Annotated in this window: 93 protein-coding genes, 17 tRNA genes, 1 rRNA gene, 2 pseudogenes, 3 riboswitches and 2 other annotated features; of the genes and pseudogenes, 28 read left to right on the top strand and 85 right to left on the bottom strand. The window is 47.6% G+C overall.

Annotation, left to right across the window (positions count from 1 at the left end; translation table 11 throughout):
* The 13 genes from ACQCVH_RS23100 to ACQCVH_RS23040 all read right to left on the bottom strand — a co-directional run.
* A 16S ribosomal RNA gene (locus tag ACQCVH_RS23100) occupies positions 1-100 on the bottom strand; the annotation flags it as partial.
* Between the two features lie 88 nt (positions 101-188).
* Positions 189-262 (bottom strand) — tRNA-Gly (locus tag ACQCVH_RS23095).
* A gap of 21 nt (positions 263-283) precedes the next feature.
* Positions 284-360: transfer RNA gene (locus ACQCVH_RS23090), tRNA-Pro, on the bottom strand.
* A gap of 7 nt (positions 361-367) precedes the next feature.
* Positions 368-444, bottom strand: a tRNA-Arg gene (locus ACQCVH_RS23085).
* Between the two features lie 76 nt (positions 445-520).
* Positions 521-607: transfer RNA gene (locus ACQCVH_RS23080), tRNA-Leu, on the bottom strand.
* Between the two features lie 70 nt (positions 608-677).
* Positions 678-759 (bottom strand) — tRNA-Leu (locus tag ACQCVH_RS23075).
* Positions 760-773: 14 nt separating this feature from the next.
* Positions 774-849: transfer RNA gene (locus ACQCVH_RS23070), tRNA-Lys, on the bottom strand.
* A 7-nt stretch (positions 850-856) separates the two neighbouring features.
* Positions 857-931 (bottom strand) — tRNA-Gln (locus ACQCVH_RS23065).
* Positions 932-949: 18 nt separating this feature from the next.
* A tRNA-Asp gene (locus ACQCVH_RS23060) sits at positions 950-1025 on the bottom strand.
* A 33-nt stretch (positions 1026-1058) separates the two neighbouring features.
* Positions 1059-1130, bottom strand: a tRNA-Glu gene (locus ACQCVH_RS23055).
* A 21-nt stretch (positions 1131-1151) separates the two neighbouring features.
* Positions 1152-1242, bottom strand: a tRNA-Ser gene (locus tag ACQCVH_RS23050).
* 3 nt (positions 1243-1245) lie between these two features.
* Positions 1246-1320, bottom strand: a tRNA-Asn gene (locus ACQCVH_RS23045).
* A 90-nt stretch (positions 1321-1410) separates the two neighbouring features.
* Positions 1411-1887, bottom strand: coding sequence for a SprT family protein (locus ACQCVH_RS23040; protein ID WP_426837926.1), 477 nt, complete (start codon positions 1885-1887; stop codon positions 1411-1413).
* Between the two features lie 118 nt (positions 1888-2005).
* On the opposite strand from ACQCVH_RS23040, the gene cmpA reads away from it, so the two are divergent.
* Positions 2006-2119, top strand: a complete 114-nt coding sequence (gene cmpA, locus ACQCVH_RS23035; RefSeq protein WP_009795797.1) for a cortex morphogenetic protein CmpA — start codon at positions 2006-2008, stop codon at positions 2117-2119.
* A gap of 141 nt (positions 2120-2260) precedes the next feature.
* Here cmpA and ACQCVH_RS23030 read toward each other — a convergent pair whose 3' ends face one another.
* The 14 genes from ACQCVH_RS23030 to acpS form a co-directional block, all read right to left on the bottom strand.
* Positions 2261-4402, bottom strand: a complete 2142-nt coding sequence (locus ACQCVH_RS23030; RefSeq protein ID WP_426837935.1) for a Tex family protein — start codon at positions 4400-4402, stop codon at positions 2261-2263.
* A gap of 269 nt (positions 4403-4671) precedes the next feature.
* Positions 4672-5268 carry a PP2C family serine/threonine-protein phosphatase gene (locus ACQCVH_RS23025; RefSeq protein ID WP_426837924.1) on the bottom strand — a complete coding sequence of 199 codons (597 nt, stop codon included), beginning with the start codon at positions 5266-5268 and terminating at the stop codon, positions 4672-4674.
* On the bottom strand, positions 5265-6059 hold the full coding sequence (sigB, locus tag ACQCVH_RS23020; protein ID WP_009795794.1) for an RNA polymerase sigma factor SigB: 795 nt from the start codon (positions 6057-6059) through the stop codon (positions 5265-5267). The genes ACQCVH_RS23025 and sigB overlap by 4 nt, the downstream gene beginning before the upstream one ends.
* Positions 6037-6510, bottom strand: coding sequence for an anti-sigma B factor RsbW (gene rsbW, locus ACQCVH_RS23015; protein WP_101552667.1), 474 nt, complete (start codon positions 6508-6510; stop codon positions 6037-6039). The genes sigB and rsbW overlap by 23 nt, the downstream gene beginning before the upstream one ends.
* Positions 6507-6839 (bottom strand): anti-sigma factor antagonist, encoded by a 333-nt coding sequence (locus ACQCVH_RS23010; RefSeq protein ID WP_009795792.1) that lies wholly within the window; start codon positions 6837-6839, stop codon positions 6507-6509. The genes rsbW and ACQCVH_RS23010 overlap by 4 nt, the downstream gene beginning before the upstream one ends.
* Before the next feature lie 61 nt (positions 6840-6900).
* Positions 6901-7911 (bottom strand): PP2C family protein-serine/threonine phosphatase, encoded by a 1011-nt coding sequence (locus ACQCVH_RS23005; RefSeq protein WP_148976795.1) that lies wholly within the window; start codon positions 7909-7911, stop codon positions 6901-6903.
* A gap of 11 nt (positions 7912-7922) precedes the next feature.
* Positions 7923-8324, bottom strand: coding sequence for an anti-sigma regulatory factor (locus ACQCVH_RS23000; RefSeq protein ID WP_148976796.1), 402 nt, complete (start codon positions 8322-8324; stop codon positions 7923-7925).
* Between the two features lie 5 nt (positions 8325-8329).
* On the bottom strand, positions 8330-8686 hold the full coding sequence (locus tag ACQCVH_RS22995; protein WP_009795789.1) for an STAS domain-containing protein: 357 nt from the start codon (positions 8684-8686) through the stop codon (positions 8330-8332).
* Complete coding sequence (locus tag ACQCVH_RS22990; RefSeq protein ID WP_426837923.1) at positions 8683-9516, bottom strand: RsbT co-antagonist protein RsbRA; 834 nt, start codon at positions 9514-9516, stop codon at positions 8683-8685. Before ACQCVH_RS22990 ends, ACQCVH_RS22995 begins: the two co-directional genes overlap by 4 nt.
* Before the next feature lie 408 nt (positions 9517-9924).
* A complete protein-coding gene (gene ndoA, locus ACQCVH_RS22985) occupies positions 9925-10275 on the bottom strand; it encodes a type II toxin-antitoxin system endoribonuclease NdoA (protein WP_009795787.1) in 351 nt (116 codons plus the stop codon).
* A gap of 4 nt (positions 10276-10279) precedes the next feature.
* On the bottom strand, positions 10280-10561 hold the full coding sequence (locus ACQCVH_RS22980) for a CopG family ribbon-helix-helix protein (RefSeq protein WP_009795786.1): 282 nt from the start codon (positions 10559-10561) through the stop codon (positions 10280-10282).
* A gap of 210 nt (positions 10562-10771) precedes the next feature.
* On the bottom strand, positions 10772-11944 hold the full coding sequence (alr, locus tag ACQCVH_RS22975; RefSeq protein WP_426837922.1) for an alanine racemase: 1173 nt from the start codon (positions 11942-11944) through the stop codon (positions 10772-10774).
* A gap of 371 nt (positions 11945-12315) precedes the next feature.
* Positions 12316-13332, bottom strand: coding sequence for a LolA family protein (locus tag ACQCVH_RS22970; protein ID WP_426837921.1), 1017 nt, complete (start codon positions 13330-13332; stop codon positions 12316-12318).
* Positions 13333-13543: 211 nt separating this feature from the next.
* Positions 13544-13912 (bottom strand): holo-ACP synthase, encoded by a 369-nt coding sequence (gene acpS / locus ACQCVH_RS22965; RefSeq protein ID WP_426837920.1) that lies wholly within the window; start codon positions 13910-13912, stop codon positions 13544-13546.
* 129 nt (positions 13913-14041) lie between these two features.
* Here acpS and ACQCVH_RS22960 point away from each other — a divergent pair, with 129 nt between their 5' ends.
* Positions 14042-14632 (top strand): rhomboid family intramembrane serine protease, encoded by a 591-nt coding sequence (locus ACQCVH_RS22960; RefSeq protein WP_426837919.1) that lies wholly within the window; start codon positions 14042-14044, stop codon positions 14630-14632.
* Positions 14633-14671: 39 nt separating this feature from the next.
* Here the strand turns inward: ACQCVH_RS22960 and ACQCVH_RS22955 are convergent, their stop codons facing one another.
* The 6 genes from ACQCVH_RS22955 to ACQCVH_RS22930 form a co-directional block, all read right to left on the bottom strand.
* Positions 14672-16102: a PH domain-containing protein gene (locus ACQCVH_RS22955; RefSeq protein WP_426837918.1), complete on the bottom strand. Its 1431-nt coding sequence runs from the start codon at positions 16100-16102 to the stop codon at positions 14672-14674.
* A complete protein-coding gene (locus ACQCVH_RS22950; RefSeq protein WP_426837917.1) occupies positions 16095-16574 on the bottom strand; it encodes a PH domain-containing protein in 480 nt (159 codons plus the stop codon). Before ACQCVH_RS22950 ends, ACQCVH_RS22955 begins: the two co-directional genes overlap by 8 nt.
* A 102-nt stretch (positions 16575-16676) precedes the next feature.
* Positions 16677-17639, bottom strand: coding sequence for a UV DNA damage repair endonuclease UvsE (gene uvsE / locus ACQCVH_RS22945; protein WP_426837915.1), 963 nt, complete (start codon positions 17637-17639; stop codon positions 16677-16679).
* 252 nt (positions 17640-17891) lie between these two features.
* Positions 17892-19388, bottom strand: a complete 1497-nt coding sequence (gene cshA / locus ACQCVH_RS22940) for a degradosome RNA helicase CshA (RefSeq protein WP_483964306.1) — start codon at positions 19386-19388, stop codon at positions 17892-17894.
* A 422-nt stretch (positions 19389-19810) separates the two neighbouring features.
* Positions 19811-20503, bottom strand: coding sequence for an alpha/beta hydrolase (locus ACQCVH_RS22935; protein WP_101552646.1), 693 nt, complete (start codon positions 20501-20503; stop codon positions 19811-19813).
* A gap of 224 nt (positions 20504-20727) precedes the next feature.
* Positions 20728-20856, bottom strand: a complete 129-nt coding sequence (locus ACQCVH_RS22930; RefSeq protein ID WP_257964304.1) for a hypothetical protein — start codon at positions 20854-20856, stop codon at positions 20728-20730.
* Positions 20857-21072: 216 nt separating this feature from the next.
* Here ACQCVH_RS22930 and ACQCVH_RS22925 point away from each other — a divergent pair, with 216 nt between their 5' ends.
* From ACQCVH_RS22925 to ACQCVH_RS22910, 4 genes are all read left to right on the top strand, one after another.
* Positions 21073-21324, top strand: coding sequence for a sigma-G-dependent sporulation-specific acid-soluble spore protein CsgA (locus tag ACQCVH_RS22925; RefSeq protein ID WP_426837914.1), 252 nt, complete (start codon positions 21073-21075; stop codon positions 21322-21324).
* 344 nt (positions 21325-21668) lie between these two features.
* A complete protein-coding gene (locus ACQCVH_RS22920) occupies positions 21669-22034 on the top strand; it encodes a group-specific protein (RefSeq protein ID WP_426837913.1) in 366 nt (121 codons plus the stop codon).
* A gap of 25 nt (positions 22035-22059) precedes the next feature.
* On the top strand, positions 22060-22578 hold the full coding sequence (locus tag ACQCVH_RS22915; protein WP_426837933.1) for an RNA polymerase sigma factor: 519 nt from the start codon (positions 22060-22062) through the stop codon (positions 22576-22578).
* Complete coding sequence (locus ACQCVH_RS22910) at positions 22556-22819, top strand: hypothetical protein (RefSeq protein ID WP_426837912.1); 264 nt, start codon at positions 22556-22558, stop codon at positions 22817-22819. Before ACQCVH_RS22915 ends, ACQCVH_RS22910 begins: the two co-directional genes overlap by 23 nt.
* 296 nt (positions 22820-23115) lie before the next feature.
* On the opposite strand, the gene ACQCVH_RS22905 is transcribed toward ACQCVH_RS22910, so the two are convergent.
* Together ACQCVH_RS22905 and ACQCVH_RS22900 are read right to left on the bottom strand one after the other, a co-directional pair.
* Entirely contained in the window at positions 23116-24489 is a 1374-nt protein-coding gene (locus tag ACQCVH_RS22905; protein ID WP_426837911.1) for a UDP-N-acetylmuramoyl-tripeptide--D-alanyl-D-alanine ligase, read from the bottom strand.
* A 74-nt stretch (positions 24490-24563) separates the two neighbouring features.
* Entirely contained in the window at positions 24564-25637 is a 1074-nt protein-coding gene (locus ACQCVH_RS22900; RefSeq protein WP_426837932.1) for a D-alanine--D-alanine ligase, read from the bottom strand.
* A 350-nt stretch (positions 25638-25987) separates the two neighbouring features.
* On the opposite strand from ACQCVH_RS22900, the gene ACQCVH_RS22895 reads away from it, so the two are divergent.
* Both ACQCVH_RS22895 and tyrS read left to right on the top strand, forming a co-directional pair.
* Positions 25988-27178, top strand: coding sequence for a dicarboxylate/amino acid:cation symporter (locus ACQCVH_RS22895; RefSeq protein ID WP_426837930.1), 1191 nt, complete (start codon positions 25988-25990; stop codon positions 27176-27178).
* A gap of 72 nt (positions 27179-27250) precedes the next feature.
* Positions 27251-27462 (top strand) — a binding site (T-box leader).
* A gap of 77 nt (positions 27463-27539) precedes the next feature.
* Complete coding sequence (gene tyrS / locus ACQCVH_RS22890) at positions 27540-28787, top strand: tyrosine--tRNA ligase (RefSeq protein ID WP_426837910.1); 1248 nt, start codon at positions 27540-27542, stop codon at positions 28785-28787.
* 48 nt (positions 28788-28835) lie between these two features.
* Here the strand turns inward: tyrS and ACQCVH_RS22885 are convergent.
* The 22 genes and pseudogenes from ACQCVH_RS22885 to ACQCVH_RS22780 form a co-directional block, all read right to left on the bottom strand.
* A pseudogene (locus ACQCVH_RS22885) lies at positions 28836-30307 on the bottom strand (SulP family inorganic anion transporter).
* 232 nt (positions 30308-30539) lie between these two features.
* Positions 30540-30923 carry a VOC family protein gene (locus tag ACQCVH_RS22880; protein WP_426837908.1) on the bottom strand — a complete coding sequence of 128 codons (384 nt, stop codon included), beginning with the start codon at positions 30921-30923 and terminating at the stop codon, positions 30540-30542.
* 30 nt (positions 30924-30953) lie between these two features.
* On the bottom strand, positions 30954-31727 hold the full coding sequence (locus tag ACQCVH_RS22875) for a class I SAM-dependent methyltransferase (RefSeq protein WP_426837907.1): 774 nt from the start codon (positions 31725-31727) through the stop codon (positions 30954-30956).
* 337 nt (positions 31728-32064) lie between these two features.
* Complete coding sequence (locus ACQCVH_RS22870) at positions 32065-32379, bottom strand: DMT family transporter (protein ID WP_426837906.1); 315 nt, start codon at positions 32377-32379, stop codon at positions 32065-32067.
* A gap of 2 nt (positions 32380-32381) precedes the next feature.
* Entirely contained in the window at positions 32382-32726 is a 345-nt protein-coding gene (locus tag ACQCVH_RS22865) for a DMT family transporter (RefSeq protein WP_426837904.1), read from the bottom strand.
* Between the two features lie 5 nt (positions 32727-32731).
* A complete protein-coding gene (locus ACQCVH_RS22860) occupies positions 32732-33319 on the bottom strand; it encodes a TetR/AcrR family transcriptional regulator (protein WP_426837902.1) in 588 nt (195 codons plus the stop codon).
* 801 nt (positions 33320-34120) lie between these two features.
* Positions 34121-34528, bottom strand: a complete 408-nt coding sequence (locus ACQCVH_RS22855; protein WP_426837901.1) for a YdbC family protein — start codon at positions 34526-34528, stop codon at positions 34121-34123.
* Positions 34529-35085: pseudogene (locus tag ACQCVH_RS22850) on the bottom strand (histidine phosphatase family protein). It abuts the gene before it with no gap.
* A 71-nt stretch (positions 35086-35156) separates the two neighbouring features.
* Positions 35157-35873, bottom strand: a complete 717-nt coding sequence (locus tag ACQCVH_RS22845; RefSeq protein WP_426837900.1) for an ATP-binding protein — start codon at positions 35871-35873, stop codon at positions 35157-35159.
* Complete coding sequence (locus ACQCVH_RS22840; RefSeq protein ID WP_426837898.1) at positions 35870-36364, bottom strand: ECF transporter S component; 495 nt, start codon at positions 36362-36364, stop codon at positions 35870-35872. Before ACQCVH_RS22840 ends, ACQCVH_RS22845 begins: the two co-directional genes overlap by 4 nt.
* A gap of 2 nt (positions 36365-36366) precedes the next feature.
* A complete protein-coding gene (locus tag ACQCVH_RS22835; RefSeq protein ID WP_426837897.1) occupies positions 36367-36948 on the bottom strand; it encodes a cob(I)yrinic acid a,c-diamide adenosyltransferase in 582 nt (193 codons plus the stop codon).
* Positions 36949-36966: 18 nt separating this feature from the next.
* Positions 36967-37395 (bottom strand): bifunctional adenosylcobinamide kinase/adenosylcobinamide-phosphate guanylyltransferase, encoded by a 429-nt coding sequence (locus ACQCVH_RS22830; RefSeq protein WP_426837896.1) that lies wholly within the window; start codon positions 37393-37395, stop codon positions 36967-36969.
* Entirely contained in the window at positions 37347-37979 is a 633-nt protein-coding gene (locus ACQCVH_RS22825) for a histidine phosphatase family protein (RefSeq protein WP_426837894.1), read from the bottom strand. The genes ACQCVH_RS22830 and ACQCVH_RS22825 overlap by 49 nt, the downstream gene beginning before the upstream one ends.
* Positions 37928-38719 (bottom strand): adenosylcobinamide-GDP ribazoletransferase, encoded by a 792-nt coding sequence (gene cobS / locus ACQCVH_RS22820; RefSeq protein WP_426837893.1) that lies wholly within the window; start codon positions 38717-38719, stop codon positions 37928-37930. The genes ACQCVH_RS22825 and cobS overlap by 52 nt, the downstream gene beginning before the upstream one ends.
* Complete coding sequence (locus ACQCVH_RS22815) at positions 38716-40215, bottom strand: cobyric acid synthase (protein WP_426837892.1); 1500 nt, start codon at positions 40213-40215, stop codon at positions 38716-38718. The genes cobS and ACQCVH_RS22815 overlap by 4 nt, the downstream gene beginning before the upstream one ends.
* A complete protein-coding gene (locus tag ACQCVH_RS22810) occupies positions 40212-40787 on the bottom strand; it encodes a bifunctional adenosylcobinamide kinase/adenosylcobinamide-phosphate guanylyltransferase (protein ID WP_426837890.1) in 576 nt (191 codons plus the stop codon). Before ACQCVH_RS22810 ends, ACQCVH_RS22815 begins: the two co-directional genes overlap by 4 nt.
* Positions 40766-41839: a pyridoxal phosphate-dependent aminotransferase gene (locus ACQCVH_RS22805; protein WP_426837889.1), complete on the bottom strand. Its 1074-nt coding sequence runs from the start codon at positions 41837-41839 to the stop codon at positions 40766-40768. The genes ACQCVH_RS22810 and ACQCVH_RS22805 overlap by 22 nt, the downstream gene beginning before the upstream one ends.
* Entirely contained in the window at positions 41796-42779 is a 984-nt protein-coding gene (gene cbiB / locus ACQCVH_RS22800; RefSeq protein WP_426837888.1) for an adenosylcobinamide-phosphate synthase CbiB, read from the bottom strand. The genes ACQCVH_RS22805 and cbiB overlap by 44 nt, the downstream gene beginning before the upstream one ends.
* A complete protein-coding gene (locus ACQCVH_RS22795) occupies positions 42776-44239 on the bottom strand; it encodes a heme ABC transporter ATP-binding protein (protein WP_426837887.1) in 1464 nt (487 codons plus the stop codon). Before ACQCVH_RS22795 ends, cbiB begins: the two co-directional genes overlap by 4 nt.
* Positions 44239-45300 (bottom strand): FecCD family ABC transporter permease, encoded by a 1062-nt coding sequence (locus tag ACQCVH_RS22790; protein ID WP_426837885.1) that lies wholly within the window; start codon positions 45298-45300, stop codon positions 44239-44241. Before ACQCVH_RS22790 ends, ACQCVH_RS22795 begins: the two co-directional genes overlap by 1 nt.
* Positions 45266-46237: an ABC transporter substrate-binding protein gene (locus ACQCVH_RS22785; RefSeq protein ID WP_426837884.1), complete on the bottom strand. Its 972-nt coding sequence runs from the start codon at positions 46235-46237 to the stop codon at positions 45266-45268. The genes ACQCVH_RS22790 and ACQCVH_RS22785 overlap by 35 nt, the downstream gene beginning before the upstream one ends.
* A gap of 192 nt (positions 46238-46429) precedes the next feature.
* Positions 46430-46611: riboswitch (cobalamin riboswitch) on the bottom strand.
* A 90-nt stretch (positions 46612-46701) separates the two neighbouring features.
* Positions 46702-47877 carry an MFS transporter gene (locus ACQCVH_RS22780; RefSeq protein ID WP_426837883.1) on the bottom strand — a complete coding sequence of 392 codons (1176 nt, stop codon included), beginning with the start codon at positions 47875-47877 and terminating at the stop codon, positions 46702-46704.
* 134 nt (positions 47878-48011) lie between these two features.
* Here ACQCVH_RS22780 and ACQCVH_RS22775 point away from each other — a divergent pair, with 134 nt between their 5' ends.
* Positions 48012-48770, top strand: coding sequence for a TrmB family transcriptional regulator (locus ACQCVH_RS22775; protein ID WP_426837882.1), 759 nt, complete (start codon positions 48012-48014; stop codon positions 48768-48770).
* 406 nt (positions 48771-49176) lie between these two features.
* Here the strand turns inward: ACQCVH_RS22775 and ACQCVH_RS22770 are convergent, their stop codons facing one another.
* The gene (locus ACQCVH_RS22770) at positions 49177-49953 is read right to left on the bottom strand and encodes a hypothetical protein (RefSeq protein ID WP_426837881.1); all 777 of its coding nucleotides are present in this window, start codon (positions 49951-49953) and stop codon (positions 49177-49179) included.
* Between the two features lie 508 nt (positions 49954-50461).
* Here ACQCVH_RS22770 and ACQCVH_RS22765 point away from each other — a divergent pair.
* Both ACQCVH_RS22765 and argS read left to right on the top strand, forming a co-directional pair.
* Entirely contained in the window at positions 50462-51634 is a 1173-nt protein-coding gene (locus tag ACQCVH_RS22765) for an FtsW/RodA/SpoVE family cell cycle protein (RefSeq protein ID WP_426837880.1), read from the top strand.
* Between the two features lie 56 nt (positions 51635-51690).
* Positions 51691-51903: a binding site (T-box leader), on the top strand.
* Positions 51904-51961: 58 nt separating this feature from the next.
* The gene (argS, locus tag ACQCVH_RS22760) at positions 51962-53647 is read left to right on the top strand and encodes an arginine--tRNA ligase (RefSeq protein WP_426837929.1); all 1686 of its coding nucleotides are present in this window, start codon (positions 51962-51964) and stop codon (positions 53645-53647) included.
* 37 nt (positions 53648-53684) lie between these two features.
* Here argS and ACQCVH_RS22755 read toward each other — a convergent pair whose 3' ends face one another.
* Complete coding sequence (locus tag ACQCVH_RS22755; protein ID WP_426837879.1) at positions 53685-54542, bottom strand: sulfite exporter TauE/SafE family protein; 858 nt, start codon at positions 54540-54542, stop codon at positions 53685-53687.
* Between the two features lie 123 nt (positions 54543-54665).
* Here ACQCVH_RS22755 and ACQCVH_RS22750 point away from each other — a divergent pair, with 123 nt between their 5' ends.
* The 5 genes from ACQCVH_RS22750 to ACQCVH_RS22730 all read left to right on the top strand — a co-directional run bounded on the left by ACQCVH_RS22750 (position 54666) and on the right by ACQCVH_RS22730 (position 57693).
* Positions 54666-54992, top strand: coding sequence for a PadR family transcriptional regulator (locus ACQCVH_RS22750; protein ID WP_426837878.1), 327 nt, complete (start codon positions 54666-54668; stop codon positions 54990-54992).
* Positions 54989-55642 carry a permease prefix domain 1-containing protein gene (locus tag ACQCVH_RS22745; protein ID WP_426837877.1) on the top strand — a complete coding sequence of 218 codons (654 nt, stop codon included), beginning with the start codon at positions 54989-54991 and terminating at the stop codon, positions 55640-55642. The genes ACQCVH_RS22750 and ACQCVH_RS22745 overlap by 4 nt, the downstream gene beginning before the upstream one ends.
* 150 nt (positions 55643-55792) lie before the next feature.
* Positions 55793-56374, top strand: coding sequence for a YqaA family protein (locus ACQCVH_RS22740; RefSeq protein WP_426837876.1), 582 nt, complete (start codon positions 55793-55795; stop codon positions 56372-56374).
* 127 nt (positions 56375-56501) lie between these two features.
* Entirely contained in the window at positions 56502-56933 is a 432-nt protein-coding gene (locus tag ACQCVH_RS22735) for a Dps family protein (RefSeq protein WP_426837874.1), read from the top strand.
* Between the two features lie 115 nt (positions 56934-57048).
* Positions 57049-57693, top strand: a complete 645-nt coding sequence (locus ACQCVH_RS22730; protein ID WP_426837872.1) for a VC0807 family protein — start codon at positions 57049-57051, stop codon at positions 57691-57693.
* Here the strand turns inward: ACQCVH_RS22730 and ACQCVH_RS22725 are convergent.
* Complete coding sequence (locus tag ACQCVH_RS22725) at positions 57690-58574, bottom strand: diacylglycerol/lipid kinase family protein (protein WP_426837871.1); 885 nt, start codon at positions 58572-58574, stop codon at positions 57690-57692. The two genes, ACQCVH_RS22730 and ACQCVH_RS22725, sit on opposite strands and share 4 nt — an antisense overlap.
* Before the next feature lie 175 nt (positions 58575-58749).
* Here ACQCVH_RS22725 and ACQCVH_RS22720 point away from each other — a divergent pair, with 175 nt between their 5' ends.
* Both ACQCVH_RS22720 and ACQCVH_RS22715 read left to right on the top strand, forming a co-directional pair.
* Positions 58750-59307, top strand: coding sequence for a GNAT family N-acetyltransferase (locus tag ACQCVH_RS22720; RefSeq protein WP_426837870.1), 558 nt, complete (start codon positions 58750-58752; stop codon positions 59305-59307).
* A 112-nt stretch (positions 59308-59419) separates the two neighbouring features.
* Positions 59420-59573: riboswitch (cyclic di-AMP (ydaO/yuaA leader) on the top strand.
* Between the two features lie 105 nt (positions 59574-59678).
* A complete protein-coding gene (locus tag ACQCVH_RS22715) occupies positions 59679-60998 on the top strand; it encodes a TrkH family potassium uptake protein (RefSeq protein WP_426837869.1) in 1320 nt (439 codons plus the stop codon).
* 135 nt (positions 60999-61133) lie between these two features.
* Here the strand turns inward: ACQCVH_RS22715 and ACQCVH_RS22710 are convergent, their stop codons facing one another.
* Complete coding sequence (locus ACQCVH_RS22710) at positions 61134-62456, bottom strand: DUF4179 domain-containing protein (protein ID WP_426837868.1); 1323 nt, start codon at positions 62454-62456, stop codon at positions 61134-61136.
* Positions 62449-62964: a sigma-70 family RNA polymerase sigma factor gene (locus ACQCVH_RS22705; RefSeq protein ID WP_426837866.1), complete on the bottom strand. Its 516-nt coding sequence runs from the start codon at positions 62962-62964 to the stop codon at positions 62449-62451. The genes ACQCVH_RS22710 and ACQCVH_RS22705 overlap by 8 nt, the downstream gene beginning before the upstream one ends.
* A 158-nt stretch (positions 62965-63122) precedes the next feature.
* Here ACQCVH_RS22705 and ACQCVH_RS22700 point away from each other — a divergent pair, with 158 nt between their 5' ends.
* The 3 genes from ACQCVH_RS22700 to ACQCVH_RS22690 all read left to right on the top strand — a co-directional run bounded on the left by ACQCVH_RS22700 (position 63123) and on the right by ACQCVH_RS22690 (position 65849).
* Entirely contained in the window at positions 63123-64787 is a 1665-nt protein-coding gene (locus ACQCVH_RS22700; protein ID WP_426837865.1) for a mechanosensitive ion channel, read from the top strand.
* A gap of 92 nt (positions 64788-64879) precedes the next feature.
* The gene (locus tag ACQCVH_RS22695; RefSeq protein WP_426837863.1) at positions 64880-65605 is read left to right on the top strand and encodes a YqcI/YcgG family protein; all 726 of its coding nucleotides are present in this window, start codon (positions 64880-64882) and stop codon (positions 65603-65605) included.
* 94 nt (positions 65606-65699) lie between these two features.
* Positions 65700-65849 (top strand): BA3454 family stress response protein, encoded by a 150-nt coding sequence (locus ACQCVH_RS22690; RefSeq protein WP_426837862.1) that lies wholly within the window; start codon positions 65700-65702, stop codon positions 65847-65849.
* A gap of 21 nt (positions 65850-65870) precedes the next feature.
* Here ACQCVH_RS22690 and ACQCVH_RS22685 read toward each other — a convergent pair whose 3' ends face one another.
* Complete coding sequence (locus tag ACQCVH_RS22685) at positions 65871-66065, bottom strand: hypothetical protein (RefSeq protein WP_426837861.1); 195 nt, start codon at positions 66063-66065, stop codon at positions 65871-65873.
* Between the two features lie 118 nt (positions 66066-66183).
* A complete protein-coding gene (locus tag ACQCVH_RS22680) occupies positions 66184-67026 on the bottom strand; it encodes an STAS domain-containing protein (protein ID WP_426837859.1) in 843 nt (280 codons plus the stop codon).
* 195 nt (positions 67027-67221) lie between these two features.
* On the opposite strand from ACQCVH_RS22680, the gene ACQCVH_RS22675 reads away from it, so the two are divergent.
* Positions 67222-68037, top strand: a complete 816-nt coding sequence (locus ACQCVH_RS22675) for a general stress protein (RefSeq protein ID WP_426837858.1) — start codon at positions 67222-67224, stop codon at positions 68035-68037.
* A gap of 135 nt (positions 68038-68172) precedes the next feature.
* Positions 68173-69219 carry a lactonase family protein gene (locus tag ACQCVH_RS22670; RefSeq protein ID WP_426837857.1) on the top strand — a complete coding sequence of 349 codons (1047 nt, stop codon included), beginning with the start codon at positions 68173-68175 and terminating at the stop codon, positions 69217-69219.
* A 108-nt stretch (positions 69220-69327) separates the two neighbouring features.
* On the opposite strand, the gene ACQCVH_RS22665 is transcribed toward ACQCVH_RS22670, so the two are convergent.
* On the bottom strand, positions 69328-69771 hold the full coding sequence (locus ACQCVH_RS22665) for a hypothetical protein (protein WP_426837856.1): 444 nt from the start codon (positions 69769-69771) through the stop codon (positions 69328-69330).
* Positions 69772-69948: 177 nt separating this feature from the next.
* Here ACQCVH_RS22665 and ACQCVH_RS22660 point away from each other — a divergent pair, with 177 nt between their 5' ends.
* Positions 69949-70506 (top strand): tyrosine-type recombinase/integrase, encoded by a 558-nt coding sequence (locus ACQCVH_RS22660; RefSeq protein WP_426837855.1) that lies wholly within the window; start codon positions 69949-69951, stop codon positions 70504-70506.
* Between the two features lie 18 nt (positions 70507-70524).
* Positions 70525-72021, top strand: a complete 1497-nt coding sequence (locus ACQCVH_RS22655; protein WP_426837854.1) for a potassium/proton antiporter — start codon at positions 70525-70527, stop codon at positions 72019-72021.
* 68 nt (positions 72022-72089) lie between these two features.
* Here the strand turns inward: ACQCVH_RS22655 and ACQCVH_RS22650 are convergent, their stop codons facing one another.
* The 5 genes from ACQCVH_RS22650 to ACQCVH_RS22630 all read right to left on the bottom strand — a co-directional run bounded on the left by ACQCVH_RS22650 (position 72090) and on the right by ACQCVH_RS22630 (position 75799).
* Positions 72090-73313: a dicarboxylate/amino acid:cation symporter gene (locus tag ACQCVH_RS22650; RefSeq protein ID WP_426837927.1), complete on the bottom strand. Its 1224-nt coding sequence runs from the start codon at positions 73311-73313 to the stop codon at positions 72090-72092.
* 80 nt (positions 73314-73393) lie between these two features.
* Positions 73394-73532: riboswitch (cyclic di-AMP (ydaO/yuaA leader) on the bottom strand.
* A 72-nt stretch (positions 73533-73604) separates the two neighbouring features.
* A complete protein-coding gene (locus ACQCVH_RS22645; RefSeq protein ID WP_426837853.1) occupies positions 73605-74426 on the bottom strand; it encodes an undecaprenyl-diphosphate phosphatase in 822 nt (273 codons plus the stop codon).
* Between the two features lie 86 nt (positions 74427-74512).
* Positions 74513-74680: a twin-arginine translocase TatA/TatE family subunit gene (locus tag ACQCVH_RS22640; protein ID WP_101552538.1), complete on the bottom strand. Its 168-nt coding sequence runs from the start codon at positions 74678-74680 to the stop codon at positions 74513-74515.
* A 21-nt stretch (positions 74681-74701) separates the two neighbouring features.
* Positions 74702-75049 (bottom strand): hypothetical protein, encoded by a 348-nt coding sequence (locus ACQCVH_RS22635; protein ID WP_426837852.1) that lies wholly within the window; start codon positions 75047-75049, stop codon positions 74702-74704.
* A 126-nt stretch (positions 75050-75175) separates the two neighbouring features.
* Entirely contained in the window at positions 75176-75799 is a 624-nt protein-coding gene (locus ACQCVH_RS22630; RefSeq protein WP_426837851.1) for a histidine phosphatase family protein, read from the bottom strand.
* Positions 75800-75914: 115 nt separating this feature from the next.
* On the opposite strand from ACQCVH_RS22630, the gene ACQCVH_RS22625 reads away from it, so the two are divergent.
* Entirely contained in the window at positions 75915-76613 is a 699-nt protein-coding gene (locus ACQCVH_RS22625; protein WP_426837850.1) for a DUF421 domain-containing protein, read from the top strand.
* An 88-nt stretch (positions 76614-76701) separates the two neighbouring features.
* Here ACQCVH_RS22625 and ACQCVH_RS22620 read toward each other — a convergent pair whose 3' ends face one another.
* Positions 76702-77337, bottom strand: coding sequence for a FusB/FusC family EF-G-binding protein (locus ACQCVH_RS22620; RefSeq protein ID WP_426837849.1), 636 nt, complete (start codon positions 77335-77337; stop codon positions 76702-76704).
* Positions 77338-77446: 109 nt separating this feature from the next.
* Entirely contained in the window at positions 77447-77725 is a 279-nt protein-coding gene (locus ACQCVH_RS22615) for a CD3324 family protein (protein ID WP_426837848.1), read from the bottom strand.
* An 801-nt stretch (positions 77726-78526) separates the two neighbouring features.
* On the opposite strand from ACQCVH_RS22615, the gene ACQCVH_RS22610 reads away from it, so the two are divergent.
* Positions 78527-78910, top strand: a complete 384-nt coding sequence (locus ACQCVH_RS22610; RefSeq protein WP_035403454.1) for an SET domain-containing protein — start codon at positions 78527-78529, stop codon at positions 78908-78910.
* Between the two features lie 588 nt (positions 78911-79498).
* On the opposite strand, the gene glmS is transcribed toward ACQCVH_RS22610, so the two are convergent.
* The 6 genes from glmS to sigW all read right to left on the bottom strand — a co-directional run bounded on the left by glmS (position 79499) and on the right by sigW (position 86776).
* A complete protein-coding gene (glmS, locus tag ACQCVH_RS22605) occupies positions 79499-81301 on the bottom strand; it encodes a glutamine--fructose-6-phosphate transaminase (isomerizing) (RefSeq protein ID WP_426837847.1) in 1803 nt (600 codons plus the stop codon).
* Positions 81302-81744: 443 nt separating this feature from the next.
* On the bottom strand, positions 81745-83094 hold the full coding sequence (glmM, locus tag ACQCVH_RS22600; protein ID WP_426837846.1) for a phosphoglucosamine mutase: 1350 nt from the start codon (positions 83092-83094) through the stop codon (positions 81745-81747).
* A gap of 35 nt (positions 83095-83129) precedes the next feature.
* Positions 83130-84458, bottom strand: coding sequence for a CdaR family protein (locus ACQCVH_RS22595; protein WP_426837845.1), 1329 nt, complete (start codon positions 84456-84458; stop codon positions 83130-83132).
* Entirely contained in the window at positions 84451-85278 is an 828-nt protein-coding gene (cdaA, locus tag ACQCVH_RS22590) for a diadenylate cyclase CdaA (RefSeq protein ID WP_009795682.1), read from the bottom strand. Before cdaA ends, ACQCVH_RS22595 begins: the two co-directional genes overlap by 8 nt.
* Before the next feature lie 226 nt (positions 85279-85504).
* Entirely contained in the window at positions 85505-86143 is a 639-nt protein-coding gene (locus ACQCVH_RS22585; protein ID WP_426837844.1) for a zf-HC2 domain-containing protein, read from the bottom strand.
* A 69-nt stretch (positions 86144-86212) separates the two neighbouring features.
* Complete coding sequence (gene sigW / locus ACQCVH_RS22580) at positions 86213-86776, bottom strand: RNA polymerase sigma factor SigW (RefSeq protein ID WP_009795680.1); 564 nt, start codon at positions 86774-86776, stop codon at positions 86213-86215.
* Between the two features lie 187 nt (positions 86777-86963).
* On the opposite strand from sigW, the gene ACQCVH_RS22575 reads away from it, so the two are divergent.
* Complete coding sequence (locus tag ACQCVH_RS22575; protein ID WP_426837843.1) at positions 86964-87122, top strand: aspartyl-phosphate phosphatase Spo0E family protein; 159 nt, start codon at positions 86964-86966, stop codon at positions 87120-87122.
* 34 nt (positions 87123-87156) lie between these two features.
* Here the strand turns inward: ACQCVH_RS22575 and rocF are convergent, their stop codons facing one another.
* The 7 genes from rocF to ACQCVH_RS22540 form a co-directional block, all read right to left on the bottom strand.
* On the bottom strand, positions 87157-88053 hold the full coding sequence (gene rocF, locus ACQCVH_RS22570) for an arginase (protein ID WP_426837842.1): 897 nt from the start codon (positions 88051-88053) through the stop codon (positions 87157-87159).
* Positions 88054-88365: 312 nt separating this feature from the next.
* Positions 88366-88441 (bottom strand) — tRNA-Ala (locus ACQCVH_RS22565).
* Between the two features lie 6 nt (positions 88442-88447).
* A tRNA-Gly gene (locus ACQCVH_RS22560) sits at positions 88448-88522 on the bottom strand.
* A 52-nt stretch (positions 88523-88574) separates the two neighbouring features.
* Positions 88575-88647, bottom strand: a tRNA-Lys gene (locus ACQCVH_RS22555).
* A 3-nt stretch (positions 88648-88650) separates the two neighbouring features.
* Positions 88651-88725, bottom strand: a tRNA-Gln gene (locus ACQCVH_RS22550).
* Positions 88726-88800: 75 nt separating this feature from the next.
* Positions 88801-88885, bottom strand: a tRNA-Tyr gene (locus ACQCVH_RS22545).
* A 28-nt stretch (positions 88886-88913) separates the two neighbouring features.
* Positions 88914-88989 (bottom strand) — tRNA-Thr (locus ACQCVH_RS22540).
* Between the last annotated feature and the right edge of the window lie 51 nt (positions 88990-89040).

The raw sequence follows: 89040 nt of genomic DNA, 5'->3' as shown, positions 1-89040 counted from the left end.
CGCTGACTTCAGGGAGCAAGCTCCCATCCGTCCGCTCGACTTGCATGTATTAGGCACGCCGCCAGCGTTCGTCCTGAGCCAGGATCAAACTCTCCATATAAGAGTAAGATTTAGCTCTGATAAAAAATCAAGATTAACGTTGACGTTTTTGTTCGTTCAGTTTTCAAAGAACAATCTCTAAAATAAATTGGAGCGGGTGATGGGAATCGAACCCACGACATCAGCTTGGAAGGCTGAGGTTTTACCATTAAACTACACCCGCATATTAAAATCAAAATACTCATGGTCGGGAAGACAGGATTCGAACCTGCGACCCCTTGGTCCCAAACCAAGTGCTCTACCAAGCTGAGCTACTCCCCGTAAAATATGGCGCGCCCGAAAGGAGTCGAACCCATAACCTTCTGATCCGTAGTCAGACGCTCTATCCAATTGAGCTACGGGCGCATATTTTCAATTGCTCTATTCAAGAAGCAACTTTTATATCTTATCACAACCGAACTTGGTTGTCAATAAGTTTTTTTGGTGCGGCCGAGAGGACTTGAACCTCCACGGGGTTAACCCCCACTAGGCCCTCAACCTAGCGCGTCTGCCATTCCGCCACGACCGCACATTATAAGTGACAGCAATATTTAGTATATCAGGTAACCAGCTGAATATCAACTGGTAAATAATGCTGATGCGGGTGAAGGGAGTCGAACCCCCACGCCTTGCGGCGCCAGATCCTAAGTCTGGTGCGTCTGCCAATTCCGCCACACCCGCATATAGAAAATAAATGGTGAGCCATGAAGGACTCGAACCTTCGACCCTCTGATTAAAAGTCAGATGCTCTACCGACTGAGCTAATGGCTCAAAAAAATGGCTGGGCTAGCTGGATTCGAACCAACGCATGACGGAGTCAAAGTCCGTTGCCTTACCGCTTGGCTATAGCCCAATATCTTTTTGAGAAAAATGGCGGTCCCGACGGGAATCGAACCCGCGATCTCCTGCGTGACAGGCAGGCATGTTAACCGCTACACCACGGGACCATTTTTTAATAATAGGAAACGATATATTACAAGTGACCCCTACGGGATTCGAACCCGTGTTACCGCCGTGAAAGGGCGGTGTCTTAACCGCTTGACCAAGGGGCCATAATTGAGCCAGGTTGTATCTGGCGGAGAAGGAGGGATTTGAACCCTCGCGCCGGTTGCCCGACCTACACCCTTAGCAGGGGCGCCTCTTCAGCCACTTGAGTACTTCCCCATATGGCTCCGCAGGCAGGATTCGAACCTGCGACCGTTCGGTTAACAGCCGAATGCTCTACCACTGAGCTACTGCGGAATGTCTTTAACATCTTATCGACTCTTACTATTATAAGAACCCAGAACCCAAAAGTCAACTATGTTTTTTAAAAAAACTAATAGGACTATTTTAGACCTGATCCAGCTTGAATTCTCCTGACTTCACGAGCCTTCCTCTGCACTTTCCGCATACATATTTCGAGGTATTGATCGACCGCCTTCTCCTATAGAGCTGGCCGCAGCCTGAGCAGGTATAGGCAATCATTTTTGCTGCCTTCCTCTTTGGCCTGTCAGGTAAAGCGGAGCAAAATCTTGGTGCACCCACTTGTTCTAGCAGCAATCTGAAATCCTTGTCTTTGTGCTGATATCCTTTCCCCTCCAGATGGAGGTGATAATGGCATAATTCATGCTTGATGATGCCGATCAGCTCTTCTTTTCCCAGCTGATCGAGATAACTTCTATTTATATCAATATTATGGGTGCTTAAAATATATCTGCCTCCGGTTGTCCGCAGACGCGGGTTAAAATACGCTTTGTGCCGGAATGGCTTTTGAAAATATTCATCTGAAATCCTTTCGGTCAGCAGTTGGAGTTCCTGATCGTTCATTCCTTTGTATCCTTTCTTGTTATGCCCTTTTTACTTTGTTTTATTAGCACCTCGGGTTCACGTGACAACCTTACCCTGCATAGGCTATATATACAGATTTTACTACAGGAGGGTTCCTATGCCTACTTGGTTTCAAAATCAGATTCAGCGTGCATTCCTGGAGAAAAACCGATACCAGATTAAACTGCTGAACCAGTGCTGGTATTTCTATAGAAAGAAACACCTGCAATGAATTATTAAGAAAAGCGCAAGCGCCTTGGTCACCCTAAAGGAACGCTGACTATAACGCCATGTCCTGCGGCAACGTCTGTTACCCATCCCAGGGGCAAAAAAGGGGGAGCGCATACTAGACACTCCCCCTTTCTATCAATGATTATTGATCAGAGAGCATGGTCAGAGCGACTCTTCCCTTTTGGCTGTCAATGCTGTCAACCCACACTGTCACCACATCTCCCACCGATACAACATCCAGTGGATGCTTAACAAATTGTTTCCGCAGCTTTGATATATGGACAAGCCCGTCCTGCTTTACGCCGATATCGACAAAAGCGCCAAAATCAACCACATTCCTGACTGTTCCCTGAAGCTCCATGCCAGGCTTTAAATCTTCCAGCTTTAAAACATCTGACTTAAGGATAGGCTTAGCGAGATCATCACGGGGATCTCTCGCAGGGCTCCTGAGAGCATCAATGATGTCCTTCAGTGTCAGTTCACCTGTAGCAAGCTCTGCCGCGGTTTGTTTAATATCAATTCCGGCAAGTGCTGCTTTCAGCTCTTCTGATCCAATATCAGCTGTTTTAAATCCAAGCCTGGCCAAAAGCTTGACCGCATCCTGATAGCTTTCAGGGTGGATGCTTGTACTGTCAAGCGGCTCCTTTCCACCCGAAATGCGCAAAAAGCCAATAGCTTGCTCATAGGTTTTGGCTCCCAGTCTGGGAATCTTTTTCAGCTGGACCCTTGATAAGAATTTCCCTTCTTCCTCCCTTTTCTTAACAATATTATTGGCAACTGTCTTTGATAAGCCTGCCACATACTGCAAGAGAGAAGATGAGGCTGTATTTACATTGACGCCGACCTGATTTACGGCGGTTTCGACGACGAATGTAAGGGACTCACTCAGCCTTTTTTGAGATACATCATGCTGGTATTGGCCCACTCCAACTGATTTGGGATCAATTTTAACCAGCTCAGCCAATGGATCCTGCAGGCGGCGGGCAATGGATACAGCACTGCGTTCTTCCACCTGGAAATTCGGAAATTCTTCCCTGGCAAGGTCAGATGCTGAATAAATACTCGCTCCGGCTTCGTTGACGATAATATAATAAATATCGCCGCTGAGTTCCTTCAGGATATCAGCAATGAATTGCTCGGTTTCCCTTGATGCTGTACCATTGCCGATTGCTACCATTTCAACTTTGAAAGTTTTAATGATTTGCTTTACTTTCTCTTTTGCATCCTTTGTTTTAGAGACCGGGGGATGAGGATAGATAACACCAATGTCCATTACCTTTCCCGTCTCATCAACAACTGCCAGCTTGCAGCCTGTCCGGTATGCCGGGTCTACCCCAAGTACAACCTTTCCTTTAAGAGGCGGCTGAAGCAGGAGGTTCCTTAAATTTTCCGAGAAGATATGGATGGCCTGTTCTTCTGCCTTCTCCGTCAGTTCATTCCGGATTTCCCGCTCGATGGACGGCTGGATCAGCCTTTTATATCCATCCTCAATCGCTTCGCTGACCGGTACAGCTGAGGGGGAAGAAGGATTCTTGATCCATTTTTTCTTCAAATAATTCTGCATCATATCTATATTCGGCCGGATGGCCGCTCTGAGTATATCCTCTTTTTCCCCGCGGTTTACGGCCAATACCCTGTGAGGAACGATTTTGCTGATCGGCTCCTCATATTCGTAATACATTTCATAGACCTTTTTCTCATCATTGCCTGCATCTTTTACAGAAGTTTCAATTTTGCCGCTCTTGAAGGTTTCCCTTCTGATCCATTTTCTGCTTTCCGGATCATCAGACACCATTTCGGCAATGATATCCTTGGCACCAGCAATGGCTTCCTCAGCTGTATTCACTGCCTTTTCCTCAGAAATAAATGCAGCCGCTTTTTCTTCAACCGGTTCTCTAGTGAACGCAAGCATCCATTCAGCAAATGGCTCAAGCCCTTTTTCCTTGGCCTGGGTAGCCTTTGTCCTGCGCTTCTGCTTATAAGGGCGATACAGATCCTCTACCTCCTGCAATTTAACCGCTTTCCCGATTTGAGCAGCAAGCTCTGGCGTCAGCTTTCCCTGTTCTTCTATCGTCCTCAGTACTTCTTCCTTTCGCTGTTCAAGATTCTGTATGTATTGCCATCTTTCCATAATGTCCCGGATCTGCACCTCATCCAATGCTCCTGTCTGCTCTTTCCGGTACCGGGCAATAAAAGGAACCGTATTGCCATCCTCCAGCAGGCTGATAACACTTTTCACCTGTTTGCTGTTTATCTCCAATTCAGCTGACACGAGCTTTAACATCTCTTCCTGTTTATGCGCAATCTTCTCCAAATCCAATCCCCCACAACCTTCAATTTACTACTATTTTATCAAATGTATCGAAGTTTCCCAAACGAACATTAGCGCAAGTGACCTGATCACCCTTATGGAACGCAGACTAAGAACGCCACGTCCTGTGGCAGCGTCCGCATGATCCCGGCGCTGCTGCTGGACGTTGATCAAGACTTGATCATGATCCACAAGTCTTACAATTTATAAATTCCTTAACAAAAAGAAAAAGCCGGCTCTCATTAGAGCAGGCTCCCAATAATAAAGGTTGAATCATCAGTGCTGTTTGAATATTTGCTTTTAATTTCTTCGGCAATACAATCAATCGGCATAAAGCTTTTTAGCAGTGATTTTACTCCGCTGATATTAAAGCCATCCGAATGAATAAGAAATTTTGATTTAGCTTCATAATTGAACCGCTGAGTATTGAAAACCTGCGGCCTTCCGGACAGATAGCCTGTTACTGGGAGCGGATACGTCAATTTGCCTGCTGCTGAATACAAAAAGAATCTGATATTCCCGACACAGCTATATACAAATTCTTTATTGATAAGATCAACCTTGAATACCGAAACAGCCGCTCCCCTTTTCTGAACCAGCACTTTATTGCACAGCTTCATAAGGGTATCAACATCTTCCTGATGGTTTTCTTCTACCACCCGGATGACAGCAGAAGATGCTTCATGGGCATATTGGCCGCTTCCCAGTCCATCTGCCAGGACACAGATAAAGTATTCCTCTGTTGCTGTAAAAAAATAGCCATCCCCACATTGGGATTTTCCTTCTTTTGCTGTCTGATGAGCGAGGACCTCAAGATTATCTTTGACAATATGCGTCATGAAAGGCACTCCGAGTTATTGCTTTCAGCATTGATCGCTTCCTGGAGCTTTTTAATGGCCCTTCTCTGCAGCCTTGACACATGCATTTGGGAAATCCCAAGCTTGTCGCCGGCATCTTTTTGGCTCATATTCTCCAGATAGGTGTATTGAATGATTTGTTTTTCACGGTCTGTCAGGACATGGAGCACTCTTTCAAGTACCATCCGCTGATTGACCTTTTCGAATCCTTCATCCACATTACCTACAATATCTAAAAGGGTAACCGTTCCGCCATCAGAATCGGCTTCAATGGAGTGATCGACAGAAAGGGCCTGATAGCTCTTGCCCATTTCCATTGCTTCCAGTACTTCTTCTTCAGAGACCCCAATTTCATCCGCTATTTCATCGACCCTTGGTGAACGGTGGAGCTGGGTCGTCAGTTCTTCGACCGTTGTCTTAATCTTCGGCCCCAATTCCTTTATCCGGCGAGGTACATGAACACTCCATGTTTTATCGCGCAGGAATCGCTTGATTTCCCCGATAATCGTCGGGACAGCAAAAGCTTCAAAGCTTTTCCCGAAGGTTTCATCATAGCGGCGTATGGCCCCCAGCAGGCCAATGATTCCCACTTGTGCGATATCCTCATGATAAGAGCGTCCCTTTGAGTACTTCCTGGCTATTGTCTCAACCAGGGCTTTATAGTTTCTTACCAGTATCTCCTGGGCTTCTTCATCCTGGTTTTCCTGGTAGGCTTTGATTAATTCGTTTATTTCTTCTTTGGATCTCTGGTTAGGTTGAGATTGTTTCTGCATCCCTCTCCACCTGCTCTCCTTCCAGGTACTTGGTCATAAAGACCGTCACACCCTCTTTATGATGGATTCTAACCTCGTCCATCAATGTTTCGATCAAGTAAAGGCCCAGTCCTCCTTCACGCAGAAATTCGACAGAATCCGTTTGATCATAGGGACCGATGCCTTCGCGTGCAGATTGGAAGTCAAAGCTTTTACCGCTGTCAGCCACCATTACCTCGAGACGGTCGTTATATAGGCCAAAGCCAATAACCACTTCACCTTTTTCGCTCGTTTTATAAGCATGCTGCACAGCGTTTGTGCAAGCTTCACTTGTCGCGATCTTCAAATCTTCTATTTCATCATAAGAAAATCCCATTCGGCTTGCAATGCCTGACAATGTCAGCCGGATAACTCCGACAAATTCAGGCTTGGCCGGAATTTTCATTTCTAAGTAATCAAACGGTTGACTCATTGTACCCCACCCTCAATCTGGCTGTTAATATCAATAATATCGGCTAGGCCCGTAATTTCGAACAGTCTTTTCAGACGTTCAGAAAGGCCGACAATCTGAAACTTGCCATTGTTGGAGCGTACATTTTTGAAAACCCCGACAAAAACGCCTAATCCTGTACTGTCCATATAAGATACTTCCGAAAGGTCCACAACCATTTCAACTGCCTCTTTTTCAGAAAGCGGGAATAATGATTCTCTTAGCTTCGGAGCCGTATATGCATCAATTTCTCCGCTGATTTTAGCTTGTACCAGTGTATCATTCTCTTTCAAATCTATCGTAATATTCATAACTAGACCCCACCTCTTAACATGTCAATTGCTCTTACCTTATACCCGGCGCGATGAGACGCTAAACATTCCTTTTTAATATTATTAATGTAAAATCATCACGCAATTGAAAATGCTGAAGCTTTTCAAGTTCTTTATAAATATTTGTGACTATCTCCTGGGCGCTGAGATGGATGTATTTGCGTATATATCCAATCAGCGTATCTTTTTCAATAAAGCCCTCATCTGTCCGGCACTCAGTCACCCCATCAGACATGAGCACGATCATGTCCCCGGGATGAACCTCCTTCTCGAACTGCTTATACTTCGTCCGTTTGTCGACCCCGAGCAGCAGCCCTTTGGCAGTCGTCTCGCTGAATTCATCTTTTTCAGCATTATAATAGAAACCGGGTTCATGGCCTGCAGACGCGTAATGGAAAAGATGGCTTTCCGTATTGTACATTCCGTAGAACATGGTAATGAACATGCTCGGGTCGACGTTCTGCTCTACAACCCTGTTCAGGTTCTCAAGCACACTGCTTGGCTCATGGCGGTTTTCCGGCAGGCTGTCCATGGCATATTTGATCATTGACATGCACAGGGCCGCTGGAATCCCTTTGCCGATGACATCGGCAATGGCGATGCTTATGTTATTATGCTCATCCTGAACAAAATGATAATAGTCCCCGTTCATATGTTTTGCCGGAACACTGATTGCCCCAATGTCAAGGGAATCGACAGCAGGTACGCTCGTGCCGAGCAGTGTCTGCTGGACGTTCGCGGCAATTTCCATTTCGGACCTCAATTCTTCCTGTTTATGCCTTAAGCTCTGGTGCTCACGGTAAGCAAGTCCGTAGCCGATCATCACTTCAAGCAGTACATCAAAGGAATGAAGTACATTTTCGGGAAGCTCAGGATAAATTTCAAACAGAAGACTTTTGTGAAGACTGATGATTTCCTCTGGTGATATTTTATGTTCAATGGATTTTCTACTGAATTTTTGACCTTGATACAGAGTCTGTTCTGACTGGTCTTTTAAATAATTCTCTAGAATATCCCGATACTTTGATTCCATCATTTCTCGGAAATCCATAATGCCTCCCCCTAACGAAGCCATTTAGTCGCTCTTATATCTGTACCGTCTCCAGGCGATGAGTTGATGTAGAATTCGTCCATCAATCTCTTAACTCCAGGCAGACCGGCTCCCAGTCCGCCGGAGGTAGAGAACCCATCCTCCATGACTTGGCGCATATCATTTATTCCAGGGCCGCTGTCCACTGCTACGATCTGCAATCCCGCTTTGCCGCCGTCATAAATTTTCTCTATACATATTTGACCTTGTCCGGCATATAAATATATATTCCTGGCCAGTTCACTGATGGCCGTCGTAATACGGGCCTGGTCCACTGTACCGAACCCAAGCTCCTTTGCAACATTGCGCCCCAGCTGGCGTGCTGCTACGATGTCCCATTCATTAATGATTTTTACGCAGGATTGGATACCCATACAGTTTAATCCCCCAATTCCTGTTGAAGTTTCTCCAAACCTTTTTCTAGATCTAATGCAGTAAGGACATCATCTAACCCTATGCCTAATTCGATTAGCGTAATAGCTACAGCTGGCTGTATACCGGTAATGACGACTTTTGCACCCATCAGTTTGGACATGTTTATAACGTCGCCAAGGACCTTGGCAATAAAAGAATCGATAAAGTCAATGGATGTTAAGTCTATAACAACCCCGTTTGCACTCGTTTCATGGATCTTATGAAGCAAGTCTTCCTGAAACTGAAGTGCTGTCTGGTCATCAAGCTCCCATTGAATGGACACTAGCAGACAGTCATGCAATTTTAATATAGGTATTCTCACTGTTCTCCCTCCACAGCTACAATTTTACGGCTAGTCAGCTCAAGTGCTGCTTCAATTCCCTTTTTCAATGTGTTCTTCGTTGTAAATTGATTCAGGTCGATCCCCAGATTCACGATGGTCTGGGCAATTTCAGGCCTGATCCCGACAAGCATGCACTTGGCGCCCACCAGGCGGACGGCATCTGCTGCCTGGATGATATGATGCGCCACCATTGTATCCACGACAGGCACACCTGTTATATCTATTAAAACCACTTCCGATCGATGTTTGACCACTCCATTCAGGAGATTCTCCATGATTTGCTTTGCACGTTCCGTATCTATGGTGCCCACCAGGGGCATTACAGTAATACCTTCAAAAACAGGGATTAATGGAGCAGACAGCTCTTGAAGGGCGATTTTCTGCAGGGAGACGGTTCTTTCCCAGGTCGAGGAATACATATCGACAATTTCATTGGAGACAGGCGTCATCCAGCTCTCAAAATCCTTGACGATATCCAGCTGGTTCTCAGGTGTAATCAGCCCTTCCTCCTGCATTCCATCAGAAACGATTTTTCCGAAGGTCTGCAGCCCTTTTGTCACAAAACTAAGCGGCCACCCAAGCCTGACTACTTTTTCGGCAAAATCGGACAGCTTGGAGGCGAACTCCTCATTCGTCCCCTTTATATTCGATATGATCAAATCGATGAACTCATAGCTCGTACCTGTAAAAACCTGGTCTGAAACTACGCGTGTCACCCGTTCATCCGCGTTTTCCTTCGTGCTGCTAACCCATTCCTTGAAGATCTCATCTTTTCGAGCTTGAATATAATCCAAAACCTTTTTATCCATTTGATCCTCCCCATTTTAACATACAAATATTTCTAAAGATGGAGTTACCCGGCACTTGTAAACCAAATTTAAAAATGTAAACAAAAAATATATATATACCATTTAATGATAACAGTTAGGCACAGTCAAATAAAACCTCTAAGTATTGGAACTAGAAGAAAGACTTTTAATTATACCCGTTTTCCGGATGATTAAACCTTTGCAATCCTTCCTGTCCCGCAAAAAAAAGACATAATAAAAGACAAGCAACACACATGCTTGTCCTCAGCAGATACACAATATTAAGTAGGTTAAAATTTGATATGTACCCGAGATAAAGCAAATCCTTTATCTCTTGGTTTTCCGGAAGACACAGCGAAATCTGTGTGTTATAAAAAGACACCCCTGAAAGAGCGTGTGTGCTTATAACTAGAATTCAATAAGACCCAAGCTTATTTGCAAAGCTTCATCCACTTTTTCCATCATTTCGTCATCGAGATGGGTTATCTTATCGGTTAAGCGTTGTTTATCAATTGTACGAATTTGTTCCAACAGAATGACAGAGTCTCGTTCAAAACCGTAACGCTTCGCATCAATTTCAACGTGAGTAGGCAGCTTAGCTTTTTGAATTTGGGCTGTAATGGCTGCAACTATTACTGTGGGACTGAACCGATTCCCGATGTCGTTTTGGATGACAAGTACTGGACGTACGCCGCCTTGTTCTGAACCAACAACTGGGGATAGGTCTGCAAAATAAACGTCGCCACGTTTGACAATCAAAGGATTATCCTCCGCTTACTAGACGTTCAACTGTGTGTTCTGCCTCATATTCCGCTTGGAATGCCTCAGATGCAATCGTCAGATTAATTTTTGCCATTTCCATGTAGCCTCTTCTCATCGACTCACGAATTTGTCTCTTCTTCCGCTCACGCAAATACATTTTCGTTGCCTGATAAATGAATTCGCTCCGATTGACATTCTCCTGCTTAACAAAGCTTTCTAACTCGGTTAAAAGATGCTGCGGTAACTTTACCATGATCTCTGTTGTTGCGCTGGACTCAGACACAAACATACACCTCCACCATCACTACACACCATTTTTTATCTCTACCATTTTTTATATTACCATTATTCAGCTGCTGTGCAAAGGACTAATCAGCAATTCCTCTGTATTATCGGCCAAAAAAATATCCTTTTATGCATTAATACGCATTTATTTCCTGAAATATGAATGAAATGGCTGAGCTGGAACGGGATAAGCAGGGATATCCCCCGCTCACAGCCTGCTCTGCCTGCCAAGAAGCGGGTTATTCAGATCCACAGTCTTTTCTTCCTGCTTATATACGCGCGGCACCCGGCTGGAGATCATGCAGGTGACCTCATAATTAATGGTCTCAAGCTTTGCCGCAATTTCATTGACTGAAATCATACTGCCTTCCTGCACACCTATCAGGGTCGCGGCTGTTCCAGACTCCACCTCGTATGGCAGGCGTATCATGCATTGATCCATACAGATCCGTCCGACAATGGGGACTCTCCTCCCGTTCACCAGCACTTCCTGTCCCTGCAGCCTGCGGATCCAGCCGTCGGCATAACCGATCGGGAGGGTGCCTATCCATTCGTCGCCTTCTGCTTCATAGGTGGAGCCATAGCTGACTTTATCCCCTTTTTGGAGCTTCTTCACGTGCACGATCCTGGCATGAAGCGAGAAAGCCTCCTTTAGCGGGAATGGAAGCTCATGCTCAATTTCGGGCGATGGGGTGAGGCCGTACATGCTGATTCCCATCCTGACGGCATTAAAGCGGGCTTCAGGATATCTGAGCGAAGCAGCACTGTTGCTGGTATGGACAATCTCCGGCACCTCGCCGAGCCACGACAGCATTTCCCTGAATCGGCTGAGCTGCTCCTGGAAATAGGAATCGTCCAGCTCATCCGCTGTTGCAAAGTGGGTGTAGATGCCTTGCAGTTCAAAGGCATCCTCCCGCCCGGCAAGCTTTTCAATGGCAAGCAGCTCGGCCTTCTCCCTTACGCCGATCCGCCCCATTCCGGTATCAAGCTTTACGTGAAAAGCCAGTTTTTTCCCTTTCAGACAAGAGAGTGCCTTCTCGAGCCAGCTTTCCTGGAAAACAGTCAGGGTTATGTCCGCAGATGCAGCCAGGGGTGCATCCTCAGGCCTGCTGGCACCTAATACCAGAATCGGGGCCTCAATTCCCCTCTGCCTGAGGGAAAGAGCTTCATCCATAAAAGCAACAGCCAGGCAGTCCGCCCCAGCCTCAAGGGCCGCCCTGGCAGCCTGGAAATCTCCATGCCCGTATCCGTTTGCTTTCACCACAGCAAAGAGCTTCACATCTCCAGGAAGAAGCTTCTTCATTGATTTCACATTTTCTTTTATATGATCAAGATTTATTTCAGCCCATGTATCCCGGTAAAAACCTGTGGGATAGTCCATTACAACTCACGTCCTTTTCCTTCCGTGCAAAAAGTATACAAATACGATTATCAAACTCTGGAATCTTAATGTCAACCGAAATGCGGAGGCGGCTTGCCCAGGGACGACAAGCATAAGACGCATCAGGATAGAAGGCGTTCTTTGCCTTCAATCCTGATGTGGCTTATGACTCGAGGGGCTAGCGCCCGGAGCTGGACAACACGAAATGCGGAGACGTTTGTTCAGGTGCGACAAGCATAAGACGCTCCTGGATAAAAGGCGTTCTTTGCCTTTAATCCAGGAGTGGCTTATGACTCGAGCACCTAGGAGCCGGAGCTGGACACACGAATGACAAAAAGGCAGCTACCCGTCCCCGGGCATCTGCCTTTCCATTATTTCACAGCATCTCCCTGCACTGATTGTGCAAGCATGACCATTTCTTCTCTTGTCAGATCGCTGGATGCGATGATATATTCCACCCCGCCGTGGGTCCAGCTGATTTTGTTATCGTCAATCGCCCCGATTGTAAATCCTAGGTCTACCGGCTCCCCTGATTCAGAAGTATAGGAGGTGTTTGCCGGCATGACATTTGCTTTTTCCTGGATGAGCGTAAAGGACTTGTCGCCCCCGTAAGTCAGGATAAAGCGTTTGCCGTCCTCCATGCTGATTTCTTTTTCATCGATCAGGCTGACATTTTCAAGCTCAGCCTGCGGATACTTGACAGAGAATTCCTCACTGGCCGCTTCTTCTGCCATGACTGGAACCTCAATCTGGGCCCCGGTCATATTTTTCTGGGTGTCGAAATCTTTTTTATCAAGGGCAGCCTTGAAGTCAACCTTGGAGAAGTCGACAGTCACCAGCGGATTTCTGTCTGAATCCATAACCTTGACGCTGACAGGGGCAAGATCCTTTTTATCAAGGGTGATTTCCTGGTAAGGAAGCATCTTGTTGTTCTGGTATCTCGTCTTTGTTTCAAAAACATAATGTTCCTTAGTAGCGTTGAATTTCGCCTCTTTATCTTCGAGGATATCCTGCAGCAGGGACTCATACAGATAAGCCTGGCTGCTGTTCTGCGGCCAGTCGCTCTGGAACTTGAAGCTCTTGTTGAGGGCCGGTGTCAGGACAAAAACGCCTTCCTCATTGCGGAGGATCATCTGGCTTTGGTTCTTTTCAGGATTCTTGAGGCTGACGCGATAGTAATCAGGTTTTTTATGCCAGATCTCAATTGCATAAGTCTGTGGCTCAGTTCCCATCTGAAGGGTCATTTTCGCTTCTGCTTTATATCCCTTCAGTTCCTCCACTTTTCCGCCAAGCTCCTTCACCACATCCTCTTGTGATTTAGTTCCACAGGCAGTTAAGGCAAAGATGGCCAAAAACCCGGCGAGAAGCATGAACAATCTTTTCTTCATTCCTTCAACCCCTTCTGTCTCATTTCATCAATTGTGCGCTTCCTGCCTGCATACAGGCATTCCGCTTTCTGAAGGAGAGACAGGGCAAAGCCCGGACAGCTGGGTCCGCATGAATGCCGGCTGGCAATTCGGGGCATAGCCTTGTCTCTCCTGTCGCACTATGAATATATGAGACAACCTCCGGGAATATGACTTGGCCTATGACAGCTTTTTAGTACCGGATTCCCGGCAGCGGGGTTTCGATAACAACCTGGGCAACAGCATAGCTTTCGCTGTGGGATATGGAAAGATGGAGGCCATCTCTCTCAGGCTTGCTGAAGAATGGCTTTCCTTTGCTGTCATTTGATATCTCAATATCCTGAAAAGACAGCTCGCTTCCTATCCCTGTGCCATTAGCCTTTGAAAAAGCTTCCTTTGCCGCAAACCGGCCTGCAAGGAATTCAAGCTGCCTCTTTTCGTTCAGCATGATGTATTTAGCCAGTTCCCGCTCTGTAAGGATACGTTCTGAAAACTTAGCCCGATTGGCCATCCTGCTGATTCTTTCGATTTCAACGATATCAATGCCGATTCCTTCAATCATATGCATCATCCTTCTAATTGGTTTGCATCCTGCATACACAATAGTATACAAGCAGTGGCCATTTCCGGCTCTTTCAGGCTATAGTATAATTAACCTTCCTTTACAGATAAAAACAGAAAGGGGACTGTTATGTTCACAAGGACAGAGAGCTTCAAAGAATTCATCTGCTTCTATCCCATTGTCTCCATCATTTTGCTTTTGAATATACTATTCTATTTGCTGACTGTACTGCCTGTATTCCCGAATTCCTACATATTTGAAAGGCTCGCCGGAGTCAATTTATTCATAAGGGAAGGCGAGGTATGGCGGCTTGCCACCCCGATGTTCATGCACAGCGGATTTGCCCATGTCCTGTTTAACAGCTTTTCCCTTGTCCTGTTCGGCCCTGCCCTGGAGAGGATTGCAGGAAAGGCGAGATTTGCCGGCATCTATCTAATCACCGGCATCTCTGCCAATGTGGCCACCCTGCTGCTTGAGCCGCTCACCTACACGCATGTCGGCTCGAGCGGGGCCATTTTCGGCCTGTTTGGCTTCTTTGCAGCGGCCGCATACTTCCGGAAAGACTTGATGTCACGCGAGAACTCACAAATTATCATCACTATAGCCGTCATTGGGCTTATTATGACCTTCATCCAGCCAAACATCAATATTTCGGCGCATATCTTCGGGTTCATCTCCGGTTTTCTTATAGGAGCCCTTTCATTAAAAAGGAATAAATAATGCAGAAAAAGCGCCGGCTGGCGCTTTTCTTTATGGATGTCATTTTTCTCTGGAGTACCATCTGTAAATCTGTTCTGCATCACTTATATCCAGGTCAGCCGCCTTTCCGCCAGACCTCCCTGAGCCGGACTTGACGGCAGATTCCACTGTCGCAAGCTGCTTCTTTTTTTGAAAGCGGCTTTCCTTAAGGCTGAGCGACTGTACCTTATTTTTCATCATATAGACTGTATGCTTGCTGAACGTCCTATACCGGAGTGTCAGCTGGCTGCCGCTGATATGCCACCCCGCTGCCCTGAATTTCAATAAGGGCCAGACCACGGCCGGCAGGAGCAGCAAAAGGGACAGGAATCCCCATGGACGAAAGATGGCCGGCGGAACAATAATGAATAAAGCTGCGGCAAGAAGCCCCCTGAAAAGGTACCGGGGCAGCGCCCTTTTCGGCAGTCCTGCAAGCTGGATTCCGGCGTTATAATCTGTAAGATGATGTCCGATCAGCTCCCGTAAGTCTTTCCCCTGGATAATCGGGAAAAGCATTACCTTGGCACTATCCCTATCCACAGCCGATCCGCCCGCGCTTTCAACATATAAAGTACCGAACCCAAGCGGCTGCCTGGCAGGATTTTCACTGAAGCGGAGCGCCTGTATCCTGTGCAGGGGAATCGTGAGCTGTCTTTTCTCCAAGAGTCCCCGGGAGATGACCAGGTCATCTTCCTCTCTTCTGACGGTAAAGCCTGCATACTTCAGCATCGTCCCGATGACAGCGATGATCCATGCCAATAACAGGAGAAGAAACACAGCGCCGCTGATGAAAATTACGCCATTTTCTGCGAAATGCTCAAAACGGTGAAAAAGAGCTTCATAGGGAATGATCTCTTCAAACTGAAAGAAAAAAGCAATTACTGCGGAAATGACCACCCCCGCCCCACCGGAAGTGGATGCAAGCAGCAGAAGCTGTCCGGGGGAGATCTTATAGATGTCTTGCCCGGCTTTGAGGGCCTTTTCCTTCTCTAAGTCCCCGACGGCCTTATCCGCTGTAAGCTCCGCCTGGATGGCGGCGGCCTCCGCTTTGGTAATGGCTGTCAGGGTCGCCTCTGCCTCCTGGGTTCCGCTCGTCCCTGCTGTTTCGACCTTGACCTTCACAAGCCCAAACGGACGGTGCAGGATGCCCTCGGAAAAATCAAGGCTCTGGATCCTTTCAAAGGGGATATACCTTTTCTTGCGGACAAAGACCCCGTATTCAATCCGGAGCTCTCCTTCCTCCACCCGGTAGGTAAAGCGGAGCCACTTCAGGATGCCGCCCGCCAGTACAAGGAGGACGGCTGCTGCAGAGCCAATAAGGTAGAAAAGGTCCCAATTTGAATTTTTGAATCCGAAAACAATGAATACCAAAAACGGTACAATAAGTTCTTTAAGCTGCTTGAAAAAGTTGGATACCGCAGAAATTGGATGCAGCCTCTTAGGCTCAGACATCTTCATCAGCCACCCTTGCCAGCTTTGAAATGGAGAGGCGCAATTCTTCTGCTTCGTCCATATCAAGCGCAGGTATCTCATGGACAGTAGCTGCTGTAGACACGGCGATAGTGGCCAGCGCATACTTCCTGAGAATCGGCCCCTGCCTTGTATCAACATGCTGAACCCTGACCATCGGGACCAGCGTCCTTTTGACAATGAATATGCCGTGCTGAAGCTCGATCTCCTGCTCCCGCACCTCATAGCGCCACCTTTTCCACTTCAGCGAAGGGAAAAGCAGAATAAAAAAATACATATACACGCATGCCAGGATGACGGCAGCGGGGATAATCCATCCGGGCCCATCAAAAATAAAGGCAAGCGCTGCAGCTCCTCCCATTGCAAGCACAAAAATGCCTGAATGGATCGCCCCTGATATCCTCCATACCGGGAGGGCCCTTTTTGAAATCCTTGTTCTTGGTCCGGTGCTCATAAAATAATTCCTCCTGAAAAGGCACTTTAGTATTTAAGCCGTCCTTCAGGCTTTATACCTTCCAGTATACAGGACATCAGGCAGCCGGGGAGGAAGTTCTTGCTATATTTTAAATGCTGCCTGGTCCACTTCTTCTAATCCTGCCTCCCGCCGGAGATAGTCCGCCAGCTTGAAAAGGGCATCGTCCTTCTTTTTCGCTTCAATCATGCAATGGATTTCCGGTACGCTTCCCTTGATGTTCTTCAGGAAATCCATGAACATCTCAGGATCGACATAATCAGCATGAGCACGAAAGTCCTTGGCAGAACGGGGGCTGGATATATGCATCTTGATGGGAAGCTTTGCATGCTTCCAGGTCGCGGTAACCCTCTCCCAATTGCTTATCCAGTCTTCATTTTCAAAATGGGCCAAATGATGGTGATAGTCAAAGACAAGCGGAATGCCAAGCTTTTCGCATAGATACAATGTATCGTCCAAGGTGAAGGCCGTGTCATCATTCTCGAGCATGACCATCTGCTGGATGGCTGCCGGGATCAGCCCCCAGTTATGGATGAACTGCTCCAGTGCCTTTTCCTTGTCATTGTAAGCCCCGCCAACATGCAGGACACAGCGGTGCTCCGGTTCAATCTCCATCCCCTTCAGCAAAGCCTTATGCATGGAAAGCGTCTTGATCGATACATTCAGAATTTCCGGCTTCAGGGCATTCAGGAGGACAAAATGGTCCGGGTGAAAATCAACCCTCATTCTATGGTCTTTAATATAGTCCGCCAGGCCCTGCAGAGCCGGCTTCAGCGGCCTCATGTATTTCCAATCGGCCAGCTCCTCATGATTGGCGAGCGGGATCAGCTTGGAGCTGAGCCGGAAGAAGGAGATATCATGGGCAGCATTATGCTTCAGGAGGCGCAGGCAGTTTTCCAGATTGGATATCGCAATCCTCTCAAGCTTCCTGATGGCTGCTTCCCGGTCCTTAATGCCGGAAAACTGTTTATAGGTCATGGTCTGCGAAGGCGAGCAATTCTGCAGATGCACACTCATCGCCACATATCCAAGCTTTATGATCGTCAATGAGCAACCTCCTTTAATGGTCCTTATCCCGCTTAGTATGCGCCAATTTCTTTATTAAAAAAGGAGGGCTGGTTTTATTGAGGTTTGTGGAAATTTATGTATTTTATGTAGAATTCCTTTGAATTTATGTAGAAATCGTTCTTTTTTAGGTAGAATCATTCCCTTTTTATGCAGAAAAAAGGGGTACGGAATGTTATAAATTCCGTACCCCTTGTGCTTAAAGCACTCATGGTGCCCATTTTCTATATTCTATTAACGGCTGCTGTCGGACGTACGGTTGGAATAATTGCCTTGACGGCGTCCGCCCTGTCCCTGCCTTGGTTTATACTGGCCGTCTTTCCTTTTGGAATCATAGCCTCTTCTATTGTCGCTGCCTCTTCTATTGTCATTGCTTCTTCTGCGGTCATAAGGCTTTCTGTCCCTTTTGGATGGAAGCGGCTTTTCTTCTGTCAGCTTGACAGGAGTGTCGTCCGGCTCTTTCGTCAACATCTTCAGGACGGCTGCCACAACGTCAGAAGCATCATGCTGCTCAAGAAGCTCGTCTGCTGCCTCTTTGTAGTTTTCCAGGTTATTGGCACTAATGGCCTGTGAAATTTTGTCGACCGCAGCCTTTTGCTGGCCTTCAAGGGCTTCAGCAAGCGTTGGCGGAACCATTTTTTCCATCTTGCTCTTTGTCGTTCTTTCAACAACAGAAAGATAGGATCTCTCGCGCGGCGTGATGAATGTCATCGCCATTCCTTCTTTTCCTGCGCGCCCTGTACGGCCGATGCGGTGAACATAGCTTTCAGGATCCTGAGGGATGTCAAAATTGTATACATGTGTTACGCCGGAAATATCAAGGCCCCTTGCAGCAACATCAGTCGCAACAAGAACATCGATTGATCCTTCTTTGAATTTTCTCAAGACAGACATACGCTTTGCCTGGCTAAGGTCCCCGTGAATTCCTTCTGCAAGGAAGCCTCTCAGATTCAGCGCCTCTGCAAGCTCATCAACACGCCTTTTGGTGCGGCCAAAGATGATGGCAAGTTCTGGTGACTGGATATTCAGAAGGCGTGTCAGTACATCAAACTTGGTTCTCTCCTGGACTTCCACATAGAACTGCTCAATAAGCGGAACCGTCATTTCCTTAGCTTTGACACGGATAACCTGCGGGTCTCTCATGAATCTTTCTGCCATTCTCTGGATTGGAGCAGGCATTGTAGCAGAGAACAAGAGGGTCTGTCTTTCCACAGGCACGCTTGCCAGAATGGATTCGATGTCTTCTATAAAGCCCATGTTCAGCATTTCATCTGCTTCGTCAAGGATCGCTGTGTGGACATTGTCCAGACGGAGCGTTTTGCGTTTAATATGGTCAAGGACCCTTCCAGGTGTTCCGACGATGATATGAGGTGGCTTTTTAAGGGCGCGGATCTGGCGGTTGATATCCTGGCCTCCGTAGATAGAAAGCACGCGCGCTCTTTTTCCGTAGCCGATCTTATAAAGCTCTTCAGATACCTGGATTGCAAGCTCGCGGGTCGGAGCAATGATGATCCCCTGGATAACATCCTTGCTTGTGTCGATTTTATCAATCAGCGGAACTCCGAATGCAGCGGTTTTTCCCGTACCGGTCTGTGCCTGGCCGATCAAATCTTTATTAGCAAGGCTCAAAGGGATTGTTTCGGCCTGGATTGGGGTAGCTTCTTCAAACCCCATTCTTTTTAGTGATTTCATTGTAGCAGGACTGATGCCTAAATCTTGAAACTTTGTCAATGTATTCTCTCCTTTTGTTTCTTGGCAATTATTTATGGTGATTAGCGTCTGATCAGCAGGGCCACCTGCCGCTCGGACAATACATGGCAAAACATGCTTTCCTGCAGCAGACTTGGCAGGCAAGCGTTTTGGAGTGTTCTAAGAGGACCGAAGATCTTGTATCTCTGCCGGGATCTGAGTGGAGGGATCCTGGCTGAAACCCGGTAAAGGAGATGGCAGCTTATTTTAGCTGGCTATATTTCATTCAGTATTTGAACAATTTTTATAATAAAGCCCCTTGCAGTCATACCTATATATTAAAGTGAAAAAAGACATTCTCCAGGTGGAGTATGTCCGGGTTTCAAAGAAATTTCTCTTTGGCACTTTAGGGTTTATCTTACCATTTTTAAGGGCGCTTTGCAATAAAGTGCCCACCCTGGCAATTATGCCTCATGCTGAAGAAATTCCAATATATCCTGGAACAGCCCTTCACATTCGCCGCTGTGGCAGATCAGGTGCTTCGATTCTTTTAGAAAAATGAGCTTTTTGGACGATGCACCTATATTTTCATATAGGTACGTGGCACTGCGCGGCGGGACGACTCCGTCCACTTCTCCCTGGGCAATCAGGGTAGGGATCCGGATCTGATTAATGATCGGCCTTACAGAGGACACCAGCCTCCTGAACTGCAGCGTGGCTGCAATCGGGGTTTCCCTGATTTTCCGGTTATATCTCAGGAACATTTCATTCTTGAAAAGATTCCCTTTAACGGTGTCCTTTATCATTTCTCCTATATCCTTCACAAGCTGCTTCGGGTTCACATAATAGGCGGCCGCGCTTAAGAGGATCAGCTTTTTTACCGGATAGTGCACCGCCAGATAACTGGCAATGATCCCGCCCATGGAGAAACCGATCACATAGACTTCATCACACTTCTCCATCAGCTTCTGCAGCTCATCTTCAGCATGGCTTATCCACTTTTTATACTCAATGCCTTTCAGCTGCAGCCTGTCCCCATGTCCAGGCAGGGTAGGAACGGCAACCTCCCACGCAGTATGTTTCCTGAGATACTCCGTCAGCGGCTCGAGCTCAAACGGAGCACCTGTAAATCCATGTATACAAAGACAGCCGATCATGTCCCATCACCTTCGTCTGTATGATTTGCTCTCACAGTTCCTTTATTTTACACTTTGGCATGAGTATTATTCCAACAAAAATTATCCGCCCGGCAAAGGCAGGCATCATAAAAGAAAAGACTGCCTGAAAAATGGCAGCCTCCTTTGTTTGTATCTATCTTTCCCCAGTTTGTATAATCCTTTATGCTGTCATAAGTGCTGCCTTAAAGGCTGAACCAATGAATTCACCAATCCCGGGTGCTCTCCAGGAGCTTGTCTATCTCGAATTGGCCTATCGCATAAAATATATTCTCTTCTTGTAATTCACTGGTTTCATCGAGCAGCCGGTCAATATCCAGATAATGTGCTCTCATACGAAACCTCCTATGCCTCTTATATGCGCCTTTTTCAGGCCGGCTTTTCTATCTCTAGTATAACATTCTCTTCGGCAAATTGGATTATGGGGGTAGGCCGGATTTTTCATTTTATTTACCCTTTAAAAATTCTTTTAAACATTTATCTATCGGAGCACATATTTCATTTATCCACTTACCATCCTAGTAAGGGACTACAATAATGAGGTGAGGATCATGAACCAATCGCTGGGCTATCTGCGTGAACTGCTGTCCAATTACACGGACCGCTCTCATGAATGCCGGGAGCTGTACCTTAAGATCACTGACGATCTTTCAGAAGGAGATAATGCGTTTGTAAGCAGACTTACCGAGCAGGAAGCCGCTTTCCTGAACAGCATACTCCCCCCTGAAATCCAGCACGCCAAAGAAGAGCTGGATTACAAAAGAGCCAATAAGCTGAATGAAATCTATGAGCTTCTTACTTAGCCGGGAAAGGGATTGTTTCAAAGGATAGGCAAACCTTTTATTTGTTGTGTGAGGTATCTCCTGCTTTTAAGGGGGCTGTTGATACCCGTTCCAGGCACTTCGCTTTCCGCGGGGCGACGCTGAGCCTCCTCAGAGCAAGCTCTTGCGGGGTCTCAGCCTTGCCGCTATCTCCCGCAGGAGTCTACGTGCCTTGCACTCCAATCAACAGGTTTTCAAACTCTTTTTGCCTTTCTGCAATAATATTTTCAAAAAAGACGGCCTCCGCCGTTTTTTTATTTTCCCATTGAACCTCCCTCCCCTTTCATTTGTATAATAGATACAATGCAAGTAAGGGAGTGTCTTAAATGGGGACTGGATTCACCGTTTCAATGATTGTCACCGTATTGATCATGATCATTATCTTCTCTATCGCCATTCCGTTTCAGCGGAAATATATCGTCAAAGAAAATGGCAAGATCAATTTCCGCAAGTCGCCTGTCCTGCTCCGCTGGAATGTTTTCGATGGTCTCGCGATCGGAGTGGCCGCCTACAGCATCATCTGCATCCAGATTTTAAACTTTATGATCTCCGGAGGAAGCACAATCGAAAATCCTTTTGTCCAATTTTTCACAAACCAGGGCCAGGCTTGGGTGATTGTCGGGACCGCCTATCTCATTTCAAGACTGTCCATGGTCATCAAAGGGGTCAAGGAGCTTCAGCGGGATGACTGAGCATACCGGAAGAGCCAATCAATTTATGATAGCCTTCCAGGAAGGGAGTGAAGAGGCATTTGACCAGCTGTATCTTTCGCTTAAATCTCCCTTATATGCTTTTCTGTTCCGCTTCACGAAAGAAGAGCAGCTCAGCATCGATCTTGTTCAGGACGCTTTCCTGAAGCTCCACCAGTCAAAAGCAAGCTATGACCCAAAGAAGGCAGGCGTTAAAACCTTTCTTTTTCAAATCGCTTACCATTTAATGATCACCAAACTGAATAGGCGGAAAAAATGGCAGAAGCTGATGCCTTTCCTGCTCCCCTCATCTGAAGGGCAGATGGACCAGGCAGATAAGATGACGGTTCGGGAAGCCATCTCCAGCCTCCCTGAGGCACAGAGGGCAGTCATTATTTTAAGCTATTATCATGATATGCCTCAGTCAGAGATTGCAGAGGTTGTCGGCATCCCTGTCGGCACGGTGAAATCACGGCTCCATCATGCCATAAAAACATTGAAAGCTGTCCTGGAGGTGGATGAAATTGAACAAAGAAAAACCCAATGATGCAGAAGAATTATTAAAACAGGAACCGTTTTTAAAAATGCATCTGGATTCCTACCATGTAGATATACCGGAAATCCCCAGGAAAAAGAGCAGTTTCGACAGAATTCTCTCTTTTTTGGCATCACCTGCAGCCAATCCGCTTGAAAATTATATTAATAAAGGGGGAAGCTTAACCCTTCTGACCGCTTCCCCTATAGCTGTCGGCGCAGTATTGGCTATTGTTCAGCTCTTGCGTCTTTGACCCATATAGTAAGAACAAAAGCGCAAGCGCCTTGATCACCCTTAAGGAACGCAGACTAAGAACGCTACGTCCTGTGGCAGCGTCTGCATGAGCCCCATCCTGGGGGCCTCAAGACGAACCTCCCGGAAAGGCGTTCTTTGCCTTTTTGGGAGGTTTGGCTTGTGACCTCGGCGCAGCTGCTGGACGTTGATCAAGAATTGATATTTATCCACAAGACTTACAATTTATAAATTCCTATACAATAAAAAAATCCCTGTTTCATGTGAAACAGGGATTTTTTTCCTTATATCGACTTATCACTTCAGTGCTTCAGCTGCTTCTTCCAGCTTCATTCCCCTGGATCCTTTAAACAGCACAATTGTTTCTTCACTCGTCAGGCTCTGCAGCTTTTCGATTAATGGACCTTTCTCAGAAAAAGCAAAAACTCGTTCCTCTGAAAACGCCTCTTGTGCCCCTTCCGCGATAATGCTGCCGAGGGCTCCGAACGTTAACACATAATCAATCTTTTCCGGGTCGATCGCTTGGCCGATTTCGCGGTGAAATCTCACTTCATCATCTCCAAGCTCAAGCATATCAGCCAGCACAAGCACCTTTCTGCTATATCCTGAAAGCTCTGACACGAGATCGATTGCCGCCCTCATTGAAGTCGGGCTGGCATTATAGGCATCATTGATGATCTTTTCGCCTTTGCTTCCTTCCGAAAGCTCCATTCTCATCGCCGTCAGCTTCAAGGAAGCAAATCCTTCATTCATCTGCTCATAAGGAACGCCGAGGAAACGGGCAGCCTCCATGGCGCAGAGGGCATTCATAACATTGTGGACACCGAGCACCGGCAAATGATACTCCATATCTGAAAGATTCGTCTGGAAGACGCTCCCCTTCTCTTCCTGGTTGATCTTAACAGGATAGACGCTATTAGAAGAGCTTTGGCCGAACGAACGGATTTCTGCCGGGCCGCTGTAGCCGGCAAGCCTGTCTTTCAGGAGAGGCTCATCCCCATGATAGATGATCATTCCATCGTCCTTCAGCCCTTCAATGATTTCAAGCTTGGCCTTTGCAATGCCCGCTCTTGAGCCGAGATCTTGGAGATGTGATTCCCCAATATTGGTGATCATGACCACGTCCGGACGGGCGAGCTTTGTCAGGAACTCAATTTCCCCAAAGCCGCTCATCCCCATTTCAAGGACCGCAACCTCAGTATCTTCCTCCAAAGATAGCAAGGTAAGGGGCAGCCCAAGATGGTTATTATAATTCCCCTCTGTTTTTTGGACCTTGTATTTTAGAGACAGTAGACGGGCAGTCATATCCTTCACTGTCGTCTTTCCATTGCTGCCTGTTATCCCGGCCACCTTAATATCCAGCTCATTCCGGTACGCCTCTGACAGCTGCTGCACCGCCTTGAGCGTGTCCTCTACCACAAGGATCGGCAAATGGAGCGGCGGATTCGGAACATCCTTCTGCCAAAGTGCAGCTGCCGCCCCCTTTCGAAGGGCATCCTCTACATAACGGTGCCCATCGGTCTGTTCCCCCTTGAAAGGAACGAACAGGTTGCCGGGCTCCATTGTCCTTGAATTTATAGATACTCCCTTGATGCTGACATCAGAAAAAGCCGAGTGGTCATTTAAAACGGGGATCATCCCGGCAATCTTAGCGATTGTACGCTGAATCATCTGCTGCGCCTCCTAACTGATTCTATTAATAGAAAAGGGACACGGCCCACATAGCCGTGCCTCTGTCTAAAAGTTTACATTGTATGTTTGATGCTCTGTTTTTCCGTATGTCTTTCAATAGCCAGGTTTACCAGCCTTTCAATCAGCTGCGGATATTCGACGCCAGTATGCTTCCAAAGAAGCGGGAACATGCTGAACGGCGTAAAGCCAGGCATTGTATTGACCTCATTGATCATGACCTTGCCGTCACGTGTCAGGAAGAAGTCTGCCCTAACGAGCCCGGAGCAGTCAAGGGCCTTGAAAGCCCTGATCGACATCTCGTTCAGTGTGCTGTATTCCTCTTCTGTAATTTCAGCAGGAATGATCATGGCTGTATCGCCATCCTCATACTTGGCTTTATAATCATAGAAGTCTTTTTTCGGTACAATTTCGCCGGCCACCGAACATTCCGGCTCATCATTCCCAAGGACGCCGAGCTCAATCTCCCTGGCCGTTACGCCTTCCTCCACAATGATCTTCCGGTCAAACTGGAACGCTTCTTCAAATGCTGCTGCCAGCTCTTCCCGGTTTGAACACTTGCTGATCCCTACACTGGACCCAAGATTGGCCGGCTTGACAAAGCAAGGATAGCCAAGTTCATTTTCTACCTTCTCATAAGCTGTTTCCCCAGCCTTTTGCCATTCGCTGCGGACGAACCATACATAGTTGACCTGCGGCAGGCCAGCCTGGGCAAAGATATTCTTCATGATGACTTTATCCATGCCTGCAGATGAGGCAAGCACCCCATTGCCGACATAAGGAAGGTTAAGGAGCTCAAGCATCCCCTGAACCGTGCCGTCTTCACCATTTGGTCCGTGAAGAAGCGGGAAGATAACGTCAAAGCTGCTTTCTTCAGATGACTTGAACATTGCCGGAGCCAGGGCTGCAGGCGACACAGCCTCTCCCTGGGAGAATTCCAGCTGCTTGACGCTCTCTGCCGGCGCTTCAAGCATGGGGCCCTTCACCCATTCCCCTTCCTCGGTTATGTAAACAGGATATATATCAAATTTCTCCAAATCCAAGGCTTTAATGACAGCAAGGGCCGTCTGCATTGATACTTTATGCTCTGCGGATTTTCCGCCGTATAATAATCCAAGCTTCTTTTTCATCAAAAGGAACCCTCCATTTATTCAATCACATGTTTCATTTTACCACTCCAAAAGCGAAAAAGGCGTGATTGACTATTGTTATTTGCAGGAATTTTTTTCTTTCCCAGTCTGCCCTGCTTTCTATATATGTATGATTTCCTATGCCCATTTGCAACCCATTCCCCTTAAATCCTCCAGCCTCCCGGGTAACTGGTTCTAAGGAATTATTCTCAAATAGTTTATTAGATGCTATTATTTGAATTTATAGAATATTTTTACTTATTATTTTTAAAAATTTCCACTTAACAAGAAAGGTATACGACTGTATAATCCACGTTATACAAACAAATGTATTTTCAAGGAGGACAATGATGAAACGGCTAGGACTACTCCCCAGAATTATTCTTGCAATAGCTTTAGGCATTTTAATTGGTTCTTTTTCTCCAGAAGGAGCCATTAGGCTGTTCGCTACATTCAACAGCCTGTTCGGAAACTTTCTCGGCTTTGCCATCCCTTTAATCATCATCGGGTTCATCGCTCCCGGCATCGGGACAATGGGAAAGGGTGCCGGCAAGCTTCTCGGCATTACGACAGGGTTTGCTTATGCCTCTACCATCGCTGCGGGAACAGCCGCCTATTTTGCCGCTGTCAGCCTGTACCCTGCCCTGCTTAAGAATCAGAGCTTAAAAGAATTCGGAAATCCAGAGGAAGCGCTCGCTGCTCCCTTTTTCCAGGTGGACATGCCGCCGGTCATGGGCGTGATGACAGCACTTCTGCTTGCTTTTACAATCGGGCTTGGACTTGCCGGCCTGAAAAGCAATGCCCTGCAAAATGTGATGGATGATTTCCGCGGCATCATTGAAATGCTGATCGAAAAAATCATTATTCCTTTGCTGCCTTTCCATATCTTCGGAATTTTTGCCAATATGACGTACGGCGGACAAGTCGGAAGCATCATCAGTGTATTTGCAAAAGTATTTATCATGATTATTGCCCTTCATTTCTTATTCCTGTTTTTGCAGTACACTGCAGCAGGGGCTGCCGCCAGGAAGAATCCTTTCTACCTGCTGAAGTCAATGCTTCCTGCTTATTTCACTGCGCTCGGGACCCAGTCTTCTGCTTCTACAATCCCTGTGACACTGAAACAGGTCAAAAAGCTGGGCGCACGGGAGAAAACAGCAGATTTCGCTGTGCCGCTCCTGGCAACGATCCACTTATCCGGAAGCACTATCACACTAGTGAGCTGTTCCATTGCTGTTCTTATGCTGCAGGGTGAAGCAGTATCCTTCGGGCAGATGTTCCCGTTTATTATGATGCTCGGGATTACAATGATTGCCGCGCCGGGCGTTCCGGGGGGAGCTGTCATGGCTGCGCTCGGCCTGCTGGAATCTATGCTTGGCTTTAATGGGACAATGACTGCTTTGATGATTGCCCTCTATCTTGCCCAGGACAGCTTCGGCACTGCCTGCAACGTAACAGGTGACGGTGCCATCACAATCCTGGCAGACAAAGCAAGCGGAAAGAAAGCCGTTCCGCTCAAAAATGAAGCAAAAGCTGTTTAGTCTGAAAATACTTTTGACATCTCCTGGATAATCATCTAAACTGTTTCTAACATCCAGAAACAGTAACTAAATAGATGAGTTATGACAGGAATCAGTAGGGTTTGCTTCCCTGTTTGAAGAGAGCCGGTGTTTGGTGCGAACCGGTACAAAAGCGAACGTGAATTACCTCCTGGAACATTCTTTGTGAACCTTAGTAGCAAAGGACGGACGGTCCGTTATCCGAACGAGCGGAAGACAAATGTCTTCAACAAGGGTGGTACCGCGTGCAAAACCACGTCCCTTTTTACAGGGATGTGGTTTTTTTGTGCATTCAAAACTCATCAGGAAGTGCCGCAAACAAAAAACATAAGGAGGATATATCATGGAGAATTTTATAGAAAAGCTGAATCCCAACCAGGAAAAGGAGCTTGAAAGGCAATATCAGCTTTACACCAGCGGCACTCAGGATGTAGTGCCCCCTCAGGAGCTGAAAAATAAAATCGCCAAATCACTCTTTCTCGGCAATCCGCTGAAGGTGAAGCTCGGGCTTGATCCGTCCGCACCTGACGTCCACCTGGGCCATACGGTCGTATTGAATAAGCTGAAGCAATTCCAGGAAAATGGCCATACCATCCAGCTGATCATCGGCGACTTTACCGGAAAAATCGGCGATCCGACGGGGAAATCTGCAGCAAGAAAGCAGCTGACCGACGAAGAGGTAAAGCATAATGCGGAAACCTACTTCCAGCAATTCGGCAAAGTGCTTGATATGGGCAAGGCCGAGCTTCATTATAATTCCAAATGGCTGTCCTCCCTCCATCTCCAGGATGTCATCGAGCTGGCCGGCAAAATCACTGTGGCCCGCCTGCTCGAGCGGAATGATTTTTCTGAACGGCTTGGGGCAGGGAAGCCTATTTCCCTCCATGAGTTTTTCTACCCGCTCATGCAGGGCTATGATTCAGTAATGCTCGAAAGCGATATTGAACTCGGCGGCAATGACCAGCATTTCAATGTCCTCATGGGAAGGCATCTTCAGGAGCATTATGGCAAAGAAAAGCAGGTAGTAATCCTTGTCCCTCTTTTGGAAGGGCTCGATGGAACGGAGAAAATGTCAAAGTCCAAGAACAATTACATTGGGGTGGACGAAAAGCCGGAGGAAATGTACGGCAAAGCCATGTCGATTCCAGATGAGCTGATGGAGAAATACTTCAACCTTGCAACAAGCCTGCCTCTCGCTGAGAAGGCGACCATCCAGCAGAGACTTGAAGAAGGGGCGCTTCATCCCCGGGACGCTAAAATGCAGCTTGCCAGAACCATTGTCAGCATGTACCACGGACATGAAGCTGCCAGCAAGGCAGAATCCCATTTCAAAAGCGTGTTCCAGCAAGGCTCCATACCGGAAGACATGCCCGACCTTACATGGGTTGGCGGTGAAGGACCAGAGCTGCTGGAGCTGCTGATGTTTGCCGGCCTCTTTTCTTCCAAGAGCGAAGCAAGGCGGATGGTTCTAAACGGCGGTGTCAGGATGAATGGCGAAAAGGCTGAGGATATTAACATGAAGGTTTCTTTGCAGGCAGAGCTGATCCTGCAAGTTGGAAGGCGGAAATTCGTCAGGATTAAAAAGGCCTAAAATAAAGAAAGGGAAGACACCATTTAGGATGTCTTCCCTTTTTTTATATTAATGGCCGGAAAGCTTGGCGCCATCCTGTTTGTGGACAGCCAGCTTATCAACCAGATGCAGGCTCGGCTCGTTGAGTCCAATCAGCTGGACGCTTGTTCCATTTTCCCGGAGCTTCATCATAATTTTATCAATGGCAGCTACAGCAGAGTCATCCCAGACATGTGCTTCAGAAAGGTCGATGACTACTTCCTTCGCCGTTTCCTTTAAATCAAAACTGCCGGCAAAATCAGTGACAGAGGCGAAGAATAGCTGTCCTGTCACTTTATAGGTGCGTTTGCCTGCTTTTTCATCAAGGGCTGTTGACACCTTCACCTTTGAGATTTTGGCAACGAAGAATATCGCACTCAGGAGCACTCCCGCAAAGACGCCTTTAGACAGGTCATGGGTAAAGACAACCGTCACAACCGTTACGACCATTACAATCGAATCGGTGGCAGGAACCTTTGCCATATTGCGGAGAGAAGTCCAGTCAAATGTACCAATGGATACCATAATCATGACTCCGACTAGCGCAGCCATCGGAATCTGGACGACCAGGTCGCCGAGGACCAGAATCAGGAACATCAGGAACACACCTGCTGTTAAGGTAGATAACCTTCCTCGTCCCCCTGATTTACATTAATGACGGATTGGCCAATCATCGCACAGCCGGCCATCCCGCCGAAAAATCCGTTAATGATATTGGCAATCCCCTGCCCTCTGGCTTCACGGTTTTTGTTGCTTTCCGTGTCGGTCATATCATCGACGATGGAAGCAGTCAAAAGTGACTCAAGCAGGCCGACAATGGCCAGGCCGAGGGAATAAGGAAAAATAATCTTCAGTGTTTCCAGGTTCAGCGGGATATCCGGAATCAGGAAGACCGGAAGCTTTCTTGTCAGCTCTCCCATGTCTCCTACTGTCCGTACATCCGAACCTGTCGTTATCGCAATGATAGAAATGACAATAATGGCAACAAGCGGCGATGGGACAGCCTTTGTCATGCGCGGAAACAAATAAATGATGGCAAGCGCACCGGCTACCATGGCATACATGACCCATGTAGCATCAACAAACTGTTCAAGCTGTGCCATAAAAATCAAGATGGCGAGCGCATTCACAAATCCGATCATCACAGACCTTGGAATGAATTTCATAAACCTGGCCAGCTTAAAGACACCCAGCAGCAGCTGAATGATTCCGGTCAGGATGGTGGCAGCAAACAAGTACTGAAGCCCGTGGTCTGCAACAAGCGTAACCATCAGCAGGGCCATGGCCCCGGTTGCCGCTGAAATCATCCCCGGCCGTCCCCCGACAAATGCAATAATGACCGCAATGCAAAAAGAAGCATAGAGACCGACCATCGGGTCTACACCTGCAATAATGGAGAAAGCAATCGCCTCGGGAATGAGCGCAAGCGCTACGACAATCCCGGCCAGGATATCTCCTCTGACATTGCCAAACCATTGTTCTTTAATTGATAAACCTTTCAAATGAACACCCCTTAGTTTATTGGATTTATAGTGTGACTTTGAACTCTCATCAAAGTCCGGGCCGACAAAAACATAGAGTATCATACCATATTCCAGATAATTTACAAGAGCTGGTGTAAGCGCCGAATTAATGAGTTTCCCCCGTTTTTCTTCGATTTTCTTCGAAATACTTAACCGGATAAATCTTGCTCACGCAAAAAAATAAGCCCTCTAAAAAGAGGGCCAGGCATTTTTAGCCGATGGGTGTGCAAATCTCAATATAATGCCCATCCGGATCTTCCATATAAGCGACAGTCTGTCCCCAGGGCTTTTTCACCGGCTCCAGCAAAATGCGGACTCCCGCCTTGCGCGCCTTATCAATTGTCCCTTCCACATCCTCCGTCACAAAGCCAATCTCCATCGTCTGCTCTGTCCGGACCCCGGCCGGTACCGGAAGATCTGTCAGCTCCCGGACATTTTCCCGTGTGTTCATGGAGAGGATCGTGCTGCCTGTGTCATATTCTATGTAGGTGCCAAATTCATTTTTCAGCTCGAGACCGAGAAGTTCGCCATAAAACTGCTTCGTCTTTTCCAAATCTTCAACATATAAAATGATATAGCCCAGCTTCAAGTCCATACTAAGCTCCTTCCAGCGGGCCTGTCTTTTTCAGGCCGGCTTTTCTTTATTTTTTTGTGCTTTTATTATGAAGCGGTGCGAACGGACTTCCACATAGCCCGTCCGCTGGATTTCCACGTGCAGCTCCCTCAGCTTTTTTTCGTATCTCCCGGCAGTAAACCCTTCTATCTGCCAGGGAATAGCCTTCAAATAGTAGAGAATGGCACCGATATCATAGAATCTTGTATAAGGGTATGCTTCAAAAGATTCCATAATATGAAAGCCGGCAGCTTCAAGCTGATGAATGGCCTTCTCCAGGTTCCAGCCGGCATGTCCAAAGTCTTCTTTAGCGCCGAGCATACGGTTCAGCCCTAAGTTATCCGTTCCGCCAACCTGCTGGGTTATAAAGACCCCGCCGGGCTTCAGGATGCGGTTCACTTCCTGCGTATCATAAGACTCATGGCGGTTAATCACGAGATCAAACAAACGGTCACCAAAAGGCAGCACCGAATCATCTTTTACCTCATAAACCTCTATTCCCAGCGGCTTTAGACGTTCTGCTGCAATCTCTATATTTGGCCCGTACCCTTCTGTGGCAGCTGTATAAGACGGAAGCGGGGATAATAAGGAAAGAAACTCTCCTCCGCCGGTGCCCATATCCAGCATGGATGCCGCATTCAGCATCTCAGGCAGCACCAAGTTCGTATAATTCCAGGCCAGCGGCTCAGAGGCCATCCTCCCTGTTTCCGTCAGATAAGAGAAGTCCCATCCTGTAAATTTCTTCTCGGCTTGTTTTACTAAAAAATCAAAATATGCTCTGTTCATTCCGTCTCCTCCTGTCTATTGTTCATTAACTCGGCAAAATAGAAGGAAGGCGGTCCCCTTATCGGGTTGCTAACTGTCGGTTAACAGGTGGTACATAGGTTATGACTCCTTTTTTCTTATATTCTAGCATTTATGCAAGGTTTTTTTATAATTTTTTGAATTTTTTACGAGGTAAATTGGCAATAAATGTTATATGGAAAAATTATCACTATTTTTAGGCAGAATCCAGCCGATTTCAGGTAGAAAAAACAAGAATTCAGGTAGAATAACTCTGAAACCAGGTAGAATCAGCCGAAATAAAAGCAACAGCTCTATATTTTAGAGCTGCTGCCTCTGCTTAGCTGATCGTTTTTAAGCCAATTACACCGCCAATGATCATCCCAATAAATACAACCCGTTTCCAGTCCCGGGATTCACCGAAAAACAGCATGCCAAGCAGCACGCTTCCGGCTGCACCGATTCCTGTCCAGATTCCGTAGCCGGTGCCAATCGGAATCTCCAGCAGTGCCCGGGAAAGAAAATAAAAGCTGATAAAGCCTGATAACCCGGATAAGGTTGTATATTTTTTTCTGGTAAAGCCTTCTGACAGCTTCATGAAAATGACAAAACCTATTTCGCCGAAGCCCGCCAATACTAAATAAAACCATGACATGCCTACTCAGCCCCCTTTTCCGTCTCTTCATCTTTGGAGGTCATTTTCAGCCCGATGATGCCGCCGAGCAGCAGCGCCAGGAATAAAAGTTTCACAGCCCCGCCCGGCTCCCCGAGGAACATCATACTGACAATTACAGTCCCTGCCGCTCCAATCCCGGTGAATACTGCATAAGCTGTTCCGATCGGGATGGTCTTCATCGCATTGGAGAACAGCATAAAGCTGATGATGATCAATATAACCGTGATGACAGCGGGCAATGGCTTTGTGAACCCTTCTGAATACTTAAGCCCGAAAGCCCAGCCTATTTCGCATAATCCTGCTGCAAATAAATATACCCAAGGCATTGATGCTACCCCTCTTTCTTCATGATGATTCCGGCCAGGAAGATCCTCCATGCCGATTCTCTCCGTTTGTTGTATTCCTCCTGGCTGTAATAATGCTGTTCAACCAGAAGCCCGTCAATCAGGCAATAAAATGCAGCAGCCATTTCACCGCTTCCGGCCGCCGTGAACATCGACTCTTTTTTACCGTGCTCAAAGAGGCCCTGCAGCATGTCAGTGGAATGCTTTTCATATTCAAAAAATTCTTCTTTCAGCTTTGGGCCGAGATCAGCCGGCGGAAAGAATATCGCCCGTTTAAAAAACTGGATATTCTCATTTTCTTCCCTCAACTCGGTCAGTGCATCAAAAATCGCCTTAATCGTATCAAGAGCATTATCAGAGCTTTGATCTTCCATGGCTTCCTTAATTGTGAGCAGCTCCAAGGAAACCGTATCCCGGAAAACCGACAGGAACAGCTCTTCTTTTGAAGGAAAATGCGCATATAAAGAAGGGGTTTTAATGCCAACCGCCTTGGCGATGGCAGAGAGCGGCGTTCCCTCATATCCTTTTTCAGCAAAAAGCTTTAATGCTGCTTGTTTGATCTGCTGTGAAGTCATCCTTCCTCAGCCTCCCTAACTATCGTTAGTTAGAAGTATAACAAAATGAATCCCTGTATTCAATAGAGAAAATTGTTTCTGCTGCCTTTCCCGCATATCCATTAACCCTCTTTCTATACATGATGGCCTTCTTTTCCTGCCAGTCTTGCATCGATTAGCCTTCTTTCTATACATGACTACTTTCTTCTCTTAACAGTCTTGCATCGATTAACCCTCTTTCTATACATGACTCCCTTCTTTTCCTGCCAGTCATGCATCGATTAACCTTCTTTCTATACATGACTCCCTTCTTTTCTTACCACTCATGCATTGATTAACCTTCTTTCTATACATGACTCCCTTCTTTTCTTAACAGTCTTGCATCGATTAACCTTCTTTCTATATATGACCGCCTTCTTTTCCTGCCAATCATGCATCGATTAACCTTCTTTCTATACATGACTCCCTTCTTTTCTTAACAGTCTTGCATCGATTAACCTTCTTTCTATATATGACCGCCTTCTTTTCCTGCCAATCATGCATCGATTAACCTTCTTTCTATCTATACATGACTACCTTCTTTTCTTACCACTCATGCATTGATTAACCTTCTTTCTATACATGACTACTTTCTTTTCCTATCTGTCATGCATCGATTAACCTTCTTTCTATACATGACTCCCTTCTTTTCCTGCCAGTCTTGCATCGATTAACCTTCTTTCTATACATGACGGCCTTCTTTCCTGCCATTCATGCTTCGATTAGCTTCCTTTCTGTACATGACTTAAATTTCCACTAAAAAAAGCTGAGGGTCCTAGACTCTCAGCTGATTGCCGCCTGTACTTCCCACGCCTCGGCAAGCTCTACTTCACGGGTTTCTATGCCCAGTTTCTCCCCAAGAATGTCCAAGAGCCCTTTGCTAGCGGCCGCCCCATGAACCATATCCTCATCCACCTCATAAAGTACTACGGAAATAGATTGGAAATACCGCTCTTGTGATGATTCGCCTATCAGACTATCATGCAGACTAGACATAAAATAATCGTAGCTGGCCCTGCTCTCCCACAAACCGAAGATAACAGCATCGGCATCCCCTTCCGGTCTGGTCCAGCCGCCGAACTGCCGGATAAAACCGGGGACGTGCTTCAATGGCTCCCATCCCATTTGGGCGATGCTGAACTTTTCCCTGGAACCTGACTCAACTCCGCACCTGATAAATTTCACGAGCATTCAGCCTGGGGCTCCGATATGGGAAAGATCGCCGGCGAGTACAAGCTCGAGCACTCCGTCCCTGTATGTCATATGGGTGAGGCTTGTGCCATGAATGAATGGGGGCTCCCAGATTTCTTTGACTGTCACCTTATTGGCCAGCATGACCGCTGTTTTGATGACAACCGCGTGGGTGACGATCAGGATTTTCCCTGTGCTCCGGCTGTCCCCGAGCTCCTGCAGGAACCCGGCCAGCCTGGTTTTCACATCCAGAAAGGTTTCCCCCTCCGGGTTCTCAAACTTTTCCGCTCGTTCCAGTAATAGCCGTACTGTTCAGGAAAAAGCATTTTTATTTCGCCGCCTGTTTTTCCCTGCCACTGGCCAAGATGGATTTCCATCAGTCTTTCGTCCGTACGGATGGCCGCAGTGCTTCCGGCAAGCTTTTCGGCTGTCTGGATGGTTCGTGAGCTCGGGCTTGAGATGATTTCGTCAAATTGCATCTCCCGCAAATATTCCCCGAGCCTTTCAGCATCCTCCAGCCCCTTTTCAGTCAAATTTGAATCAAGCCTGCCCTGCATCCGCCCGGCTTTATTCCATTCTGTTTCCCCATGCCTTACAAAATATAAATCAAGCAAGTTTCATTCCTCCTCTAGTCGATCTCAAGCTGATGATGAAAGCTTCCCGCTTTAATCTTAATTACTCTCTCAAGCTCCTCAGGATAGGAGGCGATGAAGCAGCAGGAAGGCCCGCCTGATTTTAAGAGGTCCACGCCCTTGCAGGAAACTTTATCTCTAGTGAATTCCCTATTGGAAAAAAGCTGGTTCAGTTCATAACGTATTCCCTTCGAGCCGACAGGCAGTGTACGGATCCCATCCATCCTGCTGATTTCCTTAAATAGAGAAAGCGGTGCGATTGCCTCTTTTTTGCTCAGGACCTCCTCACCGACAAGCGGCAGCCCGATGACAGCCAGCTTCTCCCGGCCTGTGTAATAGGGAGGATCTTCAGGACGGCCTTTCTTTTTTCCGATAACGATCAGTCCGACTGCCGACTGGATGAGATCGAAATTGCTTTCTGTGCTTCCTGTGACAGTCAAGCCTTCAATCCCTGCTTCCTGTGCACCCTTCTCAATGCCCCCGGCAAGCGCATTCCAATGCTCGTCCCCTGTAAAATTGTGCAGGACGGCTGCAAATGGAACACCGCCGGCTGAAAGATTTTCCATGACAGCCGTACGAAAAGCAAAGTAAGCAACCGTTTCATACGGGACCTTTACATGGTCAGCCTCCTTCAGGCCAATGCCGCCGCTGTTGTCGCTGCTAATGACCAGGGTTTCCCCGTTTCCGCCCGGTATGTATAATACGTCCCTCATTCCGGCACATCCCCTTCCCTCAGCCTCTCACCAAGCACCCGGCTGATGCGCGGAACTGCCCAGAAAGCCAGCAAACCATTTAGAAGCGAGCCAACCAGAAGGGAAGGGACGATCGCGATATAAAAACCAGTCCCCATTAAAAAAAGGAACGGGAGCGGTGCTGCAAATGTGTTGCCTGCTGCAAAAATGACGAAAGCCGCCTTCCTCCGGCCGCTTCCCCACAGTTTTCCGTATACCCAAACCAGAACGGCCATTTCAGCTGCAACAAGAAAGTGAAGAGGCCCAAGCGGCATACCGCCGATAAGTGCAGACAGGAGGTGGCCGAGCCCGGCCACCACGCTGCCGGCCCCGCCCCCCAGCAGGGCAGCGGCAGCTAAGGCAGGAAAGGAATCGAGTGCCACACTCCCTATGACCGCCGGAATTTTGACAGCTGCCCCAATGGCTGAAAAAGCTATGAACAAGGCAGCCAGCATCATCTTTTTATTTTTCACAATCAGTTCTCCTTGCGCTTCCCGCCGCGGAAAACCTTCGCGCTCCGAACATATTCCACATCCTTCACTTGAAGGCGGAAATTGATCACCCTTGCCAGTGCGAAGAAATAATCCGAGAGGCGGTTCATATACTGCAGGCAAACTTCAGGAACCTTTTCTTCCGTTTTGATGAGCGTGACGATGAGCCGCTCTGCCCTTCTGGCAACCGTCCTTGCTATATGGATGGAAGCAGACGGCTTCGAACCGCCTGGAAGGATAAAGCGTTCGAGCTCCGGTGCTTCTTCAATGAATTCATCGATCCTGCTTTCCAGGTAATCGATGGCTTCCTGCCCAAGCTTCATTTCCCTTTTAGACGACACATTGGCCAGGTCTCCTCCGCAGTCAAACAGCTCATGCTGAATCTTTTCCAGATCTTCAAGTACATCCTTGAATATCCCTTCATCCAGCTCAGTCATGGCCTGTCCGACAAAGCAGTTCACCTCATCGACTGTGCCGTAGGCCTCAACCCGGACATCATCTTTGTCCACCCGGCCGCCAATGATGCTTGTCTGCCCTTTATCGCCTGTCCTTGTATAAATCCTCATTTTCATTTCCCCTATCTTTTATTTTAATCTCCGGCTGATGCCATACCAGATCAGATCTGCCCTTTCAGCAGCCTCAGCAGCATCCTGGAATATCCACCCGGAGGCATCCCGCCAATCCCGGTCTGCTTTTTCCATAGGTACAATCCCTTTTGTGATATCTGTTCCGATCAGTACCAGTTTTCTTTCCTGCACACCGGCTTCCCAGCGGAGCCAATCATCAAGCCGCTCCTTCCACAAGGCTCTTGCCTGATCCTTATCCATTCTCTTTATATCTTCGCGGATCCACCGTTCGATTCCTTCCATAATGACACAGTCTGTCGCTGCACCAGCACCTTCAGGAAAACAATCGCCCTTGTAGGCACTATGCCAGGAAGCCTTTTCTTCTGCATACTGCCTCTTCACCCAGGCAGCTTTCCCGTTGAAGCTTCCTCCAATAATAAAGTGCATCTTTCATCCCTCCTGAACCCATTGTTTTCCCAGACAAGTGTGATGGCGCCGGCATGCGGGACTTTCCACTCCCAGAATGGCCTTTCCTCTGGCGCAAGCCTGGTCAACAGCTGCCGGATCACCCCGCCGTGCGTGACGACAGCAGCTCTTGTTTCTTTATGCCGGATCAGGCTGGTCCTGATTTTTCCCCAGCCATGCATGACCCTTTCAGAAAACTGCCCATAATCCTCGCCTTCCGGTATCGGGGCAACAAAAGGATCATTGAGCCACGCCTGGTAGGCAGGGGCATTCTTCAGCTCTTCATAGACACTGCCTTCCCATCTGCCAAAATTCATTTCCCGCAGCTCCTTCAGCTCTCGGGCTTCCCCTCCGGGCAAAAGGCTGGCAGTTTCGAGGCAGCGTCCCAGATCGCTTGAAAAAATGAAGGGATACTCCGGGAGTGATTGTGCCCAGGCTTCAAACCGCTTCTTCTCTTCAGGGCACAAAGGAGAATCTGTCCAGCCGAGATAGGCATGCTGCTTGTTTTTTTCTGTCAGGACATGGCGAAATAATGTAACAGCCACAGTACCATCCATAAAAAGCATTCAGCTCCTTCTGCAGATGCACCAAGTACATCCCCTGTAATTCCGCCAAACCATTTAACCGACTTTACAGCAGCAAATGCGAGAAAGCCTGCTGCAGCCAAGAGCAGGATCGCCGCATGGACTGCAAGGCTTATATCCGCCACAGCATACACTAAGAACACCAGCAGCACTGCTGCCGGGTAAAAGGCCAGATCTGAGGAACTGGCAGCTTTTTGAAACAGTGCCCCCAGTCCTTCCGGCTTTGCCGGGCGCACCTGCATCAGGAGGACACCCATGATCTGCTTTCCGAGAAACGGAATCAGGGCAATGAGCCAATATGTCTCCGGCTCCCGCTGCAGCGCTATTTCATATATGAACAGAAAGCGCGCGGCAAGAAGCACAATGACCGAAAGAACACCGAACGCACCTGTACGGGGATCTTTCATGATTTCGAGCCGCTTCTCCCGATCCTGATAAGAGAAGAAGGCATCGCTTGCATCCATCCAGCCGTCCAGGTGGATTCCTCCTGTCAGGATGATCATCGCAAGCCATAGGGCAAATGCCGAGGCAAGCGGCGAAAACGGGGTCCATTCCAGGAACCCATACAGCACCAGGCTGTAAAAGAGTCCCTGAAGAAGCCCGAGGATTGGAAAAGTGATCACGGCCCTTTTCAAATGTGCTTTATCCATCGGAATCTGCATCGGCACCGGAATGCTTGTAAAAAATTGAATGTTGATCAGAAGCCCTTTAATGGTTTTCATGCTTTTTCATATCCTATTATTTCTTTGATTTTGTCCCACTGAAGATGCTGCCTTGCCTCATTGGCGAGTTTCTCAAAACGTTCGTCCTTCATGTCTCCGATCCGTACAGGCTCCTTTTGCGGCAGGCCTTTTTCCTTCCGGATGCTGCCAAGCCATCTGTTTCTGAAGCTGTCGTTATGAAAAACATGGTGCAGATAGGTACCGATTATTGTTCCGCCGCTATAGCCTTCCTCCCGGCCATCTTCCATTAAAAATAAACTCCTGCCTGTATCTATGCCCTTTTTGGCTGTTTGGCCAAGATGAATCTCATATCCTTCAACACTGCCGCTGCCAAACCCTGCAGATGGCATGTACGTACCCTTCACCTGGACGGTTATTTTTTCACTGAAAAAGGTCGTATCAGCCGCAATCAGGCACAGCCCCTTTTCTTTAAAGCCTTTCATACCGCTGTCGGTCCCTTCAGGATCATACAGCTGCTCCCCAAGCATCTGGTAGCCGCCGCATATACCGGCAATCCTGCCGCCTTCCCCAGCAAAACAGGCAATAGAACGGTCCAGGCCGGAAGATTTCAGAAACTGCAGATCATGGATCGTACTCTTTGTCCCGGGGATAATGACGGCATCCGGTTCTCCAAACTCCGCTGCATCCTTCACCCAGCGCACTGACACATCTTCCTCGTAGAAAAAAGGTTCAATATCACTGTAATTCGAAATATACGGCAGCCGGATCACGGCAATATCAATCCTTCCTCCAGCCCTTTTGTAAAAACCGCCCTCGAGGGAAAGGGAATCTTCTCCATCAATCATATGGTTTTCAAGATGGGGAAGAACGCCGAGAACAGGAATCCCTGTCCGCTCCTCCAGCCAGGAGATGCCGTCCGCAAACAAATCCGGGTCGCCCCTGAACTTATTGATGATCAAACCCTTCACCCGCAGCCTCTCTTCAGGCGTGAGCAGCTCAAGGGTGCCGATGATGCTTGCGAACACGCCTCCGCGGTCGATATCCGCTGCCAGGATGACGGGGATATCAGCAAGATCGGCCACCTTCATATTGACCAGCTCCCGATCCTTCAGGTTGAGTTCTACCGGACTCCCGGCACCCTCTGCAACAATGACATCAAAATCGGCTTCAAGCTTCTTCAATGATTCCTGGATCACAGCCAGGCCCTTTTCATAGAAATTCTCACGGTAGCTGCGGCCGGAATAGGTTTGAACAGCCTTTCCGAGCAGGACCACCTCTGAGCTCATATCAGATTTCGGCTTCAGCAGGATCGGGTTCATCCAGACTGTTGCTTCAGTCCTCGCCGCCTCTGCCTGAATGCCCTGTGCCCGGCCGATTTCCCTGCCGTCCGCCGTCGCATAGGAATTATTGGACATATTCTGAGACTTGAACGGCGCCACCCTGAGGCCTTCATTGGACAGCAGCCGGCAGAGAGCAGTAGCGATAAAGCTTTTCCCCACATCTGAAGCCGTTCCCTGTATCATGATGCCTTTCATGGTTTCCTTCCTTTCATAAGAAGCGGGATCCCCGCTTCCACAAGATAGGCCTGGACTGCCATCCCCACAATCCTCTGGTGGAGCTGTCCAAGCAGCCTGGCGTATATATGGGACACACTCCCTGCTTCAATCGGTTCATACTGGACTTCATTGCTGACAATAATTAATGCTCCCGCACTCTCATTCAGGGATTGGATATCAGCAAGGATCCGCTCCTTGACCGCTTCCTGGAATGCCGGACTCTCCCACCTGCTGCCTGTGCCGAATAATTCATTATTCAATAAAGTGGTCAGGCAGTCCAGAAGCAGCACATCCTGCTTTGTAAAAGCGGCAGCCAGCTCCCCTATTCCTGCAGGCTGTTCCCAGGTCCTCCAGCCGCTTCCGCTTTCATCCCGCTGCTTTTGATGCAGCAGGATCCGCTCGGCCATTTCTTCATCCGAGCTCTTCCCTGCCGCAATATAATGAAGACGGCCATTGGAGGCGGCTCGGGTCTCTGCTGTTTTTTCCGCAAAGGTGCTTTTGCCGCTGCGGACGCCGCCTGTGATGAATATCAGTCCTTCTGACCTGTCCATTCGTTGATCGCCTCCATCAGCTTTTGGTTATCTTTTGGCCCTTTGATGGCAAACCGCAGCCAGCGTCCCGATAGCCCATGAAAGTTATAGGTATGGCGGGGGACAAACCCTTTTTCAAGCAAAAAGTAAAACAGCTTTTCCTGATCACCAAGGTCCGGGTCACGGAGAAGATAGAAATTGGTTTTCGATTCGGACACGAGCAAGCCTTTATTCTTGTAAAAGCTAAAGAGCCTTCTTCTTTCTTTTTCCATATAAATCTGTGTTTCCTCTATGTATAGATCTTCATCCAGGCAAATCAGCCCTGCCTGCTGGGCAGCGGAGTTGATGCTCCAATGGTATTGAAAGCGGGCCATCCCCCTGATCAGCTCAGGGTCTGCCAGTGCATAGCCCAGCCGCAGGCCCGGGATGCTGAACATCTTCGTCATGCTCCGGAGCAGGATGAGGTTCCTGTATTCTGAAAGCAGCGGCACGAGAGGTTCATATTCCGGTAGAAAGTCATAAAATGCCTCATCTACGATGACGAGCGTTTCAGGGCATCCCTCTAATAATGAAATGATATCTTCACGGCCATAGTATCTGCCTGTCGGGTTGGCAGGATTGCAGAGAAACAGGGCATCAGCTATTTTGGCGTCTTCGCAGAGCCTCTTTGCATCAAGCTCCCAGCCCCCCTCATCCAGCTGAAAATAGCTGATTTCGCAATCATTCACCTCACAGGCCTGTTCATATTCAGAGAAAGCCGGCTGAACGATGATGACTTTTTTTCCGGCCAGAAGCCTCGCTGCAAGGCTAATCAGCTCAGAGGCACCGTTCCCGGCCAGTACATATTCCTTCCCGACACCTTCCTTTTGGGCAAGCCTTGCAGTCAGGTCTGCAGCAAAAGGATCAGGGTAAACCGGCAGATTCTCGAAAAATTGATGCCAGCCTGCCTTTAACCGTTCAGGCGGCCCCATAGGATTGATATTGGCACTATAGTCCAGCAGCTCCGATGGCTCCCCCAGCCCAAGTGCCTTAAATAAATGCTGCGGATTGGATCCATGTGACGGCCAATTCAAAGAGCATTCCCCCCAGCCATAAGAATAATAGAAATAATAAAGATGTCCTTTTCATAATCTCAATGACGGACAATATATGGCCTTTTTCCAGGATAACAATAGGGTCACCCATTCTTGCCCTGTCAGAAACGATCCCTTTATAGTAATTGATGCCCCCGAGCTGGACGCCCATCAAGGCTGCAGCTGCTGCTTCTCCCCAGCCGCTGTTCGGGCTCGGATGCTTCCTGCTGTCCCGGAGGAGAATGTCCCATGCTTCCTTAAAGCTGGAATGCTCCGGCTTTTTCCCAAGCAGCATCAGGAGGCCGGTCAGCCGGGCAGGAATGAAGTTCAGCAGATCATCGAGCCGGGCAGAGGCCCAGCCAAATTCAAGATATTTTTCATTCTTGTAGCCTGCCATGGAGTCGCAGGTATTGGCTGCACGGTACAGGAGAGCCAAAGGTGCTCCGCCGATAAGCGCCCAAAATAGAGGGGCAGTTATCCCGTCACTCGTATTTTCTGCAACCGTTTCCACCGTCCCTCTCACAATTTCCGGCTCTTCCAGCTTTTCTGTATCACGCCCGACAATATAGGAAAGCTTCAGGCGTGCTTCAGATATGTTTTCTCTATGAAGCGGATTATAGACCTCGAGCGCCGCTTGCTTCAGGCTTTTTTGTGCAATTGTGGTGGAAATGAGGATAGCTTCGATTATGATTCCTGCCAGCGGATGGATGTGATAGCCGGTGTATGTAATGGCACTTGCAGCAAGGAATACAGCACCAAGGACAGTCAGGACCATGATTACCCCTTTCACCTTCCGCTTTCCGCCGCGGTTCCATTTTTTATCCAAAAATAGAATAAATGACCCGATCCACCGGACTGGATGGGGCCATTTAGGCGGATCTCCAATAAGCAGATCCAGCAGAAACGCAAGGGTAAGGGCAGCCAGATGAAAAACAATCATGATGACACCCTCTTCCGGTATTTATGGAGCGCTTCAGCTGTACAGTCATATACTGCTCTGCTGATCAGCTTGCCAAGCGGTGTAATCGTTCCTGCGAACTCCAGCTTTTCCCCTGACTGGGCAGCAGCAATCAGGATGCTGTCTGTGCTTGTGCCTGTCGCCAGGGTGCCTGACACCTTATCCTCAATATGATGGTCATGAAGCACCTTTACCTTTGTTTCTGTGGCTGTCATGATGCTTTGAATGAAGGCTTCCTCCGTCAGGTTTCCGTTGATGAAGATCCATGTGTTGATCGTGCCTGGAGAAAATTCAAAGCTGTGCAGGCCGCTGCGGGAAGCGTCAACAGCATTCCCTGTTCCCGCGGTGACAACTGCGAGGAGAGAAAAGCCATCGGACTCATAGAGCCTATAGCTAGCGTCGGCCACCTGGACAGCTGTCATCATGCCGACCGTCTCGCCTGGCTCATAGCCGTTTTCCCGCAAATATTCTTTCATTTCTGCCCGGTGGTCGCTGCAGTCATAATGGTTCGGCACCTGGCGGTTAACAAACAGCCTGTGCCAGCCGACCCCTGCTCCTGCCACCCCGGAGGACATCGTCCGGAGCGGGAAAGGAGATTTCACAAGCACATGGTCTTTGTATACCTGGACATCTTCTTCGCCAATAGCGGCCGGTTCAGCACTCGGATCCCCTGGCAGGATCGCCATCTGCGGGGCAGGGACAGCAGGATGGGCATGCTTCATAATATCCGTCTGATAGACTGTGCGGATCCGGTCTTCGCGGAGCACCTCATTCGGGACATCTGCCGCGACTACCTTCCCGTTTTCCATTAAAAGCAGCCTGTCGCAATACAGTGCTGCAAGGTTCAGATCATGGAAAATGGAAACAACAGTCATCCCGCATTCCTTCGCCCATGTCCGCAGCAGGTCAAGCAGCTCTTTCTGGAAAGACAGATCAAGATGGTTGGTCGGCTCGTCCAGAAGCAGGATCTCAGGCTCCTGGGCCAGCGCCTGGGCAAGGAATACCCGCTGCCTCTCCCCGCCGGACAGCTCGTGGATATAATGATCCTTGAACTCTGCGACCCGGGTCTGTTCCATCACGCGCTGGACGGTCTTTTCATCCTCTTCAGACCAGGTCTGGAACCATCCCTTCTGATGGGCATATCTGCCTAAAGAAACCGTTTCTTTGACTGTATAAGAAAAAGACTGTGATGAATGCTGCGGCAGCACCGCAATGACCTTTGCCAGCTCTTTCACAGAGAACTCCGTCAAAGGCCTGCCTTTGACAGAAATGCTCCCGCTCTTGTAGGAGAGGATGCCGCTCAGCATTTTTAAGAGAGTTGTCTTTCCGCTTCCATTTGGGCCCAGGATGCCGAACAGCTCCCCTTTTTCTACTGAAAAACTGACCTCTTTAATAATGCTTTCGTCTGCGTAGCCGCCGGTCAATCCTTGTATGCTCAGCATCAGACCGCCCTCCTATTTCTTCTTTTCAGCAAAATGAGTGCAAACACAGGCGCTCCGATGATGCTCGTAATGACGCCGATCGGCAGCTCTGTCGGCGAGATGACCGTCCGTGCGACCAGGTCGGCAAGAATCAGGAAGCCTGCGCCGGTCATCATCGACAAAGGCAGCAGATGGATATGGTCTGGCCCCCACAGCCGCCTTGTCAGATGCGGTATTACGAGGCCGACAAAGCCGATGGTGCCTGACACTGCGACGGCTGCGCCTGTTAAAATGGAACCCGCCACAAGGACCATCATTTTTCTTCTCTGCACATTTACACCCAGATGCTGGGCCCGTTCTTCTCCAAATGACATAGCATTCAGCTCTTTCGCATTCATCATTAACAGAAGGCTTCCTATTATGAAAAACGGCAGGATAATGCGGATATAGGCCCATCCCCTCATCGAAACGCTCCCCATGATCCAGCCGATGATCTGCCTGAGCTCTTCGCCAGTCAGGGCAATCATAAGCGAAATGAGCGCGCCCAGAAAGGAGCTGACAATGATCCCTGTCAGGATGATGGTCTCCACCTTCATGGCCCTGTCAATCCTTCTTGCAAAAAACAGCACGGCAAATATGGTTAAGAATGAAAATACCATACTGAGAATAGGAAGCGTAAACAGTCCGGCAAACGGGATAGATATTTGAAAAAACAGCACCAGCACAGCACCCACAGACGCACCGGATGAAACACCCAGCGTATAAGGATCTGCAAGCGGATTACGCAGCAGGCCCTGGAAGGCTGCCCCCGCAATAGCAAGGGAAGCTCCTACAAGCCCGGCAAGAATGACCCGAGGCAGGCGGATATTCATCACGATATTGCTGTGCATCGGGTCAACCGAGGCATCAAGCTGAATCGGCAGAAGCTTAGATCCAACTATATTAATGATAGAAGGAATCGGCACAGAGACTGTACCGATTGAAATCCCCACCAGCATGCACAGGACAAGGAAAGCGGCTGCAAGCACATAGGCTGACAGCTTATTTTTACTTAAATACGTCCGGATAGACAGCTTTGGCAAATTCCTCTACTCCTTCAGCAAGCCTTGGGCCGGAGCGGCTTACTGTATCTGAATCCACACTGAACACCTGCTTGTTTTTAACGGCATTTACATCTTGCCAGCCTTCACGGGCAAGCACCTCTGCAACGGCATCTTCATTCCGGTAGCCGGAAGTAGTAATGATTACGTCCGGATTTGCCTTGATGATCGCTTCAGGATCTACCTTTGGCCAGCCTTCTTCTTTTACAATATTCTCTGCATTAATCATCGTAAGCATTTCATCCATGAATGTATTTTTCCCAGGCGAATAAATCTCCGGCGCTGGAGACACCTCTACAAACACTTTCTTCTTTTCTGTTACAGCAGCAGCTTTTTCTTTGATTGCCTCTATCTTCTCTTTCATGCCGGCAATCACTTCTTCTGCTTCTTCCTTGGCGCCTGAAGCGGTTCCGATCATCTCGATCGATTCATATACCTGTTCAAAGCTCTGGGCATCATTGACAACCAGCACAGCGATGCCTGAATCTTTCAGCTGCTGCAATCCTGCTGTTGAATTATACGCGCTTGAAGCGTGTGCAAGAACCAGGTCCGGGCCAAGGGAGATGATTTTTTCAACATTGAATTCCATTGCGCCGATCTTTTCTTTATCTGCTGTTTCTTCCGGATAATTATCATAATCAGATACCCCAACAACTTCTTCTCCCAAACCGAGTGCAAACGCAGTTTCCGTGTTGCTTGGGATCAGGGAAACAATCTTCTCCGGCTTTTCTTCAATGACAACTTCTTCACCGGCGGCATCTGTGATTGTAACCGGAAATTCAGCCTTTTCTGTTTCTGTCTCTGTCTGTTCAGTGCTGCTGCCATTGTCCTTTTCAGGCTCTGCCCCTGAATCGCCGCAGCCTGACAGAATACCCGCTGCCAAAAGCATGCTGAATAATAATGAATAAAGCTTTTTCATGGTAAATCCCCCTGTAGAATAAGTGTCGTAAAATTCATGCTGCAAAGATCTTATGCCCAAAACGGGACCAGCATCCTTCGGAACCAAAAAAAGCATCCCCAATAAACATGGAGATGCTTTGCACGGCGTGCGCAGATTCAAAATAAAAGATTCCAAAAGGCTGCCGTACACCTCCCTATCCTCGTAGGTTTATGGGTGCATAAGAATCAGGCAGGTCTCCTGGCTCATGGTCAATGCTTGCTGCGCCTTCCCATACATCCTGTACAGTGGCTTCTGCAGCTTGCTCCCATTTACAGTGGCGGGACCGCGTTGGAATGGCACCAACTTCCCTTTTAAGTCTTTCAAAGAAAAACACCTGTTTCTGCATATGTATGAAATTTTCCGCTATCGCCATTATACACTATTTTTTCTTGAAAACTAGCAGAAAAGGGCCTTCCGGAAGAAGACCAGGCGGGCCCTTTTTGCTAGACGGTCGGCCTGCTGCTTCTTGCCGGCCGCCTGCTCTTCAATCCTGCCATCGAGACAGCGGCAGCGCCAAGCGCGAAGAGGATGAAGACTCCTCCTGCCGAAGCGTTCCACTCGACTGAAGCCTGTTCAATTACTATGCCCCCGATCAGAGACCCAAAGGCAATCCCAAAGTGCAGAGCTGAGTTATTCAAGCTTTGCTGGATATCCGATGTTTCCGGCGAAGACTCTATCAAATAGCTTTGCAATGCCGGTGTAATTGCCCAGCTCAGCATGCTCCAGATAATCATGACCGCAATGAAAAGCGGAAGGGAAAAAGCAGTATGCGGAATTGAAAACAGTGCAGCCGCAAACAGTATGATAATGGCCAGGATTGTCGGTTTTGTCCCGAAGCGGTCGGCAAGATATCCGCCTGCACCGCCGCCGGCGACCGCTGCAATGCCGAACAGCAGATACATGATGCTTACCCAGTTTCCGTCCATGCCGAGTACTGTTTTGAGAAAAGGTGTCAAATATCCATACAGCGTCAGGTGCCCTGCTAAGAATAAGAACGATGCCAGCTGGGCGAATAAAATCTTCCGGTTCTTCAGGGCAGCGAACATCTGCCTGATGGATATGGCAGCTTTCGGTTCAATACGGTCCATGAAAAAGTACACCCCTGCTATCGACAAACAAGTCAGGACTGCAATCAGCAGGAACGGCGCCCTCCAGCCAAATTCATTTCCAAGCATAAGCCCCGCAGGGATCCCAAGAACAAGGGAAGCGCTCACACCCATAAACACAATGCCGATCGCCCGCGCACGGTATTTTTCCTGCACGATATTCGATGCAATCGTGATGCACAGCACAACAAGCAAAGATCCGCTTGCCGCGGATATGACCCTTGCGAGAAAAAGAATACTATAACTGGGACTCAGGAAAGCCAGGATATTTCCTGCCAGGAAAACGAGCAAGGCCATGAGCGTCAGCTTCTTCCTTTCCACAGCTCCGGTCGCTGTCAGCAGAATCGGGGCTGCGACAGCATATACAATCGAGAAGACACTGATCAAAAGTCCGGCCTTTCCGATGCTGACATGAAGATCGGCCGCAACCAGATCAATGATCCCTCCTATAATAAGCTCGACCATCCCCACTACAAAGGAAACGATCGTCAAAAGATACACACGTTTATCCATTTTATACACCTCTCAATTAGTTACCACCACAATGGTAACTTTTTATAGAGCGTGGTGCAAGTGTTATTTTTCCCAGTGCGATTTGGCGGAAAAGATATGCTATTATTAAGGAAAACTGACTCAGGAGTCCAATTATGCTGCAGCAATTCGGATTTACCCAATATGAAAGCCAAATTTATCAGGCGCTTATTTCCGCGGACCAGCCGCTGGATGCCACAGGAATCGTCAAGCTCTCTGCCGTCCCCCGCTCAAAGGTATATGAAGTGCTTCACCGCCTGGCTGAGAAGGGAATCATCCTTGAAACGACGGTAGAAAAAAAGCGTTTGTACACCGCTCTTCCCGTAGAATCGGTGATCAGCAGGCTGAAAGCAGATTTCGAAACCAGCGTCCAGGAGCTGCGGGAGGCAGCCGTCAAAAAACCTGTCGCGGATGACCGGGTGTGGACCTTGAAGGATAATCACTCCATCCTCTCCCTGCTGGAGGAAATGCTCGGCAGGGCGGAAAGAACAATCATCATCTCTGCCTGGGGTGATGATCTGCAGAAGTACACGGAGGTGCTTGAACAAAAGCATGAAGATGGCGTCAACATCCATGTCCACTCTATCGGAAATATCGAAACAAGCCTTCCGTCCGTCTCGGTCCTCATTCCGGACAAGCATCACGAAACACTCGAAAGAAGCAGGATTGCCATCATCGACGAAGAAGAAATGCTGTTCGCCGGCATGGAAGCCGGCAAATGGAATGCCATTACGACCCGTTCAAGGCCGCTCGTGAAATTCTTTGCTGAGTTCTTCTATCATGATGTCGCCCTTACCGAAATTACACAGAAATATAAAGATACGATCATGGAGGATAAAGCGATCCGGGATGTTCTTTTGAATTTGCGTTATTAAGGCAAGGCGGGGCGGAATGCCGGAGCGGGTATTTTCGGTTAACGGGGGGATTTGAGGTGCAGAAGAGTGAACGGACACTGGCACCCTCTATTTAGCTAAGGCTCTTTTAGAGGGTCTTAGTCGGGCTCAATAGCACCCTCTGTTTCACAAAAACTCCTCTAGAGGGCCTTAGTCGCGCTCACTAGCACCCTCTGTTTTGATAAAACTCCTCTAGAGGGTCTTAGTCAGGCTCACTAGCACCCTCTGTTTTGATAAAACTCTTCTAGAGGGCCTTAGTCGGGCTTACTGGCACCCTCTGTTTCACAAAAACTCTTTTAGAGGGTCTTATTCTGCTCACTGGCACCCTCTATTCATCAAAAAAGATTCCACCAAAAAACAAAAGCCCGGCACTTCTGCCGGGCTTTCCTCATCTCGCATACAGCTTCCACTCTCGTGTTTTTTTATCAAAAACGAGTTTGGCTTCGCATTTTTCTTTTGCGATGCTTTCGTATTCTTCGTACATGTCGTCCATATTGGCAAAATCGCCGATCACCCAGATGGGGATCTCAATCCGCGTACGGTTTTGATCGGTCTGTTTGATGGAGATAACCGCACCTTCTCTCATCATATCCTTCATGTAGGAAATCGCCTCTTGCGGCACCGGCGGGAAGGAACCTTTCTTCCGCAGGCCGAGGAGTGATTTTTCCGGCTTGATTTCGCTCAGCTTTTCGGGAATCAGCTGGCTCAGCAGGCGGTAAAAATCAGCCATGTCCCGGTAATAGGTCTTGTTATACCAGCCGTCATCATGGGCCAGATAAACAAAGCGGTTGCCAAGATAGTTATAAAATGGCGCTTTCAGGTGCTCCTTTAGATGTCCCAGATACAATAGTTCTGCAATGGTCTGGCCTGGAAGCTCGTTCAGCCCATCAAGCTCCTCGAAATCGATCCAGCAGAAATCCCCATAATTATAGACTTCATCAGAAAGCAGCTTATTCATCTTTTCATACGGAACATACTCCAGGAGCGTATGCCGGTTGAATTCCCCATCATCAAATCCGTGCTTCAGCAGCAGGATATTTGCCATTACATCTGACAGTGAACGGGCAAACTCCTCAAATTCAATGCCGTATGAAAGAACATAATTTTCCTGTTCATTTAAGTGGACATATATGAGATCACGCGAGCTGTTATGATTCTTTTTCAATAGCAGAACCTCCGAATAAAAATAAAAAAGATGATTTCTGAGCCGATGGAGCGCGGGGCTGAACAGTTGTCGAAGTTTTTAAGCATCTTCTGATCTATAAAAGTGCACAGCCTTTCTTCACGCTTCAGCTGCCATGCCCGTCCGGATACAATATCCCTATTTTAGCAAAAAACATTGAAAATTTCTTAGTTTTAATAAAAATATAAATCAGTGGTCTTTTTCCAATTTATGGTGGACTGTACAATGCAAGAATAACGGTACTCTCTCATTTGCCAATAAAGCATCAGCAGATAGAGCAGAAAAGCCGAATCATCATAAATACTCTATTTAAGTTGAAAAATTCCCCTTTTAAGGAAACAATATACCTGCCGAAAACGTCTATACTATTAAACACTTTACTTGTTCAAAAAATGAAACCGGACTTTCGCCAGAATCCACTTGCCCCCCTGCAGAAGGGCGGCTTATATAAACAATGGCCAAACTGAAATGAAACAGGGTGTATTTTATAATGGATCGTTCACTTAAGCCTTCCGACCGCTTTGACTGGACGCTGAGCTTTCTGCTGATGTTATTTGCCATAGTCAGCTGTACAGCGATTTACAGTGCTCAAACCTTGCAGCAATATGATAAAAATTTCTTGCTTATGCAGATCTTCTGGTATGGTGTCGGCACTTTCATCGCTGGTGTGACCATGTATTTCGACAGCGACCAGTTCAGGAAGCTTTCCTGGATTCTTTATGCTTTCGGCATCCTCCTGCTTGTGGCGCTTGCCCTCGCTCCAGGCACAATTGCCCCCGAAATTAAAGGAGCAAAAAGCTGGTTTGTCATCCCCCATGTCGGTTCGATACAGCCATCCGAATTTGTTAAGGTATTCCTGATCATGGCGCTCAGCAAGATGATCGCCTCTCACCACGAGAAATTCATCCAGAAAACACTGAAGACCGATTTTTATCTTTTGATCAAGATTGGCGCTGTGACCGCTTTGCCGCTCGGCCTCATCCTTGTCGAGGATTTGGGGACCGCCCTCGTCATCATTGCCATCATGCTCGGGATCATCTTTGTTTCCGGGATCTCATGGAAGATTCTGCTGCCCATTTACAGCGCAGGCATCGGTTTTGCCGCCAGTGTCCTTTACCTGGTCATTTGGGCACCAAGTATCATCGAGAAATATCTTAAGGTCGACCCTTACCAGTTTGACCGGATCTATTCGTGGCTCGATCCTGAGAGCTATAGGCAGTCTGCCGGCCTCCAGCTCCTGCGCTCGCTCCAGGCGATTGGCTCCGGCCTTATTACCGGAAAAGGAGTCGGCGACAGGCAGGTCAATATTCCTGATAATCATTCCGATTTCATCTTCAGCGTTATCGGAGAGGAATATGGGTTCCTTGGAGCAAGCGTCGTCATCAGCCTTTTTTTCCTCTTAATCTATCATTTAACCAAGACGGCCATGGAAACCAAGGATCCCTATAATACTTATATTTGTACAGGGATCATCAGTATGATCACCTTTCATGTGTTCCAGAACATCGGCATGACCATACAGCTGCTGCCGATCACAGGGATACCGCTTCCCTTCATCAGCTATGGCGGAAGCTCGCTGATGGGAAATATGTTTGCGATGGGCTTGATCTTCAGCATCCGCTTCCATCATAAAACCTATATGTTTTCATCCGATTCACAATAATCTTGCAATTTTTATACAATAGGATATAATACGTGTAATATTCAACGCAGCGATATAGTCAATCAATGATGAAGAGAGTAGTAAAGGGCCGTCCCCTGAAGCGATGCAGGGATGGTGAAAGCCTGCAGGGACCCTTTTATGAAGCGCACTTCGGAGATGCCGGGCCGAAAGTCAAAGTAGGTCCTGCCGGGGCAATCCCCCGTTATCATGTCAAGAGGTCCTATGGACAATCAGAGTGGCACCGCGGGTATAACAGGCTCGTCTCTTTTATAAGAGGCGGGCTTTTTTGTGTTCAATTAAATCAACAAGAAGGAGAAAGATCCCATGATCAAACTGAAAGCAATCTTTACTGAAGCGCTTTGGGAACTGTTTGAAGACCGGCTTACAGCTGCTGAGCTTGCCGGCTTGATTGAAGTGCCAAAGAATACGGCGCACGGCGACCTGGCATTTCCCTGCTTCACCCTTGCCAAAAAAATGAAGCAGGCCCCGGCAGTAATCGCTGCTGAAGCCGCCGGAAAGCTGCAGCACAGCCTCATTGACCAGGCAGAAGCACACGGCCCGTACCTGAATATTTTCTTCTCGAAGGAGAAAGTTGGCTTGGAGATCCTGCAGTCCCTTCTTGAAGCCGGCTCCCTATACGGCAATAGCAGCGCAGGCACAGGAAAGACTATCACTATTGATTTCTCAGCCCCCAATATTGCCAAGCCGTTTTCAATGGGCCATCTGCGTTCAACAGTCATCGGAAACAGCATCAGCCTGATTGCTGAAAAATGCGGCTATGAAGTCATCAGGATCAACCATCTCGGCGATTGGGGAACCCAATTCGGCAAGCTGATTACCGCCTATAAGAAATGGGGCAGTCCCGGCACTGTAAAAGAAAAGCCGATTGCCGAGCTGTTTAAGCTTTACATCCGTTTCCATGAGGAGGCAGAGAAAGATCCTGGCCTCGAAGACGAAGCGCGCCGCTGGTTCAGGGAGCTTGAACAGGGTAATGAAGAGGCTATTGCGCTATGGAGCTGGTTCAGGGAGGAATCATTGAAAGAGTTCAACCGGATATATGATCTTTTGGGCATCTCTTTTGATTCCTATTACGGAGAGGCCTTTTATAACGATAAAATGGATAAAGCCGTAGAGCTCCTCCAGTCCCAAAATCTCCTCATCCAATCCCATGGAGCAGAGGTGGTTCCCTTGGAAGAATACGGCCTCCCTCCCTGCCTGATCAAGAAATCGGATGGAGCCACCCTGTATGCAACCCGCGACCTGGCAGCTGCGATTTTCCGGCAGGAAACTTATCACTTTTCCGAAAGCCTGTATATCGTCGGCCAGGAGCAGTCAGTTCACTTCAGGCAGCTGAAGCTGGTTCTGAATAAGCTTGGCTTCCAGTGGGCAGATGATATGCATCATATTCCTTTCGGCCTTTACCTGAAAGACGGAAAGAAAATGTCGACGCGAAAAGGAAGAGTCGTCCTGCTCGAAGATGTTTTGAAAGAAGCGGTCGATCTGGCCTATCAAAATATCTGCCGTAAAAATCCTTCGCATGACCAGAAGGAAGAAACTGCTGCCGCTGTCGGCATCGGCGCTGTCCTTTTTCACGATTTAAAAAACGACCGCCTCAACCATATCGAATTCTCATTAGACGAGATGCTCACCTTTGAAGGTGAAACCGGCCCTTATATCCAGTACACAAATGCCAGGGCACACTCCATCCTTCAAAAGGCCGGGACAGCCGGCAAAATGGAGCATGGGCTCAGCGATCCATACAGCTGGGACCTGCTCAAGCAGCTCAGCCTTTTTCCCGGGAAGATTGAAGAAGCCCAAAAGCATTATTCGCCTTCAGTGATCGCCAAATATATCATCAATGTGGCCCAAAGCTTTAATAAATATTATGGGCAGATCCGGATACTGGATGATACGCCGGGGCTTGAGACAAGACTAAGCCTTGTCCGGGCTGCTTCTCTTGTCATGGAGGAAGGACTGAGGCTGCTTGGGATTGCGGCGCCAAAGAAAATGTAAAAAAGAGGAGGGCAAAACGCCCTCCCCCCTCCCGCTTTTATGCTTCTGCTTCCTTCTTCCTGATGATCTTCGACAGGGACAGGAAAAAGAAATAAGCAATAAATAGGCTTAGCAGGATAATTCCGATCAGATTGTGATGGACCAGCTTGAAAACGACGCTTAGGAGAGTCGCGATATACAACCCTGAAAGCAGCAGGCTGATGTCCTTATTTTTATAAAAATTGGTCAGCCATGCGCCAGCCTGTGATCCGACAAGGCCGCCGGCAACTAGCAGGATGGCAGTCAGATAGCTGATCTCCACAGCAGATGCATACGACAGGAATCCAGTGCTTACAATCAGCAGGACAGCAAACAGGCTTGTCCCTACTGCCTTTCTCGGCTGCAGTCCCAGGAAAGCAATCGACAGGGGAACCATGATAAATCCTCCCCCAACACCTAAAGCTGCCGAAACAAAACCGCCTGAAAATCCAATCAGCAGCATTCGCGCAAGGGATGGTTTGCCCTCATGGGACTGTTCATTCGACTTTTTGCCCTGACGAAACATGGTGAACGCGAAATAGGAAAGCAAAACAATATAGCATGCCGGTATAACGGTTGCATCAAGCCCCTTTTCACTCAGTAACAGCACCAGCGGTTTGGCGGCCTGGGTGGCAAGCATACCGCTCACCCCAAGTATTGCCCCTTCCTTCCATAGTATATTTTTCAGACGGAAATGGGCGCCGATCCCTGACAAAGAAGTGCCAATCGAGAAAAAAAGACTGGTAGCAATCGCTTCAAGGGGGCCAAACCCGATCAATAGCAGTACAGGCGTCAGGATGAATCCTCCTCCTACTCCGAAGAAGCCGGACAGGACGCTGATCACTCCGCCCAGCAATAAGAAAAGTAAATATTCCATATAAAAACTCCTTTGGTTATCTCTATACCCATTGTAACTGATTTCATCACCCTCTGCCCTTTACCTTGTATTACAATGTACATTGAAGTACAATGTATACAAATGAACCTGGGGGTACACTTCGTGGATAAAGAACTTTTAAAAGGAAGCATTGATATACTTTTATTATCCCTTCTTTCTGAAAAAGACAGCTATGGATATGAAATGACAAAGGAAATCCGCAAAAAAAGCGATGAAGCATACAGCATGAATGAAGGAACTCTGTATCCGGCTCTCAAGCGGCTGGAAGCAAAAGGTTTTATCACCTCTTACTGGCATCAGGAACTTGAAGCCAGCAGGAGGAAGTATTATAGCATTACCGAAGACGGCCGCAAAGAATTGCACAAAAAGCTCAAAAACTGGAACAAAATCAGCGATTTAATCCACAAATTTTCGGAGGGCTACTCATGAAGAATATCGGCCAATATATTGATCATATCGTTGATGATCTGCCAATGGAAAATGCTGAACGGGAAGAGCTGAGGCTGGAAATGACTTCCCATCTTGAAGAGCATGCCAAAGAGCTGATGGCCTTCGGCTGGTCCGAAGAGGATGCAGCCGGGGAAGCAATCAGATGCTTCGGGAATGAGAAAAGAATCAGCTCAGAGCTGAAGAAAGCCGTTTTTCCTTTTTATAAAATTGTCAGGTTCCTCTTCAGCACGATTTTTTTGACGGCTGCCCTTCATCTCCTATCATACGAGGCTATGGTGTATTATAATCCGCAGTATGAATTCGGCCTGGAACCCGGCTACCTTTTTACCACTTATATGCTTGTGTTCTTCCTTGCAGGGATCGCAGAGGTATTGTATGAAGCTGTGTCACAGGCTTATAAAGTGAAGTGGCTGCAGAGCCCCTGGGTGGTCATCCTCGTCCCGGCTGCTTTTATCTCGGGTTTGACATCGCTTGACTGGTTCAAGCAGCCTGAAAGATACCAGAACGGGCTCTGGCTTGACCTTTTCGCCATCCTTATCGGGGCATTTATCTATCTTCTTGCCAGGCAGCTGTATACCCTATTATTCTTATCCGGAAAAAGACAAATCGGATCAGCCGGCCAGCGATAAAGCCCCCCTTGCCTTTTATGAAAATTAATGTAATTATCGGACTCCTGCATGACTTGGCAGACAGTAAATGATATACTTCTCCTGTGCTGTCCTTCAGCTCTGTACAAGGGGCTTGAGGATATTTAACGAAGCTGCTAAAGGAGATCCGTTATGTCAGAACTGATTCACACGATTGAAGAATGGCTTATGGAGTATGGTATCTTTGGATTGTTTTTTGTATCCTTTGCCGACTCATCCTTCTTCCCTATCCCTCCGGATGTACTATTAATCCCAATGGGCATTTCCAATCCGGACCGCGTCATCTGGTATGCGTTCATTACAACCGTGGCATCCGTCCTGGGCGCCATTCTCGGATGGATCATTGGAAAAAAACTGGGCCGCCCTGTTTTGCGGTTCATCATCTCTGAAGAAAGAATCCAGAAAGTCGAGAACTATTTCAATAAATACGGGCCAGTAGCCATCCTTATCGCAGGCTTTACCCCAATTCCTTATAAAGTGTTTACCATCTTCGCCGGCATTACAACAGTGCGGCTCCGGACCCTTATCATCTGGTCCATCATAGGCAGAGGCGCCCGCTTCTTTCTTGAAGCTGCCCTTATTATGGTGCTTGGCGCCCAGGCGCGGCCATTCATTGAAGAGAACTTCGGGATGCTTACACTCATAGGCGGAGCCCTGATCGTCATCGTGTATATCATCTATCTGGTTATGCGCAAAAAGAAAAAAACTGTCTGATCGAAAACGGCCCTTGAATGGCCGTTTTTTTATAATCAATACTTATTTATAATAATTATAAATAAGTATTGATTATAAATTAATATTTGATATAATATAACTACAGACAAAACGAGGAGGAATATTTATGACTTTAACAAACAGCCTGAATAAACAAATTGCCAACTGGAGCGTCCTTTACACAAAACTGCACCGTTTTCACTGGTTTGTAAAAGGACCTGCATTTTTCACCCTGCACGGGAAATTTGAAGAGCTTTACAATGAAGCGGCAGCGAATGTGGATACAATCGCGGAACGGGCATTGGCAGCAGGAAGCAGGCCAATTGCCACAATGAGCGAGTTCCTTGAACATGCGTCTATCAAGGATAACGGCAGTGAAGAAACAGCAGAAGAAATGGTCGCTGCCCTTATATCAGACTACAGCACGATCAGCACAGAACTAAAAGAATTGGCAGGACTCGCTGAGGAAGAAAACGACCCGGTCACAGAAGACCTTGCTATCGGACTGATTGAAGATCTGGAAAAGAAAATCTGGATGCTGAAAGCTTTCATAGCATAATTAAAGAGCCCGGCGGCTCTTTTTTTGTATACTCCAATAAGAAAATAAAGGAGTTCTTGTTTTTATGGGGAATATTTATGACAGGAAATCCTTTGTAAAGGCAGGAACAAAATAAATGCAGAAAAATTCAATGGTGCTCGACATTCTTTTTTATGTTGTGCTCCCTCTTGTTGTTTGGAATTACGGCCGGGATGTGCTCGGCGATTATTTGGCGATGATCCTGTCATCCGTGCCTGGCATCATCTATACACTGTACCGCTTCTTCCAGCTGAAGAAAGTCAATTTATTCGGCCTCTTCCTTCTCTCGAACCTGGTGATCGGCACCATGATCGATGTAATTGCCGGGTCAGCCCTCCAGCTTTTATGGAATAATGTCATTTATTCTTATGTGCTGGGCTGCCTGTTTTTGTTGACAATTGTGCTGAAAAAGCCAGTCTTCCTCTATTTCACTCTGGATTTTATGGAATTACAGGGAAAAGACAGAGGCAGCATGAAGGAAGTTTTCTTTAAAAGCAAAACCTTGATGATCTTCAGTCTGATCACGGCGGGCTTTGCTCTGAAGTTCATTCTTCTCGCCTCCATTAAGGTCTGGCTCATTGGAAAATACGGCGTCGATGCCTTTGACCAGGGAATCGTTCTGAGGCAGATTTTGAACTGGGGCTTTACCATTGTATCGGCAGGCGGTTTTTATTTTATCCTGAAAGAAATCGGAGCGCTGAACGAGCATTCTGATACACCCATAAGCCAGGACAGCCCTTAGAGCTGCCCTGGCTTTATCATTTGCACATGTGCCTGATGGACGCGGATCTGGCAGGGAGTCGCCGAATACACCTCTCCATCCATATCTGCCTCCATCCTCTTGTCTGCCCTTACTTGTATTTCCTTCCCTTTATAATGAAGGATGTTCTCGTTGTCTTCTATGCTGTCTTCTGTAAGTGCTTCTTTCATTAAAGCAAGATTGGCATCTTTCACAATAAATATATCAGCCAGCCCGTCATTATAATAGAGATTCCTGAAAGGCAGTTCATTGGTCCCTATATAATGGCCATTGGCCAGGAGAATCATGACAGCATCCTCCTCTATCTCCGTCCCATCAACAATAAGAGACGCATGGAATGGCTCCATTTCCTTAATCGTCCTCAAGGTACTCAGGAAGTAGCTGATCCGCCCGAACAGGTTTTTTTCTGATGCCTTGATATTTTCCGAAGCTTCCGCCACCAGGCCGATGCCCCAGAAATTGAGAAAATAATCCTCGTTTGCCTGCATGACGTCAACCGGCTTCATTTCTCCTGCAACCATGCTAAGCGCCGCATCACGGATATTCTGGGGGATGTTCAATGTTCTTGAAAAATCATTGCAAGTACCTCCAGGCAATATGCCAATGGCCGGCCGGGTCTCGAGCGGCGCCAATCCATTGATGCATTCGTGTACCGTCCCGTCTCCGCCCAGGATGAAAACAACATCCACTTCAGATCCATATTCCCTGCAAAGCTCCCTTGCATGCCCTTCCCTTTTGGTTGGCAGCAGAACCAGTGAATCCAGTTCTGCAGACAAAATCGGAACACAGGCTGCCAGCGACTTTTCTATATTTTTTTGCCCGGCATTTCCATTGTAAACAAGCATACCTTTTCTAAATTCCATCCTGGCCAAGGCCCCCTTTTCCGAACAGTGTACTGCTATTACATTTTACATTTACCCAACTTTTGATGTTTCAATTATTATTGATGTATAAATTGATGAAAGGGAAAAAGTATCTATTTTTATATGAGCTGGATTGGATTATATTGTATTTAAGAGAAAACAAGGAGGAGTACGAATGGATGCAATACGGTTCCTGCAGGGAGAGCGGATTTATCTGCGGCCCATCAGTACTGATGATACGGATATATATGTGAAACTGCTCTATAATGAACAGTCAAGAAAGCTCACCGGTCTGAAAAAAGCCTTTTCGAAAGACCAGATCTTCTCTTATATTAAAGAAAAAGCGGAGGACTCATCTTCCATCCTCTTATTGATTGTCCTTGATGGAACGAATGAAGTGATTGGTGATATCGCCCTTCAGGATATAGACAGCACCAACCGCAATGCCAATATCCGTGTGAACATCAGTGAGGAAGAGAACCAGGGGCGCGGCTACGGCAGCGAAGCAATGGAGCTCATGCTTGGCTATGCTTTCGGTGTGCTGAATCTGCACAGGATCGAGCTGAACGTTTTTGTCTATAATGACCGGGCACTCCATGTCTACGAGAAGCTTGGATTCAAGCAGGAAGGCGTCCAGCGCGAGGCTTTATTTTACGATCACCAGTACCATGATTCCATTATGATGAGCATTCTGGAGGATGATTACCGAAGAATTCATCTGGAGGAAAAATAGACCGGGCAAAGCCGTGCACTCTGCACGGTTTTTTAAATAGGAAAAATTCACAATTTCCTGATTGACTTTGCGAATGAGCGGGAGTATTTTATAGATTATAATCAACTTGAATTTCATACCTTTGCTGAATCTTATGTTAAGAACGGGGGAACCAATATGGCAGGAGGCTGTCTGCGCCTGCCCGGGGTGAATCCTGGCGCAGGCCAGGAAGGAAGCTCTCAATTCCTAATCCGGCAGCTAACTCCGTAAGCATATTGAGAGAAAGGCCAATAGACATATTGACCATTCTTTTCCGTGGATAAGAATGGTTTTTTTATGGCCAAAAATAAATTTACTTTTCACCATCTGAGGAAAAAGGAGCTCTACCGATCATGAAGCGAAAGTACCTGAATATCACGCCGCCCCAGCTTTTGACCTTTATATTTTTGTTTTTTATCCTGCTGGGGGCAGCTTTGCTTAAGCTACCCTTTTCAACAGTCCAAGACGTCTCCTGGATTGATGCCCTGTTCACGGCCACCTCGGCCATGACCGTGACAGGCTTGACAGTGGCTGATACGGCATCAACCTATACTCTGTTCGGCCAGACTGTCATCATGTTTCTTATCCAGCTTGGAGGTCTTGGCATCATGTCCTTCGCTGTGCTGATTTACTTGATGCTCGGAAGGAAAATCGGGTTCAAGGAGCGTCTCGTCCTGCAGCAGGCTTTGAACCAGACGTCGGTCGGCGGGGTCATCCGCCTCGTGCGCTATCTGTTTATTTTTTCCTTTACAATCGAGGCCATCGCTGTGTTCTTTCTCTGCCTGAGATGGGTTCCGAAGTACGGATGGTGGGATGGCTTCTATTACAGCCTCTTCCACTCTGTTTCTGCCTTCAATAATGCCGGCTTCCAGCTCTGGCCGGATGGCCTGAGCCAATTTGTCGGCGACCCTGTCATCAATATTGTGATTTCTATGCTTTTCATCATCGGGGGACTTGGATTTACCGTACTGGCCGATCTGTGGAAATCAAAGCAATTCAGAAGGCTGTCGCTCCATTCCAAAATGATGATTGTGGGCACCTTTGCAGTCAATATCGTGTCAATGGCCATCATCTTTTATCTTGAATACAATAATCCGCAGACCCTCGCCCATCTGACCAGCTGGGAAAAGCTTTGGGCATCCTATTTTCAGGCTGTATCGCCCAGAACAGCCGGTTTCAATTCCGTTGACATCGGCGGGCTTGAGGATGCAACCGTCCTGTATATGCTGCTGTTAATGTTTGTGGGCGCGGGGAGCGCATCCACCGGCGGCGGAATTAAACTGACGACCTTTATCATCATTATCATGGCTGTCATCACGTTCATACGCGGCAAAAAAGACATCGTCATTTTCCGCCGCACCATCAGCGTCAACTATCTGACAAAAGCCTTGGCCATCTCGATGATTTCCATCCTGTTCGTCTTTATCGCCATCTTTTTCCTGACCATCACGGAGGATTTGCCATTTATTAAAATTATTTTCGAGGTTGTATCCGCCTTCGGAACCGTCGGCCTGTCCATGGGAATAACTGCCGATCTGTCGGAAATCGGAAAAGAAATCATCATCTTTATCATGTTCCTGGGCAAACTCGGCCCGCTCACACTCGCCTTCTCCTTTGCCAAACAAAAACCGGAAAAGATCCGGTATCCTGGTGAAGATGTATTGTTGGGCTAGGGAAAAGCTGAGGGCGATTGCCTAAGTTAATTAATAAGGCGGCACCTCCTTATTATCGGCAGAATGCACACAACAAAACCAGGCCAGAACTCATTGTTCCGGCCTGGTTTTTAATATAATGTGTTAAGCAGCCTTCTACTCCAGCTTAAGCTTCACCTCTCCCTCTATCCAGGAAGGAAACGCTGATAATTCGAGTCTGATGGGATTCTTATACTTGGCAGGATCTTCCTCGGATAAGGCCAGGCCAACCTCCTGATAGAGGCCTTCGCTTCCGCGGTAGAATGATCTGCCGCCATACAGGTCCCTGCCTTCTGCATCTTTTGCAGCTGCAAAGAGCTGATGATTGTATTCTTTCCCTGCGCGAACCTGGACAGAGAGATCTGCACCATTTAAGACTGCACCCGACAATTTATTGCCCTTTGGCTGTTTCACGATCTCATTTGTTTCAGTGTTAATGACCACTTCCGCATCCTCTTTATCCACGGCCATCACTTTATTCAGGGCCAGATACAGCTCCTTCGGTTCTTTAAAATAGTTGCTTTGCAGATAAATAATATGCTCAGTTTCCTTTATTTCCTGTGCAGTCACGCCATTGGCAATGCCAGACCAGTCTTCTCCATTCTCATCAACAAGCCGCAAATCATCGAGAGCAAAGATTTTCTTGCTGTTCTCCGAGTCAAATGCCACATGGATGGCCACGCGCAATGGATAGATGGTGACATCCTTGAATGTGATATTCTGTCCCTCAATGGATACAGTTTCATTTAAAGGATATATTTTTTTCTTTACTGTCGGGCTTTCAACCGGAAAATCAATTTCGAATGTTTCTGTGCCATTCTTTGTTTTGATTTCTGCCGCTGCCTTAAACTCTTTCCCTTTCAAGTCTTCACTGAATAAATAGTCCACTGTTCCATTGACAGACTTTACTGGTTCATCCGTGTAAGAGCTGTCACCAGAACCTGAAAAACTGACAGGAAGCTCTTCGCCATCACCACCAGTGATATGAATACTATTTGTATGAAGCACCTGCTTCTCCTCTGACTCAACTGTGTAAAATACAACCAGCCCCCGTTCATCCCGTATAGCACCATCAAGAGTGACCCGGATTCCGTTTTTTTCCTGGAATATGCCGAGCGGCTGCATATAGTCATTCTCCACGGCGGATATCCAGCCCTTGTCATACCGGATGAGGTCTACCAGCTTTTCCATACCCGGCATTTCTGCGACATAATGGGCAAAGGCCGGGGAAACTCTGATGCTGGTCAAAAATCCGAGCAATAGCAGGGCGGCCGCAACACCGGGCAGCCAGCTCCTTTTGATGAACCGCTTCTTCGGGGAAGCAGCTTTGGCTTGCCGGAAACCTCTCATGATTGCTTCCTCCAGCCGTTCATCCGGCACAGGTAATTCCTGATACCGCTCACCTATGGCTTCAAGCTGGTTTTCTTCTTTATCAAACATCCGTCTTCCCCCCGCTTTCCTCGAGCTTCTCCCTTAATGATTTCAGCGCCTTATGAAGCCATGTTTTTACAGTTCCTTCCGGCCGGTTGTACAGGGCAGCCACTTCCCTGATTTTCAGATCGTGGAAGTATTTGAGCATCAGCAGTTCACGGGAACGGTTATCGAGCGACTCCATTGCATCCTGGACCTCGAATAGAAGAGTATCCTCTTCTCCGCCTGCTGCGAGGAGCAGCTGTTCGTTATATACAAGCCTGTTTTGCTTCTTGAGCCTGTCGCAGCAGTAATGAATCATAATACGGATGATCCACGTTTTGAAATAGGCAGGCTGCTTCAAATCTTTTATGCTCCTGTAAGCCCGGAAGGTTACTTCCTGCACGGCCTCAAGAGCTTCTTCCTCATTTCGCATATAGGCGAGTGCGGTTTTGTACAACTCCGCCTTACAGGAACGGATGATATCAAGAAAAGCCTCATCATCCCCTTTTATGGCTTTGCGGACAATATGCTCCAAGCTGATCGATCCCCCTCTTGTTTTCCTGAATATTAGACTGCTCCATAGGAAAAAGGTTTTGCTTTTTCAAACTTTATTTCCATTTCAGCTGCCTGAACCCTGTTTATCTGCTAACTCACTGGGTAAATGTAAATATCTATGTTAAGGAGTGGATCTAGTTGGATAATAATTATGCATTTTGGAATGGCTGGAATGGCTATCTGAACCAGCTTCCCGACCTTTTGCTGGCATTAGTCGTCCTCCTGTTGGGATGGATCATTGCAAAGGCGGTTGAAAAGGCGGTCCTGAAAGGCCTCCGCAAAACCAATCTTGATAACAAACTGTTTGCCGAGTCGGGAAACAGAAAGTATTCCCCTGAGAAAATCATAAGCAAAATCGTTTATATTCTCATCCTCATTTTTGTCTTTATTTGGTTCTTCAATATCCTAAACTTAAGCTTCCTGGCTACTCCGCTAGTAGGCATGTTCTCGACAATTACAGGTGCCATCCCAAGCATTTTAAAGGCAGCTTTGATCCTGCTGGTTGCCTGGCTGGCGGCATCCGCCCTCAAGTTTCTCATCAAGCGTGGAGGCAGAACGCTTCGCGTCCATGAAACACTGAACAAATATAAATTCATTAAAGGAGATCACGACTCCTCCAATATCGTCGATAAAGCTGCCAATATTGTATTCTATCTGGTCCTGCTGATTTCCCTTCCTGCCGTGCTGTCAGCCTTGAATCTCGAGGGAGTCTCCGGACCGTTTGCCAGCATGCTCAATGATATTCTGGCTTTCCTTCCTAAACTCCTTGCCGCTGCCCTTATTCTGTTTATCGGCTGGTTCATCGCTAAGCTGGTCCGTGATATTGTCACGAGCTTCCTGCAGAGCATCGGTACGGAAAAGCTTGTCGGGCGTTTCGGCCTGTCCAAGCTGTTTGAAGGGACCACCCTTTCATCTGTTGCCGGCTATATTGTTTTTGTCTTCATTATGATCCCGGTCGTAATCGCGGCACTCGAAGAATTGGATCTGGAAGGAATATCACAGCCTGCGATTGCCATGCTGAACGATGTCCTCACCATGATCCCGAATATCATTGTCGCCATCGCCTTTATTCTTGCGGGCATCTGGCTCGGAAAATGGGTCAGGCAGATGGTTGCCGGCCTGCTTGAACGAATCGGCGCAGACTCATATTTTAATAGCATTGGATTCAAAAGAAACAAAACCGGGGCTGCTAAAAGCGGGATTTCCCAGCTGATAGGCTATATTGCCCAAATCATTGTTGTCCTCTTATTTGTTGTACAGGCTCTGAACCTATTGAAGCTCGACTTCCTTGTCACACTGGCAACCGGTGTCATAGCCTATCTGCCTCATGTTCTTGCAGCCCTTGTCATTCTGGGCGCAGGATTATGGCTCGGAACCCTGGTAAAGAAGCTGCTTTCAAGCCTGCTGGAAGGCCCTCATTTCCGCCTTCTATCATCTGTGGCGCAATATGCGATCGTAGCCGTTTCCATCTTTATGGCCCTGGACCAGCTTGGCGTCGCCCATTCTATCGTCAATTCTGCCTTTATCCTTATCCTCGGCGGACTGGCTCTCGCCTTTGGCCTTGCCTTCGGATTGGGCGGAAGGGACTTTGCTGCTAAGTACCTGCAAAAGCTTGACCGTAAAATTGAGCAGACGAGCATCAATAAAGATGCCCGCACCACCCAAATTAAAGAATCAATGACTCCAGATGCCTCTATGGGCAAACAAGCTGGAGATTCAGACCCTGCCCGGCCGATGACGCCTGACAGTGATGATCCGATAAATCCGGAGCATAATCGTATGAATGAAAACAGAGATGAATAGCAACAACAGAAAAGAGGAGTTTTTTAAAGCATGAGATGAAGCCGGCCTCCTGCGGAAGCCGGCTTCTAAAAATCATTTTAGGAGAGCAGATTATGAAAACAATTCAAAAAGCCTTGCTGAAAAAAGAAGATATGACCAACCCTGATATTGTGCCTGCCTGGGTCATCGAAGAATATAAGACCTTCCATCAAACTGTCACAGACAAGACCTTCCCCTGCTATTTCGGCATGACTGCTGAAAACCGCGGGGAGCTGCGCTATGCGTATATTTCACAGGACGACTGGTCACAGCTTCCGAAGGCGCTGGAACAGTTCATTGACCTATTTGATGCCCCCAAGCTTATCCGCCATGGGCTGTTTGTGTTTGTGGAGCCGGAAAAAGAAGAGAAGGACATTCCTTACTACCGCGAATATTTCTGGAACATCCTGCAGTATCTTCATGATCAGGATGAAAAGCCTTGGCCAAAAGATTATCCTGAGGACCCGGACCACCATCTATGGGCATTCTCTTTTGCAGAAGAGCCATTCTTCGTGTTTGGAAACGCGCCTGCCTATAAACAGCGGAAAACAAGGGATCTCGGAAACAGCCTTGTGCTGGGCTTCCAGCCGAGGAGAATCTTTGAGGGGCTTGAAGGCACTTCTAAAGGAGGAATCATGTCCCGGGAGAAAGTCAGGGAACGAGTGGAAAAGTGGGACGGACTGCCAAAGCATCCGAATATCAGCCACTATGGAGACCCTGAACATAGGGAATGGAAGCAATACTTCATCGGCGATGACATTAAGCCGATCGAAGGGAAATGTCCCTTCCATTCTAAGTGATAGAATGGGTCAATAATTTAAGCAAACAGGTTTCACTTTCCTTTTAAAATGGTATCACTATATTAAAATATCATTAAGAAAGGAATAAAAAAACATGGTACAAGTAACTGTAACCGTTAATCACGGCGGAAAAAACTATATGACAAATGTAATCGCACATAGAGGGACTCAAGAAGAGGAAATTGCCCGCCTTGCACAGAAACAGGTGCAGAGACAATGGCAGTCAGCCAATCTAAAAAAGTGAAGCGTACACCGCTTCACTTTTTTAAACCCCCCATTTAATATAAACACCCAGTGCGATGATCGAAAGCAGAATGACTACTGCATAAATCACAGTCAGGTTGACCGTATTTTTCCTGGCTGACTTTGAGTAGTCAGCATCACTTTTGCCGGCCAGCATAAGGGTAAAAATTAAAGAAAGAATGATTATGGCGATAACGATGATTAATCCCAGCTTCATGTTCGACTCCCCGCTTTTGCAGAAGGCTTTTTAATAGATTTCCCTTCAACTGTATATCATTAGTGTATCACTTTATATTTAATTCGTTCCCCATTTATATATAAGTTTCACACAAATATCACCTTTTAGTTTGTTCGAATCCCGCTGACATCAGCGCCTGCTTAAGATTTGCCCTTGTCGGGATTTCCCGGAATTCTATTCCGAGAGCCACGATCGTCTGGGCGATTTCCGGCCGTATTCCGGTCATCGTTGCCTTCACGCCGATCAGGTTTAATGACTTTACAATCTGAAACAGATTATGGGCAACCATCGTATCTATCATCGGTACGCCGGAAACATCAATGAACAGCTGCTTTAATTGAAGCTCTGAGCTGTTTTTCAGGCATTTTTCCATAATGAATTTTGCGCGCTCTGTATCCACTTCCCCAACGAGCGGAAGAACGGCAATATCCGCTGAAATCGGCACAACCGGAACGGACAGCTCCTGCAGGGCAGTCCGGGCTACTTCTATTTTCCTCGTGCTGTAGTTCATGTAAATATTACTGAATATATACGCGACCTCATCCAGGAGCGGGTTGATGATTTTGCTGACATCAAGCATCGTGACAGCAGCAAATTGATTTTTCTCCAGCTCCTCAGTGAAGATGTCCCAGATAACGGAACGGAACAGGGACAGCACACGCAGGGATTCGTCCAGGGGAACGCCATTCTCTATCGCAGTTTCTCCTGTTTCACGGGCCCATTTTTCAATTTTGCGTCCGCTTTCCTCCTGATCCATATATAATGACTCACCCAGAATCTGAATCAAGGCTTTGCGCCATTCAGCTATCTGCTTTCTGGCAACAGTCGATTTCTTAAGCTTTTCCTTATAGAAAGGGCATTCCCGTTCAAATATGTGATTGACGAGCTGCTCTTTGCTCTCTACTATTCTTGTGCCAATCTTAAGCAATTCGTTCCTCAATGCAATCCCTTCCCCCATGAAAAAGTCTGACAATTATATCATAGCATTTCCCTGCAGTAATGCAATGCTGACCTCCTGGCCCCGCATGAAGCGGCTCTTTGGCATATATTTCAGGCGGGCTTAGGTTTATGTCTTTTTCACATAAGGGTATGTATTCTACTAGAACAGTTTTTAGATAAATAAGGAGGAATGAACATGGCAGATGATAATAAACGCGTAGTGGGCTCATATGCAACAGAGGATGAAGCGGTTGAAACAATTGAACGGCTGAAAGCGGAAGGCTATCGGGCTGAAGACATTTCGGTCATCAGCAAAAACCGTGATGATCTTGATGCCGTGAGTGAAGAAACCGGGACGAAGACAGAGGAAGGCCTTGCGGCTGGCGCTGCTGCCGGCGGAGCATTGGGCGGGCTCACAGGGCTGCTCGTGGGCATCGGCGCCCTTGCAATCCCTGGAATTGGACCGATCGTTGCGGCGGGTCCGATTGCTGCAACACTGACCGGGGCAGCGGTTGGTGCCGGGGCAGGCGGACTTGCAGGAGCGTTGATCGGCATGGGCATTCCGGAAGAGGAAGCCAACCGTTATGAAGCAGAGGTAAAAGAGGGCAGAATTCTGATCCTCGTCGATCCTGACGATCGGAATCGCGACCGCCTGACGGATGATGAAACAATCTTCACCGGAGGAGCTGTCAATGATGCCCGCCGTACTGACGAAGATTTCGTTGGCACAACAGACAGGAATACAGCCATCCGGGCAACGGACCAGGAAGATAGGTATGACAACTATATAGTCGATCCGCTTAATCCGGGTGAACTGGATAAAGGCGAAAGTGCATTCCAGGACCACAATGATCAGAAACGCCCATATACGGATGATAATATTGACCCCAATACCCCTCTAAGCGATAAGGTGGTAAGCAATCCCTTTGCAGATGAAGACAGGCTTAGAGATGAAGTGAACCGCGATTATACTGACCCGCGCCAGCCAAATTCAGACTATCCTAAAGGATAAGGGCTCAGCTGGCCAACAAGGACCTGGCAGACTAACCCGCCAGGTCCTTTGACTTTTTCATTTTGCCCTGCTGAATACACTGAAAAGGTTCATGATATAATAGAGGCAATCCGCATGTTGAAAGGAGAAATAGTAATGAGGGACCATATTTTTTCCGGATTTATCGGCACCTACACAAAAGGCGACAGCAAAGGCATCTATTCTTTTGAATTGAATACAGAAAACGGCAGGATTGAAAACATCAGGCTCGCCGCAGAGCTTGAAAACCCTACATATGTGACAATCAGCGAAGACAAAACCCGCCTTTATTCTGTCGTAAAGGAAGGGACGCAGGGCGGCGCCGCTGCGTTCTCCATCAGTGATGGCAGCGGGCTTACAGAACTGAACCGCCAGCTGTCTGACGGTGCGTCTCCATGCCATATCAGCGTAAATAAAGATTCAAGCCTTGCAGTGACAGCCAATTACCATAAAGGTACGATTGAAGCCTACGGACTGACTGGGGACGGTTCCCTGCTTTCAGCTTCATCGGTTGCCCAGCATGAGGGCACAGGGCCAAACGCAGACCGCCAGGAAAAGCCGCATGCCCATTATGCAGGCTTTACGCCAGATGAGAGTTATATTGCCGCCGTTGACCTGGGGACAGATGAAATCATTACCTATGAATTAAATGAAGGGCAGCTGAAGGAAGCGGCCAAACTGGATGTAAAGCCTGGCAGCGGACCGCGGCATCTTGTTTTCCACCCCGAAAGGAATATTGCCTATGTCATGACAGAGCTCAGCTCCGAGGTCCTCGTGCTCGAATACAGCCCGAATGACGGCAGCTTTAAAGAGATCCAGACCGTACCGGCCATCCCTGAAACATTCCGCGAAAATAACCAGGGAAGCGCCATCCATATTTCCTCTGACGGCCGCTTTGTCTATGCAGCCAATCGCGGACATGACAGCATTGCTGTCTACTCAGTAAACGAGGAAACCGGCAGGCTGGAGTTCATCGAGCATACCTCCACTGAAGGAAACTGGCCGCGCGACTTTGTGCTTGATCCTTCAGAGAAATATATTGTCGCTTCCAATCAGGAAAGCGGCAGTCTCACCCTGTTCGCCCGCGATGCACAAAGCGGCAGGCTATCCCTGCTGCAGAAGGATGTTTCTGTTCCATATCCTGTTTGTGTGAAATTCTTATAAGAAGCTTTTTAAAAGGGGTATGCCCTGTTAACAAAATATTCATAAGCGCATGGATGTTAATGTCCATGCGCTTATTATATGGCGCTGATCACCATGTCGGCTGTACTGTTACCTGGATGAAAAAGAGCGTCCTATATAAGAAAGCAACAGGCTTCTGATACACGCCAAAAAAAATCCTGCACTGGCAATGAGGGCCAATGCCAGTAGAACCCGTTCATTAATAGGCAGCTCAAAAATAAGGCTCATCCCCAGCAAAAGGATACATAGCAGGCTATTTACTCCAAACAGAATACCCCAAAGGATATCTTTAACATTTTTATAAATCCTGCTTCCATTCAAGTATTTGATATAAAGGAAACAAACCATACATGCACCTGTCATGAAAATCACAGTCTTTATAAAAGGCAGGGAGGTACGTTCTTCCCAAGGCATATCAATTATGACCATGTTAACGTAATAAGTTAGATTAAAAACAATCATAAAGAGGACAGTATAAACAAACACCACCCACTCACTTATATAAATGATAGGCATAATAAACTTCTTTAACATGGTTCCTCCAGTGATTATGAGCCGGGCTATTTTCTTTCTATCGTAACAAAATCACTTTGACTTTTCATGTTTTTCCATATGCATAGAACTGAGCTGGATGCCAAAGCAGGTTCTATTCTTTCTCATGTTACATAACCATATGCTATAATAGGATTAAGTTACATTGGAGGTGAGTTAATGAAAACAGTCGGTGCAATAACTGATAAACAGAAGATCCTGATTATGAAGGAATGGCTCCAATCCCGCTCATCCCGGGACTATTGCTTGTTACTGCTTGGCATCAACACCGGAATACGCATCAATGACCTGCTTCATCTCCGGGTAAAAGACGCCGCAGATGAAAGCGGAAATATCCTGCCCTATTTGCATACCTCTGAAGCTTGCTTCCCCCCTATTTATTTCAATCTGCAGGTCCGTGAAGCCCTCCATACATGCATCCAGGAGAATGACCTCAAATGGGAAGACCCGCTCTTTAAGTCAAGGAAGTCCCATAATTCAATCACGAGGGTACAGGCGTACCGGATTATTAATGAGGCTGCCCGGGCCGCCGGCATTGAAGAGCCTGTCGGCACACACACACTAAGAAAAACCTTTGGCTATCATGCTTATTCAAAAGGCATTGCCGTGTCACTCATCCAAAAGAGGCTCCAGCAATCCTCCCCATCAGAAACCTATAGCTATCTGGGGATTTCACCTAAGAACCCTCCATCTGTCACTCTCGACGTCAATTTATAGAAAAGGAGCTGATAAATAATGATTAATGTTTTGCATACAGATACATTCATTCTGCTTGCGGCCATCCTGTTCATCACCGGTGTGCTGACGACTAAATTCTCCTCGCGGCTCGGTGTTCCTTCCCTCGTGCTGTTTATGGCAGTCGGAATGCTGATGGGCAGCGACGTACTGGGCATCATTTATTTCGACAATGCCCGCACAGCCCAATTGATCGGTGTCCTCGCCTTGATCATTATCCTGTTTGAAGGCGGCCTGCAGACTAAGTGGAAAACACTGCGCCCTGTCGTCCTCCCATCCTTGTCACTCGCCACTCTCGGCGTCATCCTCACATCCGGAATTGTTGCAGCCGCAGCGAAGTTCATTCTGGGGACAGGCTGGCTTGAATCGATTTTATTCGGAGCCATTGTCGGATCAACAGATGCTGCTGCCGTTTTCGCTGTCCTCAAGGATAAGAATATCGATGAACGGATCGGCGCAACTCTTGAAGCAGAATCTGGCTCCAATGACCCGATGGCTGTCTTCCTGACAGTCGCCATGATTGAATTAATCACCCTTCCGGAAGCAAGCATCTGGTCGCTGATCGGAACTTTTTTCCTCCAGATGAGCATCGGCCTTCTGTTTGGCCTGATTTTCGGCAGATTGGCCGTCTTTGCCCTTAACCGCATCAATCTTGATTCTGGCGGCCTCTATCCTGTTTTTGCCACAGCCTTTGCACTCTTAACATATGGTATTACAGCCTTTGCAAGCGGAAGCGGGCTCTTGGCCGTCTATATCGCTGCCATTATCATTGGAAACATGGAGCTTGCCTACAAGCATACCATCTTCCGCTTTTCTGAAGGATTTGCCTGGATGATGCAGATTATGATGTTTGTGATTCTCGGCCTGCTGGTGTTCCCTTCAGAGCTGTTCAGCCTGGATATCTTCCTGAAAGGCATTGCCATTTCTGCGATCCTCATATTGATCGCAAGGCCTGCAGCCGTCTTCTTGTCCACTATTCGGATGGGATATAAAACGAACGAACTTATTTTCCTTTCCTGGGCTGGACTAAAGGGTGCTGTCCCTATTGTTTTGGCCACCTTTCCCCTTCTTGCAGGAATTGAGGGAAGCCAGCAGATCTTCAATGTCGTGTTCTTCGTCGTCCTGACCAGCTGCCTTATCCAAGGCTCAACCATTACAGCGCTCGCAGCTAAACTGAAGCTGACCGGTCCGAAAAAAACGACGCCCATGCATTCGCTTGAGCTTGTGTCCATCGGAAAAGCCGATGCAGAGATGATTGAATACGAAATGGAGGATGATGCCCAGATCATCGGGCAGACCCTGATTGATATCCCGTTTCCAAAAGGTGCGCTTGTGAATGCCATCATCCGCAATGATGAACTGATCACACCGGCCGGCAGCACCATCATCCTTCCAGGGGATGTTCTGTATATCCTGGCAAGCCGCAAAAGCAAGCCGCAGCTCAAAAAGCTTCTCCTGCAGAAAAAAATAGAAGAAGCGGCCGAGCCGACTGCATAAGAGAGTCCCGCGTTCACCCGGTCCATCAAAAAAACACCGTCCTTATCCGGACGGTGTTTTGCTTATTATCAGGTTAATTCCCTGTTTTTCTTTTTCTCGGATTCACCGACGATAACTGCACAAGCAGCATCGCCTGTAATATTAACCGCTGTTCTGGTCATATCCAGAAGCCTGTCAATCCCGATGATCAGAGCAATCCCTTCAACAGGAAGGTTAACAGACTGAAGGACCATCGCCAGCATGATCAGGCCGACGCCCGGCACACCTGCCGTACCGATGCTCGCAAGGACGGCAGTCAGGACGACCGTCACAAGCTGCGTGAACGTCAGGTCAAGGCCATATACCTGAGCGATAAAGATGGTTGCGACACCTTGCATGATCGCCGTTCCATCCATATTGATTGTCGCACCAAGCGGCTGAACAAAACTGCTCACCGATTCAGGCACCTTCAGGTTCTTCTGTGCCACATTCATGGAAACCGGAAGTGTGGCATTACTGCTCGATGTACTGAAGGCCACGCTCATGGCCGGGGCAAAGCCCTTGAAGAATTCGATAGGGCTGCGCTTGGCCAGGAAGTATACCGATCCTCCGTACGTCACAAGTGTATGGACGATGAGTGCCGCAAGCACCACGCCCATGTACAGTCCCATCGCTTTGATGGCATCAACCCCCTGGGTGCCGACTGCCGATACGATCAGGCCGAAGGTTCCATATGGCGCAAAACGCATGATCAGGTTCACAAGATACATCATCAGCTCATTCCCCTGGTCAAACAGCTTCAGGACGCCTCTGGTTTTCTCGCCAAGCATAGTAAGACCAAAGCCGACGAAAACAGAGAATGTGATGATCTGAAGCATGTTTCCTTCTGTAAATGCCTTAATCGGATTTGTCGGAATGATATTCAGCAGAGTTTCAGATACAGGCGGAGCTTCCTGTGCTTCAAACTCTGCACCAGCAGTATCAAACGTACCGACATTCCCCGGCTGGAAGATATACGAGAAGACGATCCCGATGATCAATGCCATACAAGTAGTAGCCAGGAAGAAAGAGATGGTCTTAAGGCCAATCCTTCCGAGCTTTTTAGGATCCCCGAGGCCGGCTGTGCCAAGAGTGATGGAGAAGAACACAATTGGCACCACGAGCATGTTGATCAGGTTAAGGAATATTTTCCCCAGTGGAGTGAATAAATACGTATTCAGTGTTTCAAATAAATCGGGAGAATATAGATTCAATAATAAGCCGACAATGCCCCCCGCAATCAGAGCGATGATAATCTTTGTTGATAGTTTCATCATGCAAGCCTCCTTAGTAAATATCTGTTTTTTAGCATAAAAAAACACAGAGAGCGAGACCTCTGTGTTTTTACGCAGACTTGTCCTCCCAAATAACGCTTACGAGGTTAGCTGTCGGATTCGGGCTTTGAGAGTGCCCTACCTGTAAAGGATTCACCCCGAGGCAGATGTATGCCGGTTGGATCCCCCGCTCTTTAAAAGATTAAGCGTATCTTTCAATAAATTTTTTTTAATTTTACTCTATGAACCTATCTTCTGTAAATATTTAAATACTGGAACTGTACTTTTGCCTCACAGAAATACAAAATAAATGACAGCTGCCAGGATAATCCTGTAAATGGCGAACGGCACCAGCTTGATTCTGTTAATGAGCGCCAGGAAGAAACGGATTGATGCCAGGGCGAACACAAAGGCACTGATGAAGCCGACTATAAAGAATGGGATGGCATCAGGCGTGAAGTACTCCCAATTTTTCAGAAGCGACAGCCCGCTTGCCCCAAGCATGACAGGCACCGCCATGATAAAGGTAAAATCAGAGGCTGCCCTGTGGCTGAGGCCGAGCAGCACCCCGCCCGAGATTGTGGAGCCTGACCGTGAAAAGCCCGGCCATAAGGCGATGCACTGGAACAATCCAATGAGGATTGCCTGCCGGTAAGTGATCTTGTCCACCGTCTCGATGGCCGGCTTCCTCTTTGAATAGTAATCAGCTGCAATCATAAGCAGGGCGCCAGCCACCAGGCCGATTACCACTGTATTAACCGAAAACAGGTACTCGTCTATATAATCCTCAAACAGAAGCCCCAGAACCGCCGCAGGCAGCAGGCCTGCAATTACCTGCGTAAGCTTCAGCCTCGGTCCATCCGATTGTTCCTTCCCCCCTTTACCCAGCCCTAAAAGCTGGATAAACCGGTCCTTGAACACAATCACCACCGCAAGGATCGACCCAAGCTGAATGACAACCTTGAATGTATTGGCTACTTCCTTTGAGAAAAGCTCTTTTGACTTTAATAAAATATCGTCCACTATAATCATATGGCCGGTAGACGAAACGGGCGCAAACTCAGTAAGACCTTCAACAATGCCCAATATCAGGGCAACAATCATCTCTTTCATCATTTTCCTCCAGAACAAAACAGCTGCCCCGCACGCAAAAGCTTCTAATATGAGCTCTCACTCGGCGGAGCAGTCCTGCCATCTATTTATTTTTCTTTCTCTTTATCATCTTCCAGGATGCCTTTTGTTGCCTTTTTGAATTCACGCAGCGTATTGCCGGCAGCCCTTCCAAGCTCCGGAAGCTTTTGCGGTCCAAATATAAGCAGCGCAACAAAAACAATGACCATAATTTCCCCAAAGCCTAAATTCCTCATCTCCGCACCTCTTTTTTCAGATTAGTTTAATCTATTACTAACAGAGGAGGCGATAAAGAACTTAGAATGAAAAAAGACCGGTATAAGCAGGATTCTCAGCTTTTCCAGCATAATATCCATCCGGAAAAACCTTCGGAAAAGCAGCATGCCGGCCGGCGATGCCACCAATGGAAGATACGCGGCCGTTCCAAGGAGCTTTCCTTTTCGCTCAAAAGGCTTTTCTTTCGAAAAAACCTTGCCATCCTCCAGGACCACCATTTCAAAGCGCTTCTCATCACCCGAAAGCAGGCTCGAGAAAGGATCATGCCCTAATCCCCATAGACTATAGACACTGATTGCAAATAGGAAAAGGAGATTCATTCCCGCCATATTGTCTTCCCTTTCAGTTTGATAGAATTATCATACTTCGTCCGCCCCGGTTTGGAAAGACCGAAAATAGAGAATCAATCCCCTTTTTATGGGAAAAAGAAAAGGAACAGGCTATCCTGTCCCCTCCTATCCCAAAAGCTCATCAGAGAGGTGCCGCTGGCTGTTCAAAAACATGGCCACTCTTCTTTTATGGTCCAGCCTGAACAAATGAATGCCGGTATCTCCTGTAGCAAAGAGCTGGCGGCTCGTATTGGGCAGCCCAAGCAGCGCCAGGATCAGCATGGAAATCAGTCCGCCGTGCGAAACGGCGGCAACCCTCTTATACCCTTTTTGTTCAGCATCATCCAGGATCTCTGATAGAACGGTCTCGGCCCGGAATCTCATTTCAAGCATCGACTCCCCCTTCTCGATGCGTACATGCGGCTTTCTGCCCTCAGGCGGTTCTGGATAACGGATGCCCGCTTCCTCCCGGGACATCCCGGCCAGAACGCCATTATTGAATTCCTTCAGCCTTTCATCCGTCCTCAGCCTGCACCCTGTTCTATCAGCTGTAATAGCCGCTGTTTCATAGGCCCTTTTCAGCGTACTTGCCCAGATGATATCAGGAGGATAGTGTTCAGTGATAAACTCAGCCAGAAGGCCCGCCTGCCTCCTGCCCAAACCGGTCAGCGGAAAATCGGCCCTGCCCTCATGCACGTCCAGCAGGTCAGCTTCTGACTGGCCATGGCGGATCAGCAATAATTCAAGCATTTACTCCAACCCTCTTTCTTTTTTATGTATAAAAAGATATTACCCTGCCAAAATAAGGGTGAATTCTTACTAAAGATTCAATTTCTCTATAAAAATAACCCGATAGAGGTGGACCATGAATATTCCAGAAGTGCTTATAAGGATTACCATTTCTTTTCTTGTGCTTTTTGCGCTTGCCAGACTGATGGGGCGGAAAGAAATTGCCCAAATGACCTTTTTTAACTTTGTATCAGCCATTGCCATCGGTTCTATTGCAGCCAACCTTGTCCTCAGCCCGAATGTAACCATTCGAAATGGGGTCATTGCCCTGGCCGGCTGGGCCGCGTTCACCATCCTCATGGGCTATCTTGATATCAAATCCCGGAAAGCAAGGGTATTCCTGGAGGGCCAGCCGCTGATCGTCATAAAAGACGGCAAGGTGATGGAAGACTCCCTCCGCAAAGCCAGACTGGATATTGATGCCTTAAGCGCTTTGCTCAGGCAAAAAAATATCTTCTCCATCTCAGATGCAGACTATGCGGTCTTTGAGACGGACGGCAAGCTGTCGGTGCTCAAAAAAGAAGGAAAGCGCCCGCTGACGCAAAGCCATGCAGCCCAGGGGAACCCGGTGCCCAAAGATGCCTACCCGGTCGGCACCGCCGTCATTTCCGATGGCCAGCTTGTCTCCCAGAATCTTGACGGCTTAAACCTTTCCCAGGAATGGATTGAAGACCAGCTCCAGCAAAGCGGCGCCTCCCTGTCTGATGTCTTTTACGCTGAAGTCCAGCAGAATGGCACCCTTTACGTTGATTATAAGGATGATCAGCTTCAATAACCGGAGGCAAAGATCTTTAGAACTGCCCCAGCGCGGGCTTTACTGCAAAGACAGGGACCTGTAACCAGGCCCCTGTCTTTCTATTATGCTATTTCACCAGCTCAACAAATTGCTCCAGCTTCTCAAGACTGGTCAGGTTTTGGTTGCACTTCATGGTGTCTCTGCAAATATAATTGCCTTTTCTTACGTAAGTCCCCTGAACGGCGCCCTTCTTTTGGGAAACAAACAGTCCTGCTTCTCCATGTTTGCCGCAAATGGAACAAATCCCTTTTTGGCTGATCGGCTTGAAGGTTCCTGACAAGCCGGCAAGCTTATTTTTATTCAGCACGGCCATATACCTTCTCCCAGTGCCTTTGTCGTCCCAGGAAAAGTAGGAAATGCCTTTCTGCTCTTCCAGCCCGGCTTCAGGCACCTTCAGCTTTTTAGCCTTGGGAAACAGCTTTCTGGCTGCCTGTTCGCTCACTGCCGGAAATGGAATGATATAATCCTGCAGGCCTTCCAGGAACCGGTCTGCCTCTGACCTGTCCTTTATATCAGGCAAGGGGGCAAGAAGCTCCTCCTGCTCAGCAGTGAGCTCTGGAAACAGTGCTTTAGCCTTCTCAGAGGTGATGGCTCTCAGTGCATTCAAAACCCCTTTGTCATTCACAGAGCTGTGCCCGTTCACAAGGTGGGCTGCCTGTTCTTTTATAAAATTATACTGGTCGTTCCGGATAAACGGTTCCATTTCATTCACTCCTATTTTGTCCCGGATCAGGCTGTTGATTTCTCAAGATAATTATAAGTAAAACCAGCGGCCGGGTATAGGCAGAGAATGACTCTGAACCAAAGTGTACCTACTGCCTGCTTTTCTGTTTTGAATACACTATCTTTTTAATTGTTTCATTGGCCAGGAAGTATTCGTCCGCCAGCACTTCGACCGGCTTTCCGTTCCGGAATGCCTTCCTGATCTCCTCATTGCGTGCATCAATCTGCTCCCGCCCCCCGGAGGTCTCCCCCCATTTTCGCCGGGCAGCCTCAGGCTTTGGAATATAGATCATCTCACCTTGAATATATTTCTGAATTTCCGCTATCAGCTCTTCAGGCAAAACAGCGGCTGCTTTTACATAGCTCATTTCGGCCAGCTCCTTATTTTAATGGTTTCTTAAATAAGGGGCAAAGCCAGTAATAGAAATGAGATCACATTGTAAGGGCGATTATATGAATCTTCTCCCCATGCAAAGTATCGCCTTTCCTCTTACAGGCTTTGCATGAGCCGCTCCAGTATCCGGCAGCCAGAATGTTTCTGCCATTATATCCACCTCCCGTTATCCTGATTTTGGTATTCATTATAGTACAATTTGAGGGTATTTGCATGGTTTTTTCATAAGAACAGAGTTCATGCTCTGCAGCTGCTCCTGTGCCTGCCAGGAACAGCAAAAAAAGCATGGGAAGAGCAGAATCTCTTTCCCATGCTTTCTTATTCTAGCAGCAATTGCCCGTATTCCCCAGCAGTACAAGGCCTTTCTTGTCTCCGCTAAGATCAAGGACCAGGTCCTCTACATTCGGTTCAATGATCGGGTCGATTGCCACCTTGATTTCATTGATTGTTGAAACATTATCGTCCTCTTCCGGCTCCTCCAGAGCCAGTCCTACTTTTGGCTGTCCTCAGCCATAGCCTGCGAAATATATGCGTATATTCCGGGCATTTTCTTTTTCAAACATCTGCTTTAAGATATCGCGTGCCTGATCAGTGATTTGCATCTGCATTTCCTCCTTTGCATTTATGATTACTTTACCATACAAACACCCGGGCTGGTATCTAATCAGCCTCTGCACAACCCTGAGACTGCCATCCAATTGCTTCCTGCGATTGCATTTTTGCCCCAAGACTGTCAGACTAGGATTGACAGATTATGAAGGCGAAGGTGAAAAGCTTGATCGAAGTTAGAATCTCAAACATTACCGATGACGAAACCAATAAAGGTGTGTTCGCTACCCGTGATATCAAAAAGGGAGAGCTGATCCACAGAGCCCCGGTACTTGCCTATCCAAATGAAGAACATAAATATATTGAGAAGACCAGGCTGGCTGACTATGTATTTGAGTATGGGACAAACCATTCTGCCCTTCTCCTTGGGTATGGAATGCTGTTCAACCATTCCTATGAGCCGAATGCCGATTATGAAATCAGTTTCGAAAATCACTCTTTTGATTTCTATGCTTACAAGGATATTAAAAAAGATGAAGAAATCATGATCAACTATAACGGCGATCCTGATGATGATGCTCTCCTATGGTTTAACGGAGGAGAAGAATAAGGAGGGGCAGCTTCCCTCCTTATTCACTCTGCCATCCTGCTGTTCACATAAAATACGAGCCCCATCATAATGGCTGCACAGTGTATGATTAGAAATTTCGGTGAACCCTGTGCAGCCGATTATGAGAACAATACCAAGAACCGCTTACATTCCTCCTGCCAAATGGGCCAGTTTCTTTTTATCCCTCACCCTTTTTTTCGTTAAACTCCCATAAAAGCCACACCATTTTTTTAACCTCTGCTCAAAAACCAAGCTCAAGAAAAATAGTCCATTCATTCGATCTCCTAAAAATTTCTTCACTATAGCCGGAATAATGTAAAACGGAATAAACAGGGTTGCCAGCAGATAAATTAAGATTGTCTCTTTACTCCGGGCCTATTTGTTCAAACGTTTGATTAAAGCCATATACACTTGGCACCAGCAGTCCACCATTTGCTTTCCTTAATCGAACGTTTAATTAAAACCTTTTATACGGTGGCAGCAATACAATGACTGCCCTTAATTAAACATTTGATCAATTACATTTCCACAGCTATGCAAAAAGGAGGCATCCAGAAAGGAGCCTCCTTCAATAAACTATATATCCGCTTATTCAACCGTAACAGATTTAGCCAGGTTGCGCGGTTTGTCTACATCGCATTCGCGGTGCAGGGCAGCATAATAAGAGATCAGCTGCAATGGTATAACAGAGATAAGAGGTGTTAATAATTCATTTACTTCTGGAATAACGAAGCGGTCTTCTTCCTGCTCAAGCCCCTTCATGCTGATGATGCATGGGTTGGCGCCGCGGGATACAACTTCCTTGACGTTTCCGCGGATGCTCAGGTTGACGCTTTCCTGTGTAGCAAGGGCAATGACTGGTGTACCTTCCTCAATCAGGGCGATGGTACCGTGCTTCAATTCTCCGCCGGCAAAGCCTTCAGCCTGGATATAAGAAATCTCCTTCAGCTTCAGTGAGCCTTCAAGGCCCACATAGAAGTCGATACCGCGGCCAATGAAGAAAGCGTTGCGTGTTGTTGCCAGGTATTCGCGGGCAATCGCTTCGAATTCTTCTTTGCTGTCACAGAGGACCTCCATAGCATTAGCAGCGATGCCAAGCTCCTGAACCAGGTTAAACGGCAGTCCAAGCCCTTTGCTCTTCGCTGTTACTTCTGCCAGGATGGCAAGAACAGCCAGCTGGGCAGTATATGCCTTTGTTGAAGCAACCGCGATTTCCGGCCCTGCATGAAGAAGCAGGGTATAGTCTGCTTCACGGGAAAGGGTTGAACCCTGTACATTCGTGATTGTCAGTGCTTTATAGCCCATCTCCTTGATGTTTACAAGCACGGCACGGCTGTCAGCTGTTTCACCGCTCTGTGAAATAAAGACGAATAGCGGCTTTTCTGACAGAAGAGGCATATTGTAGCCGAATTCGCTGGCAATATGGACTTCTACCGGAATCTTCGCCATTCTTTCGATGAACTGCTTGCCGACAAGGCCGGCATGATAAGAAGTACCAGCTGCAATGATATAAATCCGGTCGCTTTCATTCATCGCATCAAGGATATCCTGGTCGATGACCAATTCCCCGCTTGCATTCTGGTATTTCTGGATGATGCGGCGTGTCACAAGCGGCTGCTCGTCGATTTCCTTCAGCATATAGTGAGGGTATGTGCCTTTTTCAATATCACTGGCATCCAGCTCTGCTGTGTAAGGATTTCTGGCAATGATCTGTCCGTCCATATCCTGAATCATGACTTCGTTCTTTTTGACGATGACGATTTCTTTGTCCATCAGCTCGACATACTGGTCTGTCACCTGAAGCATAGCCATTGCATCGCTCGCCACCACATTGAATGTGTCGCCAAGGCCGACAAGGAGCGGGCTCTTGTTCTTCGCTACAAAGATTGTTTCATCATTCTGCTCATCAAGGAGCGCCAAAGCGTAAGAGCCCTTCAGCAGGCGCAGCGTCTTGCGGAAAGCATCTTCTGTTGCATCTCCTTCATTTACGAACAGCTCAATCAGCTGAACGATGACTTCTGTGTCAGTGTCGCTCTGAAGCTCTACACCGCTCAGGAATTCGCGTCTCAGCTGATCATAGTTTTCAATGACACCGTTGTGTACGAGGGTGAAGCGTCCGCCAGCACTCTGGTGAGGATGGGCATTCTTTTTGCTCGGTACGCCATGTGTCGCCCAGCGCGTGTGCCCGATCCCGGTGTGGGCTTCCACATCTCCATCAACGATGCTGCGCAGGTCGGCAATGCGGCCTTTTTCCTTGAAAACATGGACGCCGTTTTCATTCATGACGGCGATGCCTGCTGAATCATAGCCTCTATATTCAAGCTTTTCCAAGCCTTTTAGCAATACTTCCTTTGAATCACTGTTTCCGATATAACCTACAATTCCGCACATACTTCTGTGTCCTCCCTAATAAAGGGGGCAAGAAGCCTTTTTAGAGGGCATACTTGCCCCCTTATCTCTAGTTTTTGTTTATTCAGAAGCATATCCCCCTCTTTGTCCACCAAGTTGCCTTGATGCTTTAAAGAAGGATTTTCGGTTGTGCTTGATCAACCGGGAGGCATCCGCCGAAAAATCGATAAACCTCCTCCTCGTCAACTAGCCCTCTCATGGCTAGTTCAGGCGCTTTAAAAGTATACCCTGACGACCCACCTTTCAATTATTGAATATGCTTTGCACTATGGTTGCAAAAACAGGATAATCATACATCACCACGCGAGAATCCGTCAACTGATATCATAAAAAATACACATTTTCCCATGAAGCCTCAGGAGCTCCATATAAAAAAATATGCACAGAGGCGCCAAAGCGTTCCTCTATGCATATCTTCCCTTCTATTATTCCTTTAAACCCATTTCCTCGCGGACAACAGCGGCTATGCGCTCCACATAGGCCTCACACTGCTCCTTTGTAGGCGCCTCAGCCATTACACGGACCAAAGGCTCGGTGCCGGAAGGCCTGACAAGGATGCGCCCGTTTCCGTTCATTTCATTTTCAACCTCTGTAATCACAGCATGTACCTTATCATTGTCTGTTACATGGTGCTTGTCTGTGACTTTAATATTGACGAGTGTCTGCGGGAACTTCCTCATTTCATTCGCAAGCTCTGACAGCGGCTTTTTGGTCGCCTGCATGATATTGGCAAGCTGAAGGCCCGTCAAAAGGCCATCACCGGTTGTGTTGTAGTCAAGGAAGATAATATGGCCGGATTGCTCCCCGCCAAGGCTGTAGCCCTCTTTTTTCATTTCTTCCACCACATAGCGGTCTCCGACTGCAGTCTGGATGCTTTCAATCCCATTTGCTTCAAGCCCTTTGTAGAAGCCAAGGTTGCTCATGACTGTGGACACAACTGTGTTGTGCTTCAGACGGCCCTGCTCTTTCAGGTACTTTCCGCAGATATACATGATCTGGTCTCCATCAACGATGTCGCCATTTTCGTCTACAGCAATCAAACGGTCTCCGTCTCCGTCAAAAGCAAACCCGGCATCCGCCCCTTTTTCCTTTACAAAAGCCGAAAGTGCCTCAGGATGCGTCGACCCTACGCCATCATTGATGTTAAGGCCGTTAGGGGATGCGCCCATTGTGGAGAGATCGGCATCAAGGTCTGCAAACAAATGTGCTGCCAGTGAAGAAGTAGCCCCGTTCGCGCAGTCAAGTGCAATATGTATGCCTGAGAAATCTTCATCAACACTTTGCTTCAGATATTGAAGATATTTCTGTCCGCCTTCAAAATAGTCATTCACCTGGCCCAGATCTGCCCCTACCGGACGCGGAAGCTCATCTTCTGTCTTATCCATGAGAGCCTCAATTTCCAGCTCCTGGTCGTCTGAAAGCTTAAAGCCATCAGGACCGAAGAATTTGATCCCATTATCAGCTACAGGGTTGTGGGAAGCCGAGATCATGACACCTGCCTGTGCACCCAGGGCTTTTGTCAGATACGCTACTCCAGGCGTTGAAATGACGCCGAGGCGCATGACTTCAGCCCCAATGGAAAGCAGTCCTGCGACAAGAGCCCCTTCCAGCATATGCCCTGATATGCGTGTATCACGTCCGATCAATACTTTTGGGCGGTCCTCATTTCTTGTTAGCACATATCCGCCAAACCGGCCCAGTTTGAAAGCCAGCTCCGGGGTCAACTCACTATTTGCAATCCCTCGTACTCCATCGGTACCGAAATATTTACCCATTAAAATCGCTCCTTCTAACCATAGTGACATTTTAATTAAGCTTCTTCGTTATTTTTCGTGATAGAAACCTTCACTGTTTCTCTTGATAGCTTCCAGCTTACATTATCAGGGCCAGTGACCTTTACCGGCACATCATGCTCCCCTTCTGGCAGGCTGCTTACCTCGACAAATATATTGAAATCTGAAGATCCGAGGCCAGTGATGACACTGCCGGGCCCCTGCACAGACAGATTTGTTCTTCCTGCTCCATCAGCGAAAGCCGCGGTATATCCCTCTGCAGTCCCGGTGAGGTCAATCGGCAGGTTCGAAAAGGTTTTGGTTTCATCCTTCTTTGTTTCTTCTGCAGGAGGAGTCGCCGCCTCAGCTTCATCTTCCTCTGAGCCGGCATCCTCCTTATCTTCCTTGCTTTCCGCTGTCACATTCACGGATGCCTCTACTGTCTTCGGATCAACGGATGTGATGCCGTCCGGGATGATGACCGGAAGGGTACGAGCACCATCTTTGGTGATTTTGCCCAGGTCAATCTCAACTCTTACTCTTTCTGTCTGGCCGAGCGCTTCTTCGCTTCCCGTAATTCTCGCTTCAGTTTTGTCCAGTTCAATACTGTTAAGCGTCACACCTGAAGGCAGTGACCCTTTCCGGACAATATCGATCGGCACGGTCTTGGCGAGGCTTTTCACAGACACGGTAACCTCCACCGTCTCCGGATCTACAGCTACATTCAGTTTATTCATATCCCTGTCAAGTACCCTGATGCTTGCAGCTCCTGTGACAGATTCCTCTACCGGGCCCTTGACATCAAGTGCTGCCTTCACATAGCTGATCCGGTCGACCACATCCTTGGCGCCCGTAATCTTGACAGTATCAGGCTTAACGGACGGTGCTCCAGATGTATATCCATCACCAAGCAGGGACTGATTGAATTCAGGCTCGACCTTAAACTGCTTAGTCACTTTTTCCTGGATAGAGACCGTTGCATACCGGGGTTCAACCGTTACATCAAGGCGGTCCGAAATATCCCTTACAAGGATCCGGACCTGCTTTTCGCCAACTTCCGCATCAGATAAATTCACATATACTTCAAAGTCCCGCTGTGTCTTGGCGATCTGGACATGACTTTTAGGCCCTGACACCCTCACATCCACAGTATCCGGAACTCCGGTGACGACAAGATTATCGGTATCATAATAGGATTTGACCGGAACGTCTTCAATCAGCTCCGTGTCCTGGTCCCCCGGAACATTAACCTCGCTTGAATTGTCCGATCCATCATAGACGGCGTCAAAAAGGAGCAAAGCCAGGACAAGGGCCACTGCTTTCATGAACCACCTGTTGTCCACCAGCTTATCAATCAGCTTATCCATTTTTCTTCCCCCTCCAATTCCAGCGGGCTGAAGAAGACTGTTTCGCCTTCTGGCTGACAATCAATTCATTGGATAGGAGCTCCTTGAATGCCTCAGAGCTCAGGCTTCTGTGAAGCTCGCCGTTTTTAGTCAGTGAGACGCTGCCTGTTTCCTCAGATACGACGATTGTAAGGCTGTCTGTGACCTCACTGATTCCCAGGGCGGCCCTGTGCCTGGTCCCGAGTTCCTTTGAGATGAACGGGCTCTCGGAGAGAGGCAGATAGCAGGCTGCAGCTTCCACACAGTTCCTCTGGATGATGACTGCACCGTCATGAAGAGGTGTATTCGGTATGAATATATTGATCAGCAGCTCTGACGAAATCTTTGAATTCAGCTGGATGCCTGTTTCTATATAGTCACCCATCCCTGTTTCACGTTCAATCGAAATCAGGGCGCCAATCCGGCGTTTAGCCATATAATCAACAGCCTTTGTGATGGAATCCACCATCTTTTCCTGTTCATTCTCTTCCTGGGAGCTGCTTCTTGAGAAGAATCTTCCCCTCCCCAGCTGCTCAAGCGCCCTCCGGAGCTCAGGCTGGAATATGATGATGATGGCCAGGACTCCCCATAGCAGAACCTGTTCCATCATCCAGCCGAGCGTCTGCAGCTGGAATTTGTCGCTGATCACCTTGACGATCAGAATGACAAAGATCCCTTTTAAGAGCTGGACGGCCTTGGTGCCCCTCACTATCATGATCAGCTTGTAGATGACGTACCAAACAAGGAGAATGTCAACAATATTAGCCAGGTATTTCAAAATTGAGAAATCTGCAAACGACATTATCCCTTCCTCCAAATATATTTTTCCAAAAAGCATTAGCTTTGTTTTCAATGTATGTAACTCACATATTATATCATAAATACTCTGAAAACCAATGATATGGGCATGGCATATATTGCAAAACCCTTGGCGGGCCTTCTAATTCACAAAAAGAAAATCCCTGCCAAAAGAATATCCGCTTATCCGGATATTCCTATTTTGACAGGGATTTGCTCTCTCTAGTCAATCAGCCTGCTGCAGGCTCTTTTTCTTTCTCATCGAATACATTCACGAGATCTTTGCCAAGGCTCTTGATATGATACCAGAGCCACTCAAACACTTCATTCACTTCCTTGATATCACCAGTCACATGGCCTGCAGAAGCCATGTACTGCTCTCCATTGATGACGGTCACGTCGCCATCGACCTGGCCTTCTATTTTTATCTTGCCATTGCGGACAATAACATCGCCCTTGATTACTTCACCTTCCGGCACGATGACCGTATCATTCTGGACAATCAGGTTCGGCTGTTTGGAGACCGAAAAATTATGGTCCTTATTCCAGGTGGAGACGACACTTCCCATCATAAGGACGAGAAACAGGGAAGCAGCAGTAAGCAATGGATGATGTCTGAACCATCTCTGGAAGCCCACCTGCTTCTTTTCTTTCGGAAGCTTCGCCATCACACCAGCTGTGAAGCCTGACGGAGCTTGTATATGTGAAGTGCTTTGCACCAGTGCAATAGCTCTCTTTAATTCATGAAAATAAGAGCGGCATTCTTCGCAGCTGCTCAAATGCTCCCTTAGTTGCTGTTCATGCTCGGCTGAGATCTCTTCATCTAGATACTCGTGCATATACTCGACAATCTCTGCTGGACATTTCAAAGTTCTCACCCTCTTAAAATGATAAGCTGCATTCATCTTTGCAAAAGAAGATGGCATAGCCATCCATCTCTACACATGACGCAGCTGCTTTCTTAAAGCTTCCCTGCCTCTGTGTATGCGGGTCTTAACCGTCCCGAGCGGCAGGTCCATAATCTCGCTTATTTCGTTGAGAGAAAGCTCCTCGATATATTTCAGCACAATTACTGACCTGTATTTCTCAGGAAGCTTGGAAATTTCGTTTTGAATGGTTTCCTGAAGCTCCAGGCTCTCTACATCTTCCTCGGGCAGCCTGGTATCCGCTGCAATCTGAGAATACATCGTCAATCCATCCGTCCCGGCGACCTCTGCATCCAGAAAATAGTCGGGCTTTTTCTTCCTGATCCGGTCAATGCATAAATTGGTTGCGATTCTGTACAGCCAGGTGGAAAATTTCAGATCGATATTAAAGCTTTGAATATTAACATATGCGCGCAGGAAAGCCTCCTGGGCAATATCCTCCGCTTCATGGCGGTTGCCGAGCATACGGAAACAAAGCTGGAACACCTTGTCTTTATAAATTTCCACAATTTCCCCAAAAGCATTCTGATCGCCTTTTAATACTTGTTTGATCCTTTTCTTTACGATTGCTTCCATTTCTATTTACCTCCGCTCTAATGCGGCTATACGATATTACGGATCGATAGCGGAAAAGGTTTCGTTTTTTATATAAAATTTCTCAATAACTATTATTTTAACAAAAATTTACTTCTTCATGTTTAAAAAGTTTTATTTGGGGTATAAAGGGACTAATTAAGCTGAGGAAAAGGCAGGTTTTTTGTGAATGGGCGTTCAAGAACTGTTGCAGGATATTGAAAAGTGCCGCAAGGAAATGGTCCAGCTAGCTTCCCGTACCTCTTTGTCCAGCCATCACGTAATCGAAGCCAGTACAAGGCTGGATTCATTGCTGAACAAATACAATCATTTAATCAAAAAACGGTAACTTGAAAATCAAGTTACCGTTTTTTGTTTCTATTTTAAAGGAGCTTTTCGCCGAAAAGCGATCCCATCAGCGCAACGGCTACAGATGCCGTCTTATTCTTGTCATCGAGGATCGGATTGACCTCCACGAATTCAGCGGAAGTGATCAGCTCAGCTTCTGCCAGCATTTCCATCGCCAGATGGCTTTCGCGGTAGCTTATGCCTCCGATGACCGGCGTTCCAACGCCCGGTGCATCGTTGGGGTCCAGCCCGTCCAGATCCAATGATAGATGAACCCCATCAGTCCGGTCCCTCAGATACTCAATTGCCTCTTCCATCACTCTTGCCATGCCGAGCCTGTCAATCTCATGCATCGTATATACTTTAATGCCCTTCTCCTTCACAAGCTCTTTTTCACCCTCATCCAGGGCTCTTGCCCCAATGATGACGATATTCTCAGGCTTGACCTTTGGTGAGTAGCCGCCAATCTCAGTCAGCAGCGGATGACCGATGCCCAGCGAAGCTGCCAGCGGCATGCCATGGATATTTCCAGAAGGCGATGTTTCTGCTGTATTCAGATCTCCATGGGCATCATACCAAATGACGCCGAGGTTCTTATAGTGCCGTGACACACCTGCAAGCGTCCCGATGGCAATGCTGTGGTCCCCGCCTAACACAAGAGGAAATGAACCACCCATGATTACTTCATCAACCTTTTCTGCCAGCTGGCCGGTCTTTTCTGCAATAAGCTCAAGATTTCTCAGATTAGTATCCGGATCTATCTCTACTTCCGGGCGTCCAATCGCTATATCACCCAGATCATGAATGTGCTCGAATAAAGTTTTCAGGCGTTCATTTACACCGGCATAGCGGATAGCACTTGGCCCCATATCAACGCCCCGCCTCATTTGTCCAAGATCCATCGGCATTCCGATAATCGATAGTTTTTTCATCTCTCTATGTTCCTCCTTCACCCCTGTTCTGCTCTTATTTTAACCGCTTTCAAAGCAATGACTCAACTCGACAAAATCATGCATATATATGCGTACTTTTCTGAAAAATCAAAAGGATAAAAAGAATAGAAGAAAATTTCCGAGGAGGCCGGCAGCCGGAATCATATCGCATACAATCTGATCATCCCCGGCAAACACCAGCTGGATACAGATTCAGAATTTATGTTCAACCACCGCCGTTAGAATTTATAACCTTCTTAAACATAAAAAACCTTAAACCCGGCAGAGTTTAAGGTAAGATGTATGTAGTAATGGTGGAGCCTAGCGGGATCGAACCGCTGACCTCCTGCGTGCAAAGCAGGCGCTCTCCCAGCTGAGCTAAGGCCCCGTATATTGGAGCGGAAGACGGGATTCGAACCCGCGACCCCCACCTTGGCAAGGTGATGTTCTACCACTGAACTACTTCCGCATTCATTAAGACAAACCTTAGGGTATATATCCTAAGGTATGCCCTGCTATGATGAGCCATGAAGGACTCGAACCTTCGACCCTCTGATTAAAAGTCAGATGCTCTACCGACTGAGCTAATGGCTCGGATGGCTGGGCTAGCTGGATTCGAACCAACGCATGACGGAGTCAAAGTCCGTTGCCTTACCGCTTGGCTATAGCCCAATGATCAATGACCTGCCGGTCAAAATAAAAAGGACATTTATAAGATTGTCCAAATCTGGAGTTTTTTATTCAAAATGGTGGAGGGGGACGGATTCGAACCGCCGAACCCGGAGGGAGCGGATTTACAGTCCGCCGCGTTTAGCCACTTCGCTACCCCTCCACATTCCTATACAAGTCAGTAAAGGAAATGGTGCCGGCTAGAGGACTTGAACCCCCAACCTACTGATTACAAGTCAGTTGCTCTACCAATTGAGCTAAACCGGCAAATATGGTGGAGGATGACGGGATCGAACCGCCGACCCTCTGCTTGTAAGG

It is taken from the genome of Bacillus infantis (genome assembly GCF_050107595.1).
GTDB lineage: Bacteria > Bacillota > Bacilli > Bacillales > Cytobacillaceae > Bacillus_AB > Bacillus_AB infantis_C.
This window is presented reverse-complemented; position numbering and strand designations above follow the sequence as displayed.

Excerpts from the sequence above, each read along its gene's own strand:
- ACQCVH_RS22875 (WP_426837907.1), bottom strand. The coding sequence starts at position 31,727 with ATGAACAGAGCATATTTTGATTTTTTAGTAAAACAAGCCGAGAAGAAA.
- ACQCVH_RS22625 (WP_426837850.1), top strand. The coding sequence starts at position 75,915 with ATGAATATTCCAGAAGTGCTTATAAGGATTACCATTTCTTTTCTTGTG.
- ACQCVH_RS22595 (WP_426837845.1), bottom strand. The coding sequence starts at position 84,458 with ATGGATAAGCTGATTGATAAGCTGGTGGACAACAGGTGGTTCATGAAA.
- ACQCVH_RS22860 (WP_426837902.1), bottom strand. The coding sequence starts at position 33,319 with ATGACTTCACAGCAGATCAAACAAGCAGCATTAAAGCTTTTTGCTGAA.
- ACQCVH_RS23040 (WP_426837926.1), bottom strand. The coding sequence starts at position 1,887 with ATGAACGATCAGGAACTCCAACTGCTGACCGAAAGGATTTCAGATGAA.
- ACQCVH_RS22620 (WP_426837849.1), bottom strand. The coding sequence starts at position 77,337 with ATGGAACCGTTTATCCGGAACGACCAGTATAATTTTATAAAAGAACAG.
- ACQCVH_RS22615 (WP_426837848.1), bottom strand. The coding sequence starts at position 77,725 with ATGAGCTATGTAAAAGCAGCCGCTGTTTTGCCTGAAGAGCTGATAGCG.
- ACQCVH_RS22715 (WP_426837869.1), top strand. The coding sequence starts at position 59,679 with ATGAAGCGAAAGTACCTGAATATCACGCCGCCCCAGCTTTTGACCTTT.
- ACQCVH_RS22730 (WP_426837872.1), top strand. The coding sequence starts at position 57,049 with ATGCAGAAAAATTCAATGGTGCTCGACATTCTTTTTTATGTTGTGCTC.
- alr (WP_426837922.1), bottom strand. The coding sequence starts at position 11,944 with ATGGACTATCCCACAGGTTTTTACCGGGATACATGGGCTGAAATAAAT.
- ACQCVH_RS22855 (WP_426837901.1), bottom strand. The coding sequence starts at position 34,528 with ATGCTCGTGAAATTTATCAGGTGCGGAGTTGAGTCAGGTTCCAGGGAA.
- ACQCVH_RS22655 (WP_426837854.1), top strand. The coding sequence starts at position 70,525 with ATGATTAATGTTTTGCATACAGATACATTCATTCTGCTTGCGGCCATC.
- ACQCVH_RS22785 (WP_426837884.1), bottom strand. The coding sequence starts at position 46,237 with ATGAAAAAGCTTTATTCATTATTATTCAGCATGCTTTTGGCAGCGGGT.
- cmpA (WP_009795797.1), top strand. The coding sequence starts at position 2,006 with ATGCCTACTTGGTTTCAAAATCAGATTCAGCGTGCATTCCTGGAGAAA.
- glmM (WP_426837846.1), bottom strand. The coding sequence starts at position 83,094 with ATGGGTAAATATTTCGGTACCGATGGAGTACGAGGGATTGCAAATAGT.
- ACQCVH_RS22645 (WP_426837853.1), bottom strand. The coding sequence starts at position 74,426 with ATGAAAGAGATGATTGTTGCCCTGATATTGGGCATTGTTGAAGGTCTT.
- ACQCVH_RS22830 (WP_426837896.1), bottom strand. The coding sequence starts at position 37,395 with ATGCACTTTATTATTGGAGGAAGCTTCAACGGGAAAGCTGCCTGGGTG.
- ACQCVH_RS22810 (WP_426837890.1), bottom strand. The coding sequence starts at position 40,787 with ATGGACAGGTCAGAAGGACTGATATTCATCACAGGCGGCGTCCGCAGC.
- ACQCVH_RS22745 (WP_426837877.1), top strand. The coding sequence starts at position 54,989 with ATGAAGAATATCGGCCAATATATTGATCATATCGTTGATGATCTGCCA.
- ACQCVH_RS23010 (WP_009795792.1), bottom strand. The coding sequence starts at position 6,839 with ATGAATATTACGATAGATTTGAAAGAGAATGATACACTGGTACAAGCT.
- ACQCVH_RS22880 (WP_426837908.1), bottom strand. The coding sequence starts at position 30,923 with ATGGACTTGAAGCTGGGCTATATCATTTTATATGTTGAAGATTTGGAA.
- ACQCVH_RS22870 (WP_426837906.1), bottom strand. The coding sequence starts at position 32,379 with ATGTCATGGTTTTATTTAGTATTGGCGGGCTTCGGCGAAATAGGTTTT.
- ACQCVH_RS22735 (WP_426837874.1), top strand. The coding sequence starts at position 56,502 with ATGACTTTAACAAACAGCCTGAATAAACAAATTGCCAACTGGAGCGTC.
- ACQCVH_RS22765 (WP_426837880.1), top strand. The coding sequence starts at position 50,462 with ATGGATCGTTCACTTAAGCCTTCCGACCGCTTTGACTGGACGCTGAGC.
- ACQCVH_RS22635 (WP_426837852.1), bottom strand. The coding sequence starts at position 75,049 with ATGGCGGGAATGAATCTCCTTTTCCTATTTGCAATCAGTGTCTATAGT.
- ACQCVH_RS22775 (WP_426837882.1), top strand. The coding sequence starts at position 48,012 with ATGCTGCAGCAATTCGGATTTACCCAATATGAAAGCCAAATTTATCAG.
- sigB (WP_009795794.1), bottom strand. The coding sequence starts at position 6,059 with ATGCAGAAACAATCTCAACCTAACCAGAGATCCAAAGAAGAAATAAAC.
- ACQCVH_RS22720 (WP_426837870.1), top strand. The coding sequence starts at position 58,750 with ATGGATGCAATACGGTTCCTGCAGGGAGAGCGGATTTATCTGCGGCCC.
- acpS (WP_426837920.1), bottom strand. The coding sequence starts at position 13,912 with ATGATTGAAGGAATCGGCATTGATATCGTTGAAATCGAAAGAATCAGC.
- ACQCVH_RS22990 (WP_426837923.1), bottom strand. The coding sequence starts at position 9,516 with ATGGATAAAAAGGTTTTGGATTATATTCAAGCTCGAAAAGATGAGATC.
- ACQCVH_RS22900 (WP_426837932.1), bottom strand. The coding sequence starts at position 25,637 with ATGAAAAAGAAGCTTGGATTATTATACGGCGGAAAATCCGCAGAGCAT.
- ACQCVH_RS22780 (WP_426837883.1), bottom strand. The coding sequence starts at position 47,877 with ATGGATAAACGTGTGTATCTTTTGACGATCGTTTCCTTTGTAGTGGGG.
- ACQCVH_RS22740 (WP_426837876.1), top strand. The coding sequence starts at position 55,793 with ATGTCAGAACTGATTCACACGATTGAAGAATGGCTTATGGAGTATGGT.
- ACQCVH_RS22670 (WP_426837857.1), top strand. The coding sequence starts at position 68,173 with ATGAGGGACCATATTTTTTCCGGATTTATCGGCACCTACACAAAAGGC.
- ACQCVH_RS22905 (WP_426837911.1), bottom strand. The coding sequence starts at position 24,489 with ATGATTCAGCGTACAATCGCTAAGATTGCCGGGATGATCCCCGTTTTA.
- ACQCVH_RS22915 (WP_426837933.1), top strand. The coding sequence starts at position 22,060 with ATGATAGCCTTCCAGGAAGGGAGTGAAGAGGCATTTGACCAGCTGTAT.
- ACQCVH_RS22575 (WP_426837843.1), top strand. The coding sequence starts at position 86,964 with ATGGGCGTTCAAGAACTGTTGCAGGATATTGAAAAGTGCCGCAAGGAA.
- ACQCVH_RS22660 (WP_426837855.1), top strand. The coding sequence starts at position 69,949 with ATGAAAACAGTCGGTGCAATAACTGATAAACAGAAGATCCTGATTATG.
- ACQCVH_RS22665 (WP_426837856.1), bottom strand. The coding sequence starts at position 69,771 with ATGTTAAAGAAGTTTATTATGCCTATCATTTATATAAGTGAGTGGGTG.
- ACQCVH_RS22640 (WP_101552538.1), bottom strand. The coding sequence starts at position 74,680 with ATGAGGAATTTAGGCTTTGGGGAAATTATGGTCATTGTTTTTGTTGCG.
- sigW (WP_009795680.1), bottom strand. The coding sequence starts at position 86,776 with ATGGAAGCAATCGTAAAGAAAAGGATCAAACAAGTATTAAAAGGCGAT.
- ACQCVH_RS23025 (WP_426837924.1), bottom strand. The coding sequence starts at position 5,268 with ATGACGCATATTGTCAAAGATAATCTTGAGGTCCTCGCTCATCAGACA.
- cdaA (WP_009795682.1), bottom strand. The coding sequence starts at position 85,278 with ATGTCGTTTGCAGATTTCTCAATTTTGAAATACCTGGCTAATATTGTT.
- ACQCVH_RS22825 (WP_426837894.1), bottom strand. The coding sequence starts at position 37,979 with ATGCTTTTTATGGATGGTACTGTGGCTGTTACATTATTTCGCCATGTC.
- ACQCVH_RS22650 (WP_426837927.1), bottom strand. The coding sequence starts at position 73,313 with ATGAAACTATCAACAAAGATTATCATCGCTCTGATTGCGGGGGGCATT.
- ACQCVH_RS22835 (WP_426837897.1), bottom strand. The coding sequence starts at position 36,948 with ATGAGGATTTATACAAGGACAGGCGATAAAGGGCAGACAAGCATCATT.
- rsbW (WP_101552667.1), bottom strand. The coding sequence starts at position 6,510 with ATGAGTCAACCGTTTGATTACTTAGAAATGAAAATTCCGGCCAAGCCT.
- rocF (WP_426837842.1), bottom strand. The coding sequence starts at position 88,053 with ATGAAAAAACTATCGATTATCGGAATGCCGATGGATCTTGGACAAATG.
- ACQCVH_RS23005 (WP_148976795.1), bottom strand. The coding sequence starts at position 7,911 with ATGGATTTCCGAGAAATGATGGAATCAAAGTATCGGGATATTCTAGAG.
- glmS (WP_426837847.1), bottom strand. The coding sequence starts at position 81,301 with ATGTGCGGAATTGTAGGTTATATCGGAAACAGTGATTCAAAGGAAGTA.
- ACQCVH_RS22675 (WP_426837858.1), top strand. The coding sequence starts at position 67,222 with ATGGCAGATGATAATAAACGCGTAGTGGGCTCATATGCAACAGAGGAT.
- ACQCVH_RS22695 (WP_426837863.1), top strand. The coding sequence starts at position 64,880 with ATGAAAACAATTCAAAAAGCCTTGCTGAAAAAAGAAGATATGACCAAC.
- ACQCVH_RS22895 (WP_426837930.1), top strand. The coding sequence starts at position 25,988 with ATGAAACGGCTAGGACTACTCCCCAGAATTATTCTTGCAATAGCTTTA.
- ACQCVH_RS22815 (WP_426837892.1), bottom strand. The coding sequence starts at position 40,215 with ATGAAAGGCATCATGATACAGGGAACGGCTTCAGATGTGGGGAAAAGC.
- ACQCVH_RS22925 (WP_426837914.1), top strand. The coding sequence starts at position 21,073 with ATGAACCAATCGCTGGGCTATCTGCGTGAACTGCTGTCCAATTACACG.
- ACQCVH_RS22795 (WP_426837887.1), bottom strand. The coding sequence starts at position 44,239 with ATGCTGAGCATACAAGGATTGACCGGCGGCTACGCAGACGAAAGCATT.
- cbiB (WP_426837888.1), bottom strand. The coding sequence starts at position 42,779 with ATGATTGTTTTTCATCTGGCTGCCCTTACCCTTGCGTTTCTGCTGGAT.
- ACQCVH_RS22955 (WP_426837918.1), bottom strand. The coding sequence starts at position 16,102 with ATGTCTGAGCCTAAGAGGCTGCATCCAATTTCTGCGGTATCCAACTTT.
- ACQCVH_RS23000 (WP_148976796.1), bottom strand. The coding sequence starts at position 8,324 with ATGGGTATCCAATCCTGCGTAAAAATCATTAATGAATGGGACATCGTA.
- ACQCVH_RS22930 (WP_257964304.1), bottom strand. The coding sequence starts at position 20,856 with ATGAGAGCACATTATCTGGATATTGACCGGCTGCTCGATGAAACCAGT.
- ACQCVH_RS22755 (WP_426837879.1), bottom strand. The coding sequence starts at position 54,542 with ATGGAATATTTACTTTTCTTATTGCTGGGCGGAGTGATCAGCGTCCTG.
- ACQCVH_RS22950 (WP_426837917.1), bottom strand. The coding sequence starts at position 16,574 with ATGAGCACCGGACCAAGAACAAGGATTTCAAAAAGGGCCCTCCCGGTA.
- ACQCVH_RS22935 (WP_101552646.1), bottom strand. The coding sequence starts at position 20,503 with ATGATCGGCTGTCTTTGTATACATGGATTTACAGGTGCTCCGTTTGAG.
- ACQCVH_RS22725 (WP_426837871.1), bottom strand. The coding sequence starts at position 58,574 with ATGGAATTTAGAAAAGGTATGCTTGTTTACAATGGAAATGCCGGGCAA.
- cobS (WP_426837893.1), bottom strand. The coding sequence starts at position 38,719 with ATGAAAACCATTAAAGGGCTTCTGATCAACATTCAATTTTTTACAAGC.
- ACQCVH_RS22690 (WP_426837862.1), top strand. The coding sequence starts at position 65,700 with ATGGTACAAGTAACTGTAACCGTTAATCACGGCGGAAAAAACTATATG.
- ACQCVH_RS22970 (WP_426837921.1), bottom strand. The coding sequence starts at position 13,332 with ATGAAGAAAAGATTGTTCATGCTTCTCGCCGGGTTTTTGGCCATCTTT.
- ACQCVH_RS22960 (WP_426837919.1), top strand. The coding sequence starts at position 14,042 with ATGTTCACAAGGACAGAGAGCTTCAAAGAATTCATCTGCTTCTATCCC.
- ACQCVH_RS23030 (WP_426837935.1), bottom strand. The coding sequence starts at position 4,402 with ATGTTAAAGCTCGTGTCAGCTGAATTGGAGATAAACAGCAAACAGGTG.
- ACQCVH_RS22845 (WP_426837900.1), bottom strand. The coding sequence starts at position 35,873 with ATGAGGGACGTATTATACATACCGGGCGGAAACGGGGAAACCCTGGTC.
- ACQCVH_RS22630 (WP_426837851.1), bottom strand. The coding sequence starts at position 75,799 with ATGCTTGAATTATTGCTGATCCGCCATGGCCAGTCAGAAGCTGACCTG.
- tyrS (WP_426837910.1), top strand. The coding sequence starts at position 27,540 with ATGGAGAATTTTATAGAAAAGCTGAATCCCAACCAGGAAAAGGAGCTT.
- ACQCVH_RS22865 (WP_426837904.1), bottom strand. The coding sequence starts at position 32,726 with ATGCCTTGGGTATATTTATTTGCAGCAGGATTATGCGAAATAGGCTGG.
- ACQCVH_RS22920 (WP_426837913.1), top strand. The coding sequence starts at position 21,669 with ATGGGGACTGGATTCACCGTTTCAATGATTGTCACCGTATTGATCATG.
- ACQCVH_RS22685 (WP_426837861.1), bottom strand. The coding sequence starts at position 66,065 with ATGAAGCTGGGATTAATCATCGTTATCGCCATAATCATTCTTTCTTTA.
- ACQCVH_RS22710 (WP_426837868.1), bottom strand. The coding sequence starts at position 62,456 with ATGTTTGATAAAGAAGAAAACCAGCTTGAAGCCATAGGTGAGCGGTAT.